Annotated in this window: 104 protein-coding genes, 1 other RNA gene and 1 pseudogene (1 of these 106 only partly in view); 56 read left to right on the top strand and 50 right to left on the bottom strand. The window is 71.1% G+C overall.

The window, feature by feature from the left end; all coding sequences use genetic code 11:
* A protein-coding gene (locus tag WAT24_RS03325; protein ID WP_336806415.1) for an amylo-alpha-1,6-glucosidase crosses the window boundary here: on the top strand, positions 1–2068 show its 3' portion. 65 nt of this gene lie to the left of the window's left edge; 2068 of the gene's 2133 nt are visible here — the last part of the coding sequence; the start codon falls outside the window, past its left edge; it ends in the stop codon at positions 2066–2068.
* 53 nt (positions 2069–2121) lie between these two features.
* Here WAT24_RS03325 and metK read toward each other — a convergent pair whose 3' ends face one another.
* The 5 genes from metK to WAT24_RS03350 form a co-directional block, all read right to left on the bottom strand.
* Entirely contained in the window at positions 2122–3333 is a 1212-nt protein-coding gene (metK, locus tag WAT24_RS03330; RefSeq protein WP_336806416.1) for a methionine adenosyltransferase, read from the bottom strand.
* Positions 3334–3613: 280 nt separating this feature from the next.
* The gene (gene dusB / locus WAT24_RS03335) at positions 3614–4606 is read right to left on the bottom strand and encodes a tRNA dihydrouridine synthase DusB (RefSeq protein ID WP_336806417.1); all 993 of its coding nucleotides are present in this window, start codon (positions 4604–4606) and stop codon (positions 3614–3616) included.
* 71 nt (positions 4607–4677) lie between these two features.
* On the bottom strand, positions 4678–5793 hold the full coding sequence (locus tag WAT24_RS03340; RefSeq protein WP_336806418.1) for a PepSY-associated TM helix domain-containing protein: 1116 nt from the start codon (positions 5791–5793) through the stop codon (positions 4678–4680).
* Positions 5794–5795: 2 nt separating this feature from the next.
* Positions 5796–7916, bottom strand: coding sequence for a TonB-dependent receptor (locus WAT24_RS03345; protein WP_336806419.1), 2121 nt, complete (start codon positions 7914–7916; stop codon positions 5796–5798).
* Between the two features lie 79 nt (positions 7917–7995).
* Positions 7996–9264, bottom strand: coding sequence for a nucleoside permease (locus tag WAT24_RS03350; RefSeq protein ID WP_336806420.1), 1269 nt, complete (start codon positions 9262–9264; stop codon positions 7996–7998).
* Positions 9265–9525: 261 nt separating this feature from the next.
* Between WAT24_RS03350 and rhtC the strand changes: the two genes are divergently transcribed.
* The gene (gene rhtC / locus WAT24_RS03355; protein ID WP_336806421.1) at positions 9526–10152 is read left to right on the top strand and encodes a threonine export protein RhtC; all 627 of its coding nucleotides are present in this window, start codon (positions 9526–9528) and stop codon (positions 10150–10152) included.
* Here the strand turns inward: rhtC and WAT24_RS03360 are convergent.
* The 4 genes from WAT24_RS03360 to WAT24_RS03375 form a co-directional block, all read right to left on the bottom strand.
* A complete protein-coding gene (locus tag WAT24_RS03360) occupies positions 10149–10757 on the bottom strand; it encodes a uracil-DNA glycosylase family protein (RefSeq protein ID WP_336806422.1) in 609 nt (202 codons plus the stop codon). The two genes, rhtC and WAT24_RS03360, sit on opposite strands and share 4 nt — an antisense overlap.
* Entirely contained in the window at positions 10754–12121 is a 1368-nt protein-coding gene (locus WAT24_RS03365) for an FAD-binding oxidoreductase (protein WP_336806423.1), read from the bottom strand. The genes WAT24_RS03360 and WAT24_RS03365 overlap by 4 nt, the downstream gene beginning before the upstream one ends.
* Positions 12122–12254: 133 nt before the next feature.
* Positions 12255–12611, bottom strand: coding sequence for a YraN family protein (locus WAT24_RS03370; RefSeq protein WP_336806424.1), 357 nt, complete (start codon positions 12609–12611; stop codon positions 12255–12257).
* Positions 12611–14575, bottom strand: coding sequence for a penicillin-binding protein activator (locus tag WAT24_RS03375; RefSeq protein WP_336806425.1), 1965 nt, complete (start codon positions 14573–14575; stop codon positions 12611–12613). Before WAT24_RS03375 ends, WAT24_RS03370 begins: the two co-directional genes overlap by 1 nt.
* A gap of 85 nt (positions 14576–14660) precedes the next feature.
* On the opposite strand from WAT24_RS03375, the gene rsmI reads away from it, so the two are divergent.
* From rsmI to lpxC, 17 genes are all read left to right on the top strand, one after another.
* On the top strand, positions 14661–15491 hold the full coding sequence (rsmI, locus tag WAT24_RS03380; protein WP_336806426.1) for a 16S rRNA (cytidine(1402)-2'-O)-methyltransferase: 831 nt from the start codon (positions 14661–14663) through the stop codon (positions 15489–15491).
* Positions 15492–15567: 76 nt separating this feature from the next.
* Positions 15568–15932: RNase P RNA component class A (rnpB, locus tag WAT24_RS03385), an RNA gene on the top strand.
* Between the two features lie 445 nt (positions 15933–16377).
* Positions 16378–16824: a division/cell wall cluster transcriptional repressor MraZ gene (gene mraZ, locus WAT24_RS03390; RefSeq protein WP_336806427.1), complete on the top strand. Its 447-nt coding sequence runs from the start codon at positions 16378–16380 to the stop codon at positions 16822–16824.
* A 48-nt stretch (positions 16825–16872) separates the two neighbouring features.
* The gene (rsmH, locus tag WAT24_RS03395; RefSeq protein ID WP_336806428.1) at positions 16873–17793 is read left to right on the top strand and encodes a 16S rRNA (cytosine(1402)-N(4))-methyltransferase RsmH; all 921 of its coding nucleotides are present in this window, start codon (positions 16873–16875) and stop codon (positions 17791–17793) included.
* Positions 17790–18062 carry a cell division protein FtsL gene (gene ftsL, locus WAT24_RS03400; protein ID WP_425605224.1) on the top strand — a complete coding sequence of 91 codons (273 nt, stop codon included), beginning with the start codon at positions 17790–17792 and terminating at the stop codon, positions 18060–18062. Before rsmH ends, ftsL begins: the two co-directional genes overlap by 4 nt.
* 71 nt (positions 18063–18133) lie before the next feature.
* Positions 18134–19870 (top strand): peptidoglycan D,D-transpeptidase FtsI family protein, encoded by a 1737-nt coding sequence (locus tag WAT24_RS03405; RefSeq protein WP_486620463.1) that lies wholly within the window; start codon positions 18134–18136, stop codon positions 19868–19870.
* Positions 19867–21351, top strand: coding sequence for a UDP-N-acetylmuramoyl-L-alanyl-D-glutamate--2,6-diaminopimelate ligase (locus WAT24_RS03410; RefSeq protein WP_336806430.1), 1485 nt, complete (start codon positions 19867–19869; stop codon positions 21349–21351). The genes WAT24_RS03405 and WAT24_RS03410 overlap by 4 nt, the downstream gene beginning before the upstream one ends.
* A complete protein-coding gene (locus WAT24_RS03415) occupies positions 21348–22718 on the top strand; it encodes a UDP-N-acetylmuramoyl-tripeptide--D-alanyl-D-alanine ligase (RefSeq protein WP_336806431.1) in 1371 nt (456 codons plus the stop codon). Before WAT24_RS03410 ends, WAT24_RS03415 begins: the two co-directional genes overlap by 4 nt.
* On the top strand, positions 22708–23790 hold the full coding sequence (gene mraY / locus WAT24_RS03420; protein WP_336806432.1) for a phospho-N-acetylmuramoyl-pentapeptide-transferase: 1083 nt from the start codon (positions 22708–22710) through the stop codon (positions 23788–23790). Before WAT24_RS03415 ends, mraY begins: the two co-directional genes overlap by 11 nt.
* 2 nt (positions 23791–23792) lie before the next feature.
* Positions 23793–25034 (top strand): putative lipid II flippase FtsW, encoded by a 1242-nt coding sequence (gene ftsW / locus WAT24_RS03425; RefSeq protein WP_336806433.1) that lies wholly within the window; start codon positions 23793–23795, stop codon positions 25032–25034.
* Positions 25035–25237: 203 nt separating this feature from the next.
* The gene (gene murG / locus WAT24_RS03430; protein ID WP_336806865.1) at positions 25238–26284 is read left to right on the top strand and encodes an undecaprenyldiphospho-muramoylpentapeptide beta-N-acetylglucosaminyltransferase; all 1047 of its coding nucleotides are present in this window, start codon (positions 25238–25240) and stop codon (positions 26282–26284) included.
* The gene (murC, locus tag WAT24_RS03435) at positions 26281–27720 is read left to right on the top strand and encodes a UDP-N-acetylmuramate--L-alanine ligase (RefSeq protein ID WP_336806434.1); all 1440 of its coding nucleotides are present in this window, start codon (positions 26281–26283) and stop codon (positions 27718–27720) included. The genes murG and murC overlap by 4 nt, the downstream gene beginning before the upstream one ends.
* On the top strand, positions 27717–28673 hold the full coding sequence (locus tag WAT24_RS03440) for a D-alanine--D-alanine ligase (RefSeq protein WP_336806435.1): 957 nt from the start codon (positions 27717–27719) through the stop codon (positions 28671–28673). The genes murC and WAT24_RS03440 overlap by 4 nt, the downstream gene beginning before the upstream one ends.
* Positions 28670–29401, top strand: coding sequence for a cell division protein FtsQ/DivIB (locus WAT24_RS03445; RefSeq protein ID WP_336806436.1), 732 nt, complete (start codon positions 28670–28672; stop codon positions 29399–29401). Before WAT24_RS03440 ends, WAT24_RS03445 begins: the two co-directional genes overlap by 4 nt.
* Before the next feature lie 10 nt (positions 29402–29411).
* Complete coding sequence (ftsA, locus tag WAT24_RS03450; protein WP_336806437.1) at positions 29412–30644, top strand: cell division protein FtsA; 1233 nt, start codon at positions 29412–29414, stop codon at positions 30642–30644.
* A gap of 123 nt (positions 30645–30767) precedes the next feature.
* A complete protein-coding gene (gene ftsZ / locus WAT24_RS03455; protein ID WP_336806438.1) occupies positions 30768–31949 on the top strand; it encodes a cell division protein FtsZ in 1182 nt (393 codons plus the stop codon).
* Positions 31950–32363: 414 nt separating this feature from the next.
* Entirely contained in the window at positions 32364–33278 is a 915-nt protein-coding gene (gene lpxC / locus WAT24_RS03460; RefSeq protein WP_336806439.1) for a UDP-3-O-acyl-N-acetylglucosamine deacetylase, read from the top strand.
* A gap of 224 nt (positions 33279–33502) precedes the next feature.
* On the opposite strand, the gene WAT24_RS03465 is transcribed toward lpxC, so the two are convergent.
* Positions 33503–34021 carry a DciA family protein gene (locus WAT24_RS03465; RefSeq protein WP_336806440.1) on the bottom strand — a complete coding sequence of 173 codons (519 nt, stop codon included), beginning with the start codon at positions 34019–34021 and terminating at the stop codon, positions 33503–33505.
* Between WAT24_RS03465 and WAT24_RS03470 the strand changes: the two genes are divergently transcribed.
* Together WAT24_RS03470 and secA are read left to right on the top strand one after the other, a co-directional pair.
* Positions 34011–34940, top strand: coding sequence for a M23 family metallopeptidase (locus WAT24_RS03470; RefSeq protein ID WP_336806441.1), 930 nt, complete (start codon positions 34011–34013; stop codon positions 34938–34940). The genes WAT24_RS03465 and WAT24_RS03470 overlap by 11 nt on opposite strands.
* A gap of 230 nt (positions 34941–35170) precedes the next feature.
* The gene (gene secA / locus WAT24_RS03475; RefSeq protein ID WP_336806442.1) at positions 35171–37891 is read left to right on the top strand and encodes a preprotein translocase subunit SecA; all 2721 of its coding nucleotides are present in this window, start codon (positions 35171–35173) and stop codon (positions 37889–37891) included.
* Between the two features lie 73 nt (positions 37892–37964).
* On the opposite strand, the gene WAT24_RS03480 is transcribed toward secA, so the two are convergent.
* From WAT24_RS03480 to WAT24_RS03520, 9 genes are all read right to left on the bottom strand, one after another.
* Positions 37965–38813, bottom strand: coding sequence for a symmetrical bis(5'-nucleosyl)-tetraphosphatase (locus tag WAT24_RS03480; protein ID WP_336806443.1), 849 nt, complete (start codon positions 38811–38813; stop codon positions 37965–37967).
* 43 nt (positions 38814–38856) lie between these two features.
* A complete protein-coding gene (gene apaG, locus WAT24_RS03485; protein WP_336806444.1) occupies positions 38857–39240 on the bottom strand; it encodes a Co2+/Mg2+ efflux protein ApaG in 384 nt (127 codons plus the stop codon).
* A gap of 45 nt (positions 39241–39285) precedes the next feature.
* Positions 39286–40068, bottom strand: a complete 783-nt coding sequence (gene rsmA / locus WAT24_RS03490) for a 16S rRNA (adenine(1518)-N(6)/adenine(1519)-N(6))-dimethyltransferase RsmA (protein WP_336806445.1) — start codon at positions 40066–40068, stop codon at positions 39286–39288.
* A 25-nt stretch (positions 40069–40093) separates the two neighbouring features.
* A complete protein-coding gene (gene pdxA, locus WAT24_RS03495; RefSeq protein ID WP_336806446.1) occupies positions 40094–41113 on the bottom strand; it encodes a 4-hydroxythreonine-4-phosphate dehydrogenase PdxA in 1020 nt (339 codons plus the stop codon).
* A gap of 7 nt (positions 41114–41120) precedes the next feature.
* Positions 41121–42473 (bottom strand): peptidylprolyl isomerase, encoded by a 1353-nt coding sequence (locus WAT24_RS03500; RefSeq protein ID WP_336806447.1) that lies wholly within the window; start codon positions 42471–42473, stop codon positions 41121–41123.
* Between the two features lie 117 nt (positions 42474–42590).
* Complete coding sequence (locus WAT24_RS03505; protein ID WP_336806448.1) at positions 42591–45014, bottom strand: LPS-assembly protein LptD; 2424 nt, start codon at positions 45012–45014, stop codon at positions 42591–42593.
* A 95-nt stretch (positions 45015–45109) separates the two neighbouring features.
* Positions 45110–46027, bottom strand: coding sequence for a histone deacetylase family protein (locus tag WAT24_RS03510; RefSeq protein WP_425605225.1), 918 nt, complete (start codon positions 46025–46027; stop codon positions 45110–45112).
* Between the two features lie 7 nt (positions 46028–46034).
* Positions 46035–46595, bottom strand: coding sequence for a cob(I)yrinic acid a,c-diamide adenosyltransferase (locus tag WAT24_RS03515; RefSeq protein WP_336806449.1), 561 nt, complete (start codon positions 46593–46595; stop codon positions 46035–46037).
* A complete protein-coding gene (locus WAT24_RS03520; protein WP_336806450.1) occupies positions 46595–47194 on the bottom strand; it encodes a hypothetical protein in 600 nt (199 codons plus the stop codon). Before WAT24_RS03520 ends, WAT24_RS03515 begins: the two co-directional genes overlap by 1 nt.
* A 111-nt stretch (positions 47195–47305) precedes the next feature.
* On the opposite strand from WAT24_RS03520, the gene ubiH reads away from it, so the two are divergent.
* The 3 genes from ubiH to WAT24_RS03535 all read left to right on the top strand — a co-directional run bounded on the left by ubiH (position 47306) and on the right by WAT24_RS03535 (position 50591).
* Positions 47306–48529 (top strand): 2-octaprenyl-6-methoxyphenyl hydroxylase, encoded by a 1224-nt coding sequence (gene ubiH, locus WAT24_RS03525; RefSeq protein WP_336806451.1) that lies wholly within the window; start codon positions 47306–47308, stop codon positions 48527–48529.
* Entirely contained in the window at positions 48526–49734 is a 1209-nt protein-coding gene (locus WAT24_RS03530) for an FAD-dependent oxidoreductase (RefSeq protein ID WP_336806452.1), read from the top strand. The genes ubiH and WAT24_RS03530 overlap by 4 nt, the downstream gene beginning before the upstream one ends.
* Positions 49735–49808: 74 nt before the next feature.
* Positions 49809–50591 (top strand): dienelactone hydrolase family protein, encoded by a 783-nt coding sequence (locus WAT24_RS03535; protein WP_336806453.1) that lies wholly within the window; start codon positions 49809–49811, stop codon positions 50589–50591.
* A gap of 37 nt (positions 50592–50628) precedes the next feature.
* Here WAT24_RS03535 and WAT24_RS03540 read toward each other — a convergent pair whose 3' ends face one another.
* Positions 50629–51630, bottom strand: coding sequence for a polyprenyl synthetase family protein (locus WAT24_RS03540; protein ID WP_336806454.1), 1002 nt, complete (start codon positions 51628–51630; stop codon positions 50629–50631).
* 134 nt (positions 51631–51764) lie between these two features.
* On the opposite strand from WAT24_RS03540, the gene WAT24_RS03545 reads away from it, so the two are divergent.
* The 3 genes from WAT24_RS03545 to ssb all read left to right on the top strand — a co-directional run bounded on the left by WAT24_RS03545 (position 51765) and on the right by ssb (position 54748).
* The gene (locus tag WAT24_RS03545; RefSeq protein ID WP_336806455.1) at positions 51765–52964 is read left to right on the top strand and encodes an MFS transporter; all 1200 of its coding nucleotides are present in this window, start codon (positions 51765–51767) and stop codon (positions 52962–52964) included.
* Positions 52965–53034: 70 nt separating this feature from the next.
* Positions 53035–54003, top strand: coding sequence for a VTT domain-containing protein (locus WAT24_RS03550; RefSeq protein ID WP_336806456.1), 969 nt, complete (start codon positions 53035–53037; stop codon positions 54001–54003).
* Positions 54004–54220: 217 nt separating this feature from the next.
* Positions 54221–54748 carry a single-stranded DNA-binding protein gene (gene ssb / locus WAT24_RS03555; protein WP_336806457.1) on the top strand — a complete coding sequence of 176 codons (528 nt, stop codon included), beginning with the start codon at positions 54221–54223 and terminating at the stop codon, positions 54746–54748.
* A 188-nt stretch (positions 54749–54936) separates the two neighbouring features.
* Here the strand turns inward: ssb and ptsP are convergent, their stop codons facing one another.
* From ptsP to WAT24_RS03615, 12 genes are all read right to left on the bottom strand, one after another.
* Entirely contained in the window at positions 54937–56667 is a 1731-nt protein-coding gene (gene ptsP / locus WAT24_RS03560; protein WP_336806458.1) for a phosphoenolpyruvate--protein phosphotransferase, read from the bottom strand.
* Between the two features lie 132 nt (positions 56668–56799).
* Complete coding sequence (locus WAT24_RS03565) at positions 56800–57069, bottom strand: HPr family phosphocarrier protein (protein WP_336806867.1); 270 nt, start codon at positions 57067–57069, stop codon at positions 56800–56802.
* The gene (locus WAT24_RS03570; RefSeq protein ID WP_336806459.1) at positions 57062–57454 is read right to left on the bottom strand and encodes a PTS sugar transporter subunit IIA; all 393 of its coding nucleotides are present in this window, start codon (positions 57452–57454) and stop codon (positions 57062–57064) included. Before WAT24_RS03570 ends, WAT24_RS03565 begins: the two co-directional genes overlap by 8 nt.
* 34 nt (positions 57455–57488) lie before the next feature.
* Positions 57489–58394 carry an RNase adapter RapZ gene (gene rapZ / locus WAT24_RS03575; protein ID WP_336806460.1) on the bottom strand — a complete coding sequence of 302 codons (906 nt, stop codon included), beginning with the start codon at positions 58392–58394 and terminating at the stop codon, positions 57489–57491.
* Positions 58395–58399: 5 nt separating this feature from the next.
* Positions 58400–59350, bottom strand: a complete 951-nt coding sequence (gene hprK / locus WAT24_RS03580) for an HPr(Ser) kinase/phosphatase (protein ID WP_336806461.1) — start codon at positions 59348–59350, stop codon at positions 58400–58402.
* Positions 59351–59512: 162 nt separating this feature from the next.
* Positions 59513–59836 (bottom strand): ribosome hibernation-promoting factor, HPF/YfiA family, encoded by a 324-nt coding sequence (hpf, locus tag WAT24_RS03585; RefSeq protein ID WP_336806462.1) that lies wholly within the window; start codon positions 59834–59836, stop codon positions 59513–59515.
* Between the two features lie 116 nt (positions 59837–59952).
* Complete coding sequence (locus tag WAT24_RS03590) at positions 59953–61392, bottom strand: RNA polymerase factor sigma-54 (protein WP_336806463.1); 1440 nt, start codon at positions 61390–61392, stop codon at positions 59953–59955.
* An 87-nt stretch (positions 61393–61479) separates the two neighbouring features.
* Positions 61480–62199, bottom strand: coding sequence for an LPS export ABC transporter ATP-binding protein (lptB, locus tag WAT24_RS03595; protein ID WP_336806464.1), 720 nt, complete (start codon positions 62197–62199; stop codon positions 61480–61482).
* A 3-nt stretch (positions 62200–62202) separates the two neighbouring features.
* Positions 62203–62832, bottom strand: a complete 630-nt coding sequence (lptA, locus tag WAT24_RS03600) for a lipopolysaccharide transport periplasmic protein LptA (RefSeq protein WP_336806465.1) — start codon at positions 62830–62832, stop codon at positions 62203–62205.
* Positions 62789–63391, bottom strand: a complete 603-nt coding sequence (gene lptC / locus WAT24_RS03605) for an LPS export ABC transporter periplasmic protein LptC (protein WP_336806868.1) — start codon at positions 63389–63391, stop codon at positions 62789–62791. Before lptC ends, lptA begins: the two co-directional genes overlap by 44 nt.
* A complete protein-coding gene (locus WAT24_RS03610; RefSeq protein WP_336806466.1) occupies positions 63382–63924 on the bottom strand; it encodes a KdsC family phosphatase in 543 nt (180 codons plus the stop codon). Before WAT24_RS03610 ends, lptC begins: the two co-directional genes overlap by 10 nt.
* Positions 63925–64005: 81 nt before the next feature.
* On the bottom strand, positions 64006–65013 hold the full coding sequence (locus tag WAT24_RS03615; protein ID WP_336806467.1) for a KpsF/GutQ family sugar-phosphate isomerase: 1008 nt from the start codon (positions 65011–65013) through the stop codon (positions 64006–64008).
* 156 nt (positions 65014–65169) lie between these two features.
* Here WAT24_RS03615 and WAT24_RS03620 point away from each other — a divergent pair, with 156 nt between their 5' ends.
* Both WAT24_RS03620 and murA read left to right on the top strand, forming a co-directional pair.
* Positions 65170–65409 (top strand): BolA family protein, encoded by a 240-nt coding sequence (locus WAT24_RS03620; protein ID WP_336806468.1) that lies wholly within the window; start codon positions 65170–65172, stop codon positions 65407–65409.
* A gap of 36 nt (positions 65410–65445) precedes the next feature.
* Complete coding sequence (gene murA / locus WAT24_RS03625; protein ID WP_336806469.1) at positions 65446–66705, top strand: UDP-N-acetylglucosamine 1-carboxyvinyltransferase; 1260 nt, start codon at positions 65446–65448, stop codon at positions 66703–66705.
* Positions 66706–66924: 219 nt separating this feature from the next.
* Here the strand turns inward: murA and WAT24_RS03630 are convergent, their stop codons facing one another.
* The 3 genes from WAT24_RS03630 to purM all read right to left on the bottom strand — a co-directional run bounded on the left by WAT24_RS03630 (position 66925) and on the right by purM (position 69435).
* On the bottom strand, positions 66925–67611 hold the full coding sequence (locus tag WAT24_RS03630) for a DUF3108 domain-containing protein (protein WP_336806470.1): 687 nt from the start codon (positions 67609–67611) through the stop codon (positions 66925–66927).
* 52 nt (positions 67612–67663) lie between these two features.
* Entirely contained in the window at positions 67664–68329 is a 666-nt protein-coding gene (gene purN, locus WAT24_RS03635; protein ID WP_336806471.1) for a phosphoribosylglycinamide formyltransferase, read from the bottom strand.
* Positions 68330–68406: 77 nt separating this feature from the next.
* A complete protein-coding gene (purM, locus tag WAT24_RS03640) occupies positions 68407–69435 on the bottom strand; it encodes a phosphoribosylformylglycinamidine cyclo-ligase (RefSeq protein WP_336806472.1) in 1029 nt (342 codons plus the stop codon).
* A 140-nt stretch (positions 69436–69575) separates the two neighbouring features.
* Here purM and WAT24_RS03645 point away from each other — a divergent pair, with 140 nt between their 5' ends.
* The 3 genes from WAT24_RS03645 to hda all read left to right on the top strand — a co-directional run bounded on the left by WAT24_RS03645 (position 69576) and on the right by hda (position 72500).
* Positions 69576–70556 carry a DUF2066 domain-containing protein gene (locus WAT24_RS03645; RefSeq protein WP_336806473.1) on the top strand — a complete coding sequence of 327 codons (981 nt, stop codon included), beginning with the start codon at positions 69576–69578 and terminating at the stop codon, positions 70554–70556.
* Between the two features lie 70 nt (positions 70557–70626).
* Entirely contained in the window at positions 70627–71802 is a 1176-nt protein-coding gene (locus WAT24_RS03650; protein WP_336806474.1) for an AI-2E family transporter, read from the top strand.
* Positions 71799–72500 carry a DnaA regulatory inactivator Hda gene (gene hda / locus WAT24_RS03655; protein ID WP_336806475.1) on the top strand — a complete coding sequence of 234 codons (702 nt, stop codon included), beginning with the start codon at positions 71799–71801 and terminating at the stop codon, positions 72498–72500. Before WAT24_RS03650 ends, hda begins: the two co-directional genes overlap by 4 nt.
* A gap of 49 nt (positions 72501–72549) precedes the next feature.
* On the opposite strand, the gene WAT24_RS03660 is transcribed toward hda, so the two are convergent.
* The 4 genes from WAT24_RS03660 to WAT24_RS03675 form a co-directional block, all read right to left on the bottom strand.
* The gene (locus tag WAT24_RS03660; protein WP_336806476.1) at positions 72550–72747 is read right to left on the bottom strand and encodes a hypothetical protein; all 198 of its coding nucleotides are present in this window, start codon (positions 72745–72747) and stop codon (positions 72550–72552) included.
* 54 nt (positions 72748–72801) lie between these two features.
* Positions 72802–72993 (bottom strand): hypothetical protein, encoded by a 192-nt coding sequence (locus tag WAT24_RS03665; protein WP_336806477.1) that lies wholly within the window; start codon positions 72991–72993, stop codon positions 72802–72804.
* A 22-nt stretch (positions 72994–73015) separates the two neighbouring features.
* Positions 73016–73207, bottom strand: coding sequence for a hypothetical protein (locus WAT24_RS03670; RefSeq protein ID WP_336806478.1), 192 nt, complete (start codon positions 73205–73207; stop codon positions 73016–73018).
* 401 nt (positions 73208–73608) lie between these two features.
* Positions 73609–74412, bottom strand: a complete 804-nt coding sequence (locus tag WAT24_RS03675; protein WP_336806479.1) for an inositol monophosphatase family protein — start codon at positions 74410–74412, stop codon at positions 73609–73611.
* A gap of 112 nt (positions 74413–74524) precedes the next feature.
* On the opposite strand from WAT24_RS03675, the gene WAT24_RS03680 reads away from it, so the two are divergent.
* Positions 74525–75280, top strand: coding sequence for an RNA methyltransferase (locus tag WAT24_RS03680; RefSeq protein ID WP_336806480.1), 756 nt, complete (start codon positions 74525–74527; stop codon positions 75278–75280).
* Positions 75281–75315: 35 nt separating this feature from the next.
* Here WAT24_RS03680 and WAT24_RS03685 read toward each other — a convergent pair whose 3' ends face one another.
* Positions 75316–75915 carry a hypothetical protein gene (locus tag WAT24_RS03685; protein WP_336806481.1) on the bottom strand — a complete coding sequence of 200 codons (600 nt, stop codon included), beginning with the start codon at positions 75913–75915 and terminating at the stop codon, positions 75316–75318.
* Between the two features lie 25 nt (positions 75916–75940).
* Positions 75941–76888: a DNA-binding transcriptional regulator OxyR gene (gene oxyR, locus WAT24_RS03690; RefSeq protein WP_336806482.1), complete on the bottom strand. Its 948-nt coding sequence runs from the start codon at positions 76886–76888 to the stop codon at positions 75941–75943.
* Positions 76889–77044: 156 nt separating this feature from the next.
* Between oxyR and WAT24_RS03695 the strand changes: the two genes are divergently transcribed.
* The 4 genes from WAT24_RS03695 (at position 77045) to prmC (ending at position 82223) form a co-directional block, all read left to right on the top strand.
* Complete coding sequence (locus tag WAT24_RS03695; RefSeq protein WP_336806483.1) at positions 77045–77584, top strand: peroxiredoxin; 540 nt, start codon at positions 77045–77047, stop codon at positions 77582–77584.
* Between the two features lie 123 nt (positions 77585–77707).
* Positions 77708–78247, top strand: a complete 540-nt coding sequence (ahpD, locus tag WAT24_RS03700; protein WP_336806484.1) for an alkylhydroperoxidase, AhpD family — start codon at positions 77708–77710, stop codon at positions 78245–78247.
* A gap of 236 nt (positions 78248–78483) precedes the next feature.
* On the top strand, positions 78484–81165 hold the full coding sequence (locus tag WAT24_RS03705) for a M1 family metallopeptidase (protein WP_336806485.1): 2682 nt from the start codon (positions 78484–78486) through the stop codon (positions 81163–81165).
* Between the two features lie 227 nt (positions 81166–81392).
* Positions 81393–82223, top strand: coding sequence for a peptide chain release factor N(5)-glutamine methyltransferase (prmC, locus tag WAT24_RS03710; protein ID WP_336806486.1), 831 nt, complete (start codon positions 81393–81395; stop codon positions 82221–82223).
* Positions 82224–82272: 49 nt separating this feature from the next.
* Here prmC and dxs read toward each other — a convergent pair whose 3' ends face one another.
* Complete coding sequence (dxs, locus tag WAT24_RS03715) at positions 82273–84162, bottom strand: 1-deoxy-D-xylulose-5-phosphate synthase (RefSeq protein WP_336806487.1); 1890 nt, start codon at positions 84160–84162, stop codon at positions 82273–82275.
* A 130-nt stretch (positions 84163–84292) separates the two neighbouring features.
* Between dxs and WAT24_RS03720 the strand changes: the two are divergent.
* Positions 84293–84709 (top strand): annotated as a pseudogene (locus WAT24_RS03720) (low affinity iron permease family protein); the annotation flags it as partial.
* A gap of 98 nt (positions 84710–84807) precedes the next feature.
* Here WAT24_RS03720 and WAT24_RS03725 read toward each other — a convergent pair.
* On the bottom strand, positions 84808–85404 hold the full coding sequence (locus WAT24_RS03725) for an HNH endonuclease (RefSeq protein ID WP_336806489.1): 597 nt from the start codon (positions 85402–85404) through the stop codon (positions 84808–84810).
* Positions 85405–85649: 245 nt separating this feature from the next.
* On the opposite strand from WAT24_RS03725, the gene WAT24_RS03730 reads away from it, so the two are divergent.
* The 6 genes from WAT24_RS03730 to WAT24_RS03755 all read left to right on the top strand — a co-directional run bounded on the left by WAT24_RS03730 (position 85650) and on the right by WAT24_RS03755 (position 94004).
* Positions 85650–86402 carry a SapC family protein gene (locus tag WAT24_RS03730; protein WP_336806490.1) on the top strand — a complete coding sequence of 251 codons (753 nt, stop codon included), beginning with the start codon at positions 85650–85652 and terminating at the stop codon, positions 86400–86402.
* 70 nt (positions 86403–86472) lie between these two features.
* Entirely contained in the window at positions 86473–87876 is a 1404-nt protein-coding gene (locus tag WAT24_RS03735) for a TolC family protein (RefSeq protein ID WP_336806491.1), read from the top strand.
* Positions 87873–88790 (top strand): efflux RND transporter periplasmic adaptor subunit, encoded by a 918-nt coding sequence (locus WAT24_RS03740; RefSeq protein ID WP_336806492.1) that lies wholly within the window; start codon positions 87873–87875, stop codon positions 88788–88790. Before WAT24_RS03735 ends, WAT24_RS03740 begins: the two co-directional genes overlap by 4 nt.
* A 1-nt stretch (position 88791) precedes the next feature.
* Positions 88792–91881, top strand: a complete 3090-nt coding sequence (locus WAT24_RS03745; protein ID WP_336806493.1) for an efflux RND transporter permease subunit — start codon at positions 88792–88794, stop codon at positions 91879–91881.
* 93 nt (positions 91882–91974) lie between these two features.
* Positions 91975–92322, top strand: a complete 348-nt coding sequence (locus WAT24_RS03750) for a GFA family protein (protein WP_336806494.1) — start codon at positions 91975–91977, stop codon at positions 92320–92322.
* Between the two features lie 98 nt (positions 92323–92420).
* On the top strand, positions 92421–94004 hold the full coding sequence (locus WAT24_RS03755) for an ArnT family glycosyltransferase (protein WP_336806495.1): 1584 nt from the start codon (positions 92421–92423) through the stop codon (positions 94002–94004).
* A 369-nt stretch (positions 94005–94373) separates the two neighbouring features.
* On the opposite strand, the gene WAT24_RS03760 is transcribed toward WAT24_RS03755, so the two are convergent.
* Entirely contained in the window at positions 94374–94847 is a 474-nt protein-coding gene (locus WAT24_RS03760; protein WP_336806496.1) for a GNAT family N-acetyltransferase, read from the bottom strand.
* 130 nt (positions 94848–94977) lie between these two features.
* Here WAT24_RS03760 and WAT24_RS03765 point away from each other — a divergent pair, with 130 nt between their 5' ends.
* The 7 genes from WAT24_RS03765 (at position 94978) to WAT24_RS03795 (ending at position 100645) form a co-directional block, all read left to right on the top strand.
* Entirely contained in the window at positions 94978–95478 is a 501-nt protein-coding gene (locus WAT24_RS03765; RefSeq protein ID WP_336806497.1) for a RidA family protein, read from the top strand.
* Between the two features lie 154 nt (positions 95479–95632).
* Entirely contained in the window at positions 95633–97237 is a 1605-nt protein-coding gene (locus tag WAT24_RS03770; RefSeq protein WP_336806498.1) for a GMC oxidoreductase, read from the top strand.
* A complete protein-coding gene (locus tag WAT24_RS03775; protein WP_336806499.1) occupies positions 97234–97728 on the top strand; it encodes a DoxX family protein in 495 nt (164 codons plus the stop codon). Before WAT24_RS03770 ends, WAT24_RS03775 begins: the two co-directional genes overlap by 4 nt.
* Complete coding sequence (locus tag WAT24_RS03780; RefSeq protein WP_336806500.1) at positions 97725–98195, top strand: cupin domain-containing protein; 471 nt, start codon at positions 97725–97727, stop codon at positions 98193–98195. Before WAT24_RS03775 ends, WAT24_RS03780 begins: the two co-directional genes overlap by 4 nt.
* Positions 98188–99093 (top strand): SMP-30/gluconolactonase/LRE family protein, encoded by a 906-nt coding sequence (locus tag WAT24_RS03785; RefSeq protein WP_336806501.1) that lies wholly within the window; start codon positions 98188–98190, stop codon positions 99091–99093. The genes WAT24_RS03780 and WAT24_RS03785 overlap by 8 nt, the downstream gene beginning before the upstream one ends.
* A complete protein-coding gene (locus WAT24_RS03790; protein WP_336806502.1) occupies positions 99090–100010 on the top strand; it encodes a VOC family protein in 921 nt (306 codons plus the stop codon). Before WAT24_RS03785 ends, WAT24_RS03790 begins: the two co-directional genes overlap by 4 nt.
* Before the next feature lie 29 nt (positions 100011–100039).
* Entirely contained in the window at positions 100040–100645 is a 606-nt protein-coding gene (locus tag WAT24_RS03795; RefSeq protein ID WP_336806503.1) for an HAD family hydrolase, read from the top strand.
* Between the two features lie 46 nt (positions 100646–100691).
* On the opposite strand, the gene WAT24_RS03800 is transcribed toward WAT24_RS03795, so the two are convergent.
* The 5 genes from WAT24_RS03800 to WAT24_RS03820 all read right to left on the bottom strand — a co-directional run bounded on the left by WAT24_RS03800 (position 100692) and on the right by WAT24_RS03820 (position 108204).
* A complete protein-coding gene (locus tag WAT24_RS03800; RefSeq protein ID WP_336806504.1) occupies positions 100692–102638 on the bottom strand; it encodes a CocE/NonD family hydrolase in 1947 nt (648 codons plus the stop codon).
* Positions 102639–102839: 201 nt separating this feature from the next.
* A complete protein-coding gene (gene otsA, locus WAT24_RS03805; RefSeq protein WP_336806505.1) occupies positions 102840–104225 on the bottom strand; it encodes an alpha,alpha-trehalose-phosphate synthase (UDP-forming) in 1386 nt (461 codons plus the stop codon).
* Positions 104222–106027: a glycoside hydrolase family 15 protein gene (locus tag WAT24_RS03810; RefSeq protein ID WP_336806506.1), complete on the bottom strand. Its 1806-nt coding sequence runs from the start codon at positions 106025–106027 to the stop codon at positions 104222–104224. Before WAT24_RS03810 ends, otsA begins: the two co-directional genes overlap by 4 nt.
* Positions 105987–106826 carry a trehalose-phosphatase gene (otsB, locus tag WAT24_RS03815; protein ID WP_336806507.1) on the bottom strand — a complete coding sequence of 280 codons (840 nt, stop codon included), beginning with the start codon at positions 106824–106826 and terminating at the stop codon, positions 105987–105989. The genes WAT24_RS03810 and otsB overlap by 41 nt, the downstream gene beginning before the upstream one ends.
* 55 nt (positions 106827–106881) lie before the next feature.
* The gene (locus tag WAT24_RS03820) at positions 106882–108204 is read right to left on the bottom strand and encodes a hemolysin family protein (protein WP_336806508.1); all 1323 of its coding nucleotides are present in this window, start codon (positions 108202–108204) and stop codon (positions 106882–106884) included.
* 177 nt (positions 108205–108381) lie between these two features.
* Between WAT24_RS03820 and WAT24_RS03825 the strand changes: the two genes are divergently transcribed.
* Both WAT24_RS03825 and WAT24_RS03830 read left to right on the top strand, forming a co-directional pair.
* Complete coding sequence (locus WAT24_RS03825) at positions 108382–109011, top strand: DUF47 domain-containing protein (protein WP_336806509.1); 630 nt, start codon at positions 108382–108384, stop codon at positions 109009–109011.
* A gap of 10 nt (positions 109012–109021) precedes the next feature.
* Positions 109022–110140: an inorganic phosphate transporter gene (locus tag WAT24_RS03830; RefSeq protein WP_336806510.1), complete on the top strand. Its 1119-nt coding sequence runs from the start codon at positions 109022–109024 to the stop codon at positions 110138–110140.
* A gap of 7 nt (positions 110141–110147) precedes the next feature.
* On the opposite strand, the gene WAT24_RS03835 is transcribed toward WAT24_RS03830, so the two are convergent.
* Positions 110148–110552: a hypothetical protein gene (locus WAT24_RS03835; RefSeq protein WP_336806511.1), complete on the bottom strand. Its 405-nt coding sequence runs from the start codon at positions 110550–110552 to the stop codon at positions 110148–110150.
* A gap of 62 nt (positions 110553–110614) precedes the next feature.
* Between WAT24_RS03835 and WAT24_RS03840 the strand changes: the two genes are divergently transcribed.
* The 3 genes from WAT24_RS03840 (at position 110615) to WAT24_RS03850 (ending at position 113297) form a co-directional block, all read left to right on the top strand.
* Complete coding sequence (locus WAT24_RS03840) at positions 110615–110953, top strand: MGMT family protein (protein ID WP_336806512.1); 339 nt, start codon at positions 110615–110617, stop codon at positions 110951–110953.
* 193 nt (positions 110954–111146) lie between these two features.
* Positions 111147–112961 (top strand): DNA helicase RecQ, encoded by a 1815-nt coding sequence (gene recQ, locus WAT24_RS03845; protein WP_336806513.1) that lies wholly within the window; start codon positions 111147–111149, stop codon positions 112959–112961.
* A 111-nt stretch (positions 112962–113072) separates the two neighbouring features.
* Entirely contained in the window at positions 113073–113297 is a 225-nt protein-coding gene (locus WAT24_RS03850) for a hypothetical protein (protein WP_336806514.1), read from the top strand.
* Positions 113298–113432: the final 135 nt, after the last annotated feature.

A 113432-nucleotide genomic window follows, 5' to 3' on the forward strand; every position in this document is an offset into this window, starting at 1 on the left:
GAAATCCGGGGACACTTTCGTGGTCTGCGATGCCTTCGGCGACATCCGGGGAGGTGCCGACGGGCTGTTCCACAACGACACGCGCATGCTGTCGGAGTTCCGGCTGGATCTGGGCGGCAAGCCGCCCTCGCTGCTCAGCGCCGCGATCAGCCACGACAACGTGCTGTTCACCTCCAACCTGAGCAACAAGCCGCTGCCGCCGATGGGTGAGCGCGCCACGCCGCAGGGCGTGATCCATCTGGAGCGCGTGCGCTTCCTGTGGGGGGCGCGCCTGTACGAGCGGATCTCCTGCGTCAACTACGGCGACAGCGAGGTGCGGGTGACGCTGACCCTGCGTTTCGCCGCCGATTTCCGCGACATCTTCGAGGTGCGCGGCACGCCGCGGGCGCGCCGAGGCACCCTGCATGCGCCGCAGGTCGACGCCGACGCGGTGGCCCTGCGCTACGATGGCCTCGATGGCGTCACGCGCTGCTCGGTGGTGTGCTTCTCCGCCCCTCCCGACCGGCTCGCCGGCGACGCGGCCGAACTCGCCCTGGTGCTGCCGCGTCTGAGCCGCACCGAGCTCTACCTGGAAGTGGGCCCCGAGCGCGTGCAGCCCTCGCGCGAGCGCTTCCGCGCGGCCGCCGCCGAGGCCCGCCGTGCCATGCGCAAGCGCCGCGGCCACGGCGCCCGGCCGCGCAGCAATGCCAGGCTGTTCAACAACTGGCTCGAGCGCTCGCGGGCGGACATCGCGCTGCTTGTCAGCGACTTTCCCACCGGCCCCTATCCCTGCGCCGGCATTCCCTGGTTCGCCACGCCGTTTGGCCGCGACGGCATCATCACCGCCATGCAGCTGTTGTGGCTGGATGCCGGCCTGGCGCGCGGCGTACTGGGCTACCTGGCCGAGCACCAGGCGCGGGAGACCTCGAGCTTCCGCGACTCGGCGCCGGGCAAGATCATGCACGAGACGCGCAAGAGCGAGATGGCCGAATTGGGCGAGGTGCCGTTCGGGCGCTACTACGGCGGCGTCGACACCACGCCGCTCTACATCATGCTCGCCGGCGCCTACGCCGAGCGCACCGGCGACGAGGTGTTCATCGACAGGCTGTGGCCCTCGCTCACGGCCGCGATGGGCTGGATCGAACGCACCTGCGACCAGGATCCGCACGGCTTCCTCACCTACGCGCAGGGCGAGAAGGGCGGATTGCTCAACCAGGGCTGGAAGGACAGCGAGGATTCGGTGTTCCACGCCGACGGCACGATTCCGCCCGCGCCCATCGCTCTGGTGGAGGTGCAGGGCTACGTGTTCGCGGCCTTGCGCGCCATGTCGCGGCTGGCCGAGCGGCGCGGCGACGAGGACGCGGCCGAGCACTGGCGGCACCGCGCACTGGCGATGCGCAAGGCGGTCGAGGAGTTGTTCTGGGACGAGGAGCTGTCCACCTACGGCATTGCCCGCGACGGCCGCGACACGCTCTGCCGCGTGCGCGCATCCAACGTCGGCCATCTGCTCTACGTGGGGCTGCCCAAGCTGTGGCGCGCGAAGAAGGTGATCCGCCAGTTGCGCACGGCCCCGTTCGACAGCGGCTGGGGTGTGCGCACCCTGGCCATGCAGCAGGCGCGCTACAACCCGATGTCCTACCACGACGGCTCGGTCTGGCCGCACGACGTGGCCTTCTGCGCCGCCGGCATGGCGCACTACGGCGAGCGCGAGGACGCCGTGCGCCTGCTCGGCGAGACCTTCGAGGCGGCCGTCCACTTCGGCATGCGCCTGCCGGAACTGTTCTGTGGCTTCCCGCGCGCCACCGGCGAACCGCCGATCGCCTACCCGGTGGCCTGCCTGCCGCAGGCCTGGGCCGCCGGCTCCGTGTTCATGATGCTGCAGGCCTGCCTGGGCATCGAGGTGGACGGTCGCCGCGGCGAGGTGCGCATCGACCGTCCGAGGCTGCCCGACGGCCTCGACCGCCTCACCGTCCACAAGCTCGACGTCGGCGGCGACACCATCGACCTGGGCTTCGAGCGCATCGGCGCACGCACGGTCGCCTTCCGCGCCGGTGGCTCGATGGACGTGCGGATTCTGGCCAAGGTGTAGCGCGCCAAAAAAAACGGGCCGCCCCGGGGCGGCCCGTTGGTGCGGCCGATGGCCTACTTGCGCCTGCCGTTGAGCCCGGCGTCGGCGCGCAGCGCCTCGGCCTTGTCGGTCTTCTCCCACGAGAACGCAGTGAACGTGCTGCCGTCGGCGGCCTTCACCTCGTAGGGGGCGCGGCCGAAGTGGCCGTAGCTCGCCGTCTGCTGGTACATCGGGTGGATCAGGTCGAGCATCTTGATGATGCCGTACGGACGCAGGTCGAAGTGCTTGCGGATCAGCTTCTCGATCTTCTCGTCGCTGATCTTGCCGGTGCCGAAGGTGGTCACCGAGATCGAGGTCGGCTCGGCCACGCCGATGGCGTAGGACACCTGCACCTCGCAGCGGTCGGCCAGACCCGCGGCCACGACGTTCTTGGCGACGTAGCGCGCCGCATAGGCGGCCGAGCGGTCCACCTTGGACGGGTCCTTGCCGGAGAACGCGCCGCCGCCGTGGCGCGCCCAGCCGCCATAGGTGTCGACGATGATCTTGCGCCCGGTCAGGCCGCAGTCGCCCACCGGGCCGCCGATCACGAACTTGCCGGTCGGGTTGATGTGGAACTTGGTGCCCTTGTGCAGCAGCTTGGCCGGCAGCACGGGCTTCAAGATCTCCTCGCGCACGGCCTCGACCAGGTCCTTCTGCTTGACGCCCGGATCGTGCTGGGTCGAGAGCACGACGGCGTCGATGGCGACGGCGACGTCGTTCTCGTAGCGCAGGGTGACCTGGCTCTTGGCATCCGGGCGCAGCCACGGCAGCGGCGAGTTCTTCTTCTTGCGGATCTTGGCCTGCTGCTCGACCAGGCGGTGCGAGTAGTAGATCGCCGCCGGCATGAACTCCTTCGTCTCGTTCGTCGCGTAGCCGAACATCAGGCCCTGGTCGCCGGCGCCCTGTTCCTCGGGCTTCTTGCGGTCCACGCCCTGGTTGATGTCGGGCGACTGCTTGCCGATCAGGTTGAGGATGCCGCAGGTGGCGCCGTCGAAGCCGACGTCCGAGCTGTCGTAGCCGATGTCCAGGATCACCTTGCGGGTCAGCGCCTCGAGGTCGACCCAGGCGGAGGTGGTGATCTCGCCGGCGACGATGGCCACGCCCGTCTTCACCATCGTCTCGCACGCGACGCGCGCGCGCGGATCCTGCGCCAGGATCGCATCGAGGACGGCGTCGGAAATCTGGTCGGCGACCTTGTCCGGATGGCCTTCGGACACCGACTCGGAGGTGAAGAGGTAGTTGCTCATCGCGGTTTATATCCTTCCTTTCGGATACAGAGATAAAGAAGCCGCGCATGATACACGCGCGCGCGGCGGTTTGCAGGCCAGCCTACTATCCAGGGGTGAAGGTTTCATGCCCGTTCAGCCGGCGGACGGCTGGACGGCCAGATGCGGGCCATTTGCGCCACGGACGTTGCAGGAGCGGAGCCTGCTCGCGATACCTTCCCGCTCTGGCGCAGGATGGGTGCCGGAAAAGACATCGCGAGCAAGCTCGCTCGCACAGGAGATCGGGAGAGCCGGGTTTCGCTCAGGCGGCGCGTTCGAAGGCGATGCCCGCGGCCAGTCCTTCGAAGTACTCGGCCGTGAGCCGCAGCTGCTCCGAAGCGCTCTCGGCGCAGTTGACCACGTGCCGGAACGCCGCGTTCTCCGGCCGGTCCTTGGCGTACCAGCCCAGGTGCTTGCGCGCGATGCGTACGCCGGCGTGCTCGCCGTAGAAGGCGTAGAGGTGCTCGAGGTGGCCGAGCAGGATGGCGGCGACTTCGGCCGGTGCGGGCTCGGGGAGCGTCTCGCCGGTGGCGAGGTAGTGCGCGATCTCGCGGAAGATCCAGGGTCGCCCCTGCGCGCCGCGGCCGATCATCACCGCGTCGGCGCCGGTGACCTCGAGCACGTGGCGGGCGCGCTCGGGCGTGGTGATGTCGCCGTTGGCCAGCACCGGGATGCGCGCGGCGGCCTTCACCGCGGCGATGGTCTCGTACTCGGCCTCGCCCTCGTACTTGTCCGCGCGCGTGCGGCCGTGCACCGACAACGCCGCGATGCCGCTGTCCTCGGCGATGCGCGCGATGTTAAGCGCGTTGCGGTGTTCGCGGTCCCAGCCGGTGCGGATCTTCAGCGTCACCGGAACCTCGACCGCGCGGACCACCGCGTGGCAGATGCGCGCCACCAGCGGCTCGTCCTGCAGCAGGGCGGAGCCGGACCAGACGTTGCACACCTTCTTGGCGGGGCAGCCCATGTTGATGTCGATGATCTGCGCGCCGTTGGCGACATTGAAGCGCGCCGCCTCGGCCAGCATGGCCGGGTCGTAGCCGGCGATCTGCACGCTGACCGGCTCCGGTTCGCCGGCGTGATCCATGCGATGCAGCGACTTGCGGGTGTGCCACAGCCGGGGATCGGCGGTGGTCATCTCCGACACGGCCAGCCCTGCGCCCAGCCGCTTGCACAGCAGGCGGAACGGCTTGTCGGTGACCCCGGCCATGGGCGCGAGCACCACGGGCGGGTCGATGCGGTAGGGGCCGATCTGCATCCGCCTATTGTACGGGGTCGCGCAGGGCGGGCTTCAGCCCGCCGCGGCCGCACCGGAGCGGCCGGCGGAAGCTACGGTGCCGCACCGCGTCGTCGGGTGCGGGCGCGCCAGAACAGGAAGCCGGTCACCAGGAAGAACGGCGGCAGCAGCCCGGACACGAACACCAGCGTGCGCCAGACCGGTCCGGTGGTGCCGGCGTGCAGTGGATAGATCGCATTGTTCACCTGCGCGCCGGTGTCCGCACCGGTCGCGTCGACGGCGCCCAGTACGCGTACCCGGTAGGGGTCGATCCAGATCATGCTGCGGCCGGTGGGATTCCACTCGCCCGGCACGTGGGCGCGGATGACCAGGCGGCCGTCGCGCTCGCTCGGCAGGGTCACGCGGCTCAACGTCGCGCCGGGCAAGGCGCCGCGCGCGGCCGCCAGCACGGCCGGCCAGTCGATCGGGTCCTCGCGCGAGCCGATCGGCGCCGGCGGCGGCGACTCCCGCGCGTCGGCGAACAATGCCTGCAGCGCCTGCCGCGTGCCGGCGTGGTAGCACATCGAGGTGCCGGTCAGGGTCACCAGCAACAGCAGCGGCAGGCTCAGCGCGCCCAAGCTGCGGTGCCAGGTCAGCCAGCGCCGCACCGGTGGCTGCGCATGCGGCTTGAGGTGTGCCAGGAATCGCCCGCGCCCGGGCCACCACAGCACCACCCCCGAGACCAGCAGGATCAGGCTGGACCAGCCGAGCACGCCCAGCCAGGTTTCGCCGGCGTGCCCCGCCAGGAGGCGGGTGTGCCAGTCGCGCAGGGCGAGCAGCACGTCGTTGCCCGCCGAGCGGGTGAGCAGCAGCTCGCCACTGGCCGGATCCAGGTAGCGGCGCGCGCCGCCGTCGAAGTAGAGCTGCCACACGGGCAGATCCGCATCCGGCAGGTCGGCGCCGCGCAGGCCCCGTGGGGCCCATTCGCGCGCGATCCGCCCGAGCACCGCCGCTTCCTGCGCCGGCGTGGGCAGGGTGTGCCTGGCGAGTTCCGGGTGCGCCGCGCGCAGCCATGGCCCCTGCAGGGCCAGTACGCTGCCGCTCAACGCGACCAGTGCATAGGCCGTGCCCAGGCTCAGGCCCAGCCACAGGTGCAGTTTGCGCAGCCAGTGGCGCAGCCCGTGTGCGGCGGATCGGACCGGTACGGCCTGACGAACGGCGTCGCGCACGCTCAGAACACCTGCTGCCAGGTCAGCGAGGCGGTGCGGCCGCGGCCGGCGAAGTAGGAGTCGTCGTCGCCGACCGTCTGCGAGACGTAGTTGATGTATTGCTTGTTGGCCAGGTTCTGCACGCCCAGCGTCCAGTCGCCGGCACGGCCCGCGTGCCACTTCAGATAGGCATCGGCGGTCGCGTAGCCGTCGAAGTGCGCGCTGCGCTCACCCAGCGTGGCGAAGTCCCGGCTGGCCAGGCGCGAGAGCTGCAGGTAGCTCGACAGCGCATCGCTCCAGCGCTGGGTCCAGGACAGGTTCACCCGGTGGGGCGCGATGTTGGCGCCGTCCAGGTCGGAATCGACCTTGCCGTCGCCGTCCCGGTCCGAGCGCCCGTGGTTCATGGCGTAGGACAGGTCCAGCCGGGTACCGGCGCGCGGCGTCCAGCCGGCGCGCGCTTCCCAGCCGCTGATCCGCGTGCGCTGGCGGGCCACGTCGTAGACCTGGTTGGGCGCGTCGAACACCAGCAGCGCACCCAGCTTCGAGCTCGAGGTCCAGTAGCTGACGCGCGCGTTGAACGCCTGCCCGGTGAATTCGGCGCCGACCTCGCGGTTGTCCGACACCACCGGCTTGAGGTCCAGGAAGTCGCCCACGCGCTGGCCGGGCGTCTTGATCGCGCGCAGCACGCGGCCGACGTCCGGCAGGGTGTAGCCCTGCGCGTAGCTGGCGAACAGGTTCAGCGCGTCGGTGAGGTACCAGACCGCGCCCAGGTTGGGCAGCGTCCTGGTGAACGTGCGCGAGCCACCCTCGACGGTCACGCCGTTGTAGAAGGCGAGCGTGCGGAAGGTGGGCACTTCCAGGCGTCCGTGCTCCTGGCGCAGGCCGGCGTTGATCGACAGCGCCGCCACCGGCCAGTACTCGGCCTGCAGGAACGGCGCCCAGCCAGTGTAGGTGCTGCGCGGCACCCAGTCGCGCCCGGTGCGGGCCAGCGACTGGTGGGTGCGGTCGCGGTAGCCGTCGGCGCCGGCGAGTACGGTGAGGGTGTCCTCGAGCAGACCGCGCCGCGCCCAGGAGAGCCGCGCGCCGTCCTTGTCGGAGATGTTCTGCGACTGGTCGAACACCCGCGGCCCGTAGGCCGGGTCCTGGAAGGTGGCGAAGGTGCCTCCGCCGAACAGTTCGCGGTTGGCCTGGTGGTAGAGCTGCGTGCGCAGCTCGCCGCCGGCCAGATGCGGATCGCGGTAGTCCAGGCTGGTGGTGAGCACGCGGTTGCGCGGCGCCTCGCCCGGCTGCTTCGCGCGCCCCGAGGTCGTCGGGATGCCGGCGTCCATGTCGCCGGAGACCGCGCTGTAGTCACCGTCGCCCTGCAGCTGGAAGCGGTTCGCCGTCAGTTGCAGGCGACGCCCGCCGGCGAAGGTGTAGCCGAGCTTGGCGAAGCCGTCCCGGCTGTTCGAGTCCATCAGGTCGCCCTGGGTGCCGTCGACGCCGATCAGCCGTCCGCGCGCATCCGAGTACATGCCACGCTTGCGCCAGGAGGCGCCCACGACCATGTCGAACGCGCCCGAGCGCGCGCCGAGCAGCCAGGCCGCGCCGTAGCCCAGCCCGTCGGCACCCTGCGTCGGCGCGCTGGCATCCAGGGTGAGTTCCTGACGCACGCCGTCGCGGTCCGGCGCACGCTTGGTGATGATGTTGATGATGCCGCCGGCCGCGCCCAGGCCCTGCAGCGAGTTGGAGCCCTCGACGATCTCGATGCGCTCGATCATCGCCGGGTCGATCGTGTAGCCGTCGCGCGAGCCGTTGCGCAGCGGGCTGGACTGCGGCACGCCGTCGATCATGTACAGCGGATTGCGTCCGCGCAGGGTCTGGCCGCGCACCGAAAGCTTCTGCGTGGACGGCGCGTAGGAGGGCACCAGCGCGCCGATGGCGTCGCCCAGGTCCGGGGTGATCGCCAGCTGCTGCTTGAGCTGCTGCGGGTCGATCACCGTGATCGTCATCGGCAGCGCGCCCTGGCTGCGCGGCATGCGCAGGGTGCTCTCGGAGACCTCGACCCGCTCAAGCGTGGTCGCCTGCGGCACGTCCGCGGCATGCAGCGGGGCCGCCAGGGCCAGGGTCAGGGTCAGGGCGAGCGGACGGACGGGCGACGGCATGACAGCCTCCAGTGGAGAAGGCTGGCATGCTAATGCAAATGATTCTCAACAACAAGCAAGAACTTGCGCCGACGCCGGCTCAGATGCCCGCCTGCTGGCCGAGGTTCGCCCGTGCCACGTTCTCCGGGATGTGCTTGTGGCGGAACAGGATCACGAACAGCACCGCCACCACCAGCGCGTAGCCGGCGAAGCTCAGCCAGATGCCGTGCCACTGCAGCGCGCCGTCCGGCGCGGTGAAGAACCGCTCGATCACCTGGCCGCTGATCGAGCTGCCGAGCACCGCGCCCACGCCGTTGGTCATCAGCATGAACAGGCCCTGCGCACTGGCGCGGATCTTCGGATCGGCCTGGCCCTCGACGAACAGCGAGCCGGAGATGTTGAAGAAATCGAAGGCCATGCCGTAGACGATGTTCGACAGCACGATCATCCACAGCAGTTCGGCCGGGTTGCCGTAGGCGAACAGACCGAAGCGCAGCACCCAGGCGACCATGCTGATCAGCATCACCGTCTTGATGCCGAAGCGCTTGAGGAAGAACGGGATGGCCAGGATGAACAGCGTTTCGGACATCTGCGAGATCGACAGCACGATGTTCGGGTAGCGCACCGTGAGCAGGCCCTTGTACGCGTCGACCTTGCCGAAGTCGTGCAGGAAGGTGTCGCCATAGGCGTTGGTCAGCTGCAGCGCGGCGCCCAGCGCCATCGCGAACAGGAAGAACACCGCCATCTTGTAGTTCTTGAACAGCGCGAACGAGCGCAGGCCGAGCACGTCGATCAGCGCGGTGTGGCGCGTGTCGCGCGGCGGGCAGCGCGGCAGGGTGAAGGCGTAGACGCCGAGCAGCGCGGCTGCGATGCCGGCGACCCGGAACTGCCCGGGCGAGGTCTCGATGTGCAGCAGGCTGATCGCCCACATCGCCACGATGAAGCCGATCGTGCCCCACACGCGGATCGGCGGATACACCTTGACGATGTCCACGCCCTCGGTCTTGAGCGCGTTGTAGGCCACCGTGATGGAGAGCGCGATGGTCGGCATGTAGAAGCACATGTTGACCAGCATCACCCAGAACAGCGTGGCCGGGTTGTCGATCGTCGGCACGATGAACAGCATCAGCGCACCGCCCAGGTGCAGCACGCCGTACAGGCGCTCGGCGTTGATCCACTTGTCGGCGATGATGCCGGTGATCGCGGGCATGAACAGCGAGGCGATGCCCATGGTGGAGAAGATCGCGCCGAACTCGCCGCCGCCCCAGTGGCGGGTCTGGAACCAGTAGGCGCCGATGGTGGTGAGCCACGAACCCCACACGAAGAACTGCAGGAAGTTCATCACGATCAGACGCAGCTTGATGTTCATGGCGCAAAGACCCGCATGTGCTTTCCCCCTGCAAAAAGCCGCGGGAACGTGCCCATGGCCGCAAATCCGGGCAGGTTAGAGAAAGGGCCGCGGCCGGGCAAGGCGCGGCGCAGCGCATCCCGGCCACGCGCACGGTCGGGTGGTCGGCAGGAGCGCACGGGTCGCCGCGTGGTCTCGCCTGCATCGGTGGCCGGGTGGAGAATGCAGCCTGCGTGGCGACGCCATCTACACTGACACGCGCCATTCGCTACGGGCCGAGCCATGAACCTCTTCCTCACCATCGCCGTGGTCCACCTGGTCGCGCTGTTCAGCCCCGGCCCGGATTTCTTCTTCGTCTCGCAGACCGCGGTGAGCCGCTCGCGCCGGCAGGCGCTGTTCGGCGTGCTCGGCATCACCCTGGGAATCACCTTCTGGTCCGCGCTGGCCCTGCTCGGATTGCAGCTGGTGCTGCACCGGCTGGCCTGGTTGCAGCAGCTGGTGGCCGTGGCCGGCGGGCTGTACCTGGTGTGGATGGGCGTGCGCATGCTGCGCGGTGCCTTCGCACACCGGCCCGCGGCACACGGCACGCCGATGGTGGCCCCGGGCGGCGAGTTGCTGACCCTGCGCGCAGGCCTGTTCACCAACCTGGCCAACCCCAAGGTGGTGGTCTATTTCGGCAGCGTGTTCTCGGCGTTCCTCGGCGACCGCGTCGGCGCCGCGGCGCGCTGGGGCCTGTGGATGCTGATCGTGGCCGAGACCTTCGCCTGGTTCACGCTGGTCGCTGCCTTCTTCGCGCTGCCGGCGATGCGGCGCGGCTACCTCCGGCTGGCGCGCTGGACCGACGGCTTCGCCGGCGCGGTGTTCGTCGCCTTCGGCCTGCATCTGATCCTGGTGCGTCGCGCCGCCTAGGGACCGGTGCCCGCCGGCAGGTGCAGCGCCCGGGCGACCCGGTCGCGGAGCACCGGCAGCAACTCGTCCGCGAACCAGGGGTTGCGCTTGGTCCACAGCTGGTTGCGCGGGCTCGGATGCGGCAACGGCAGCACGCCACGGGCCAGGTGCGCGCGCCAGTCGCGCACCGTCTCGGTGAGGCTGGCGCCGGTCGCCTCGCCGAGCAGGCCGACCTGCGCGTAGCGGCCGATCGCCAGGGTCAGCTCGACCTTCTTCAGCAACGGCAACAGGCGCGGATGCCAGGCCGGCGCGCATTCGCGCCGTGGCGGCAGGTCGGCGCCGCGCGCGCTGCCGGGGAAGCAGAAGCCCATCGGCACGATCGCCACGCGCCGGGCGTCGTAGAAGGTCGCCTTGTCCACGCCCAGCCAGTCGCGCAGGCGGTCGCCGCTGACGTCGTCGAACGGCACGCCGCTGGCGTGCACCTTGCGCCCCGGTGCCTGGCTGACGATCAACAGCCGCGAGGACGCCGAGGCCTGCAGCACCGGTCGCACGCCGTGCGGCAAGTGCGCGGCGCAGAGCCGGCAGGCGCGGATCTCGGCGAGCAGGCCGGTCACGGACGGGCTCATGGCAGCAGTTTGCCGGGGTTGAGGATCCCGTCGGGATCGAACGCCTGCTTGACGCCGCGCATCAGCGCCAGCGTGGCCGGCTCCAGCGCCAGCGGCATGAACTCGCGCTTGGTCAGGCCGATGCCGTGTTCGCCCGACAGCGTACCCTCCAGCGCGATCACCAGCGCGAAGACCTCGGCCAGGCAGGCATGCGCGCGCTCGCGCTCGGCCGTGTCGCGCGGCAGCAGGTTGACGTGCAGGTTGCCGTTGCCGGCGTGCCCGAAGCTGACCACCAGCACGTCGTGCTTCGCCGCCAGCCGCTGGATGCCCTGGACCAGTTCCGGCAGGCGGCTGACCGGCACCACCACGTCCTCGTTGATCTTGTCCGGCGCGATCGTGCGCTGTGCGGGGGAGAGCGCCTTGCGGGCCGCCCACAGGCGCTGGGCCTCCTCGACGGTGGCAGCGGTGTGCAGGGATTCCATGCCCTCGCCGTGCGCGGCGGCCGAGACCGCGGCGACGGCGGCGTCGAGCGTCTCCGGCTCGCCATCGACCTCGATCATCAGCAACGCGCCGGCCGCCGGCACCTCGTCGCCGGCGTACGCGTGGGCGAGTTCCAATGCCGTCTCGTCGATGAATTCCAGCGTGCATGGCGTCACCGGCTGGCCCATGATGCGCGCCACCGCCTGCGCGGCCGTGGCGACATCGCGATAGGTCGCGCGCAGCGTGCGGATGGCCGAAGGCTTCGGCACGAGCCGTAGCGTGGCTTCGGTGATCAGCGCGAGGGTGCCTTCCGAGCCGACCAGCAGGCGGGTGAGGTCGTAGCCGGTGGCGCCCTTGCTGGTGTAGGTGCCGCAGCGGAAGCCCTCGCCCGTGCCGGCGACGGCGCACAGCCCCAGGGTGTTTTCGCGTGGCGTGCCGTATTTGACCGCGCGCGGGCCGGCGGCATTGCAGGCGAGGTTGCCGCCGATGCTGCACCAGGGCGAGGAGCTGGGGTCCGGCGGCCAGAACAGGCCGTGCGGCGCCAGCGCGCGCTGCAGGTCGCCGTTGATGACGCCCGGCTCGACCACCGCCAGCCGGTTGGCCGGGTCGATGCGCAGGATGCGGTTCATGCGCTCGAAGCTCGCCACGATGCCGCCTTCGACCGGCACCGTGGCGCCGGTGGTGTTGCTGCCGCGCCCGCGCGCGGTGAGCGGCACGCGGTGCGCGCGGCAGGCACGCACCAGTGCCTCGACCTGGGCGTGCGTGGTGGGAAACACCACGGCATCCGGCTGCGCGTCGAGGCGCGAGTTGTCGTAGGCGTAGGCGAGCCGCTCGGCGGGACCGGTGGACACGGCGTCGCCGAAGATCGAGCGCAGCGTCGGGAGCAGGGCATCGGGCAGAGGCATGTGGGGCGCTTCCGCTTCGTCCGAAGCGGGCATCGGGGAAGGACGGCTGTTGATGGTCAAGGGCGACAGTACCGCATCCCGGCAGCGGTAGCTGCGTCCGGGGCGGTCTCCCCTGCGTCGGCACGAGGAACGGTCACTCGGCTTCGAAGGCGCCCTTGAGCCAGTGCATGCTCGCCTGGTCGTCCGGCCCGTCGTAGCTGACCACGTCGAAGCGGCAGGGGCGGTGCGCGTGCTGCGGGTGCGCGGCCAGCCAAAGCTCGGCCGTGCGGATCAGCTTCTCCTGCTTGGCGCGCGTGACCGAGGCGACGGCATCGCCGTGGCCGGCGCGCACGCGGTAGCGCACCTCCACGAACACCACCGTGTCGCCGTCGCGCATGACCAGGTCCAGCTCGCCGTGGCGGGTGGTGTAGTTGCGCGCCAGCGGTTTCAGTCCGGCGCGCGCCAGCGCCTCGCAGGCGCGCTGCTCGAAGGCCTCGCCGGTGGCGCGCATCAGTGGCCGGCTGGCGGCTCGGTGGTACCGGCCGGCGCGGGCGCACTGGAGGCGCCGGCCGGGATCGGGGTGCGGCTGCCCTCGTCCACCGGCGGGGCGGCCGCGGGCACGTCATCCAGCTCGAGGCTGCCGGTCAGCGGACGCGCCACGCCGTCCTGGAAACGGGCCCACACCAGCACGCGGCGCACGCGTCCGAACTGGTCCTCGGCGAGCTGGCCGGTGGCGCCGGGCAGGTAGCTGCCCGGGTGTTCGCGCAGCCAGTCCAGGTAAGGCACCAGGTTCCAGGCATCCATGCCCAGCGCGAACAGCCGCGCCGAGGTGCCACGTGCGCTCGGCAGCTGGGCGGCGATCGCGGCGTGGTTGGGCAGGCCGGGCTGGGCATCGAACAGCCAGGGTGCGTCGCAGAATTCCACGCCGTCCAGATCCCGGTTCGCGGCGGCGTCGTCCTCGCCGGCGTAGATGTGCGAGGTGCCGAACACCGGCAGGCCGACGTGCGCGATCTGCAGCTGCGGCAGCAGCAGCCGCGCCTGCTCCGGGCGCATGCTGATGAAGATGCCGGTATCCCCGTTGGGCACGGACGCGGGGACAGCGGGCGAGACGGTCGTGCCGGCCGGCGCCGGTGCGGACCCGGGCGGTGCCGGCGAGGTCTCCGGCAGCGGCATGGCCGAGGTCGGCATGCCCAGTCCGGCGATGGTGCTGGCGTAGTTCACCTTGCCCGTCGGCAGTGTGGCGGTGCCCGCCACGTGGCCGCCGCGTGCCTCCAGCTCCGCCTTGAAGGCGCCGGCTGCGCGCTGGGCGAAATCGTCGTCGGAGACGATCACGTAGGCGCCATGCAGGCCGCGCTCGACCATGTGGTCGGCCGCCTGCGCGCCTTCGGTCTCGGGGAGCAGGCCGAACTCGGTCGCGCCGCTGGCGGGCAGGCTCCGGTCGTCCGGGTGGTTGAGCGCAAGCAGCGGCACCGGCAGCTGCGGCTGGCCGAACACCGCGGCCACCTCGGTCCGGGTGAGCGGCCCCACCACCAGCAATGCGCCGTCGCTGGCAGCCTGCTGGTAGGCCTTCACCGCACCGTCGGCGGTGCCGCCGCTGTCGTACACGCGCACGCGGGCACGGGGGGCATGGGTGCGGGCGGCGTCGGCGTAGGCGGCGAAGAAGCCCTGGCGGATCGCGCCGCTGGCGCCGGCGAAGTTGCCGTCCAGCGGCAGCAGCAGCGCCACCTGCGTGGGCATGCGGTAGCCCTCGCGCACGTTGGCGTTGGCACCGGGCAACATGGTGCCCACCGGCTGGTCGAGGTCCGGCTGCGGCTGCGCCACCGGCACGCCGAGCTGGGTCAGCGCCTCGTTGACCCAGGGCAACATGCGGTCGCCCGCCTGCATGGCCGAGGCGCGGCGCTTGAGCGGCCCGACGCCGAGGCGCTGCAGCAGGTCGAGGATCTGCTTGCGGTTCTGCGTGTGGTCCAGGCCTTGCAGCTGCGGATCCATCTGCACGCGCGTGCGTGCCGCGCCCCACACGTCGCCGCTGGCCTCCATGGCGCGAGCGCGCAGCTCCAGCAGGCGCAGCTCCAGCGCGGGCGGCACCGGCGTCGGCTGGGTGGTCAGTTGCAGCGCGGTGTGCGCGTCGTGGCGGGCCAGTGCCAGTTCCGCGCGGAGCAGGTCGTAGCGGGCCGCGTCTTCCGCCTGCAGGCGCTGGCGGCGCACCTGGTCCAGCAGCGGCGCGGCCTGTCCGATGGCGCCTTCCTCGCGGTAGACCTCCGCGGCGAGCACGCGGTAGTGGTCGGGATCGCGCGTCTGCTGGGCGAGATCGAGGTAGGCCTGGATTGCCTGGTCGAACTGGCCTTGCCTGGCGAGCTGCTCGGCATGCGCCGCGGCGGCCAGTTCCTGCGGCGTGCGGGTGACGGCGCCGGGGACGCAGGCGGCCAGCGCCAGGGCGATCAGGAGGCCAAGGCCGGCGGCGCGGAGCAGTCGCATGGAATGTCCCTTGGTCGTGGTCGACATGGTGAGCGATCATAGCCGATCGCGTCGCAGCCCCTTTGCGCGCCGTTCCGGAGTTCCCATGCCTACCGTCCAGCCCGGCAGCCTGTCGGTCGTCGCCACGCCGATCGGCAACCGCGACGACCTCTCCGCGCGCGCGATCGCCACGCTGCGCGCGGCCGACGTGATCGCGGCGGAAGACACGCGCCACAGCCGTCCGCTGCTGCTCCACCACAACATCGAAGTCCCGCTGGTCGCGCTGCACGAGCACAACGAGCGCGAAGCGGTCGACGGGCTGGTGCGGCGCATGCTCGACGGGCAATCGGTGGCGCTGATCTCCGACGCGGGCACGCCGCTGGTCAGCGACCCGGGCTTCCGGCTGGTGCGCGCGGCGCGCGCGGCCGGGATCCGCTGCGTGCCGGTGCCGGGCGCCTGCGCGGCGATCGCGGCGCTGTCGGTGGCCGGCCTGCCCAGCGACCGCTTCGTGTTCGAGGGCTTCCTGCCGCCGAAGGCGGCGGCGCGCCGCAGCCGTCTGCAGGAACTGGCCGGCGAGTCGCGCACGCTGATCTTCTACGAGTCGTCGCATCGCGTGGCCGAGAGCCTGGCCGACATGCGCGCAGCATTCGGCGACCGGCGCGAGGCCGTGCTGGCGCGCGAGCTGACCAAGCTGTTCGAAACGGTGATCGGCGAGCCGCTAGGCGAACTCGCCGAGCGCGTGGCCGGCGATCCGGACCAGCAGCGTGGCGAGTGCGTGATCCTGGTGGCCGGCCGTGGCGAGGAGGCGGACGCGCGCCTGGCCGAGGGGCAGCGCGTGTTCGCGTTGCTGCGCGAGGAGCTGCCGCCCGCCAAGGCAGCCAGGCTGGCGGCGGCGATCACGGGCGCGCCGCGCAAGAGCCTCTACGAGGCGACATGAAGCTCGCCCACCGCCGGCTGACCGCGCGCACGGTCGAGCGGCCCGGTCCGGGGCGCCTTCGGCTACCATGGGCGCCGGAGTCGGCCGGACAGTCGCGTCGCGTGCAAGCGCGTCGAGGAAAGTCCGGGCTCCACAGGGCAGGGTGCCAGGTAACACCTGGGCGGCGTGAGCCGACGGCCAGTGCAACAGAGAGCAGACCGCCGATGGCCTCGCAAGAGGATCAGGTAAGGGTGAAAGGGTGCGGTAAGAGCGCACCGCGTACGGGGTCAACGCCGTACGGCACGGTAAACCCCACCCGGAGCAAGACCGAATAGGGGAACGATAACGCGGCCCGCGTTGTTCCCGGGTAGGTCGCTGGAGCCAGGCGGCGACGCCTGGCCGAGAGGAATGACTGTCGCGCCGCAAGGCGTACAGAACCCGGCTTACAGGCCGACTCCACCTCTTGGGAGGCGCGCTCGGGCGCGTCGCCGGACGAAGGCCAGGGCGGCGCGGATGATGGCGCCGCCCTGGCCTTTTGTTTCCTGCCGTGGCCTACCCGTCGATCGGTCGGAGCGAGTTTGCGCCCGTGCTCCTTGGCTCTTCCGGCGCCCGGGCTCCCAACGGCATCGGAGCAGGCGCTCCCGCAAGGCCGATGGGTGCGGGCCTGAACGGCGGATTCATGTCCCGGGCGGCCGGCGGGCCGCAGGCCCGTGACCGGCCTTACGGACCATTTTGAAAAACCCCTAGCTATCAAGCACCTTCCGGACCTTCCTCGCAAACGGCTGGAAATACGTCCACACTTCCGCCTTTCTCCTTGATTCGCAAGCAAAAATCCCTTGACAGTCTCAGGAGGCGAGACGTATCGTGGGACCCTGTGTGAAATCGTGGGAATCAGTGGAGTCCACGGGTGTTCCAGGGCGAGACCGCCATTACCGTCGATGACAAGGGCCGGCTGGCCATCCCGACCGCGTATCGGGAGCTGGTCGCGGGCGCCTGCGCCAATCGGCTGGTGGTCACCTACAACCCGTTCGAGACGGGCTGCCTGTGGCTGTTTCCCTACGCCGAATGGGAGCAGGTGCGCGACCAGGTCAACGCCCTGCCCAAGGTCAAGGCCGCCCACCGCGACATGCAGATGAAGCTGGTGGGCGCGGCGACCGTGGTCGAGCCGGACGGCGCCTCGCGCATCCTGCTGCCGGCCAGCCAGCGTGCCGCCGCCGGCATCGAGAAGAAGGCGGTGCTGCTGGGCATGGGCAACAAGTTCGAGCTGTGGAGCGAGCAGGCGCATCTGGCCAAGATCCGCCAGACCCTCGGCGAAGACGACATCACTGACGACATGGCGGACCTGCGCCTGTAAGGCGCGGGTGTTCGGGTGCGGGACGAAGACGGGACGGGAGGGTGCGGCGTGGCCGAGTTGCGGCACATCCCGGTGATGCTGGACGAAGCGGTGGAGGGCCTTGCCGTGCAGGCAGGCGGGCGGTATCTGGATGGCACCTTCGGGCGCGGCGGCCACGCACGCGCGGTGCTGTCGCGCCTGGGTCCCGGCGGCCGGCTGCTGCTGATGGACCGCGATCCGGCTGCGATCGCCGCCGCCCGCGTAGCCTTCGCGGGCGACCCGCGGGTCGCCATCCGCCACGGCAATTTCGCCGAACTGGCCGAATGGGACGAGACCGCCGCCGGCCTGGACGGCGTGCTGCTCGACCTGGGCGTGTCCTCGCCACAGCTGGACGAGGCCGCGCGCGGCTTCAGCTTCATGGCCGACGCGCCGCTCGACATGCGCATGGACACCACGCAGGGCGAAGGCGCGGCGGACTTCCTGGCGCGCGCGGACGAGCACGAGATCGCCGACGTGCTGTGGACCTTCGGCGAGGAGCGCTTCAGCCGCAAGATCGCGCGCGCCATCGTGGCGCGCCGCGCGGAGGCGCCGATCACCCGCACCGGCGAGCTGGCCGCGCTGATCGAGCGCACCATCGGCCGCCGCGAACCGGGCAAGCACCCGGCCACGCGCAGCTTCCAGGCCCTGCGCATCCGCGTGAACGGCGAGCTGGAGTCGGTGCGGCGTGGGCTCGAGGCGGCGCTCGAGCGGCTCAAGACCGGCGGCCGGCTGTCGGTGATCAGTTTCCATTCGCTCGAGGACCGCATCGTCAAGCAGTTCATCCGCGACCATTCCGGCCGCGTGCAGGGCAGCCGGCGCGGCCCGCCGGTGGCCGCGGCACCGGCGCGGCTCGCCTCCGTCGGCAAGGCACGCTTCCCGTCCGAGCAGGAGCTCGCGGCCAACCCGCGCGCCCGCTCGGCGGTGCTGCGCGTAGCGGAGAAGCTGGCATGAGGGTGCTGGCGGGCGCGGCGCTGGTGCTCCTGCTGCTGGCCGTGCTGGTCAGCGCCATCGGCGTGGTGTGGGCGCGCCACGAGAGCCGCGTGCTGTTCGTGGAACTGACCCGCCTGCAGAACGAGCGCGACGACCTCAACATCGAATACGGCCGGCTCGAGCTGGAGCAGGCCACCTGGGCCGAGCCGCGGCGCATCGACCAGGAAGCGCGCAGCAAGCTCGGCATGATCACGCCGCGTCCGCAGGACATCCAGCTGGTGCGTCGATGAGCCTGCGCCGCCCGATCGCACAGCCGTCCTCCAGCCGCCGCCGTGGCACGGGCCCCAGCCCGCGCAAGCGCATGGTGCTGGTCGTGGGCGTGCTCTCGCTGGCCTCGCTGGGGTTGGTCGCGCGCGCATTCGACCTGCAGGTGGTACGCAAGCAGTTCTACCAGGATCAGGGCGATGCGCGCTTCCTGCGCGAGGTGCCGATCCCGGTCTCGCGCGGCACCATCTTCGACCGCAACGGCGAGCCGCTGGCGGTGTCCACGCCGGTGGTCTCGATCTGGGCGAATCCGCCGCAGGTGCTGGAGAACCCCGACCGCATCCCCGAGCTGGCCGCCGCGCTGGGCGTGGATGCCGGCGAGCTGCAGGAGCGCCTGGCCCAGCGCGCCGACCGCGAGTTCGTCTATCTGCGCCGCCAGATGCCGCCGGAGGCGGCGCAGGCGGTGCTCGACCTCGGCATCCCTGGCGTCAACGGGCAGCGCGAATACCGCCGCTACTACCCCTCGGGCGAAGTGACCGCGCACGTGCTCGGCTTCACCAACATCGACGACCATGGCCAGGAAGGCCTGGAACTGGCCTTCGACGACTGGCTGGCCGGCAAGCCCGGCGCCAAGCGGGTGATCCGCGACCGCCTGGGCCGGGTGGTGGAGGACGTCGAGCAGGTGCGCGAGCCCAAGCCGGGCAAGAACCTCACGCTCAGCATCGACCGGCGCATCCAGTTTCTCGCCTACAACGAACTGAAGAACGCGCTCACCGAGTTCGATGCCGCCTCCGGTTCGATGGTGATCCTGGACGTCGGCACCGGCGAGGTGCTGGCGATGGTCAACCTGCCGACCTACAACCCCAACGCGGTAGGCGCCAGCAAGCCGGCCGAGCGGCGCAACCGCGCCGTCACCGACCTGCTCGAGCCCGGCTCCACGATCAAGCCGATCCTGATGGCCGCGGCGCTGTCCAGCGGCAAGTTCACGCCGACCGGCCCGCTGATCGACACCACCGGCGGCCACTGGTTCTTCCAGGGCCACGACATCCACGACACGCACAACTACGGCCTGCTCACGCCCACCGGCGTGATCACCAAGTCCAGCAACGTGGGCGCGGCACACATCGCGATGGAGCTCGATACCGAGCTGATGTACGACACCTACCGCGCGTTCGGCTTCGGCAACAGCACCAACAGCGGCTTCCCCGGCGAGTCCTCGGGCCTGCTGCGGATCGGCCGCGACTGGCGTCCGCTGGAGAAGGCCATCATGGGCTACGGTTACGGCCTCAGCGTGACGCCGCTGCAGCTGGCCAACGCCTACGCCACGCTGGCCGACCACGGCGTGATGCACTCGCCCAGCTTCATCAAGGGGGCCGACAACGAGCCCAAGGCGATCGTCTCGGCGCAAGTGGCCGACGAGATCGTGCAGATGATGGAGACGGTGACGGCGCCCGGCGGCACCGCGACCACCGCGCGCATCGCCAACTACATCGTCGCCGGCAAGACCGGCACCGCGCACAAGGCGGCCGCGGGCGGCTATTCGCGCAACAACTACACGGCGGCATTCGCCGGCATGGTGCCCGCCACCCATCCGCGGCTGGTCGGCGTGGTGATCATCGACGACCCGCAGAAGCGCAGTTACTACGGCGGCATGGTCTCGGCGCCGGTGTTCGCGCGCGTGATGGAGGGTGCTTTGCGCCTGCTCGACGTGCCGCCGGACAACATCGGCCGCTGGTATGCCGGGGGGCCGTTGATGAGTCCGGACGGCCTGGCCGGCAGCAAGCCACCGACCGATCCACCGATCGACGACGCACCGGTGGAGGAGGAGCCGTGAGCACGCGCCCCCTCGCCATGCTGGTCCAGGGCTTCGCCGACGCGGGTGCGCTCGGCGAACTTGCCGTTTGTGGGCTCGCCCTCGATTCGCGCCAGGTGCGCCCCGGCGAGGCCTTCGTGGCGCTGCGCGGCACCCGCGCACACGGCATCGCCTTCGCCGCCGAGGCCGTGGTGCGCGGTGCGGCGCTGGTGCTGGCGGAGGCGCCGGTGGTGGCGGGCTTCGCGCCCGGCGTGCCGGTGCTGTGGGTCGACGACCTGCACGCGCGACTGGGCGAGATCGCCGCGCGCTTCTACGACCATCCCGCGCGCGCGCTGCGGATCGTCGGCGTCACCGGCACCAACGGCAAGACCTCCACCGTGCAGCTGATCGTCCAGGCGCTGTCCCGCCTGGGCCACCGCGCCGCAAGCATCGGCACGCTCGGCGCCGGCCTGCACGGCGCGCTGGACGAAGGCGAGCGCACCACGCCGGACGCGATCAACGTGCAGCGCCTGCTGGCGCGGTTCCGCGACCAGGGGGCCCGCTACGTGGCGATGGAGGTCTCCTCGCATGCGCTGGAGCAGGGCCGCGTGGGCGCGGTCGATTTCGAGATCGCCGCCTTCACCAACCTGACCCGGGACCACCTGGACTACCACCGCACGATGGAGGCCTACGGTGCCGCCAAGGCGAAGCTGTTCGCCTTCCCGACGCTCAAGGCCGCGGTCGTCAACGTGGACGACGCGTTCGGGCGCGAGCTGGCCGGGCGGTTGCCGGCGGGCGTGAGGGCGCTGCGCACCAGCATGGCCGGTGCCTCCGGGGCCGAGATCGTGGCGCAGGCCGTCGCCACCTCCGCCGAGGGCCTGGCTTTCGAACTGCGCACGCCGTGGGGCGCGCATTCGATCCGGAGCGCGTTGCTCGGCCGCTTCAACGTCGCCAACCTGCTGGCCGTGGTCGCCTGTCTCGGCGCCCTGGGCGAGCCGTTCGCGCGCAGCGTCGAGGCGGTCGAGGCGCTGGCGCCGGTCAACGGGCGCATGAACCGCCTGGGCGGCGACGGCCGCCAGCCGCTGGTGGTGGTCGACTACGCACACACACCCGATGCGCTGGAGCAGGCGCTGACCGCACTGCGCGCGCACTGCCGCGGCCGGCTGATCTGCGTGTTCGGCTGCGGCGGCGAGCGCGACGCCGGCAAGCGCCCGCAGATGGGCGCCATCGCCGAGCGCCTGGCTGACGCGGCGATCGTCACCGACGACAACCCGCGCAGCGAAAACGGCGACCTGATCGTCGAGCAGATCCTGGCCGGCATGCGCGGCCCGGCGACGGTCCAGCGCGACCGTGCCGCCGCCATCGGCATGGCAATCGCGCAGGCCGGCGCCGGGGACGTGGTGCTGATCGCCGGCAAGGGCCATGAAACCTACCAGGAGGGCGCGGGCGGCAAGCGGCCGTTCGACGATCTCGCGGTGGCGCGCGCCGCACTCGCCGCGCCTGCACGGGAGAACCACGCATGATGCGCCTGGGCGAAATCGCACTGTGGACCGGCGGACGCCTGCTCGGCGCCGACCTGGACGTGCGCGCCGTGGCGATCGACACGCGCAAGCTCGAGCCGGGCGACCTGTTCGTGGCGCTGAAGGGCGAGCGCGTGGACGGCCACGACTACGTGCGCGAGGCGGCCTTGCGCGGCGCCGCGGCGGCCCTGGTCACGCGCCGGGTGGACGTGGACCTGCCGCAGGTGCTGGTAAGCGACACCCAGCTCGCGCTCGGCGACCTGGCCAGCGCCGTGCGCGCGCAGCGCGACGTGCGCGTGGTCGGCATCACCGGCTCCAACGGCAAGACCACGGTCAAGACGCTGACGGCGTCGATCCTCTCGCGCCACGGCCGCACGCACGTCAACGCGGGCAACTACAACAACGAGCTGGGCCTGCCGCTGACCCTGCTGGCGATGCCGGCCGACGCCGAGTACGCGGTGCTCGAGATGGGCGCGGGCAAGCCGGGCGACATCGCCTACCTCGCCGCCATCGCGCGGCCCGATATCGGCCTCGTCAACACCATCGCGCCGGCGCATCTTGAGCGCATGGGCAGCGTGGAGGGCGTGGCCGAGACCAAGGGCGCGCTGTACCAGGCGCTTCCGGCGGACGGTGTCGCCATCATCAACGCGGACGACGCCTTCGCAAGCTTCTTCGAGGGCCTGGCCGGCTCGCGCGCGACGCTGCATTTCGGCCTGGGCGCCGGTGTCGACGTCGGCGCCACCATCCTGGAGCAGCGCGTGGACGGCTCGCGCTTCGTGCTGCGCACGCCCGAGGGCGAGGCCGAGGTGTCGCTGCCGCTGGCCGGGCGCCACAACGTCGCCAACGCGCTGGCGGCGAGCGCGATCGCGCTGGCGCTCGAGGTGCCGCTGGCGACCATCGTGGCCGGCCTGATGCACGTGCCGGGCGTGGCCGGCCGGCTGCGCAGCGAAGCGATGCCCGGCGGCTGGACCCTGATCGACGACAGCTACAACGCCAATCCCGGCTCGGTCGGCGCCGCCATCGACACGCTCGCGCTGGCGAGTGGCGAACGCTGGCTGGTGCTGGGCGACATGGCCGAACTCGGCCCCGAGGCGCGCGAGCTGCATGCGGGCATCGGCGCCCGCGCCAGGGCCGCCGGGATCGAGCGTCTGTTCGCGGTCGGTCCGCTGAGCGCTGCCGCGGCGCAGGCGTTCGGTGGCGCCGCGGAGCATCACCCGGACAAGGCCGCGCTGGCCGCGTCGCTGGCGCGGCAACTGCACGCAGGCGTCACCTGTCTGGTCAAGGGCTCGCGCTCGGCCGGCATGGAGCAGGTCGTCGCCGCGCTCAGACACTCCATCCATGCCTCCGGAGGCCCCATCGATGCTGCTTGAGCTGGCCGACTGGATGGCGCGGCATTTCACCGCCCTGCACCTGTTCCAGTACATCACCTTCCGCACGATCATGGCCGCGCTCACCGCGCTGGCCATGTCGCTGCTGTTCGGCCCCGGGCTGATCACCCGGCTGGCCGCGCTCAAGGCCGGCCAGGTGGTGCGCAGCGACGGTCCGCAGACGCACCTGATCAAGGCCGGCACGCCGACCATGGGCGGGGTGATGATCCTGCTGGCCATCGCCATCGCCACGCTGCTGTGGGCGGACCTGCACAACCGCTACGTGTGGATCGTGCTGGCGGTGCTGCTCGCGTTCGGCGCGATCGGTTTCTACGACGACTACAAGAAGCTGGTGCTCAAGGACAGTCGCGGCCTGGCCTCGCGCTGGAAGTATTTCTGGCAGTCGGTGTTCGGCCTGGCGGCAGCGCTGTTCCTGTACCGGACCGCGGTGCTGCCGGCCGAGACCGCGCTGTACGTGCCGCTGTTCAAGCAGGTCGCCGTGCCGCTGGGCGTGCTGTTCGTGGTGCTCGCCTACTTCATGGTGGTCGGCTTCTCCAACGCGGTGAACCTCACCGACGGCCTGGACGGCCTGGCGATCATGCCCTCGGTGCTGGTCTCGGGCGCGCTGGGCGTGTTCGCGTACCTCGCCGGCAACAAGGTGTTCTCCGAGTACCTGGGCATCCCCTCGATTCCCGGCGCGGGCGAGCTCGCGATCTTCTGCGGCGCGTTGGCCGGCGCGGGTCTGGGCTTCCTGTGGTTCAACACCTATCCGGCGCAGGTGTTCATGGGCGACGTGGGCGCGCTGGCGATCGGTGCGGCGCTGGCGTGCGTGGCGGTGGTGGTGCGCCAGGAGATCGTGCTGATCGTGATGGGCGGCGTGTTCGTGCTGGAGACCGTCTCGGTGATGCTGCAGGTGGCCAGCTTCAAGCTCACCGGCAAGCGCATCTTCCGCATGGCGCCGATCCACCACCACTTCGAGCTCAAGGGCTGGCCCGAGCCGCGGGTGATCGTGCGCTTCTGGATCATCAGCGTCGTGCTGGTGCTGATCGGCCTGGCCACGTTGAAGGTGCGCTGACGATGCTCGGATTCGGCTCCAGCCAGGCGATCAAGCGGCACGGACCGCGCGGCAGCTTCGACCTGCCGCTGCTGGTCGCGCTCGTCGGCCTGGCGAGCCTGGGCGTGGTGATGGTGGCCTCCAGCTCCATCGCGGTGGCGGACAGCCAGCACATCGGCGCCTTCTACTACCTGAAGAAGCACCTCTTCTACCTGGCGCTCGGCCTGGTGCTGGCCGCGGCTGCGATGCGCACGGAACTGCGGCAGGTGGAGAAGTACGCGCTGCCCCTGCTGCTGCTCGGCGGCGCGATGCTGGTGGCCGTGTTCGTGCCGCACTTCGGCATGCGCATCAACGGTGCGCGTCGCTGGCTCAACCTGATCGTGCTGAGCTTCCAGCCGGTCGAGGCGGTCAAGCTGATCCTGGTGGTGTACGTGGCAAGCTTCCTGGTGCGCCACCGCGAAAGCGTCGAGACGAAGTTCTGGGGTCTGCTGCGCCCGATCATCGTGGCCGGCGTGATCGTGCTGCTGCTGCTGGCGCAGCCGGACTTCGGCTCGGCCACGCTGATCATCGCGGTCACCATTGGCATGGTCTGGCTGGGTGGCGCGCGACCCCTCTACCTGATGCTGATGGGCCTGCCGCTGATGCCGCTGCTCGCCATCGCCGCGACCAGCGAGAGCTACCGCATGAAGCGGCTCACCTCGTTCATGGATCCGTGGAAGGACCCCTTCAACGACGGTTTCCAGCTGACCCAGTCGCTGATGGCGATCGGCCGCGGCGAATGGACCGGCGTCGGCCTGGGCTCGAGCGTGCTCAAGCTGTCCTACCTGCCCGAAGCGCACACCGACTTCATCCTGGCGGTGATCGGCGAGGAGCTGGGGCTGGCCGGCATCGTGCTGGTGATGGGGCTGTTCGCGCTGGCGGTCGGCCGCGGCCTGTACCTGGGCCTGAAGGGCGTGGAAGTCGGCCAGCGCTTCGCCGGCTACGTGGCCTTCGGCGTCTCGCTGATGCTGGGCCTGCAGGCGATGGTGTCGATCGGGGTGAACCTGGGCGCGCTGCCGACCAAGGGCCTGACCCTGCCGCTGATCAGCTCGGGCGGCTCCTCGGTGCTGATGACCTGCGCCATGGCCGGCGTGCTGCTGCGCGCCACCTTCGAGATCAACCGCGCGCTGGATGCGCGGCAGATGGCCACGCGCATGCCCGCGCTGGCCGTGGCGGACGCGAACGTGGCGGCCGCGCCGCGCGAGCGCGAGGCGGTGGCCGCATGAGCATGAGCCTGCCTTGGCGTGCCACAGCGCCCTCGCCGCAGGCGGCCCGCGGGGGGGCGTCCGTGCGCCCGCCGGAAAACGGCCCGCGGCTTGACCTGACCGCCAGTCAGGCGCCGCGTCGCGCGCCACCCCCTGGCGGGTGCCCCGACGCAACGAAGGCCCTGCAACACGCCAAGGCAGGCTCCAAAGCCCCCGTGCTGATCATGGCCGGCGGCACCGGCGGCCACATCTTCCCCGGCCTGGCCGTGGCCGAGGTGCTGCGCGCGCAGGGCGTGCCGGTCGCCTGGCTCGGTGCGGCCGGCGGCATGGAGACGCGGGTGGTACCGGCACACGGCATCGAACTGCACACCGTGGCGGTCGGCGGGCTGCGCGGCAAGGGACTGAAGACCCGCCTGCTCGCGCCGCTGATGCTGGCGCGCGCGCTGTTCGCCTCGTTGCGCGTGCTGCGCCGCGTGCGCCCGCGCAGCGTGCTGTCGATGGGCGGCTACGTGGCCGGCCCCGGCGGCGTGGCCGCACGGCTGACCGGCACGCCGCTGCTGGTGCACGAGCAGAACCGCGTGGCCGGCTACACCAACCGCAAGCTCGCAGGTTTCGCCAGGCGCGTGCTTGCCGGTTTCGCCGACGCGCTGCCGGGCGGCGAGTGGGTCGGCAACCCGGTGCGCGCGAGCATCGCGACGCTGCCGCCGCCGGCCGAACGCTTCGCCACCCGTGCGGGGCGGCCGCAGCTGCTGGTGCTGGGTGGCAGCCTCGGGGCGCGCGCGTTGAACCTCGCGCTTCCCCAGGCGCTGGCCCTGATCCCCGCCGGGCAACGCCCGATCGTGCGCCACCAGTGCGGCAGCCGCGGCCTGGACGAGGCCCGCGCGGCCTACGCCCAGGCTGGTGTCGAGGCCGACGTGGTGCCCTTCATCGAGGACATGGCCGCCGCCTACGGCTGGGCCGATCTGGCCGTGTGCCGCGCCGGGGCGCTGACCATCGCCGAGCTCACCGCCGCGGGTCTTGGCGCCGTGCTGGTGCCGTTCCCGCACGCGGTGGACGACCACCAGACCGGCAACGCCCAGGTGCTGGTGGACGCCGGTGCCGCCGAACTGATCCAGGAACGCGATTTGGACGTACAGACACTGGCGCAGCGCCTGGCCGCGCTGCTCGCCGACCGCCGGCAGCTGACCGCGATGGCCGAGGCCGCGCGCACGCAGGCCAAGCCCCACGCGGCGGCGACGATCGCCCGCGCCTGCCTGGAGGTGGCCGCATGACGCCCCGCAGGCTGCTGGCGCACGAAGACCTCATGACCACGTTCCGCCGCGTGCACTTCATCGGCATCGGCGGCGTGGGCATGAGCGGCATCGCCGAGGTGCTGCACAACCTCGGCTACGCCGTGTCCGGCTCGGACAAGGCCAACTCGCCCACCGCGCAGCGGCTGGCCGCGCTGGGCATCGACGTGCGCATCGGCCACGCCGCGGCGCACGTGGGCGACGCCGACGTGGTGGTGACCTCCAGCGCGATCCACGCCGACAACCCCGAGCTCGTCGCGGCCCGCTCCGCGCGCATCCCGGTGATCCCGCGCGCGGAGATGCTGGGCGAGCTGATGCGTTTTCGCCGCGGCATCGCCATCGCCGGCACCCATGGCAAGACCACCACCACCAGCCTGGTCGCCAGTGTGCTGGCCGAGGCCAACTACGATCCGACCTTCGTGATCGGCGGCCAGCTCAACGCGGCCGGCGCCAACGCGCGGCTCGGCACCGGCCAGTACCTGGTCGCCGAGGCGGACGAGTCGGACGGCTCCTTCCTGCTGCTCTCGCCGGTGATCGCCGCGGTCACCAACATCGACGCCGACCACCTGGAGAACTACGGCGGCGACTTCGCACGGGTGAAGAAGGCCTTCGCCGACTTCCTGCACCGCCTGCCGTTCTACGGCCTGGCGGTGCTTTGCGTGGACGACGAGGAAGTGGCCAGGCTCGCCAGGGACACCACGCGCCGCGTGATGACCTACGGCATCGCCGCCGCCGACGCCGACGTGCGCGGCGCCAACGTCCGCCAGGACGGCTTCCAGATGCGCTTCGACTTGCACCTGCCCGGCCGCGCCGAGCCGCTGCCGGTGACCCTCAACCTGCCGGGCCGGCACAACGTGCTCAACGCGCTGGCCGCCGCCACCATCGGCTGGCAGCTGGGCGTGGAGGCCGAGGCGATCGCCCGCGCGCTGGAGAACTTCCAGGGCGTGGGCCGGCGCTTCCACCGCCGTGGCGAGATCGCGCTGGACCAGGGCAGCGCGTTGCTGGTGGACGACTACGGCCACCATCCGCGCGAGCTGGCCGCGGTGTTCGCCGCGGCGCGCGGCGGCTGGCCGCAGCGGCGCCTGGTGGTCGGCTTCCAGCCGCACCGCTACAGCCGCACCCGCGACCTGCTCGACGACTTCGCCAACGTGCTGGCCGAGGCCGACGTGCTGGTGCTCACCGACGTGTACCCGGCCGGCGAGGCGCCGATCGCCGGCGCCGACGGCCGCGCGCTGGCCCGCGCCGTGCGCGCGCGCGGCAAGGTCGACCCGGTGCTCATCGAGCACCCGCGCGATTTCAGGGAAACCCTGCCGACGCTGCTGCGCGACGGCGACCTGCTGCTGCTGCTCGGCGCCGGCGACATCGGCGCGGCGGCGGCGGAACTCGCGCAGGCCGGCCATCTGAGGACCATCAAGTGAACACGCATCGCAAGATCACGGATCCCGCCCAGTTCGGCCGCGTGGCCGTGGTGATGGGCGGCAGCTCGGCCGAGCGGGAGGTCTCGCTCGACTCCGGCCGCAACGTGCTGGCCGCGCTCCGCAGCCGTGGCGTGGACGCCCACGCGATCGACGGCATCCCGGCCCTGCTCGATGCACTGCGCGCCGGGCACTTCGCGCGCGTGTTCAACATCCTGCACGGCCAGCACGGCGGCGGCGAGGACGGCGTGCTGCAGGGCGCGCTGGAATCGCTCAACGTGCCGTACACCGGCTCGGGCGTGCTCGGCTCGGCGCTGTCGATGGACAAGGTGCGCTCCAAGCGCGTGTGGATGTCGCTGGGCCTGCCGACGCCGACGTTCGTGGCGCTGCCGCGTGGTGCCGATGCGCAGACCGTGCACGCGGCCGCCCGGCAGATCGGCTTCCCGCTGATCGTCAAGCCGGCCTGCGAAGGCTCCAGCGTCGGCGTGACCCGCGTGTTCGCCGAGGCCGACCTGGACCGCGCCGTCGAGCTGGCCGCCCGCTACCCGGGCGACCTGCTGATGGAGATGCTGATCGAGGGCGACGAGATGACGGTCGGCATCCTCGGGCGCCAGGTGCTGCCGAGCATCCACATCGTGCCCAAGGGCGTCTTCTACGACTACAACGCCAAGTACGTCGCCGAGGACACCCAGTACCTGTGCCCCGGCCTGCAGGGCGCCGCCGAGGACGAGCTGCGCGCGCTGGCACTGGCCGCCTTCGACGCGCTGGGCTGCTACGGCTGGGGTCGTGTCGACGTGATGCGCGACCGCCAGGGTCGCAACTGGCTGCTGGAGGTGAACACCGCGCCGGGCATGACCTCGCACTCGCTGGTGCCCAAGGCGGCGAAGGCCGCTGGCCTCGACTACGAGGACGTGTGCTGGCGCGTGCTGGAAACGAGCTTCCGGGAGGGCGCGTGAGGGGAACCATCCGCCCCGTCGCCTGGTGCCTGGCCATCGCGCTGGTCGCGCTGCCGGTGGTCGGCGTGCTGCGTGGCTGGTTCGCCGCCGACCGCTGGCCGGTGACGCAGCTGACCGTGCAGGCCGAGTTCAAGCACGTCGGCGCGGAGCAGATCCGCGCGGCGGTGCTGCCGCGGCTGGGGCACGGCTTCTTCGCGCTGGACCTGGACGCCGTGCAGCAGGCGGTGGCGGCGCTGCCGTGGGTGGAATCGGTCGAGGCGCGCAAGCGCTGGCCGGACACGCTGATCCTGCGCATTTACGAGCGCCAGCCGTTCGCGCGCTGGAACGGCACGCGGCTGATCAGCCGCCAGGGCGTGCTGTTCGACGGCGGTCCGGCGGCCGCCTCCGCGGCGCTGCCGGACCTGCGCGGGCCGGATGCGCAGATGCCGGAAGTGGTCGGCTTCTACGCCGACGCGCTCAAGGCGGTGGCCGGTTCGCCGCTGAAGGTGGCCGGCGTGGCGCTGTCCGAGCGCGGCAGCTGGAGCCTGACCACCGCCAGCGGCGCGCAGATCGTGCTGGGCGACCGCAGCCTGGCCGGCAAGCGCCTGCGCCGCTTCCTCGATGTCTACCCGCAGGTGATGGCCGGCCACCGTGCCGCCTTCGCCTACGCCGACCTCCGCTACACCAACGGATTCGCCGTGCGCTGGCCCGACGCCGCCGCACCTGCCGCGGGAGTGCCCCGCACATGAGCCTGACCCTATGAAGACGCGCAACGACAAGCAGCTGGTCGTCGGCCTGGACATCGGCACCAACAAGGTGACCGCGATCGTGGGCGAGTACGAGCCGGGCGAGCCGATCGAGGTGATCGGCATCGGCTCGCACGTCTCGCGCGGCATGAAGCGCGGCTCGGTCGTGGACATCGAATCGACCGTGCACTCGATCCAGCGCGCGGTCGAAGAGGCCGAGCTGATGGCCGGCTGCGACATCCGCTCGGTGTTCGCCTCGATCTCCGGCAGCCACCTGGAGACCAAGAACTCGCACGGCACCGCGGCGATCCGCGACCGCGAGGTCACCCCCGGCGACCTGGAGCAGGTGCTGGAGGCGGCCAGCGCGGTGGCGATCCCGGCCGACCGCAAGGTGCTCTACAAGGAGTCGCAGGAATACCGCATCGACGGCCAGGACGGCATCCGCGCGCCGGTCGGCATGAGCGGCGTGCGGCTGGAGGCCTCGGTGCACCTGGTCACCGGCGCGGCCGCCGCGGTGCAGAACATTACCAAGTGCATCCAGCGCTGCGGCCTGTCGGTGGACGAGCTGGTGCCCTCGGCGGTGGCCAGCGCCAAGGCGGTGCTCACCGACGACGAACGCGAGCTGGGCGTATGCCTGGTCGACATCGGCGCCGGCACCACCGACATCGCCATCTACACCCAGGGCTCGATCCGCTACACCAAGTCGCTGCCGGTCGGCGGCGACCAGGTCACCAACGACATCGCCTACGGCGTGCACACGCCGACCGCGCATGCCGAGGAGATCAAGATCAAGTACGCCTGCGCGCTGGCGCAGCTGGCGCATGCCGAGGAAACCATCCAGGTGCCGAGCGTGGGCGACCGCCCGCCGCGCCGGCTCGCGCGCCAGTCGCTCGCGCAGAGCGTGCAGGCCCGCTACGAGGAGATCTTCGAGATGGTGCAGGACGAGCTGCGCCGCTCCGGCTACGACAGCCTGGTGGCCGCCGGCGTGGTGCTGACCGGCGGCGCCTCGCGTATGGAGGGCGCGCTGGAGCTGGCCGAGGAGATCTTCCACAAGATGGTGCGCATCGGCGTGCCGCAGCACGTGACCGGGCTGGGCGAGGTGGTCGCCAATCCCCTGCATTCGACCGGCGTGGGCCTGCTGCTGCACGGCGCGCGCGCCGGCGGCGTGCGCGTCAGCCACCCGGTCGGCGGCAGCGTCGGCGGGCTGGTCGACCGGCTGCGCGGCTGGATCACCAGGAATTTCTGAGGACTTGAATCGGCGGCACGGAGTGCCGCCACGGGCGAATGGAGGCTTCGCCCACCACCGCGGGACGGCAGGACGCCGCACCCGCGGTTACAACGACAACGAAAGCTCTACGGAGGACGGGAAATGTTCGAACTGATCGAAAAACTGGCACCCAATGCGGTCATCAAGGTCATCGGTGTGGGCGGCGGCGGCGGCAACGCCGTGGCGCACATGCTGAATGCCAACATCGAAGGCGTCGAGTTCGTGGTCGCCAACACCGACGCGCAGGCGATGAAGAACTGCGGCTCGCGCATGCACCTGCAGCTCGGCGCCAACGTCACCAAGGGCCTGGGCGCGGGCGCCAACCCGGAGGTCGGCCGCCAGGCCGCACTGGAGGACCGCGAGCGCATCGAGGAGATGCTCGACGGCGCCGACATGGTGTTCATCACCGCCGGCATGGGCGGCGGTACCGGCACCGGCGCGGCACCGGTGGTGGCCCAGCTGGCCAAGGAGAAGGGCATCCTCACCGTGGCGGTGGTCACCAAGCCGTTCCCGTTCGAGGGCCGCCGCCGCATGCAGGTGGCGATGAAGGGCATCGAGGACCTGTCCCAGCACGTGGACTCGCTGATCACCGTACCGAACGAGAAGCTGCTGTCGGTGCTCGGCCGCGAAGTCACCCTGTTGAACGCCTTCAAGGCCGCCAACGACGTGCTGCAGGGCGCCGTGCAGGGCATCGCCGACCTGATCACCTCGCCGGGCCTGATCAACGTCGACTTCGCCGACGTGCGCACGGTCATGTCCGAGATGGGCATGGCGATGATGGGTTCGGGCACCGCCCGCGGCGACGACCGCGCCCAGGCGGCGGCCGAGGCGGCGATCAACAACCCGCTGCTGGAGGACGTCAACCTCAACGGCGCCTGCGGCATCCTGGTCAACGTCACCGCCGGCCCTAACCTGACCATGCGCGAGTTCGACGAGATCGGCCGCGTGATCCACGACTTCGCCAGCGAGGACGCCACGGTGGTGATCGGCACGGCGCTGGACCCGGAAATGCAGGACGACGTCCGGGTGACCGTGGTCGCCACCGGCCTCAACCGTGCGGCGGCCACCCGCCAGCCGGTGCGCCCGGTCGCCAGCCAGCAGGTCGAGATGCGCCAGCGGCCGCGCCCGGTGGTGCTGCGCACGGGCACCGGCAACGAGGTGGTGGACTATGCCGCGCCCGAATCGGTGGGCACCCATACCCGCGCCGAGCCGCCGGCCAAGAGTGCCGACCCGAGCTTCGACTATCTGGACATCCCGGCGTTTCTTCGTCGTCAGGCGGATTGAGCGCCATCTTAAGGAGCGACTTGCAAAGATTGAACGAAACACCAGATCGGCAGGTCTACGAATGACTATCGCTTCCGGGTGCGCCCAGGCGCACTCACGGTGGCGATACCGCTCGCCAGCCGGGTGATGTCCAGGTGAAGACGGCGCGCCGCGGACCGGCGCGCGCACGGCCGGCAGGGACCCGCCGGCCTGTCCGCCCCTCTGTGCCCGATGCCCGTCCTTCGGGCGCAGGGGGCGCGTCGCGATAACTGCTTGAAGGAGCGGGATTTCGTGCGGTCGTGTGACCGCGTTCACGGATGAAGGAAAACTAAAGACCCGACCAGACTGTACGGTACGGTTTGCTATTGCGGCAGGTTAAGACTGTGTTAGCATCGGTCCCCTGACTGGCTGCTGCCCACACTGGTACCTATAAAAATGATCAAGCAGCGTACGCTCAAGAACATCATCCGTGCGACCGGCGTCGGCCTGCACACCGGCGACAAGGTCTACATGACCTTGCGTCCCGCCGCGCCGAACACGGGCATCGTGTTCCGCCGTACGGACCTCAACCCGCCGGTCGACATCCATGCGCGCCCCGACTGCGTGGGCGACACCCGCCTGTCCACCACCCTGGTCAAGGGCGACGTGCGCGTCTCCACCGTCGAGCACCTGCTCTCGGCGATGGCGGGCCTGGGCATCGACAACGCCTACGTCGAGCTTTCCGCGCCGGAAGTGCCGATCATGGACGGCAGCGCCGGTCCCTTCGTGTTCCTGCTGCAGTCGGCCGGCATCGAGGAACAGAACGTCGCCAAGCGCTTCATCCGCATCAAGAAGCCGGTGAAGGTGCAGGACGGCGACAAGTGGGCCAGCTTCGAGCCGTTCGAGGGTTTCAAGGTCGGCTTCTCCATCGAGTTCAACCACCCGATCATTTCCAAGCGCACCTCGCGCGCCGAGATCGACTTCTCGACCACCTCTTTCGTGAAGGAAGTCAGCCGTGCGCGCACGTTCGGCTTCATGCGCGACATCGAGATGCTGCGCGAGCACAACCTGGCGCTGGGCGGCTCGATGGACAATGCCGTGGTGCTGGACGACTACCGCGTGCTCAACGAGGACGGCCTGCGCTACGAGGACGAGTTCGTCAAGCACAAGATCCTGGACGCCATCGGCGACCTGTACCTGCTCGGCCACAGCCTGATCGGCGCCTACCACGCGCACAAGTCCGGCCACGAGCTCAACAACAAGCTGCTGCGCACCCTGGTCGCCGATCCCACCGCGTGGGAAGAGGTGGTCTACAAGGACGACCCGGCGGTCTCCCCCATCTCCTACGCGCATCCGGCCCAGGCGATCTGAATCGCCCGCGGACCCGGCCGGAGGCCGCCCCGAAAGGGCGGCCCTTGTCTTTTTTTGTGACCGGTGACGCCGCCCGAACACGCCCGGCTTCACGCTACCGACACGCCGCAGGGTGTACCTGCCGCTCCGCCATGCTATAAACCCACCTACCGCCACCGGCGGTCAGGGGGACATCGGTGCCCACAGGGCACCTTCGCTGAGGCATGGCGCGCCCCGCGCCACGACTAGTCCTCGGCGACCGGGAATCCAGCGGTTTCGGCGATGGACGCCAGCTCGAGGAACAGACCCTTCAGTTCCGGGTCTGCGATGGATGCTGCCGCGGCCTTGAGATGGACGGCTGCGGCAGGCGAAAGCGGTTTTGACCGATCGGGTTCCGTTGCGGCCGGTCGGAGGGGGGCCACTTTCACGGTGACCGAACTGGCGCTCGTGCCGATGGCGCGTGCGGCGGCGAGGATCTGCGTCTGCATCAGGCGCAGACGCGACGCCCAGGCCGGGGAGGACGCCAGGAAGACGAGGCGGTCGTTGCGCAGCTGTGCGAAACGCACCTGTTCGCGCAAGGGCATCGGCAGCGTCTGGCGCAGGGCACGATCCAGCGCATCCAGCTCCGCGGCCTTGCGGGCCAGCGAAGCGAACGAACCGCATTCGGCCAGCGGCTTGGGGCCGCGGTCGGGTCGGCGGGATGCGGGGGGATCGGCGCGCTGCATGAGGCCGGCATGAAGGTGTGAAAAAGCAATGCAGATCATACTCGTATCCCGCTCCAAGAAAGTGCCCAGAACGTTCGACCTCGCCCAGCGGCGGTGGCGCTGGCGGCTGGCGGCACTGGCACTGGCGGCGGTGGTCGGGTGCGGTGCACTGGGCGCGGCGCTGGCGCTCACCCTGTCCAGTCCGCGCGACCGCGCGCTGGCCCAGATCCACCAGCTGCAGCAGCAGGTGCGCCAGCAGGACGCCCAGCTTGCCGGCGTACGCAAGGATTCCCAGCGCGAGCTGGATGCCCTGGCGGTCAAGCTCGGTCAGCTCGAGGCGCAGTCCACCCGGTTGAACGCCCTGGGCGAGCGGCTTGCGGAGGTCGGCAAGCTCGACCCGGACGAGTTCGATTTCGACCAGCCGCCCGCAGTCGGTGGCCTGGAGGACACCGCGGGCGGCGCCTATGCGCTGCCGCCGACGCTGGATGCCAGCATCGAGCAGCTCGCCACCCAGTTCGACACCCAGCAGGCGCAGCTCTCCGCGCTGCAGAGCCTGCTGCTGGACGCCAAGATCGATTCCAACCTCAAGCCGACCGGCATGCCGGCCGCGGGCTACATCTCCTCCTATTTCGGCGTGCGCCCCGACCCGTTCGACGGCCACAGCGCCCGCCACACCGGCCTGGACATCGCCGTCCCCTTCGGTGCCGGCGTGCACGCCGTGGCCGAAGGCATGGTCACCTTCGCCGGCGAGCGCAGCGGCTACGGCAAGGTGGTCGAGATCGACCACGGCAACGGCTACATGACGCGCTATGCCCACAACAGCCAGTTGCTGGTGCGTCCGGGCCAGCGCGTGCGCGTCGGCCAGCTGATCTCCCGCGCCGGCTCCACCGGCCGGTCGACCGGCCCGCACGTGCACTTCGAGGTCTGGTACAGGGGCCGCGTGGTCAATCCGCTGGCCTACGTGAAGAACCACCGCTAGGCGCGCGCTGTCCAACGCCCGTCTCCGTCTCTCCCCGCGGAGCGGCGGAGTGCGCACGGGCGCTCGTCTCTCCCCGGGCCGACGAGGCGGGAAACCGGTAAGGAGCGCGGCCCCGGGCTCTTGAATCCCCGGCTCGCAGTCGCCATCCCGGCCTGCTGGAGCGGCTGTAGTACCATGTCTCCTTTCGCCCGTCCCTCCCGCGGGCCCAAGCCTTTACTGACGGAAGATCGATGTTCAATCGTGCCCTGACCAGCCTTTTCGGCAGCCGCAACGAGCGCGTGCTGCGCCAGCTTTCCAAGACCGTGGCGCGCATCAACGCGTTGGAACCGGAGTTCGAGAAGCTGGACGATGCGGCACTGCGCGCCAAGACCGACGAGTTCAGGCAGCGCCTGTCCGCCGGCGAGACGCTGGACAGGCTGTTGCCCGAGGCCTTCGCCGTGGTGCGCGAAGGCGCCAAGCGCGTGCTGGGCATGCGCCATTACGACGTTCAGCTGATCGGCGGCATGGTGCTGCACATGGGCAAGATCGCCGAGATGCGCACCGGCGAGGGCAAGACCCTGGTGGCGACGTTGCCGGTCTACCTCAATGCGCTGGAGGGCAAGGGCGTCCACGTGGTCACGGTGAACGACTACCTGGCCCGCCGCGACTCCACCCAGATGGGCAAGCTGTACAACTTCCTGGGTCTGTCCACCGGCGTGGTCTACCCGGGCATGGACCATGGCGACAAGCACGCCGCCTATGCCGCCGACATCACCTACGGCACCAACAACGAGTTCGGCTTCGACTACCTGCGCGACAACATGGCGCTCAGCAAGGAGCAGCGCTACCAGCGCGGCCTGCACTACGCCATCGTCGACGAGGTGGACTCGATCCTGATCGACGAGGCGCGCACGCCGCTGATCATCTCTGGTCCGGCCGAGGATTCGCCGCAGCTCTACATCGCGGTCAACCGGATCGTGCCGCAGCTGGTGCGCCAGGAGAAGGAAGACGGCCCGGGCGACTACTGGGTCGACGAGAAGCAGAAGCAGGTGCACCTGTCCGAGGAGGGCATGGCGCACGCCGAGGAACTGCTGCGCCAGGCCGGCGTGATCGACCCGGAAAGCGGCCTGTACGACACGCGCAACCTGGCGGTCGTGCACCATCTCAATGCGGCGCTCCGTGCCAATGCGATCTACCAGCGCGACGTCGACTACATCGTGCGCGACGGCGAGGTGATCATCGTCGACGAGTTCACCGGCCGCACGCTGGCCGGCCGCCGCTGGTCCGACGGCCTGCACCAGGCGGTGGAGGCGAAGGAGGGCGTGCCGATCCAGCGCGAGAACCAGACGCTGGCGACGGTCACCTTCCAGAACCTGTTCCGCATGTACAAGAAGCTGGCCGGCATGACCGGTACGGCGGACACCGAAGCGTACGAGTTCCAGCAGATCTACGGCCTGGAAGTGGTGGTGATCCCCACCCACAAGCCGATGATCCGCAAGGACAACGCGGACATGGTCTTCCTCGCCCAGGCGGCCAAGTACCGCGCGGTGATCGAGGACATCAAGGACTGCCACAAGCGCGGCCAGCCGGTGCTGGTCGGCACCACCTCGATCGAGGTGTCCGAGCTGCTCTCCGGGCTGCTCAAGAAGGAAAAGATCCCGCACGAGGTGCTCAACGCCAAGCAGCACGAGCGCGAGGCGCAGATCGTGGCGCAGGCCGGCGCGCCGGGCTCCGTGACCATCGCCACCAACATGGCCGGCCGCGGTACCGACATCGTGCTCGGCGGCAGCCTGGAGGCCGCGCTGGCCGCGCTGCCGGCGGATGCCACCGAGGTCGATCGCCAGCGCGTCAAGAGCGAATGGAAGAAGCGCCACGAGCAGGTGATCGCCGCCGGCGGCCTGCACATCATCGGCACCGAGCGGCACGAGTCGCGGCGTATCGACAACCAGCTGCGCGGCCGTTCCGGCCGCCAGGGCGACCCGGGTTCCTCGCGCTTCTACCTGTCGCTGGAGGACAACCTGCTGCGCATCTTCGCCGGCGACTGGGTCGGCCGCTGGATGCGGATGTTCGGCATGAAGGAGGACGACGCGCTGGAGGACCGCATGGTCAGCCGGCAGATCGAGAAGGCGCAGCGCAAGGTCGAACAGCACAACTTCGACATCCGCAAGCACCTGCTCGAGTTCGATGACGTCGCCAACGACCAGCGCAAGGTGATCTACCGCCAGCGCGACGAGCTGCTGGAGGGCGAGGACGTGTCCGCGACCATCGCCGACATCCGCGAGGACGTGGTCGAGTCGATCGTGCATCGCCACGTGCCGCCCGACAGCATCGACGAGCAGTGGGACATCCCGGGCCTGGAGCGTGCCCTGGAGAGCGAGTTCGGCCTGGCCACCGGGCTGAAGGCCTGGGTCGAGCAACAGCACGAGCTCGACGCCGCCGCCATCCTCGCGCACGTGCGCGAGGCGCTGGACCAGCTGTTCGCAGCGAAGGAGGCGCAGATCGGCGCCGAGACCATGCGCCAGCTGGAAAAGCACATCATGCTGAGCGTGGTCGACAACGCCTGGAAGGAGCACCTGGCGAGCATGGATTACCTGCGCCAGGGCATCTACCTGCGTGGCTACGCGCAGCAGGATCCGAAGCAGGCGTTCAAGCGCGAGGCGTTCGAACTGTTCTCCGAGATGCTCGACCGGATCAAGCTCGAAGTGGTGCAGATGCTCGCGCGCGTGCGCATCCGCAGCGAGGAGGAAGTCGCTGCGATGGAGGCCGAGCAGCAGCGCCTTGCCGCACGGCTGCAGCAGCAGATGCTCGCCAGTGGCGGTGGAGCGCCGAGCAGCAGCGCGCTCGCCGGCGGGGCGCCGCGGCCGGCCGCCGCCGCGCCGGTGCAGCACGAGGGGCCGAAGATCGGCCGCAACGACCCGTGCCCCTGCGGCTCGGGCAAGAAGTACAAGCACTGCCACGGCCAGCTGGCCTGAGGCACGAGAAAACCCCGCCTCGGCGGGGTTTTTTCCGGGCTCCTGCCGGGCCGCGGACGAGGAAAGCGCCGAATCAGTCCTCGCCGCCCGAACGCTTGCGGTGCGGTTCGGCCTTGACGGTGACGTAGTGCGGCTCCTCGCCATCCAGCCGCAGCGCGGTGAGCTGTCCGCCCCAGACGCAGCCGGTGTCGATCGCGTAGACGCCCAGGCCGGCGAAGCGGCCCAGCGCAGACCAGTGGCCGCAGACGATGCGCGTCTCGCGTCGGCGCATGCCGGGCACGGCGAACCACGGGTACAGGCCGGGCTTCTGCGAGCCCGGGATGCCCTTGGCCTCGAAGTCGATGCGCCCGTTGACGTCGCAGTAGCGCATGCGGGTCAGCGTGTTGATCGCCGCGCGGTAGCGCTCGATGCCCTGCAGCCGGCTCGACCACGCCGCCGGACGGTTGCCGAACAGGTTCTTCAGCAGGCGCGGGTGGCGCGGGCTGGAGAGCTCGCGCTCGATCTCCTGGGCCACGCGCTGCGCCTGGCGCAGTGTCCACGACGGCGCCAGGCCGGCGTGCACCATGCTCCAGCCCAGTGCCTCGTCGTGGTGGAACAGCTTCTGGTTGCGCAGCCATTCGAACAGCACCGGCGCGTCCTCGGCGAACAGCACTTCGCGCAGCTCGGGGTTGACTCGCGATTGCGCATCCGGCTTGCGCTGGGCGATCGCGAGCAGGCTCAGGTCGTGGTTGCCCAGCGTGACCACCACGTTGTCGCGCAGACCGTGGATCAGCCGTAGGGTTTCCAGCGACTGGCCGCCGCGGTTGACCAGGTCGCCGCAGAACCACAGCCGGTCATCGACGGGGTCGAACCGCAGCTTGTCGAGCAGGCGCGCGAGCTCGGGATAGCAGCCCTGCACATCCCCGATTGCATATGTCGCCATCAGAACCTGTCCATCGCGGGTCGACCTTCGGGTGCATCCTTCATCAGTGCAGGGTGCGCGGTATCGACAGCGTGAACGGCGGAACCGGCGCCTCGAAATGCGTGCCGTCGTCGGCCAGCATCTGGTAGCTGCCGCGCATGGTGCCGACCGCGGTCTCCAGCACCGCGCCGGAGCTGTACTGGTAGCGGTCGCCCGGACGCATCCAGGGTTGCTCGCCGACCACGCCTTCGCCGCGCACCTCGTCCACCTTGCCGTTGGCGTCGGTGATGATCCAGTGGCGGGTGAGCAGGCGCGCCGGCACCTGCCCGGCGTTGTGCAGGGTGATCGTATAGGCGAACACGTAGCGGTTGTCGTGTGGCCTGGACTGGTCGGGGACGAAACGGGTTTCGACCTGCACGTCGATCGTGTAGGGGGCTTTGGAAGTCATGCCGCGATTGTACGGCCTGGGCGGCGCGCCAGGGCGGTCGGTGCTTCAGTGTTCGAGCGTCGCCAGTCGCACGAAGTCACCCGGGGCCAGCGTCTCGGCGCGCGCCTTCGGATCGATGCCGGCACGTGCGATGGCGTCGGCGTCGAGCAGGCCCTTGAGACCGTTGGCGAGGGTCTTGCGCCGCTGCGCGAACGCCGCCTTGACGATCGCGTGCAACCGCTGCGGATCGGTGCCATGGCGCTCGTGCGCCGCCAGCGGCACCAGCCGCACCACCGCCGAGTCTACCTTCGGCGGCGGGCGGAACGCGCCCGGCGGTACGGTGAACAGCGGCTCCACGCGGCAGGCCAGTTGCAGCATCACCGACAGCCGCCCGTAGACCTTGCTGCCCGGTTCGGCCGCCATGCGGTCGACCACTTCCTTCTGCAGCATGAAGTGCATGTCGCCGATCGCGCCGGCGTGCTCCACGCAGTGGAACAGGATCGGGCTGGAGATGTAGTACGGCAGGTTGCCGGCCAGCCGCACGCGCGGCACGCCCAGCCGCCGCGCCATCGCGGTGAGATCGACCTTGAGCACGTCGGCGTGGATGATCTCCAGTGTGCCCACGGCACTCGCGCGCGCCTGCAGGGCGGGGATCAGGTCGGTATCCAGTTCGATCGCGGTGAGCCGGCCGGCGGCGGCGAGCAGCGGCAGGGTGAGCGCACCCTCGCCGGGGCCGATCTCGACCACGCGGTCGTCGGCCTGCGGCGCGATCGCACCGACGATGCGTTCGATGTAGCGCTTCTCGTGCAGGAAGTGCTGGCCGAAGCTTTTCTTGGGGCGGGCGTTCATTGGAATGTCTCGCAAGCTCGGCCGCTCACCCCTCGTCCTCCCCCCGGAGGGGAGCGCGGGACGTGGCGCGACGCGCAATGAGTTCGAGCGCCATCCGCGCAGCGGCGATCAGGCTGGAGGGATCCGCACGGCCCGTGCCCGCCAGGTCCAGCGCAGTGCCGTGGTCGACCGACGTGCGGATGAAGGGGAGGCCGAGCGTGAGGTTGACGGTGCGGTCGAAGGCTTCGCTCTTGAGCACCGGCAGGGCCTGGTCGTGGTACATCGCCAGCACCGCGTCGTAGCGCCCGCGCATCGCGGGCACGAAGGCAGTGTCCGCCGGCAGCGGGCCGAGCAGGTGCATGCCACCGGCGCGCAGGCGGTCGAGCACCGGCACGACCAGCTCGAGTTCCTCGCGGCCCAGATGGCCGCCTTCGCCCGCATGCGGGTTGAGGCCGAGCACCGCGATGCGCGGTTCGGCCAGGCCGAACTTGGTCTGGAGCTCGGCATGCACGATGCGCAGGGTGCGCGCCAGCAGCTCGGGAGTGATCGCGGCCGGTACCGCAGCCAGCGGCAGGTGCGTGGTGGCCAGCGCCACGCGCAGCTCGGGGCTGGCCAGCATCATCACCACCGCGACGCCGGCGCGCTCGGCGAAGTACTCGGTATGGCCGCTGAAGGGAATGCCGGCGTCGTTGAGCGTGGCCTTCTGCAGCGGCGCGGTGACCAGCGCGTCGTAGCGCCCGGCCAGGCAGCCGTCGGCGGCTTCAGCCAGCGTCGCGAGCACGTGCCGGGCGTTGCGCGGGTCGGGCCGGCCAGGCTGCTCCCCGACGGCCAGCGGCACGTGCCGCACGCGCAGGCTGCCCGGCACGTGCGGCTGCGGCCGTCCGTCGTCCTCGCGCAGGTCGAGGGTCACGCCGCAACGTATGGCGGCACGCTCCAGCAGCTCGCGATCGGTGATGGCGACCAGGTCGGCCGCCAGCGGCAGCCCGGCCAGGCGGACCAGCAGCTCGGGGCCGACGCCGGCCGGCTCGCCGGCGGTCAGGGCCAGTCGCGGCAGGCGGTCACCCAAGGTGCGCTCAGGCCTTGTCCCGAGCGTCCGGGTTCTTCAGCTCGGGCACCAGGATGTTGATGTAGGCATCGGCGCGCAGGCCGCGCAGGAAATCCTCGTACGCCTGTTCGGCCTTGCGGTTGCCGATCGCCTGGCGCGCCTGGTTGCGCTCGGTTTCGTCGGTCACGTCGCTCTTGCGCGTGCCCTCGAGCTGCAGGATGTGCCAGCCGGCCTCGCTCTGGAACGGCTGCGATACCTCGCCGTCCTTGAGCTGGGCGAGCTGCTGGGCGATGGTGCCGCCCCACTGGTCGCGCTGGAACCAGCCCATGTCGCCGCCGGCATTGGCGGTGGTCGGATCCTTCGAGTATTCCTTCGCCAGCTTGGCGAAATCCTCGTGTTTGTTGACGATGCGGTCGTACAGGTCCTGCGCCTGCTGGCGGGCCTGCTCGGGGGTGACCAGCTCGCTCGGGCGGATCAGGATCTGGCGGGCGTGGTACTCGGTGACTACCTGGCGGCTGGGCTCGCGCTGGCCGACCAGCTTGAGGATGTGGAAGCCGGTGGGACCGCGCAGCGCGGGGCTGACGTCGCCGGGCTTCATGCTCGCCACCACGTCGGCGAACGCCGGCGGCACCTCGTCCAGGCGGCGCCAGCCGAGGTCACCACCTTCCAGGGCGTCCTGCGCATCCGAGTAGCGGATCGCGGCCGCGTTGAAATCCATGCCGCCCTTGATCGCGTCCAGCGCCTGCTGCGCCTTGGCCTGGGCGGCCTGCACGTCGGCCGCGCTGCCGCCCGCCGGGATCGAGATCTGGATGTGCGCCAGGTGCACCTCGCCGGCCTTGTAGGTCGGGCTGTTGAGCAGGTTGTTGATCTCGCTGTCGGTGATGGTGACCGAGTCGCGCACCACGCTGTCGTGCAGGCGCTGCACGACCAGCTGGTCGGCCAGCTGGCTGCGGAAGGCGGCGAAGCTCTGCCCGCTCTGCTCGACGGCCGCCCGCAGCTGCTCGGGACTCATGTGGTTCTGCTGGGCGACGGCGGCCACGGCGCGATCCACGTCGTCGTTCGACACGCGGATGCCCTGCTCGTCGGCCTTGGCCAGCTGCAGCTTCATCAGGATCAGGCGGTCCAGCACCTGGCGCTTGAGCACGTCCAGCGGCGGCAGCTGGCCGGGATTGCCGGCGTACTGCTGCTGCACCAGCCGCACCGCGTCGTCCAGCTCGCTCTGCAGGATCACGCTGTCGTCCACTACCGCGACGATCCGGTCCAGCGGTTGCGTGCCGGACGCCGTGGCGTCCTGCTGCGCCTGCGGCAGCAGCTGGGCCTGCGCGGGCAGGGCGGTGGCCGCGACGAGCGCGAGGAGGAGCAGCGCGAAGGGGTGCTTCATCGGTCGTGAACCTTCAATCGCGACGGGGCGATGGTTGGAGGAGGCGATGCCATGGGGCCGGCCGGGCCGGCGGTCATCCGTTGATCGCAGCGCCGCCGGAAAGTTCGCGGCGCAGGCTCATTGATAGCCAAGAATACCACGCCGCAGCACGTCCTCGGTCTGGCCGTTGAAGGCGCCCAGGCCCTTGAAGACCAGCTCGAACATCAGCGCGTTGTTGGTGTTGCCGCGGTCGGTCACCGGTCCGCGGGCGATCACGTAGTGGCGCCCGACCACCCGCACGGCGACGCAGCAGCTGTCGTACTCGACGCCGGCCAGCGCCTCGACGGTGCGCCGGTCGCGCACCGAGTAGACCCAGCGGCCGAGCAGGCGCCAGCGTTCGGAGATCGGGAAGATCGCCGAGGCGTCGTACTGCTTCAGGTAGTTGCGGCGGAAGCGGTAGGAGAAGTTGAAGATGCCGTCGGCGCCGATGCGCCGCTGCAGGCCCAGCGTGCCCAGGTCGGTCAGGCGGGTGTTCGGGTTCCACTGGTAGGCGCTGTCCAGGCGCCAGCGGTCGTTGAGCTGGATGCCCAGTTGCGCGACGTAGTCCGAATGCACCCAGTCGGTGGGCGCGGCGGTGGCGACATTGGAGCTGGGCAACTGCACCCGCTGCGGCGAGAAGTAGTGGATCTGCCCGATGCTGGCCGACAGCCGCTCCACGCCGCTGTCGTCGAGCAGCCGGGTGGTCAGCGCCGCGGTGAGATTGTTGGCGTCCATCTGGCGGTCGGCGCCGGAGAACCGGTTGGGCGAGAACAGCTGCCAGTAGTCGAACGACATCAGCCGCGTGTCGAACAGCGGCAGGTCGTTCTGGTTGCGGTAGGGCACGTACAGGTAGTAGAGCCGCGGCTCCAGCGTCTGGGTGTAGGAGGTACCGAACAGCGCGGTGCGGCGGTCGAAGATCAGGCCGGTGTCCAGGCTGGCGATCGGCAGGGCACGGCTGGGCGTGCGGTCGTCGAAGGGCGAGACCTGGGTGCCGCCCAGCGGGCCGCGGTAGCCGTAGCGCTGGTAGTCGCCGTCGAGCTCGTAGGCGGTGTAGCGGTAGGCCAGCCTCGGCCGCACGAACCAGGCGGCGCCGCGGAAGTCGGCGGCCAGGTAGGGGTAGAGGTCCAGGCGCTTGCCTTCGATCACGTCGTCCTTGCGGAAGGCGACCGCCTCGGTGTCGGCGCCGAACTCCAGCCAGCGGTTGATCGGCAGGTCCAGCCCGAGCGTGGCGCGCGGCCAGCGCTTGTACTGCACCACCGTGTCCGGCAGGTAGGGATCGACGTTCTGGTAGCTGTCCGCGCCGAAGGAGGCGCTCCACCAGTCGCCGCCGCCGCGCACGTAGGCGTTGGAGGCGAGCGTGCCGATCGCGGAGGTGTACAGGTCGTTGCCGAAGTCGCGCAGGTAGCTGCGGTCGGAGGCGCGGTTGATGCTGGTGCTGAAGACCCACGGGCCACCCAGGCGGGTGACGTCGCCGTACTTGAGCAGCCAGCGGTCCTGGCCGTGGGTGGCGTCGCCGCCGGGCGTGTCCTCGCCGCGGTCGTTGGGCAGGTATTCGACGTTGAGCTGGCCGCGGGTGCCCGGCACCAGGTAGCGGAACTCGCCGGCCAGCAGCGTGCCGCGCTGGGTGTAGATGCGCGGCTCGAGGGTCGCGTCGTAGTTCGGCGCCAGGTTGAGGTAGTAGGGGATGGCGAACATCGTGCCCGACCGGTTGGAGCTGCCGAAGGTCGGGTAGAGGAAGCCGCTCTTGCGCCGGTTGTCGACCGGGAAGGTGAAATAGGGCAGGTACAGGAACGGCACGTTGGCGAAGCGCATGGTGGCGCCGCGGGCGACGCCCACGCCGTCGGCCTTGTCGATCTTCAGGTCCTTCGCGCGCACTTCCCAGAGGTGGTGGCCCACGTCGCAGGTGGAGTAGGTCACCTGGCTGTAGCGGCTGTGCTGGGCATCGAGCAGCTCGCCGCGGGCGGCGGTGCCGTTGCCCCGCGATTGCAGCAGCTGGTAGCGCACGTTCTCGGCCACCCCGTGGTTGGCCTGGTTGTTGCCGCGCAGCCGGTCGGCGCTGAGCAGCTCGCCGGCTTCCTGGTAACGCACGTTGCCCTGTGCGTCGTAGTCGGTGGTGCTGTCGTTGTAGTCAATGCGGTCGGCGCGCAGCAGCTGGTCGGCACGTTCGATCCTGACGTTGCCGGACAGGCGGTAGTAGGCCTGGTTGGAACTGTCCACGTGGGTGGACTGCACGTCGGTGTCGGCGCTCTCCCGCAGCGCCGGATCGCGCGGCAACGTGGGGTCGTAGAACTCCAGCAGCGCGTTGGGCCGGCACATCGCGTAGCTTTCCGGGCGCGGCGGGCAGTGGAACACGCCGAGCGGGCAGGTGGGTGCGGCGGCGGACGCGGCCGGTCCCGGCGTCGTGGACGGTTGCGCGGGGGCCGTCCGGGCCTCGGCCACGCCGCCGGACAGGGCGAGGGCGGCGGCGACCGCGAGCAGGCGGCGTGGTGGCAGGGTGCGCGGGGTCGTCGGGCTCGGCGTCACGGTCGGCGGTCAACGGTCGTCAGGACGCGTAAAGCTAGCAGAAAGGCCCTCCTGCCGGCAGGAACCGTGCCGCCGCCCGGTTGGCGACCCGGGTGTCAGCCGAACAGCGCGGCGACGTGCGCCGCGGCGCTGGCGGCCAGCGCGTCGAGGTCGTAGCCGCCCTCCAGCGTCGACACCATGCGGCCGCCGGCGTGGTCGCGCGCGACGTCGAGCAGGCGCGTGGTCAGCCAGGCGTAGTCGTCGGCGGCCAGTTCAAGTTGCGCCAGCGGATCGGCGCGGTGGGCGTCGAAGCCGGCGGAGACCAGCAGCAGCTGCGGCCCGAAAGCGGCGATCCGCGGCAGCAGCTCCTGCTCCCAGCGCCGGCGGAAAGCCTGCGAGCCGGTCCCCGGGGGCAGCGGTGCGTTGACCAGGTTGCCCGCGCCGGTCTCGTCCGTGTGGCCGGTGCCGGGATAGAGCGGGGACTGGTGGCTGGAGGCGAACAGCACGCGCGGCTCGGCCGCGAAGATGTCCTGCGTGCCGTTGCCGTGGTGCACGTCGAAATCGGCGATCGCCACGCGCTCGAGCCCGTGCACGGCCAGCGCGTGCGCAGCGCCCACGGCGACGTTGTTGAACAGGCAGAAGCCCATCGCCTGGCTGGCCGTGGCGTGGTGGCCGGGCGGGCGCACGGCGCAGAAGGCGCGCGCGCCCTGGGCGACCGCCGCGTCGACCGCCGCGACCACGGCGCCGGCCGCGCGCAACGCAGCCTCGGCCGAGCCGGGCGACATCAGCGTGTCCTCGTCCAGGCGCGAGGTGCCTTCGGGCGGAGCGCTGGCCAGGATGCGCGCCACGTAGGCCGGGTCGTGCACGCGCTCCAGCGCCGAACGGTTGGCACGCGGCGCTTCGACACGGTCGAGCATGGCGAAGCGGTCGCGGTCGAGCGCGGCCAGCACGGCGCGCAGGCGGGCGGGGGATTCGGGGTGCCCCGGGCCGGGGTCGTGCTGCAGGCAGGCCGCGTGGGTGTACAGCCGCAGCATGGCGCGCTCAGTCGCGGCGGCGCCGCTCGTGCTGCCAGAGCACTTCGCCGTGCCCACCGGCCCGCGCGAGCACCCGGGCGACCACGAACAGCAGGTCGGAGAGGCGGTTGAGGTAGCGCTGCGGCTGCGGGCGCAGGGTTTCCTTGCGGCCGAGCGCGAGCACCTCGCGCTCCGCGCGACGGCACACCGTGCGCGCCAGGTGGCAGCAGGCGGCCGCCATGCCGCCGCCGGGCAGGATGAATTCCTTCAGCGCCGGCAGCGGTTCGTTGAGCGTGTCGAGCACCGTCTCCAGACGTGCGACGTCCTCGTCCTGCACCATCGTCATGCCGGGGATGCACAGCTCGCCGCCCAGATCGAACAGGTCGTGCTGGACCTGGGTCAGCGCCTCGCGCACGTCCGGCGGGACGCCGTCGCAGGCGAGCACCATGCCGATCGTGCTGTTGAGTTCGTCGACTGTGCCGTAGGCGGCCACGCGGGCCGAATCCTTCGGCACGCGCGAACCGTCGCCCAGGCCGGTGCTGCCGTCGTCGCCGGTGCGCGTGTAGATCTTCGAAAGGCGGTTGCCCATCAGCGCGTCTGGCCCTCGTGGGCCAGCGCGCGGGTCAGCTGGGCGACCAGCACGTGCAGCGCCGCACCCAGGCCCACGTAAAGGGCGGTGACCTGCAGGAAGGGCAGGTACCAGTCGCCCATGTTCTCCATCCACGCACCCATGCTGCGCGGCGCCGGCACGCTGGCGCTGAGCCAGTAGAAGCTGCCGTTGGAGACCAGGAAGCAGGCCGCCTCGCTGACCAGCAGCGCGGCCGCAGCCAGGCCCAGGGTGGAAAGCGTGAGGCCGGCCTGGCGCCTGGCCAGCCAGCTGCCGCCCAGCCACAGCGCGCCGTAGGCCGGCAGCAGGAACCAGTAGGCCGGCGACACGCAGTAGTGGCTCCAGAAGCTGATGCCCTGGCCGGTGATCACCAGGTAGTCGACCAGTACCGCCTCGGCCATCAGCAGCGGGAAGGCCCAGCGTCCGGTGCCCCGCAGCCAGAAGCCGGCGAGGAAGAACACACCCCAGGAGGCGTCCGGAAAGGCCTCGAAATGGTGCGTGTGGACCGCGCCGCGGGTCACCGCCATCACCAGGGCGAGTGCGAGGAAGATGCCGAGGCGCTGGGTCTGCGTCATAGCCATGAAGGTGCTCCGTGTGCAGGCGGCGTGAAATGGGGAAAAGGCAGACCGCTAGTTTAGCCGAACGCCGTCCGGCTCATGCGACGTCGGCGACAGGCACCGTATCATCGGCGCATGAATGCTCCCGATTCCCCCCTGCGCGGCCCCGTGCTGATCGTCGGCGGCGGCCTGGTCGGCGCCAGCCTGGCGATCGCCCTGGACGCCGCCGGCGTCGACGCCACCCTGGTCGAGGCGGCGCCGCCGCGCGCCGATGCGCAGCCCAGCTACGACGAGCGCAACCTGGCGCTGGCGCGGGCCACCGTCAACGGCCTGGATGCGATCGGCGTGTGGGCCCACGCGCGCGAAGGCGCCACCGCGATCGGGCACATCCACGTCAGCCGCGCCGGCGAGTTCGGCAGCGTGCGGCTGGATGCGCGCGACGCCGGCCTCGATGCGCTCGGCTGGACGCTGCCCGCGCGCGAACTCGGTGCCGCCCTGCTGCGCCGGCTGGAGGCCTGCACCCGGCTCGAACGTCTCGCCCCTGCGCGACTGGAGACGCTCGAGCCGATCCCCGGGGGCTGGCGCGCGCAGGTGCGCACCGCCGAGGGCGTGCGCGGCCTGGACACGCCCTTGCTGGTCGGCGCCGACGGTACCGATTCGTTCGTGCGCGAGCGCCTCGGCATCGCCGCGGAGACGCACGATTACGGCCAGACCTTGTTCGTCTGCACCGTTACCCCCGAGCGCGAGCACGAGCACCGCGCCTACGAACGCTTCAGCGACGAGGGCCCGGTCGCGATGCTGCCGCTGGCCGGCCGGCGCTGCGGCCTGGTGCTGACCGTGCCGGCCGCGCAGGCCGCGGCGACGACGGGCCTGGACGACGCCGGCTACCTCGCGCTGGCCCAGCGTCGGTTCGGCTGGCGACTGGGCCGGCTGACGCGCCCGGGACGGCGCTTTCCCTATGCGATCCGGCGCGTGGCGGCGGCGCGCCTGACCACGCCGCGGGCGGTGCTGGTCGGCAACGCCGCGCAGACCGTGCACCCGATCGGTGCGCAAGGCTTCAACCTGGGCCTGCGCGACGCGCTCACCCTGGCGGAGCTGGCTGCCGGCGCCGCCGATCCCGGCGACGAGCGCCTGCTGGCGGCGTACGCGGCCAGGCGCGCGCCGGACCGCGAAGGCACCATGGCGATGAGCCACGGCCTGGTGCAACTGGCCTGCCTGCCGCAGCCGTGGCTCGCACCACTGCGCTCGATGGCGCTGCTCGCCTGCGACCGCGTGCCGCCGCTGAAGCATGCGCTGCTCCGGCGCGGCATGGGTTTCCGGGGCACGCCACCGCAGGCCGTGCTGGAGCGCACGCCGTGAGCACGCCGTGCCCGGAAGCGCGCCGGCGTGCCGCGCTGCTGGACGTGGCGGTGGTCGGCGGCGGCATGGTCGGCGCCGCCGCCGCGCTGGCGCTCGCGCGCGCCGGTTTCGCCACCGCCCTGCTGGAAGCGCGCGAGCCCGCGCCCTGGCGTCGCGAGGAGGAGGTCGACCTGCGCGTGGTCGGCCTGGCGCCCTCGTCGGTCGCGCTGCTCGAGGCGCTGGAGGCGTGGGCGCCCATCCGCGACAGCCGCGCCGCGGCCTACGCGCGGATGCACGTGTGGGACGCGCAGAGCGGCGCGGCGATCGATTTCGACGCCGCCGCCGAAGGGCGCGCCTGGCTGGGCTGGATCGTCGAGAACAACCTCGTGCAGTGGACGCTGTGGCGGGCGTTGGAACGCGCCGGCGTGCAGCGGCTGTGTCCCGCGCAGGTGACCGGTTTCCAGGCGCACGGGGACCGGATCGACCTCGAACTCGACGGCGGCGCCGCCAGCCTGTCGGCACGCCTGCTGGTCGCCGCCGACGGGGCCGGTTCGCCCCTGCGCCGCCTGGCCGGGCTGGACACGCACGGCCGCGACTACGGCCAGCGCGCGGTGGTGGCCCACGTGGCCACGGAGCGACCGCACGAGTCCACCGCCTGGCAGCGCTTCCTGCCGGGCGGCCCGCTGGCCCTGCTGCCGCTGGCCGACGGGCGCAGTTCGATCGTGTGGTCGCTGCCCGAGGCCGAGGCGCGGCGCGTGCTGGCGCTGGACGATGCCGCCTTCTGCGCGGAACTGGGCGTGGCCAGCGATTTCCGCCTGGGGTGCGTGCAGGCAACCACCCGGCGCGCGGCCTTCCCGCTGAAGCTGCAGTTGGCCGACCGCTACCAGGCCGAGCGCCTGGTGCTGCTGGGCGATGCCGCCCACACGGTGCACCCGCTGGCCGGGCAGGGCGTGAACCTGGGCCTGCGCGACGTGGCCGAGCTGCGCGACACGCTGGCGGCCGCGCGTGCGGCGGGGCGCGACATCGCCGCGGCGCACGTGCTGCGCCGCTACGCCCGCCGGCGCCGCAGCGCGGACACGCTGGATGCCTGGAGTTTCGACGCGCTGGGGCGCATCTACGCGTGGCAGGCGCCGCCGCTGGTCGCCGCGCGTGCGCTCGGCGTACGCCTGGCGGACCGGCTCGACCCGCTCAAGCGCCGCATCGTCGCGCACGCGGCCGGGCGCTGACCCATCCCACTGCCGGCAGGATGCCTGCGGAACAACGGCCGGAGCGCCTTTTCCCTTCGTTCGGAGTCGTCGCCATGCGTCGTGTCCTGTTCGCCCTGTTGTCGCTCCCCCTGGCCCTTGCGGCCCAGGCCAAGATGGTGCACCGCCCGGTCGAGTGGACCGACGGCGGCACCCGTTTCCACAGCGTGCTGGTCTACGACGATGCCGGTCCGGCCCGGCGGCCCGGCCTGGTGATGGTGCCGAACTGGTACGGGGTCAGCGACGAGGCGGTGCGCAAGGCCGAATCGATCGCCGGCAAGCGGTACGTGATCCTGGTGACCGACATGTACGGCGAGCGGGTGCGGCCGAAGAACGATGCCGAGGCCAAGGCGGCGGTGCAGCCGCTGTACGCCGATCGCGCGCTGATGCGCCATCGCGCCAACCAGGCGCTGGCACAGCTGAAGGCGCAGGCCGGCAAGGCGCCGCTGGATACGGGCAGGCTCGCCGCGATCGGCTTCTGCTTCGGCGGCTCGGCGGTGCTGGACCTGGCGCGCAGCGGCGCCGACGTGGCCGCGGTGGTGTCCTTCCACGGCGCGCTGGCCGCGGGCAAGCCGGCGTTGCCGGACCACTTCAAGGCGCGCGTGCTGGTGATGAACGGCGCGGACGACCGCGGCACCATGCCGGATGCGGATGCGTTCATGGACGAGATGCGCGCCAGCTCCGCCGACTGGCAGTTAGTGGTGCTCGGCAACGCGGTGCACTGCTTCACCGAGGTCGGCGAGAACACGCCCGGTTGCAAGTACGACGCGCGCGCCGCTGCGCGCAGCTACCGCCTGATGCACGAGTGGCTGGACGCTGCCTTCGCCGGAAGGCCGTGACCGCGTGCACGCGGAAGCCGGGCGGGCTTCCGCGAGCTCAGAACGCGCGCTGCACGGAGTAATCGGCCAGCGCGGCGAGCGCGTCGCGGTACACCGAGGCGGGCAGGGTGGCCAGGGCCTCGCGGGCGGCGCGGGCGTGGCGCACGGCCTGCGCGTGGGTGCGCTCGATGGCGCCGGAGGCGCGGATCACGCCCACCACCTCGTCGAGCGATTCCAGGCTGCCATGCTCGATCGCGTGGCGCATGGCCTGCGCCTGCGCCGGCGAGGCCTGCTGCAGGGCATAGATCACCGGCAGGGTGGGCTTGCCCTCGGCCAGGTCGTCGCCGACGTTCTTGCCCAGGGTGTCGGCATCGCTGGTGTAGTCGAGCAGGTCGTCGGCGATCTGGAAGGCGTAGCCGAGCTCCATGCCGTAGCGGCGCAGCGCCGCCACTTGAGCGGCCGGCAGCCCGCCGAGCAGGCCGCCCAGTTCGGTGGCGGCGGCGAACAGCACCGCGGTCTTGCGCTCGATCACCGCCAGGTAGGCCGCCTCGTCCACGTCGGCATTGCCGATGTTGAGCAACTGCAACACCTCGCCCTCGGCGATGGTGTTGGTGGTGTCGGCCAGGATGCGCATCACGCGCATGTCGTCCAGTTCCACCATCAGCTGGAACGAGCGCGAATAGAGGAAATCGCCGACCAGCACGCTGGCGGCGTTGCCCCACAGCGCGTTGGCGGTCTTGCGGCCGCGACGCAGGTCGGACTCGTCGACCACGTCGTCGTGCAGCAGCGTGGAGGTGTGGATGAACTCGATCACCGCGGCGAGCTTGATGTGCTGCGCGCCCGCGTAGCCGGCCGCGCCGGCGGCCAGCACGTGCAGCATCGGGCGCAGCCGCTTGCCGCCGCCGGCGATGATGTGGTCGGCGATCTGGTTGATCAGCACCACGTCGGATGCGAGCCGGTTGCGGATCAGTGCGTCCACGCGGCGCATGTCGGCGGCGGCCAGTTCGCGCACGGTGGCGAAGTCGGCGGGGCGGCTGGCGTCGGCAGGCATCGGGCGCATGGGAGTCCGGGTGGCAAGACGGCCGATTATAGGGCCATGCCCGCCGCGCGCGGCGCCGCGACACGGCGCCGCAACCGGCTACCGTAGGCGGCCTCGTATAATCGGGCGATGCCTTCCTGCACCCAGCCGTTCCGGTGAGCCGACTCTCCCCCCTCGAACGCCGCAGCGCCCTCACCCTGGCCTGCGTGATCAGCCTGCGCCTGTTCGGCCTGTTCCTGATCATGCCGGTGTTCTCGCTCTACGCCAGGCGCATGCCGGACGCCAGCGACCTGCTGATCGGCCTGGCGCTCGGCGTCTACGGGCTGGGCCAGGTGTTGCTGCAGATCCCGCTGGGCCTGCTGTCCGACCGGATGGGACGCAAGCCGGCGATCACGCTGGGGCTGCTGATCTTTGCCGCCGGTGGTCTGGTGGCGGCACTGGCGCACACGCTAGAGGGCATCGTGGTCGGCCGCGCGCTGCAGGGCATGGGCGCGGTGGCCGGGGCCGGCACCGCGCTGGCGGCCGACCTCACCCGCGAGGAGCAGCGCGGCAAGGTGATGGGCATCATTGGCGTGTCGATCGGCGTGGCGTTCCTGCTGGCGCTGATCCTCGGGCCGCCGCTGGAGGCGATCGGTGGCCTGTCCGGTCTGTTCGGCGCCACTTCGGTGCTGGCCTTGCTCTCGCTGGTGCTGCTGTGGGCGATCGTGCCGACACCCGAACGCGCGCGCGCACCTGCGGCAGCCAGCCTGGCAGGCGTGCTGGCGATGCTGCGTGACGGCCGGCTGCTGGTGCTCAACGGCTCGGTGTTCTTCCTGCACCTGCTGCTGACCGCGAGCTTCGTCGGCCTGCCGCTGCTGCTGGCCGCGCGGCTGCATCTGCCGGTAGAGCGCCACTGGGAGCTGTACCTGCCGGTGATGGCGACCGCCGCCTTCGTGATGGGCGCCACGCTGCACCGCATGAAGGAGATCGGGCAGAGCCTGCGCATCGTGCAGGCCTGCGTGGCGGCGATCGGACTGGCCCTGCTCGGCTTCGCGCGAACGGATGGCCACCTGGCCTGGCTGGGCGTCTCGGCCGCGGCGTTCTTCTCGGCCTTCAACCTGCTCGAGGCGGCGCTGCCCAGCCTGGTGTCGCGGCTGGCGCCGGCGCACCTGCGTGGCGCGGCGATGGGCGCCTATTCGACCAGCCAGTTCCTCGGCGCGTTCGTCGGCGGGGCGATCGGCGGGCTGGCGCTGGGTCGGCTGGGCGTGAGCGGCGTGTTCCTTTGCGCGGCGGCGGCCACGCTGCTGTGGCTGCCGCTGGTGGCGATCGGCGCACGCCGCATCGCCGCCCGCGCGGTGGCCGGCCAGGTGGCCTGAGCGGGCCGATTGCGCCGGCCGGGTGCCGCCCCCATATGCGCCGGCATCCCACCCATGCGAGGCTGGCCTCGTGTCCCACCAGATCATCGCGCTGATCGCCGAATACGGCCTGCTGCTGGTTTTCCTGAACGTGCTGGTCGAGCAGGCCGGCCTGCCGCTGCCGGCCGTGCCGACGCTGGTGGTGGCCGGTGCGCTCGCCGCTGCCGGCCGGTTGCCGCTGGGCGGCGTGCTGCTGGTCGCGCTCGCCGGTTGCCTGCTAAGCGACTTCGCCTGGTACCAGGCCGGGCGCCGCTACGGTGCCGGCGTCATGCGCACGCTCTGCCGCATCTCGCTTTCGCCGGATTCCTGCGTGAAGCAGTCCGAGCTGCGCTTCCAGCGCTGGCGTGCGCCGGTGCTGTTGGTGGCCAAGTTCGTGCCGGGCCTGTCCACGGTGGCGCCGCCACTGGTCGGTGCGATGGGCCTGCCGGCGCGGTCCTTCCTGCTGTTCGACGCGCTGGGCTCGCTGCTGTGGGCCGGTCTGGCGGTGGCGCTGGGCTACGTGTTCGCCGATGGCGTCGAGCATGCGCTGACGGCGTTCGAGGGCGCCGGCACGCTGGCGGTCGAATTGCTGGTCGCCCTGCTCGCGGCCTACATCCTGTTCAAGTGGTGGCAGCGCCGGCGGTTGCTGGTGGCGCTGCGCATGGCGCGCATCGAGGTCGGGGAACTGGCGCAGGCGCTGCGTTCGGCGCAGCCGCCGCTGGTGCTGGACGTGCGTGCGGCCGGTTCGCGCGAACTGGATGGCCGGAGCATTCCCGGCGCGCAGGTGTTCGATCCGCTGACGCTGGACCTGCTGCTGGCCGACGTGCCGCGCGAGCGCGAGCTGGTGCTCTACTGCAACTGCCCCAACGAGGTGTCCGCGGCGCGGGCCGCACGGCTGCTGATGGCGCAGGGATACCGGCGGGTGCGTCCCCTGCGGGGTGGCCTCGATGCCTGGGTCGCCTCCGGCCAGGCCGTGGAGCATCTGCCGGCCGCGCCGCAGGGAGCGACGCCTGCGGTGTGAGTCGCAGCGTGCCCCGGGCGGCCGCGCGTCACGTCGCGGGATGTCCACCGACCGCGATGCGGGCCGATCCGGGCAGCCCGCCGCGGCGCAGGCGGACGCGACGCGGCGTGCGTGGCCGGGGCAGGCAAGTATGATAGGGATCGAGCCGCCGGCGCCGCCGGCGAACCCATGACGGGGGCCGGCGCACGCGCCGGCCTCAGCACAGCGAGGAATCCACATGGCACGCGGCATCAACAAGGTCATCATCGTCGGCAACCTGGGCGCGGACCCGGAGACCCGCTACACCGGCGGCGGCACGGCGATCACCAGCCTGCGGATCGCCACGTCCGAGCAATGGACCGACAAGCAGAGCGGCGAGAAGCAGGAACGGACCGAGTGGCACCGCGTGAAGCTGTTCGGCCGCCTGGCCGAGATCGCCGGCGAGTACCTGAAGAAGGGCCGCCAGGTCTACATCGAGGGTTCGCTGCGCACCGACAAGTACACCGACAAGGACGGCATCGAGCGCTACTCGACCGACATCATCGCCAACGAGATGCAGATGCTCGGCGGCGGCGGTGAGGGTGGCGGCACGGGCGGCGCCGGTGGCGGTGGCTACCGCGAGCGCCCGCAGGGGGGTGGCCAGCGCCAGGGCGGCGGCTACGGCGGCCAGCCGCGCGGTGGTAGCGACTACGGCAACGCCCCGCGCCAGAACGCGCCGGCGCCGGCCGAAAGCGGCGGCTTCGACGACGACGACATTCCGTTCTGACGGCGCCGCTCCTCCAGCCGAACGAAGAGCCCTCTACGGAGGGCTTTTCTTTGCGTTCGCGGTCAGCCCGGCAAACGGCCGCCGGCGGGCAGGGCGGGCGAAGGGTGCCCGGCTCCGGGTGGCGCGCTCGGCGATGCCTGCGCGGCGGCGGCGTCCCGGCGGCGCGGTGGTGTCGCCGGCAACCCCGGTCACTGGCCCAGCTCCTCCAGCAACGCCGCGACTTCCTCGTGGGTGCGGGCTCGGACCAGGCGGGCGGCCTGGCGACGCAATGCGGCATGGTCGAGCAGCGCGAGGCGGTCGCGCACGTGCAGCAGCTGGCTCGGATGCATGCTGTACTCGCACAGGCCCAGCGCGAGCAGCAGCGCGGTGAAGTTGACGTCGCCGCCGATCTCGCCGCACAGGCTGACCGGCTTGTTCGCGCGGCGGCCAGCGGTGATCACGTAGGCGATCAGGCGCAGCAGCGCGGGCTGTAGCGGGTTGTAGATGTTCTCCAGGCCGTCGTTGCCGCGGTCGGCGGCGAGCACGTACTGGGCCAGGTCGTTGGTGCCGATCGCCAGGAAGTCGGCGTGCTCCAGCAGCGCGCGCACGTTGAGCGCGGCGGCCGGCACTTCGATCATCGCGCCCAGCGGCAATTTCTCGGGCAGGTCGATCGCCTCGCGCTTGAGATCCTGGCGGGCCAGCTTGAACAGCGTGCGCACCGCGATCAACTCGTCCGGCTGGGTGACCATCGGCACCAGCACGCGCACCGGGCCGTAGCAGGCGGCGCGCAGGATGGCGCGGATCTGGGTGGTGAACACGGCCGGATAACGCAGCGACAGCCGCACGCCGCGCACACCCAGCGCCGGGTTGTCCTCGCCGCGCAGCGTCAGGCCGGCGGCATCGGCCTTGTCGGCGCCGAGATCGAGCGTGCGGATGGTCACCGGCAGGCCGCCCATGCCCAGCACCAGGTCGCGGTAGGCGATGAACTGTTCGTCCTCGGAGGGCAGGCCCTTGTGCTTGAGGAACAGGAACTCGGTGCGGTACAGGCCCACGCCGTCCGCCCCGCGGGCGCGCGCCAGCGCGATGTCGGCGGCGGTCTCGGCATTGGCGAACAGGCGAATCGGCACGCCGTCGCGCGTACGCGTGGGCGCATTCGCCAGCTTGGCCAGCCGCCGCCCTTCCTGCGCTGCCTCACGCTGCCACGCGCGGTAGCGGGCCAGGTCCTGCGCGGTGGGATGGACGACGGTCTCGCCGCGCTCGGCGTCGAGCAGGATCAGGTCGTCGTCGTGGATGGTCGCCAGTGCGTCGCGCACGCCCACCAGCATCGGCAGGTCCAGGCTGCGCGCGAGGATGGCACTGTGCGAGTAGGCGCTGCCGGAGCTGGCCACCACGCCGAGCAGCCCGTTGCCGACCAGATGCGCCATGTCGGCCGGCGCGATGGTGTCGGCGACCAGGATCTCGCCCACGCGCGCGGCCAGCTTGCGCTCCTCCCGGCTGGTCTGGCGCTGCAGCGCGGAGATCACCCGGTTGATCACCTGGTCGACGTCCTCGCGGCGGCTGCGCAGGTAGGGATCGTCCATCGCCTCGAACACCTTGGCCAGGCGGTCGCGCTGTTTCTTCAGCGCCACGCCGGCACGGTAGTGGCCCACGCGCACCAGCTCGTCCAGGCCGCGCAGCAGTTCCGCGTCGTCCAGCAGCAGGCTGTGCGCGTCGATGAACTCGTTCACCTCGCGTGCCAGCGCGCCGTGCAGCTTGCTGCGCAGATCGTGCAGTTCCTGCCGTGCGGTATCCAGCGCGCGATGCAGGCGCTGGAGCTCCTCCTCGACCTCCTCCTCGGCCAGCGGGCGGGTGTCGACCAGGTAGCGGCTCGGCTGCACCAGCCGCGCACGGCCCAGCGCCATGCCCTTGGAGGCCGGGGTGCCGGGAAGAAGTTGCCTCATGGCACGGCTCCCGTGACGCCGGGCACGGAGAACGGGCAACGGCGGGCATGCGGCGCGCGGCGAACGCGCGCGCGCCCGCGCGAACCGGCAGCGCGCCACCCGTTCCCGGTTTCCCGATCCCCGTTCCGCACGTCAGGCCCCCTCGTCGAACTTGCGCTCGAACAGCGCCACCACGGCGGCCAGCGCCTCGGCCTCGTCGGGGCCATCCGCGCGCACGGTGAGCGGGGTGCCGATGCCGGCCGAAAGCATCATCACGCCCATGATGCTCTGCGCGTTGACCTCGCGGCCCTTGCTGACCAGCCACACGGTGGCCGTGAAGCCCTGCACCAGCTGCACCAGCTTGGCCGAGGCGCGCGCGTGCAGGCCGAGTTTGTTCGAGACGACGATGTCCTGTTCAAGCATGGTCAATGAAGATTCCCCCACGGCCGCCATGGGCGGCGATCTGCGCCAGTTCGTCCAGCGGTTTCTCGGCGTAGTTGAGCACGCGCAGCAGCATCGGCAGGTTGAGTCCGGAGACGCAGCGCAGGCGCACGCCCAGCGCCGAAAGCGACAGCCCGATGTTGCAGGGCGTGGCGCCGTAAAGGTCGGCCAGCACCAGCACGCCGTCGCCCTGGTCGAGCTCGCGCGCGTGGTGCGCGGTGAGTGTGCGCATCACGTCGGGATCGGCCTGCGCCGGTACCTCGACCGCGTCGACCTTGAGCGGCAGCTTGGGCATGACGTGCTTCGCGGCGGAGATCAGCGCCTTGCCGACCGCCTCGTGCGTCATCAGGAGCACGCCCACGCTCACCGCATCCGCTCCCGCTTGACCCGATCCGCGCCCATCACTCGAGCTCGCGGTGGAAGGTGAGCACGCCTTCGCGGCGGGCGCGGTAGTGCGCGGCCAGGCGCTCCACCAGGTAGACCGAGCGGTGCCGCCCACCGGTGCAGCCCACCGCGATGGTGACGTAGCTGCGGTCGTCCTGCTCGAAGCGGGGCAGCCAGGCGTCCAGCCAGCGCGCGGTATCGGCGAAATACTCGCCGACCAGCGGATCGGCCTCGAGGAACTCGCGCACCGGCGCGTCCTTGCCCGACAGCGGCCGCAGCTTCGGCTGCCAGTGCGGGTTGGGCAGGCAGCGCGCGTCGAACACGAAATCCGAATCCAGCGGCAGGCCGCGGCGGAAGGCGAAGGACTGGAACATCAGCGTGAGCCCTTCGGTGGCCTGCGCGTAGCCGGTGGCGATCAGGCGGCGCAGCTGGTGCACGTTCAGCTCGCTCGAATCGATCACCTTCTCGGCAATGCCGATCAGCGGGCGCAGCAGGCGGCGCTCCTCGGCGATCGCATCGGCCAGCGAGACGCCGCGCAGCGCCAGCGGGTGGCGCCGGCGGGTCTCCGAGTAGCGCTTGATCAGCACCTCGTCGCGGCAGTCGATGAAGACCAGGTGCACGTGCACGCCGGCGGCGGCGAGCTCGGACAGCACCAGCGGCATGTGCTCGAAGTCTTCGCCGCGGTTGCGCACGTCCACGCCCACCGCGATACGCCGGCGGCGCCCTCCGCCGTCCTGCATCACCGATTGCACCAGCTGCGGCAGCAGCCCGCTGGGCAGGTTGTCGACGCAGTAGAACTCCAGGTCCTCCAGCGCACGCAGCGCGACCGTCTTGCCGCCGCCGGACATGCCGGTGAGCACCACCAGGTGCACGGCGTTGGAATCGTTCAGGCTGCCAGGCAGCGTTGGCTCGTTGGCACTCACGAGGTTCACCAGGGCGGAAGCCGGCGCATCTGGTGCGCCTGGCGGTCGATGAAGGTCTGCGCAGGGTCGATGCCCTTGCTCTTGAGCATATGATGGCGCACCGCGGCTTCCACCAGTACCGCCAGGTTGCGGCCGGGCGCCACCGGGATGGTGATCATCGGCACCGGCACCTCGAGGATCTCGCGGTGGCTGGTATCGCCGGTCAGGCGCGTCATCGCGTCGATGTCCTCGCCCTCGCGCATGGGCTTCAGGTGCACCACCAGGCGCAGGTACTTCGAATGCTTGACCGCCGTGTGGCCGAACATCTCGCGCACGTTGAGCACGCCCAGGCCGCGCACTTCCAGCAGGTCCTGCAGCAGCTCGGGGCAGGTGCCGTCGATCACGTCCGGAGCGATCAGGGTGAATTCGGTGGCGTCGTCGGCAACCAGGCGGTGGCCGCGGCTGATCAGCTCCAGCGCCAGCTCGCTCTTGCCCGAGCCCGATTCGCCGGTGATCAGCACGCCAATCGAGAACACCTCCAGGAACACCCCGTGCAGGGTGATCCGCGGCGCCAGCATGCGCGCCAGGTGGTACTGCATCCAGGTCAGCAGTTCGTGGCCGCGCTTGGTGCTGATCCACAGCGGCGTGTGGGTCTCCTCGGCGACCTCGCGCAGGTCGGAGGGGATGGTCTGGTCCTTGGTCACGATCAGCGCCACCGGCTGGTAGGCGGCGATCTTGTGCATCGCTTCCCAGCGCTGGCGCGAATCGAGGCCGTCCAGCCAGTTGAGCTCCTCGGTACCGATGATCTGCACCTTGTTGGGGTAGATCACGTTCAGGTAGCCGATCAGCGAGGGCCGGCGCGTGGCGGTCGCGCCGCGCTCGAGCACGCGCCCTTCGCCACGCATGCCCGACACCCAGCGCAGGCCCATGCGCTCGTGGACGCCGTCGAAGAGTTGTCGTGCGGTCAGACGTTCCAAGTGGCTCCCCTGCCGGTAGGCGGTGGGCGCCATTGTGCCAGTTGGGGGTGGTGCGTGCGGCCTGGCTGTCCCGGCGCGTTCGGAATGCGCCGGGCGGCGCCTGCCACGCAAAAAAAGACCCGCCTCGGAAGGCGGGTCCTGGACCGCGATCGGCCGAGGCCGTCAGCCGAACTGCCGTGCCTCGCGCGCTTCCTGCTGGTGCTTGTCGGTCAGCTTGTCGCGGTAGCGGCGCAGCTGCGCGACCAGCTTGTCGAACACCACGTCGATGGAGGCGTACATGTCGGCCTCGCAGGCGGCGGCGTGCAGGGCCGCTCCCGAGGTGGTGAGGGTGGCTTCGGCACAATGCTGCAGCTTGTCCACCGAAAGCACCATGGTCAGGCCAAGGCACTTTTCGTCGAGGCGGGTCAGGCGATCGAGCTTGGACTCGGCATGGGCGCGCAACGCCGGGGTGACTTCGATCTGCTGGCCGGTGAGTTGGAACTGCATGGGTCGCCTCCTCTGGTACAAGCCGCCGGTGGGCGGCGGGTTCGCATGCCGCGGGGTTTCGGCATGCCGGTCTTTCGTTCGTATGGGAGCGTTCCGGCGGGTTGCAAGTGCGCTGTTCAGCCGGCGCGCTGGCGCTCGCTGGAACTGGGGATGCGCAGTGCCTCGCGGTACTTGGCCACGGTGCGGCGCGCGACCTGGATGCCCTTGCGGTTGAGCTCCTCGGCCAGCGCCTGGTCGGACAGCGGCTTGCGTGGGTCCTCCGCCTCGATGAGCTTGCGGATCATGGCCTGGATGGCCGTGGCCGAGGCGCCGCCGCCATCCTCGGTGGCGACGCCGCTGGAGAAGAAGTACTTGAGCTCGAAGGTGCCACGCGGCGTGTGGATGTACTTGCGCGTGGTCACCCGCGAGATGGTCGATTCGTGCATGCCGACTTCCTCGGCCACCTCGCGCAGGACCAGCGGGTGCATCGCTTCGGGGCCGTAGTCGAGGAAGGCGCTCTGCCGACGCACGATCGCCTCGGCCACCTTGAGCAGGGTCTCGGCGCGCGACTCCAGGCTCTTGATCAGCCAGCGCGCCTCCTGCAGCTGGCCGCGCATCCAGCTGGCATCCTCGCCACGCGCCTGCGCTATCAGGCTGCAGTAGTGCTGGTTGAGGCCCAGCCGCGGCTGGCAATCGGGGTTGAGGCTGACCTTCCAGCGGCTCCCGTCGCGGTAGGCGTAGACGTCGGGGGCGACGTACTCCACGGGCGTGGCGTCCAGCGCGGCGCCCGGGCGCGGGTCGAGGCCGCGGATCAGCAGCGCGGCCGCGGCGACGTCGTCCTCGCTGGCGCGCAGCTTGCGGGCGATCCTGGCCAGGTCGTTGCGCGCCAGCAGCTCGAGCTCGCCGGCGACGATCTGCAGCGCCAGGTCCCGGTGCGGCGTCGTGGCGTCGAACTGCTCGAGCTGTACCCGCAGGCAATCGCGCAGGTCCAGGCTGGCGATGCCGGTGGGGTCGAAGCGCTGCAACTGCCGGCGGACGACCTCGATCTCCTCCGCGCTGGCGTCGAGATCGGCCGGCAGCGCGGCCAGTACGCCCTCGAGCCCCTCGGACAGGTAGCCGTCGGGGTTGAGCGCGTCGATGATGACGGTGGCGATCAGCCGCTCGCGGGAATTGAACGGCGACAGGTTGAGCTGCCACAGCAGGTGTTCCTGCAGCGTCTCCGGCGCGGCGTTCTGCGGCTCGAAATCCTCGTCCGGGCGGGAGCCGGCACTGCCCGCGCTGCCCAGCGAGAAGTCGATCGGCGTCTCGGCCGGCGCATCGGTCTCGGCCCACTCGGGCGTGTCGTCGACGTCGTGGTCGACGCTGGGCGCTTCCGCGGGGGTGGCGGCGTAGCTCTCCTCCTCGCCGTCCGGCGTGGCCGCTTCCTCCTCCAACTCCAGCAGCGGATTGCTTTCGGCGATCTGCCGCAGTTCCGCTTCCAGCTCGAGCTGCGAAAGCTGCAACAGACGGATCGCCTGCTGCAGCTGCGGCGTCAGGGTGAGCTGTTGGTTGAGGCGGAACTGGAGCCCAGGTTTCATGCCAGCCATGGGGGAAGGACGTGGGGTCATCCTACCCCGGCGCTCGTGACGCGACCATAGCGGCCGCGGGCCGGCGCGGGCCTTGCGTCACAACCTGAATTCACGCCCCAGATACACCTCGCGCACCTTCTCGTCGGCGAGGATGTGCGCCGGGGTGCCGCGCGAAAGCACCTCGCCGTCGTTCAGGATGTAGGCGCGGTCGCAGATGCCCAGCGTCTCGCGCACGTTGTGATCGGTGATCAGCACGCCGATGCCGCGTTCCTTCAGGTGGCGCACGATGCGCTGGATCTCGCCCACGGAAATCGGGTCGACGCCGGCGAACGGTTCGTCCAGCAGCATGTAGCGCGGCTGCGCGGCGAGCGCGCGCGCGATCTCGACGCGCCGGCGCTCGCCGCCGGAAAGGCTGATGCCTTTCTGGGTGGCGATGTGCGCGATCTTGAGCTCGTCCAGCAGGCTTTCCAGCTCCTCGTTGCGCTGGCGCGCGCTCAGCCCCTCGCGCAGCTCCAGCACCGCCATGATGTTGTCGGCCACGCTGAGCCGGCGGAACACCGAGGGCTCCTGCGGCAGGTAGCCGATGCCCAGCCGCGCGCGCGCGTGCATGGGCAGGCCGGTGATGTCCTGGCGATCGAGCCGGATGCTGCCGCCGTCGGCCTCGACCAGGCCGACCACCATGTAGAAGCAGGTGGTCTTGCCGGCGCCGTTGGGACCGAGCAGGCCGACCACCTCGCCCTGGCGGATCGAGAACCCGAAATCGCGCACCACCTGGCGCGAGCGGTAACGCTTCTGCAGACCTTCCGCGGCGAGCATCGGTCAGGGCTGCCCGGCACTGGTGGCGGGCGCGGGTGCGGGTGCGCTGGCCGCGGGCGCCGGTGCGGTGCCGGACGCGGCGGGCCGGCTTGCCGGCGCACTGCCGGCCGGCCGCGGCTTGGGCTTGAAGATCATGTGCACCAGGCCGTCACCGCGGCTCTCGCCGGTCATCTGGCTGGTGCCGGTGTCGTAGGTGAGCTTGTCGCCGTGGGCCTCGCCGCGGCCCTGCTGCTTGACCATGGCGTTGCCGGTGAGCACGGCGATGCCCTTGACGTTGTCGTAGTCGATCGTCGCGGCATTGCCTTCCATCAGGTTGCCGGCGTCGTCGAGCTGCTGGATGTGCGCCGGCGAGCCGGTCAGCACCACGCGCGTGACGTTGTTGTCGCCGTCCAGGTAGGCCTTGGCGAGGTCGCCGGTCGCCTGCAGCGTGCCCTGGGTGATGCGCACCTGGCCCTTGTAGATGATGTAGCCATTGTCCTGCTGCGATCCGTCGAAGGACTTGGCCACGATGTCGGCCGGCTTGTCGCGGTCGCTGCGCTTGGCCAGCGCCGGCTGCAGCGCGAGCAGGCCGGCCGTCAGCAGGGCCAGCCTAAGAACCGCGCTTGCTTGGCATGAGCGTGCTGTGGACGTCATCGAGCAACTCCAGATGCTTGTTGTTGAGGTTGGCACGCATGCCGACGCCGGTGATTGTAGAAGTTCCCTGCCGGATCTGCGTCGCGGCCGCCGTCTCGAGGCGGTTTTCCTTCGGCCAGGCGGTGACGTCGGAGGTGCGCATCTCGGTGGCGGGCGTGTGGTCGAACGCCGGCCGGCTGATGTAGACCGGTCCCTGCAGCTTGAGCAGGGTGCCGTTGTGGTTGACCCAACCGTACAGCGAGTGGCCGCGCCAGTCCGGAACGTCCGGCTGGTTGGAGGGCAGGTCGAACTGCGGCGCATTGATGTACAGCGAGTCGTCGCCTTCGCGCCGTTCCAGCCGGGGCGCGGTGATGCGGAAGCTGGGCAGGCCGTCCTGGCCGTACTGGGTCAGCTTGAAATCGCTGAGCGTGTAGCCCGAGCGCGGCGGGCCGACGAAGGCATTGGCCCTGGGTGCCGGGCCGATCCACCACAGCAGCAGCTGCGCGGTGCCGGCGGCCAGCGCCAGCACCACGATGGCCGCCAGCAGGCGGCGGTCGCGCAGCCACTCCCTCACTGCCAGCGCTCCCGTTCGGCGTCGGTCCGGCCCTGGGCGTGCAGCAGCAGGTCGCAGACCTCGCGCGCGCCGCCCTGGCCGCCGGCGCGGCGGGTGGTCCAGTGCGCCTGCTCGATCACCCACGGATGGGCGTTGGCCACCGCCACGGCGAGACCGGCCACACGCATGGCCGGAAGGTCGGGCAGGTCGTCGCCGACGAACGCCGCCTGCGCCGGGGCGAGGTGCAGCGCGTCGAGCAATTCCAGCAGGCAGGCGCGCTTGTCGCCCTGGCCCTGGTAGACGTGGGCGATGCCCAGCTCCTCCGCGCGCAGCGCCACCGGATGGCTGATCCGCGCGCTGATGATCGCCACCTGCACGCCGTGGGCCTGCAGGCGCTTGAGCCCCAGCCCGTCCTGCACGAAGAATACCTTGGTCTCGCGGCCGTCCTCGCCGTAGTAGAGGCGGCCGTCGGTCAGCGTGCCGTCGACGTCGAATACCGCCAGGCGGATGCCGGCGGCGCGGGCGACGAGATCGGCGGGGAGGTCGGTCAGGTAGGGCATCGGGTCGTCGGCGGAGCTGGAAATGGAAAGGCGCAGGGCGCGGCCGGATGGTTCGCGCGGCGGCGTTCCGCCCGCGCCGGATCACACCACGCGTGCGCGCAGCAGGTCGTGGATGTTCAGCGCGCCGACGACGCGCTGTTCCTCGTCCACCACCAGCAGCGCATGGATCTGGTGCTTCTCCATCAGCTGCGCCGCCTCGATGGCGAGCTTGTCGGAAGCGATGGTCTTGGGGCCGCGCGTCATCAGCGCCTCGACCGTGGCGCCGCGCAGGTCCACGCCGTCGTCGTCCAGTGCGCGGCGCAGGTCGCCGTCGGTGAACACGCCGAGCAGGCGCCGGTCGGCGTCGACCACGGCGGTCATGCCCAGGTGCTTGCGGGTCATCTCCACCAGCGCCTCGGTGAGGCTGGCGCCGGGCGCGACCATCGGGATGCCGTCGCCGGTATGCATGATGTCGCTGATGTGCAGCAGCAGGCGGCGGCCGAGGCTGCCGGCCGGGTGCGAGCGGGCGAAGTCCTCGGCGGTGAAGCCGCGCGCCTCCAGCAGCGCGATCGCCAGCGCGTCGCCCATCACCAGCGCGGCGGTGGTGCTGGCGGTGGGGGCCAGGCCCAGCGGGCAGGCCTCGCTGGAGATGCTGGCGTCCAGGTGCACGTCGGCCTGGTGCGCGAGGGACGACTTGGGGTTGCCGGTGATCGCGATCAACGGGATGCCCTGGCGCTTGATCACCGGCAGGATGAACAGCAGTTCGTCGGTTTCGCCGGAATTGGACAGCGCCAGCACCACGTCGTCGGGCTGGATCATGCCCAGGTCGCCATGGCTGGCCTCGCCCGGGTGCACGAAGAACGCGGGGGTGCCGGTCGAGGCCATGGTCGCGGCAATCTTGCGGCCGACGTGGCCTGACTTGCCCATGCCGCTCACCACCAGCCGGCCGCGGCAGGCGAGGATCAGCCGGCAGGCCTGCACGAAATCCGCGTTCACGCGCGGCTCCAGGGCGCGGATCGCGGCCGCCTCGGTGGCGATGACCGTGCGTGCGCTGCGGGCGAGCGCGTCCGGGTCCAGGTTGGCGGCGGGCGGAGCGATGCGTGCGTTCATGGGGCCTCGTCGGGCGGCAGGGGGGGGCCGCTGGCATTTCTGCGCCACGGGATTTCCACTACCATGGCATATCCGCATTTTAACGTCATATCGCGGCGCGATGGATTCACGAGCGGTTCGGAATCCACCCGCCTGCCCCTCCTCGATGGACCTCCGATGGACCCAGCCCGTATCCAGGCGATGATCGAAGCCGGCCTGCCCGGCGCCCAGGCCCAGGTCAGCGGTGACGACGGCGTGCATTTCGAGGCCACGGTCGTCGCCAGCCAGTTCGCCGGCAAGCTGCCGCTGGCACGGCACCGGCTGGTCTATGCGACGCTGGGCGAGCTGATGGGCGGGGCGATCCACGCGCTGGCGCTGAAGACGCTGACTCCCGAGGAGGCCGCGGCGCGCCGCTGAGGCCGCGCCGGCTTCCTGCATTCCTGAAGGACCCCCATGGCAAAGATTCTGATCAGCGGCGGCGAGCCGCTCCACGGCGAAGTGGCGATCTCCGGCGCCAAGAACGCCGTCCTGCCCATCCTCGCCGCCTGCCTGCTCGCCGACGGCCCGGTCACCATTTCCAACGTGCCGCACCTGCACGACGTGACCACGTTCATCGAGCTGCTCGGCCGCATGGGCGTGCAGCTGGTGCTGGACGACCGCATGAAGATGCACGTCGACCCACGCACCATCGAAAGCCACGTCGCCCCCTACGACCTGGTGCGCACCATGCGCGCCTCGATTCTGGTGCTGGGCCCGCTGGTGGCGCGCTTCGGCGAAGCGGAAGTCTCGCTGCCGGGCGGCTGCGCGATCGGTTCGCGCCCGGTCGACCAGCACATCCGCGGGCTGCAGGCGCTGGGCGCCGAGGTCAGCGTGGAGAACGGCTACATCAAGGCCCGGGCGCGGCGCCTGAAGGGCGCGCGCATCGCCATGGACATGGTCACGGTCACCGGCACCGAGAACATCCTGATGGCCGCTACCCTGGCCGAAGGCACCACCGTGATCGAGAACGCCGCGCAGGAGCCGGAGGTGGTCGACCTGGCGCAGTGCCTGGTCGCCATGGGCGCGCAGGTCGAGGGCATCGGGACCTCCACCCTGGTGGTGCACGGGGTCGAGCGACTGCACGGCGCCGAGTACGAAGTGCTGCCCGACCGCATCGAGACCGGCACCTTCCTGGTCGGTGCGGCGATGACCGGTGGCAAGGTGCGCGCGCGCGGCGCGCGCGCCAGCACGCTGGACGCGGTGCTGGCCAAGCTGGAGGAGGCCGGCGCGCACCTGTCCACCGGACCGGACTGGATCGAGCTGGACATGGGCGGGCGCCGGCCGAAGGCGGTCAACATCGTCACCGCACCGTACCCGGCGTTCCCGACGGACATGCAGGCGCAGTTCACCGCACTCAACTGCGTGGCCGAGGGCGTGGGCGTGATCACCGAGACGGTGTTCGAGAACCGCTTCATGCACGCCCACGAGCTGCAGCGCCTGGGCGCGGACATCCGCCTGGAAGGCAACACCGCGATCATCCAGGGCGTGCAGCGCATGAGCGGTGCGCCGATCATGGCCACCGACCTGCGCGCCTCGGCCTGCCTGGTGCTGGCCGGCCTGGTGGCGCAGGGCGACACCACGGTAGACCGCGTGTACCACATCGACCGCGGCTACGAGAACATCGAGGAGAAGCTCGGCGTGCTGGGGGCGAAGATCCGCCGCCTGCCGAGCTGAGCTGCTCACCTTTCACCTGCAGCAAGCCCGCACTGCGTCTTGACGCCTCTCCCCGTCGGGGAGAGGGCCCGGGTGGGGGGGGGCGCTCTTGCGGCAATCTGCTTCGCAGCGGGCCTTGCTTCCTTCCCTGCGATCACCCGCGGCACGAACGCCTTTCCGGCGAGCACCGACCGCTCCCCGGAAGGAGAGGGCTCAAGGCGGGTGCGCGGGCGCCCGGCCCTAGCGGAAGCTCACCAGCTCCATGGTCAGGTCGCCGCCATCCTTCTGCGAGAGCTTCACCGGCAGCGGGTAGCGTCCGGGCGCGTACCAGGCGCTGAAGCCGCGGTCGGCGTCGGTGCGATCGACCCGCACGGCGTCGAAGCTGCCGGCCGGCACGGCGACCCTCTCCTTGCCGCCGACCTTGAACTGCTGCGCCTCCACTTCCTGCTTCACCGCGACGGGCAGGTCGATCTGTTTCCGTCCGTCCTGCAGCGCCAGGCCGATCGCCAGCGCGGTGGTATTGCGCTCGACCATGCCCGGCCTGGCCGGATAGGTGATCGCGCCCTTGCCTTCGTCCACCGTGACCTGGCGCGTGTTCCAGTCCACCACGAGGTGGCGCTGCTTGGCCTTGATGGCGGCATCCAGGCGGTAGTCGTAGCGGATCGCCTCGGGCACGTCGCCCTTCCAGCGGAAGCGCGAGACCTCTTCCACGTCGGCGCCCAGCATGGCGGCCAGGCCCGAGGTGCCGCGCAGGTGCTTGCGGTATTCCCACTGGCCGTCGCCGAGCGGCTTGAGGCTCACGCTGGCCTCGCCCATCGGCGCGCCGTCGCGCAGCACGCGGTAGGTGGCGGTGAACGCCTTGGGCGGGGAAGCCAGGGCCAGGCCGCTGGCCAGGATCAGCACGAGCGCGAGGGCGGGGCGGAGCATGTGTCGTGGCGTCATGCGTTGCAGTGTGCCGCCGGTTCGCTGAACCCGGGGTTCAGGATCGTTCCAGGCCTTGCGGCCCCAGCCGCAGCGGCGCGGCGAGCGGGGCGCCGTCCAGCCACGGGCCGCCGTCGCGCCAGGCCAGCCGGCCGGCGGCCATCAGTGCCACCACGGCCGGCAACAGGCGATGTTCGAGCGGCAGCAGGCGCTGCGCCAGCCGGTGCTCGTCCTCGCCGGCCTCGATCGGCAGCGTGGCCTGCGCCACCACCGGTCCGCCGTCCAGCTCGGCGGTGACGAAGTGCACGCTGGCGCCGTGCTCGAGGTCGCCGGCCGCCAGCGCGCGCCGGTGGGTGTGCAGGCCACGGTACTTGGGCAGCAGCGACGGATGGATGTTCAGCATGCGCCCGACCCAGGGCGCGATCGCCTCGCCGTCGAGGATGCGCATGAAGCCGGCCAGCACGACCAGTTCGGCGCCGCTGGCGGCCAGTTGCGCGAACAGCTCCAGGTCGAAGGCGCGGCGGTCCGGATAGCTCCTGGGGTCGAGCACCAGCGTGGGCACGCCGGCGGCCTCGGCCAGGCGCAGCGCGCCCGCTTGGGCCTTGTCGCTGGCGACCAGCACGAACTCGGCGGCGAGCTCGCCACGGTCGCGCGCGGCCAGCAGCGCGGCCAGGTTGCTGCCGCGTCCGGAAGCGAGGACGGCGATGCGGAGGGGGTGGGGCATGGTCGCTCTGCCAGCTGCCGTTCGCCCGGAGCGCAGGCCCGGTTGCGCTGCGCCCGGGGCGGACGGCTCGTGGGTGTTCAGCCGATGTGGACGCGCTCGTCGCCCTGCGCCTTCACGACCTCGCCGATCACGCGGCTGGCCAGTCCGTGCCTGGCGAGCAGCGCGGCCGCGGCCTCGGCCGCCGCGCGCGGCAGGATCACCGTGAAGCCGACGCCGCAGTTGAAGGTGCGCCACATTTCCTCGCGCGCCACCTTGCCCTCGCGCATCAGCCAGTCGAATACCGGCGGCAGTTCGATCGCGCCCGCGTCGATGGCCAGGCCGAGACCATCCGGCACGACCCGGATGATGTTCTCCTTCAGGCCGCCGCCGGTGATGTGCGCCATGCCGTGGACCGGCTGCTTCCCGAGCAGCTCCAGCATCGGTTTGACGTAGATGGTGGTCGGTGCCATCAGCGCATCGGCCAGCGTCGTGCCGCCGAGGTCGAGATCGAGCGGGTTGCCGGCGCGCTCGAGGATCTTGCGGATCAGCGAGTAGCCGTTGGAGTGCGGGCCGGAGGAGGCCACGCCCAGGACCGCGTCGCCGGCCACGATGGCCTCGCCGGTGAGCAGCTGCGATTTCTCCACCGCGCCGACGGTAAAGCCGGCCAGGTCGTATTCGCCGGGCGGGTACATGTCCGGCATCTCCGCCGTCTCGCCGCCGATCAGCGCGCAGCCGGCCAGCTCGCAGCCTTTCGCGATGCCGCCCACCACGGCGACGGCGGTGTCCACGTCCAGCTTGCCGGTGGCGAAATAGTCCAGGAAGAACAGCGGCTCGGCGCCCTGCACCAGCACGTCGTTCACGCACATGCCGACCAGGTCGATGCCGATCGTGTCGTGCCGGCCCAGCTGCTGGGCCAGCTTCAGCTTGGTGCCCACGCCGTCGGTGCCGGAGACCAGCACCGGCTCGCGGTAGCGGCCGGCCAGGTCGAACAGGCCGCCGAAGCCGCCCAGCCCGCCCATCACCTCCGGACGGAAGGTGCGCTTGACCAGCGGCTTGATGCGTTCGACCACGGCATTGCCGGCGTCGATATCGACGCCGGCGGCGCGGTAGGTGAGGGCGTCGGACATGGCGGCAACCGGCAGCGGAAGGAAACGGCGAATTCTAGCAGCACCCACGCGGCGTCCACCGGGCGGCGGCGCCCGATGGACGCTGCCGGCGGGATTGGGCAGACTGCCGGTCGATCGTTGGTTTCGCAAGGATGAGGCCCATGCGCCTGCCCCGCCTGTTGTCCGCCCTGCTGCTGCTGGGCCTGGTCGCGCCGCTGCACGCGCAGGGCCAGGCGCCGGCCTCGCCCTACACGGTCGTCGTGCCGGTCACCGACACCACCGAGGTGCAGCGTGACGCAGCCTTCGCCACCGCGCTGGGGCAGGTGCTCGAACGGGTCGCCGGCGGGCAGGACCTGCGCGACAAGCCGGGCTACGACGACGCGCTGAAGGGCGCCCCCGGCCTGGTGCAGCAGTTCCAGTACCAGCGGGCCGGCACCGGCATCGTGCTGCAGGTGAACTTCGATCCGGGCGCGGTGCGCCGACTGGTCAAGCAACTGGGGGTGCCCGCGGCCGGGGTGAAGCCGCCGGTGCTGGTGCTGGTGCATGGCAGCGACGGCCAGTTGCTCGGCAAGGACGCGCTGGGTCCGCTGGCGCAGGCCGCGGCGGCCCGCGGCTATACGCTCGCCTATCCGGATCCGGCCGCGCCGCCGGACCCGGCCGCCATCGCCCGCGCCGATCCCGCCGCGCTGGCGCAGGCCACCGGGCGCTACCGCACCGGCCTGATCCTGGTCGGACGGCTGGAGGGCGGCAGTGCGAAGTGGACCCTGGTCTCGGGCGGCAAGCCCCAGCCCTGGAGCGACCAGGCGGTCAGCACCGACGCGCTGCTGGCCGACGCGGGCAACGCACTCGCGGACCAGCTGGGCAAGCAGCTCAACGTGATCGGCGCGAGCATCAGCACCGGCACGCTGTGGGTCGGCAAGGTGAACTCCGCGCAGGCCTACGCCAATCTGCTGGCCCTGCTGCGCAACGACCCGACCGTGCGCGAGGTGAGCACGCTGGGGGCGGACGACCAGGGCTTCACGCTGGCGGTCAAGGCGACCGTGCCGATCGCCGCCCTGGCCGCCAACCTCGCGGCGGGCGGGCGGGTGATCCAGGCCGCGCCGCACGCCGGCGCGGATGCGGCCCTGCAATGGCTGCACTGAAGGGGCCGGGCACGGGCGCCGCGATCGCCCGCCGGGCGATGCCGGTGAGGCACCCGGGCAGGGCCCGACCATGACCCAGGATCTCGCCCGCCGCTGGCAGCTGCTCGCGATCGTGCTGGTGATCGGCTTCCTGGTGTGGCTGCTCGCGCCGGTGCTGATGCCTTTCGCGGTGGCGGCGATGCTGGCCTACCTCGGCGATCCGCTGGCCGACCGGCTCGAGCAGCTGCGCATGAACCGCACCTGGGCGGTGAGCGTGGTGTTCTTCGTGCTGGCGCTGCTGCTGGTCGGCTCGCTGCTGCTGCTGGTGCCGCTGATCTCCGACCAGGTCGAGAACCTGATCCACAACCTGCCGCACTACGTGGACTGGGTGCAGAACACCGCCTTGCCCTGGGTGCAGCGCAAGCTCAACCTCGACCCGGACACCTTCGACACCCGCCGGCTGATGGATGCCCTGCGCGCGCACATCGGCTCGGTCGGCGCAGTGGCCACCACGGTGGTCGGCAAGGTGTCGCGCTCGAGCATCGGTGCCTTCATGTGGCTCACCAACCTGGTGCTGGTGCCGGTGGTGAGCTTCTACCTGCTGCGCGACTGGGACCGGCTGATCGCCTACGTCGACAGCGTGCTGCCGCGCTCGGTGCAGCCGACGGTGGCACACCTGGCGCGCGAGGCGGACGCGGTGCTGGGGGCATTCGTGCGCGGCCAGCTGCTGGTGATGCTGGCGCTGGGCCTCTTCTACGGCGCCAGCCTGACCCTGGTGGGGCTGTCGGTCGGCCCGCTGATCGGCATGGTCGCCGGCCTGCTCAGCTTCGTGCCGTACCTGGGCTTCATGGTGGGCTTCGGTGCGGCGATCGTCGCCGCCCTGGTGCAGTACGGCGACTGGACACACACGCTGCTGGTCTGCGGCGTGTTCGTGGTCGGGCAGTTGCTGGAGGGCTACGTGCTGGTGCCCAAGCTGGTCGGCGACAAGATCGGCCTGCATCCGGTGGCGGTGATCTTCGCCGTGCTCGCGGGCGGCTACCTGTTCGGCTTCCTGGGCGTGCTGCTGGCCCTGCCGGCCGCCTCGGTGATCCTGGTGCTGCTGCGCTACCTGCTGGAGCGCTACCGCCTGAGCGAGCTGTACACCGACGCCGGCCCCGACGACCCGGTAGTGGCGCAGGTGGACGTGACCGTGAAGACGCCGCAGGGCGCCGGCACGGCAAACGCGGACGTACCGGCACCGCGCGGGCCGGGCGGCGAGGCGCCATGATTCCGCAGCTGCCGCTCGCACTGCGCTGGCCGCGCCGGCAACGCTTCGAGCACTTCCACGCCGGAGCGAATGCCGCCGCGCTGGCGGCGGTGCGCGCGCTGGCGGAGGCGCCAGGCGCGCCCTGGGTCTACCTGCACGGGCCCGCCGGCAGTGGCCGTAGCCACCTGTTGCTGGCCGCCTGCCAGGCGGCCAGCGCCGCGGGACGGCGCGTGCAGTACCTGCCGCTGACCGCGATGCACGAGCACATCGGCGCCTTGCGCGGCGTGGGCAGCAGCGAGCTGCTGGCGATCGACGACCTGGGCGTGCTGGCCGGCGAGCGTGCGGCGGAGCACGCGCTGTTCGACCTGTACAACCAGGTCCGTGCCGAGGGGGGCGCGATGTTGTTCGCTGCCGGTGCGGCGCCCGCGCAATTGGGGCTGGGTCTGCCGGACCTGCGCTCGCGGCTGGGTGCGTGCACGCAGTTCGCGCTCAAGCCGCTGGACGACGCCGAGCGGCGGGCGGTCCTGAAGGAACAGGCCGGTGCGCGCGGGATCGGCCTCGACGAGGCGGTGCTGGACTGGCTGTTCGCCCGCTATGCGCGCGATCTGGCCGCGCTGCTGGATCTGCTGGACCGGCTCGACCAGGCCTCGCTCGCCGCCAGGCGGCGCATCACCGTGCCGTTCCTGCGCGAGTTCCTGCGCGAGCACCCCGAAAGCTAGGGGAAACCGCGGGAAGCGCTGCCGGGCGACAGGCTTCCCGCGTGGCCGGTCACTTCTCGCCTTCGGCCTGCTTGCCTTCCTCGATCAGCTCGCGCACGCGCTGGCCGCCCTTGTGGCCGAGTTCCGAATAGCCCTCGGGGCCGAGCTGTTCCTTGCGGATCTCGCCGCCCTTGTGGCCGCCCTTCTGGCCGGCCTCGCGCACCGTCATCTCGCCCTTGTCGTGCTGGTTGTCGCTTTGCTTGGTCATGTCGTCACCTCGCTTCGCCGTGGTTGCGGCCCGCGTCGGCGGGCCGCGGGTGGGTCATTTGCGCTGGTCGCCGCGGCCTTCGGCCTGCTTGCCTTCCTCGATCAGCTCGCGCACGCGCTGGCCGCCCTTGTGGCCACCGATCTCGCCACCCTTGTGGCCGGCCTCGCGGACGGTCATGTCGCCCTTGTCGTGCTGGCTGCCGCCGGCGTGCTTGCCGCGCTGATCCTGGTTCTTCTGCTGGGTCATCTCGTTCTCCCGGTAAGGCGCCTCAATGCGGGCGCTGTTCGTTCTGGCGTGCTTCGACCTGGCGCCCGCGATTGATCAGTTCGCGCACGCGCAGGCCACCCTTGCGGCCCGCCTCGCGCACGCTGAGCTTGCCGCGTGCGCCGTCGACCGCGCGGTTGGAAGCGTGGGCCTGCTTGCTGTTCGAATCACTGCCTGGGGACTGTTGCCGGCTCATGGGGTTATCTCCTGGACATCCGATCGATGGTTCGCAACGTCGACTGGTCGCCGTCCCGGCGCCCAGCGAAAAACGAGCGGGTTCGGGCGGGGATCCGGACCCGCTTTCCGCCCACCGGCACGCACGTGCCTCGATGGCGACGAGCGCTCCCTCGCTCGCAAGGGCATCGCGACGCGCACGAGCCCTTCGGACGGCCAAGGGCGTTGCAACGCGGATGCCAGCCCGAGGTGCGCTTTGCAGCGGGGCCGCGCGTGGCGACGGCTGGAAAAATCGGCGACCGCTGGAAAGATCTACAGCAGCGTCCGCCTGCCCCCCAGCCAGGCGGCTGGCCGCTCCCGGGATCGATGCGCGCACAAAAAAAGGGCGCCCGCCGGGCGCCCTCGGGTCGATCGGACCGCCGCTCAGGCCTTGAGCAGCGCCGGCGTCGCGTGCGCGCCGATCGCCTCGGTCATCGCCTTGGTCACGTGCAGGTTGCCGGCGATCAGGTTGCCGCTGGCCGGCATGCCGTCGCGGCCGGCGAAATCGCCGTAGCGTCCGCCGGCCTCGCGCACCAGCAGGACGCCCGCGGCCATGTCCCAGGGCTTGAGGCCGATCTCGAAATAGCCGTCGTAGCGCGCGGCGGCGGTGTAGGCCAGGTCGAGCGCGGCGGAGCCCGAGCGGCGGATGTCCTCGGCCTGGCCGAGCAGGGCACGGGTCATCGCCAGCTGGGCGTCCAGGTGCTCGCGCTGGCGGTAGGGGAAGCCGGTGGCGATCATTGCGCCGCCGAGGTTCTCGCGCTTGCCCACACGGATGCGCCGGTCGTTGAGATAGGCGCCGTCGCCCTTGCTGGCGGTGAACAGCTCGTCGCGCAGCGGATCGAACACCACGCCGTAGACCGGTACGCCCTTCTCGACCAGGGCGATCGACACGGAGAAATGCGGGATGCCGCGCAGGTAGTTGTGCGTGCCGTCCAGCGGATCGATCACCCAGGTCAGCGGATTCTTGCCGATCGCGCCGCTTTCCTCTGCGAGGATGGCGTGGTCGGGGTAGGCGCGACGCAGTTCCTTGACGATCTCGGCCTCGGCCAGGCGGTCGACCTCGGAAGCGAAGTCCATGCGCTGCTTCTCGACCACGTGCAGGCCGTCGATGCGGTTCATGTAGCGCAGGATCACGTTGCCTGCGGCGCGCGCGGCACGGGCCGCGATGGTGACGGCGGGTCTTGGCATGGCTTCGGCTTTGGGAAAAGAGCGGAAATGCGGCCGGCGATTCTAGCAGAGCCGGCGTAGGACCGTTCCGGGCGGCTATCCTTGGCGATCCTTGCCTTGCGTTCTGGCTGCCATGACCGACCTCGCCGACCTCACCCGACGGTTCCGTTTCGTGCTCGTGCGTACCTCGCATCCGGGCAACATCGGCAGCGCGGCGCGGGCGATCCGCACGATGGGCTTCACCCGGCTGGACCTGGTCGCACCGGCGGAATTCCCCAGTCGCGAGGCCGATGCGCTGGCGGCGAACGCGGTGCACGTGCTGGCCGAGGCGGGGGTGCACGATGCGCTGGTCGACGGGCTGGCCGGCGTGACCTTCGCGCTGGGCCTGTCGGCGCGCCGGCGTGGCGTGAACCTGCCCGAACTCACGCCGCGCGAGGGCGCGGCACAGGCGCTCGCCGCGGCGGCGAGCGGCGGACAGGTGGCGCTGGTGTTCGGCAACGAGCGTACCGGGCTGGAGAACGAGGAGCTGGCGCGCTGCCACGCGATGGTGCGCATCCCCAGCGTGGACGACTACAGCTCGCTCAACCTGGCCCAGGCGGTGCAGGTGATGGCCTACGAGCAGCGCCTGGCGATGCTCGGCGACGCACCGCCGCCACCACCGGAGCACGACGAGCCGCCGGCCGATGCCGCGCGCATGGAGCGCTTCTTCGAGCACCTCGCGCAGACCCTGGACGACATCGAGTTCCACAAGGGCCGCGAGCCGACCACGATCATGTTGCGCCTGCGCCGACTGTTCCAGCGGGCGCAGCCGGACGAGCGCGAGCTGCGCATCCTGCACGGCGTGCTGGCCGATGCGCAGCGGATGGCGATGCTGGCCAAGCGCACGTAGGCCTGCAAACCGTAGGCTCGGTTCGCCGTCCCCGCCTAGGGCGCGACCGGCGCCAGCGTCTCCACGTACACCAGCTCGCAGGCCCCGTTGCCGGTGTCCTCGCGGCTGAGCGAGGTGCGCCAGCGCCAGCCGTCCGGACGACTGGCGTCGACCAGGAAGCCCTCCAGGTGCACCAGCTCGCCGGGACGCACGCGGTCCATGGCCCGGCGCACGCCGTCGTCCGCCGGGATCAGGTGCATGTTGGCGCTGGAGGTCTCGATCTCGCGGCGCGGGATGGGGAACGCGTCCACGTGCCAGTAGTAGAAGCGGTCCGACTGGCGGATCGCGATGGCCGAGAGCACCGCGCTGTCGGACATGCGACCCCAGCCGAGCGCCAGGTCCATCGGCGCGAGCGCGGCGCCGCCGTCGAAGCGGTAGTCCTCGCGGGAAAGCACGCGCGCGGTCAGCGCGAAGTGGGCGCGGGTGCGCAGGGTCGTGTCGCCGCGCTGCAGTACCGCGCCATCGTCCAGGTCGACCTGCTCGGGCGCCGCCGGGGCCAGCACGCCCGGTGGCGGGTGCAGCGGGCGCTGTCGCCACCAGCCCAGCGCGCCCCAGACGAGCACCACGGACAAGCCCAGCCACAGCAGTCGCCGCATCGTGTTTCCCCCTGTGGGAAGGGTATCAGGCGCGCTTGCGTCGCGCGCCGTCGGCGGGCTCGGCCAGCCCGGGCCGGAGCAGTTCCGGCGGCAGGCTGCGCACCACCCCGGCGAAGCGCTCGAGGAAGGGCCCCAGCGACGAGCTCTTGCGCCACACCAGCGCGATGCGGCGGCTCGGCGCGTGGCCGGCGAATTCCAGCAACTGCACGTTCTCGGTGCGCGCCACCGGCGGCTTGATCGCCAGGGTGGGCAGCAGCGTGATCCCGACGTTGGCGGCCACCATCTGCCGCAGCGTCTCCAGGCTGGTGGCGCGGAAGCCGACCTTCTCGCCGGCGCCGGCGAGCTGGCACAACTCCAGCGCCTGGTCGCGCAGGCAATGGCCGTCCTCCAGCAGCAGCAGGCTCTCGTCCTCCAGGTCGGCCAGCTTCAGGCGTGCCTTGCGATGCGCCAGCGGGTGGTCGTCGGGCACGGCCAGCACGAACGGTTCCTCGAACAGGAACTCGGCATGCAGGCTTTCCTCGTGGATCGGCAAGGCGAGAATGCCCACGTCCAGCGAGCCCTCGCGCAGCATGCGCATGACCTGCTCGGTCTTCTCCTCGATGAGCAGCAGCTCCAGGCGCGGGAAGCGCCGGCGCACCAGCGGTACCAGGTGCGGCAGCAGGTAGGGGCCCAGCGTGGGGAACACGCCCAGGCGCAGCTTGCCCGCTTCCGGGTCGCGCGTGCGCTGGGCGATGGCCTTGATCTCCTCGACCTCGGCCAGCACGCCGCGCGCGCGACGCGCGATCTCGCGGCCGGTCTCGGTGAGCAGCACCTTGCGCGGCGTGCGCTCGACCAGCGCCACGCCGAGCTCGTCCTCGAGCTTCTTGATCTGCGTGGAAAGGGTCGGCTGGCTGACGAAGCTGGCCTCGGCCGCGCGCCCGAAATGGCGGTGCTCGGCCAGCGACACGAGGTAGGAGAGGTCGCGCAGGTTCATGTCGTGCTCCGATAGGCCGTGCCTATGATTGTGATGGCAACAATCAATTTGAACAATGTCCAGGGGCTGCGTAACCTTGCTCCCGTGACGCGTCGTCCACGGCGCCCATGATGCTCTAACCGATCGCTTTTTCACCCGTACTTCAAGGAGAGACACATGCTCACCATCGGCGACAAGTTCCCCCAGTTCAGCGTGCCCGCCACCGTCTCGATCGAGAGCCTGGAAAAGGCCTTCACCACGATCGACAACAACACCTACAAGGGCAAGTGGCTGTGCGTGTTCTTCTATCCGAAGGACTTCACCTTCGTCTGCCCGACCGAGATCAAGGGCTTCTCGGACGTCAACCAGCAGTTCGCCGACCGTGACTGCCAGGTGCTGGCCGCCAGCACCGACTCGGAGTTCGTGCACCTGGCCTGGCGCAAGGACCACAAGGACCTGCGCGACCTCCAGTTCCCGATGCTGGCCGACATCAAGAAGGACCTCAGCAACGCGCTGGGCATCCTGACCGCCGACGGCGTGGCGCAGCGCGCGACCTTCCTGGTCGACCCCGAAGGCGTGATCCGCTTCGTCTACGTGACCGACGGCTCGGTCGGCCGCAACCCGCAGGAAGTGCTGCGCGTGCTCGATGCGCTGCAGACCGACGAGCTGTGCCCGTGCAACTGGCACCAGGGCGAAGAGACCCTCAAGGTCGCCTGATCGGCTCCACCCGCAGTACCCCGCGCGTCCGACCCCTCCCTCCCCCGCAGGGCGCGCGGGTTCCCCGGCCGGCGGCACTCCCCTTCGCCGCCGGCCCTTTTCCCCGCATCCAGTAGGTGTCCCATGAGCCTTGCCGACCTCAAGAGTCAGCTGCCCGACTATGCCAAGGACCTGCGCCTGAACCTCGACTCGGTGCTGACCGAGGGCGGGGCGCCCGGTCTCACCCAGAAGCAGATCATGGTGGTCGCGCTCGCCGCGGCGATCGCCTCGCGCTACAAGCCGCTGACCCGCGCGGTGGCCGAGGAGGCCGCGCAGCACGCCAGCGCCGAGGAGCTCAATGGCGCCCGCGTGGCCGCCTCCATCATGGGCATGAACAACATCTACTACCGCTTCGTGCACATGGTGAGCGAGCCGGAGTACGGCACCCTGCGTGCCGCGCTGCGCATGAACGCGATGGCCAACCCCGGCGGCGCCAAGATCGACTTCGAGCTGGCCTCGCTGGCCGTCTCGGCGGTCAACGGCTGCGGCATGTGCGTGGACTCGCACGAGAAGACCCTGCGCAAGCACGGCCTCTCCGCCCAGCCGATCCAGAGCGCGATCCGCATCGCCGCCGTGATCCATGCGGTCGCGGTGGCGCTGGAGCAGGCCGACGTGGCCGGCTGAGCCTTCCCGGTCCCGAGTCCGCGAGCCCGGCCAGCGATGGCCGGGCTTTTTTCTGCGCAGCGGGGGAGAAAGCCGTGGGCCGGAAGGCGGCGGCGCGGCGCTTGGCTGCCGCCGGTGCGGAAGTGGCGACGGCCTTCACGTCTGCTCCAGCTCATCCATGCCTTTTGGCACTGTGTCACAAGTCATGCCCGGCCTAGCTTCGGGCGTTGCCTTCACAGTCCCTGGGGAAAACCAACATGCGTCGACTCGTCCGCCCCCTCGTGCTCACCGCGCTCGCCGCCTGCTGCGGCGCCGCGTTCGCCGCCACCGCCGACCAGGTGCCGCACGGCAAGCTGCCGCGCTGGGCCGTGCCGGAGTCCTACACGCTGTCGTTCAAGGTCGATCCGCGGCAGCAGGACTTCTCCGGCACCACCACCATCAAGGTGGACCTCAAGCAGGCCTCCGACCACATCTGGCTGCACGGCCGCGAGCTGAAGGTATCCAAGGTCACGGTGACCGACGCGGCCGGCAGGACCCACGCGGCCAGGTACGTCGAGGCGGCGCCGAAGGAGGGCGTGGTGCGGGTCGACTTCGCCGGCACGCTCAAGCCGCAGGAGCTCACCCTGCGCTTCGACTACACCGCGCCGCTCAACATGCAGCTGCAGGGCCTGTACAAGGTCAGCCACGAAGGCATCCCGTATGCGATGACGCAGATGGAGCCGATCAGCGCGCGCTACGCCTTCCCCGGCTTCGACGAACCCGATTTCAAGACGCCGTTCGACATCAGCCTGACCATCCCGAACGACGAGAAGGCCGTCGCCAACACCAAGCAGGTCAAGGAAACGCCCGCGGGCAACGGCTGGAAGACGCTGAGCTTCTCCACCACCAAGCCGCTGCCGACCTACCTGGTCGCCTTCGGCGTGGGCCCGTGGGACATCGTCGCCGGCCCGGACATCTCGCCGGACGCCTACCGCGCCACGCCGTTGCAGCTGCGCGGCATCGCCGCCAAGGGCGAGGGCCACCGGATGCAGCACGTGCTGTCCGAGACGCCGAGCATCATCCACACGCTGGAGGACTACTACGGCTTCGGCTATCCGTGGGACAAGCTCGACCTGCTCGCCGCGCCGGACTTCGCCGCCGGCGCGATGGAGAACGCCGGCCTGGTGACCTTCCGCGACTGGCTGCTGCTGCTCGATCCCGATTCGCCGGCGCAGTACGTGCGCGGCTCGTTCAACGTCAACGCCCACGAGCTGGCCCACCAGTGGACCGGCGACACCGTCACCACCGCCTGGTGGAACGACATCTGGCTCAACGAGGCGTTCGCCACCTGGATGCAGCAGAAGGTGACGATGAAGGTGCATCCGGAATACCGCGCAGACCTCGACCGCGTGCGCGGCGCGCAGTTCGCGATGGACAACGACAGCCTGGTCACCGCGCGCAAGATCCGCCAGCCGATCACCGGCAACGGCGACATCGAGACCGCGTTCGACTCGATCACCTACCAGAAGGGCGCCAGCGTGCTCGGCATGTTCGAGGGCTACGTGGGCGAGAAGACCTTCCAGCAGGGCATGCGCCAGTACATCCAGGACCACAAGTTCTCCATCGCCACCGCCGACGACCTGGTCGACTCGATCGCCAAGGCGGCCGACAAGGGCGAGAACTTCAAGCAGGCGTTCAAGAGCTTCCTCAACCAGCCCGGCGTGCCCTACGTGCAGACGCAGCTGATGCAGAAGGACGGCCAGACCGTGCTCAAGCTCAGCCAGAGCCGCTACCTGCCGGTCGGCAGCAAGGGCAGCGCGAAGCACGTGTGGGGCGTGCCGGTGTGCGTGCGCTACGGCACCGCCGACGGCAGCAGGGTCAACTGCGAGCTGCTGGAGAAGGCGCAGGGGACCATCGCGCTGCCGGGCGCCAGCGCCGGCACCTGGGTGATGCCCAACGCCAACGCCAGCGGCTACTACCGCTTCGGCATGGACAAGGCCGACCTGGCGCGGCTGGGCGAGCAGATCGGCCATCTCACCGATGCCGAACAGCTGGCCTACGCCGACGCGGCCGAGGCGAGCTTCCACCACGGCGACATCAACGCCGGCGACCTGCTCGCCGCGCTCAAGCCGCTGACCGCCTCGCGCGTTCGCGAAGTGGCCATCGCGCCGATCAGCAGCTACGAATGGATCCGCCGCTACCTGGCGCGCACCGACGCGCAGCGCAACGCGCTGGACGCCTGGGCCAAGACCGCCTACCTCCCGCGCATGCAGCTGCTGGGCTACCACCGCAAGGCCGGCGAGCCGGACGGCGACTCCCTGCTGCGCAGCACGCTGGCCGGCTTCCTCGCGCTCGACGTGAAGCTGCCCGAGGTGCGTGCCGAGCTGCTCAAGCAGGGCGACGCGGCGCTGCAGCGCAAGGCCGACGGCCGCCTGAACCTCGATGCCGCCGATCCGGACCTGCTCGACACCGCGCTGGCGGTGGCGGTGCAGGAACACGGCAAGAGCGCGGTCGACGCCCTCATGGCCGAGTTGCCCAGGACCTCCGACCCGGCCCTGCGCAACGCCATGCTGGCGGGCCTGAGCGAGGTCCAGGATCCGGCGCTGGCCGAGCAGGTGCGCAACTTCGCGCTGGACAAGCAGGTGAAGGTCGGCGAGATGGCCGCCCTGCTGCGCGGCGGGCGTGACACCCGCGCCCAGCGTGACGCGATGTGGAAGTGGGCGGTCGGGCACTACGACCAGATCGTGGCGCGTACCGGCAGCTTCGCCGGCGGCCGCCTGCCGAGCCTGATGGGCGGCGGTGGCTGCTCGAAGGACGAGGCCGACCGCCTGCAGTCGTTCTTCAAGACCCGCGCCAAGGACGTCACCGGCGCCGAGCGCGGCCTGGCGCAGACCACCGAGGAGACCCTGCTGTGCGCGGCGCTGGTGGCCAAGCAGGACCCGCAGGCGATTCTGCACTGAGGGCCCAGACCGCGCTCTGGTGAAAAGCCGGGCGGCAACGCCCGGCTTTTTATGCCCTCCCCCAGCCGGGGAGCGGGTCGGCCGAGGGGCCGGGGCTCCCGGAAGGGCGTCGCTGCGCCGAAACCTTCTTTCGCTCATCCTCGCGCACGCGCGTCCTCTCCCGCAGCGGGGAGGGAGACACATCCCGCGTTGGCTACACTGGCGCCCCGTCTTGCCGCGCCCGCCGAATGAAGCAAGTCCGTACCCTCCTGTCGGCTGCCGCCGATCGTCTCGGCGAACGCGCCGACGCCGAGATCCTGCTCGCCCACGCGCTCGGCAAGCCGCGCAGCTGGCTGATCGCGCACGCCGACGACACGCTGGGCGATTCCGCCGTGGCCGACTTCCATGCGTTGCTGGGGCGCCGCGCTCAGGGCGAGCCGGTGGCCTACCTCACCGGGCGTCGCGGTTTCTGGACGCTGGAGCTGGCGGTGACGCCCGCCACGCTGATCCCGCGGCCGGAAACCGAGCTGCTGGTCGAGCTGGCGCTGGCGAAATTGCCGCGGACCGGCACGCCCCGCGTGGTGGACCTCGGCACCGGCAGTGGCGCCGTCGCACTGGCGATCGCCCGCGAGTGCCCGCATGCCCGCGTGCTGGCCACCGACGCCAGCGCCGAGGCGCTGGCGGTGGCGCGCCGCAATGCCGAGACCAACCGGATACGCAACGTGGCCTTCGCGGAGGGCGACTGGTTCGCCGCCTTGCCGGGCGAACGCTTCGACCTGCTCGTCTCCAACCCGCCCTACATCGCCGCGGACGATCCGCATCTGGCGCAGGGCGACCTGCGTTTCGAACCCGCCGGCGCGCTGGCCTCCGGACACGACGGCCTGGACGACATCCGGCATATCGTCGCCGGCGCTCCGGCGCACCTGCGGGCGGGCGGATGGCTGCTGTTCGAGCATGGATGGGACCAGGGCGCGGCGGTGCGCGGCCTGCTCGAGGCGGCCGGCTATCGCGAGGTGTTCACCGCGCAGGACCTGGGCCGGCGCGATCGGGTCAGCGGGGGGCGTGCAACGGCCGGCTGAGCCCGCCGAGGCGGGCGGGCTGGCGGCGCGCCGCGCCCGCCCGTGGAGCTCACCCCGCGCTGGCGGCGACGCTGGCCAGCTGCGGGAAGCGCGCGCGGATGGCGTTGCGGATGCCGGGCAGGTCCAGCCCGGCCATGCTCAGCACTTCCTCGCGGCTGCCGTGTTCCAGGTAGAGGTCCGGCAGGCCCAGGTGCAGGATCGGCTTGAGGAGGCCGTGCGCGGCCAGGCATTCGGCCACCCCGGAGCCGGCGCCACCGGCGATGGCGTTGTCCTCCACGGTGACGAAGGCGTCGTGGGTCTTCGCCAGTTCCAGGATCAGCGCCTCGTCCAGCGGTTTGACGAAGCGCATGTTGACCAGCGTGGCGTCGAGCTCGGCGGCCACCACGGCGGCCGGGGCCAGCATGGCGCCGAAGGAGAGGATCGCCAGGTTGCGGCCGCGGCGGCGCAGCTCGGCCTTGCCGATCGGCAGCGTGTCCAGTTCCTTGCGCACCGCCGCGCCGGGGCCGGTGCCGCGCGGATAGCGGATCGCCGCCGGGCCGCAGTGGCGGAAACCGGTGGTGAGCATCATCCGGCACTCGTTCTCGTCGGCCGGGGCCATGATCAGCATGTTCGGCAGGCAGCGCAGGAAGGACAGGTCGAAGCTGCCCGAATGGGTAGCGCCGTCGGGCCCGACCACGCCGGCACGGTCGATCGCGAAGGTCACGTCGAGGTTCTGCAGCGCCACGTCGTGGATGGCCTGGTCGTAGGCGCGCTGCAGGAAGGTGGAGTAGATCGCCACTACCGGCTTGGCGCCTTCGCAGGCCATGCCGGCGGCCAGCGTCACCGCGTGCTGCTCGGCGATGGCGACGTCGAAGTAGCGGCTCGGGTACTCCTTCGAGAAGCGCACCAGGCCGGAGCCCTCGCGCATGGCCGGCGTGATGCCCAGCAGGCGCTCGTCGGCGGCGGCCATGTCGCACAGCCACTCGCTGAAGATGTCGGTGTAGGTCGGCTTGGCCGGTGCGGCCTTCTTGACCACGCCGGCGAGCGGATCGAACGGGCCGACCGCGTGGTACTCGATCTGCTCCTGCTCGGCCGGCGCGTAGCCCTTGCCCTTGGTGGTGATCACGTGCAGCAGCTGCGGCCCCGGCAGGTTCTTCACCGTGCGCAGCGCGTGCAGCAGTTGCGGCAGGTCATGGCCGTCGATCGGGCCGGTGTAGTGGAAGCCGAGCTCCTCGAACAGGGTCGAGGGCACGAACATGCCCTTGGCGTGCTCTTCCCAGTTGCGGAAGAAGCGGCCGAGAAACGACTCGCGCGGAAGCGCCCGCTTGGCCCGCTCGCGCACCGCGTTCAGGCGGCGGCTGGCCATCGCGCGCGCCATCATCTTGGTCAGCGCGCCGACGTTCTCGCTGATCGACATGCCGTTGTCGTTGAGCACGACCAGCATGTTCGGCGCCACGTCGCCGCCGTGGTTGAGCGCCTCGAAGGCCATGCCCGCGGTCATCGCGCCGTCGCCGATCACCGCCACCACCTTGCGCGCGTCGCCCTTGCGCTGCGCGGCGATGGCCATGCCCAGCGCGGCCGAGATCGAGGTCGAGGAATGGCCAACGCCGAAAGTGTCGTACTCGCTCTCCTCGCGGCGCGGGAACGGCGCCAGGCCGTCCTTCTTCTTGATCGTGGTGATGCGGTCGCGGCGCCCGGTGAGGATCTTGTGCGGATAGCACTGGTGGCCCACGTCCCATACCAGGCGGTCGTGCGGGGTGTCGAACACGTGGTGCAGCGCGACGGTCAGCTCGACCACACCCAGGCCCGCGCCGAAGTGGCCGCCGGAGCTGGCCACCGATTCGATCAGGTACCGGCGCAGCTCGTCGGCCACGGCGGGCAGCTCCGCATCCGGCACGCGGCGCAGGTCGGCCGGCGCGTCGATCTGCGCCAGGTGGGGGTAGCGGGAATGGTCGATCATCCGCGTATTGTTGGCCCAGCCGCGAGGCGGGGCAAGGGCGGCGACGTGAACGGATGCGGGCGCCGTGCACGTCCGGCACACAAATCCGCACGCAAGCTGCGTGCCATCGGTCTTCCCCCCGGGTGCAGCCATGTCCAAGCTATCGAAGGCTTTCCGCAGCTTCGCCGAGGCGACCGCCCGCTATTCGGGCAAGCCCGCCGCCTTCCTGATCGCCGCCGGCATCGTGATCGTCTGGGCGGCGACCGGGCCGCTGTTCGGCTTCGGCGACACCTGGCAGCTGGTGATCAACACCGGGACCACCATCATCACCTTCCTGATGGTGTTCCTGATCCAGAACACCCAGAACCGCGACAGCGCGGCGCTGCAGATCAAGCTGGACGAACTGATCCGTACCAGCCGCTCACGCAACGCCCTGCTGGACGTGGACAACCTGGACGAGGACTCGCTCGAGCGCATCCGCGAGATGTACCGCAAGCTCGCCCACAAGAAGGAGGAGGAGGCGCGCCGCAGCCGGGGCGCCGGCCGCCGCGTGCGCCGGGAAGACGAGCTGGAGGAGGCCTGCGAGGAGGTCAAGGAGATCGACCGCGAACTGGCCAGGGCCAGCGCCGACCATCCGGACCCGGGCGGCGGCCCGGAGCAGAAGGACTAGCTCATCGCCCGGCGGCGGTCGCGCGGCAGGTGACTGACCAGGAATTCCATCTGGTCGGCCAGGATGTTGCGGTTGGACAGGATCAGGTGTTCCACCCAGCTCGGCCGGTACGGCACCGCCAGCAGCGGCATGTGCGCCTGCTGCGGTGTGCGGTTGGCCTTCTTCAGGTTGCAGGCGAGGCAGGCGCTGACCACGTTCTCCCACTCGTCGCGCCCGCCCTGCGAGACCGGTTCGACGTGGTCGCGGGTCAGCTCGCCGCGCGGGAACTGGTTGCCGCAGTACAGGCACAGGTGGCGGTCGCGGGCGAACAGCGCGCTGTTGGTCAGCGCCGGCGCGGGATCGATGGCGTGGTCGCGGCAGTGGCCGGTGCTGGCCACGATCGGGTGCAGCTCCAGCCGGCTGCGCTGGCCGAGCGCGCGGTTGTGGCCGCCGTGCACGGTCAGGCAGGGGTCGCCCAGGGTCCAGGCGACGGCCTCGCGTACGTAGAGGCAGACGGCGTCCTGCCAGCTGATCCAGTCGAGGATGCGGCCGGCGGCGTCCAGCGAGAGTACCCGGGTCGCGTTGAGATCCCGACGCGGCACTTCCATCAGCATGCGGTTTCCTTCACCAGTTCGAGGGTGGGTGGTCGATGCAGCGATGCGCTCGCGGCCAGCATAGCCCAACTCGATGACGGTTCGCGCGATAAGCATTTGACGCGCTTGGCAGATGGGGGTCCGGAGCACCGATTCGCCCGGGCGCAGCGGCACTGATATAGTCACGCGTTCGCGACCCGACGCCGGGTTTGGGAGGGGGAGCCATCGGTGGCGACCCCGGCACGGCGGGGCAGAGGTAAGAAGACGTGGCTGAAGTACTTTTCTACGAGCGCCCGGTGCCGCTCAACCGCACCCAGCACAAGGACCTGCGCCTGAAGGGCATCCCGAACGTGAAGTTCGCCGCCCAGGCGCATTCGGTGCCGCTCACCGGCGCCGAATTCCCGGCAGCCGCGCGCGACCTGCCGATCCTGTTCGCCGGCCAGAGCATCGAGGACGCCGGCCCGATGGCGCTGCTGGGCCTGCGCCAGAACGAGAACCTGCTGGTCGACGAGAACGGCCACTGGGCGCCGGGCGTGTACGTGCCGGCCTTCGTGCGCCGCTATCCGTTCATCCTGGCCGAGAAGCCGGCCGGCGCCGAGGGCGATGACTTCACCGTGTTCCTGGACGAGGCCTACGAAGGCTTCGGCACCGAGGAGGGCGAGCGCCTGTTCAAGGAAGACGGCACCGACAGCGAGATGCTGACCAATGCGGTCGGCTTCCTGGGCGAGTTCCAGCAGCACGTGGTGCGCACGCAGTGGTTCATGGACCAGCTGCGCAAGCACGACCTGCTCGAGCCGCGCGGCATCCGCCTGGAGAAGGAAGGCAGCACGATCAACCTCAACGGCCTGTTCGTGGTCAACGAGCAGAAGCTGCGCCAGCTCGACGAGAAGACCACGCACGAGTTCCTGAAGGAAGGCGTGCTGGGGTGGATCTACGCGCACCTGCTGTCGCTGCCCAACGTCGACCGCCTGGCGCAGCGCCTGAGCCAGCGCGAGATGGCCGGCGCCACCGCCAACTGATCGCGGGTCCGCGCGCGCGACAGCCGAGTGGTTTAAGAGAGCACTAAGCACCCTCTGCAAGGATGGCGCCATGCGCCATCCTTTTTTTTGCCTGCTCGCCGCCGGCGTGGTGCTCGCCGGCTGCGCCAGCTACCGCCCCGCACCGGTCGATCCGGCGGCGACGCGCGCGCAGTGGCAGGCACGCCGGCTGGACGACCCGGCGCTCGCCGTGCGGCTGCGGCCCTGGCTGCCCGCGCGCGACCATGGCCGCTGGCCGCCCGAGCGCTACGGCCGCGCCGAGCTGCTGCTCGCGGCCTTGGCGCTGAACCCGGATCTGGCCGAAGCGCGGGCGCACCTGGCCGAGGCGAGCGCCGCGGTGCGAACCGCCGGGGCACGGCCCAACCCCACCGTCAGCCTCGCGCTGGAGCGCTATACCCAGGCCCAGGCCGACGGCGCGCCGTGGCTGTGGGGCATCAGCACCGACCTGCTGCTCGACACCGCGCTGCGCCGGCGCCTGCGCGTGCAACTGGCCGATCAGGCCGTGCGCGGCGCACGGTTGGACTACGCCGAAAAGGTGTGGGCGGTGCGCGCCGCCGTGCGCGATGCGCTGGCCGAGCGCCTGCTCGCGCAACGGCGGCTGGCGCTGGCCGACGAAGGCGTGCGCCTCGCCGCTGCGCTGGAGCAGGCCGCGCGCCAGCGCGCCACGCTGGGGGAGGACAGCCCGCAGGCCGAGCTGCAGGCTGCCCAGACCCTGGCGCAGGCGCGCAGCGCGCAGGCCGGCGCCGCCCAGCAGGCGGCCGGGGCGGACGCCCGCCTGGCCCGCGCCATCGGCGTGCCGGGCGACGCGTTGCAGGGCCTGCAACTCGACTGGGCGGGCTTCGAGCGGCCCACCGCGCCCGACCGGGCGCAGGTGGCGGCGCTGGCCGACCATGCATTGCTCGCGCGCGCCGACCTCGAACGCGCGCTGGTCGACTACGCCAGCCGCGAGACCGAACTGCACCAGCAGGTGCGCGCGCAGTACCCGCAGCTTTCGCTGGGCCCGGGCTACACCTACGACCACGGCATCCGCAAGCTCACCTTCAACGCCAGCGCCAGCGTGCCGCTGTTCAACCGCAACCAGGGGCCGATCGCCGAGGCGCGGGCGCGCCGCGACGCGGCCGCCGCCCACGTGCGCACGGTGCAGGCCGACATCGCCAGCGCGATCGAGGCGGCGCGTCGGCGCCTGGCCGCGGCATTGCCCGCGCTGGCCGCCGCGCGTGCCGGCGAGCAGGCCGCCGCGCGGCAGCAGGCACAGGCCGAACGCGCCTTCGCGCTGGGCGCGGTCGACCGTCCGGCCCTGCTGGCCGCGCGCCTCGCCGCCCTCGCCGCGCGGCAGACCGCGCTGGACGCGCTGGGCCTGGCCTGGCAGGCGGTTGCGGCGCTGGAGGACGCGCTGCGTGCCCCGCTGGACCCCGCCGAGGCTGCCCTGTGGCCCGGCCCCGGAGACACGCCATGAGCCCCTACCTGCGCCTGGCCGGCGTCGTGCTGGCAGTCCTGTCCGCGGCCTGCGCGGCCACCGAGCTGGACACCGCGGCCCAGGCCAGACTCGGCCTGCGGCTGGCCACCCTGGCCGACGGCCGCATGCCGCCGGCCACGCGCGCGATCGCCGATGTGCTGGATCCCACGCCGCTGGCCCATGCGGCGGATGCGGTCCGGGTGGCGCAGGCCGATGCGTCCGCCTCCGACGCGGAAGTGGCGCGGACGCGCACACTGCTGGCGGCGCAGGGCAACGCCTCGCGCAAGGCGCTCGAGGCGGCGCAGGTACAGGCGGCTGCGGCCCGCGCGAAGCTGCGCGAGGCGCGCGTCGCGCTGCGCAGCCGGTGGGGCGACGACCTGGCGGACATGGACCCCGGCAAGCGCGACACCCTGATCGACGCGCTGATCGCGGGCCGTCAGGTGCTGCTCAAGGCCGAGCCGCTGGGCCGGCCGGACGCGCTGCAGCGGGCGCAGGGCGCCGTGCTGCACCTGCCGCACGGCCAGGACGCGACGGCGAAGGTGCTGGGGCGCCTGCCGCGCAGCCGTTCGGGCCTGGCCGCCGGCTGGCTGCTGCTGGCGCCTGCAGGCCCGCTGGTGCCCGGCATGGTGCTGACCGCCCAACTGCAAGGGGAAGGGCCGCCGCAGCACGGTGTGCTGTTGCCGAGGAGCGCGATCGTGCGCTGGAACGGCCTGGCCTGGGCCTATGTCGCCACCGACGCCACCCACTTCGAGCGGCGCGCGGTGGTGCCGCGCGCCATGGCGCCGGCCGGCTGGCTGGTCGGGCCGCCGTTTCGCGCCGGCGAGCGGGTGGTGGTGCAGGGCGCCGAGGCGCTGGTCGCGGTCGATGCCGCGCCGTCGCCCGGCAGCGCCGCCGAGCCCGCGGACGACGACTGACGTGCTCGCCGCGATCGTCCGCAGCGCCCTGCGCGCGCCCTGGTGGGTCGTCCTGGCCGCGGTCCTGCTGCTCGTGCTGGGCGTGCAGCGGCTGCGCGACGCGAAGTACGACGTGTTTCCCGATTTCGTCCCGGCGCAGGCCACCGTGCAGGTGGAGGCGCCCGGGTTCACCGCCCTGCAGGTCGAGCAGCGCGTCACTCAGCCGATCGAGAACGCGGTCAACGGCGCCCACGCGGTACAGGTGGTGCGCTCGCAGTCGATCCAGGGGCTGGCCGTGATCGACGTGGTGTTCGACGAGGGCACGGATCCGTTCCGCGACCGCCAGCTGCTGGCCGAACGGGTGACCGAGGCGGCGGCCAACCTGCCGCAGGGCGCGGAGGCGCCGAGCCTCAGCCCGATGACGTCCTCCACGATGGACCTGCTCAAGTTCGGCCTGGTCAGCGACCGGCTCGACCCGCTCGCGCTGCGGGGCCTGGCCGACTGGACGGTCAAGCCGCGCCTGCTGGCCGTGCCCGGCGTGGCCGATGCCATCGTGTTCGGCGGCGGCGTGCGCGAGTGGCAGGTACGCGTGCATCCGGACCGCCTGGCCGCCTACGGACTGACCCTGGAGGACGTGCGCACCGCCGCCGCGGCGGCCACCGGCGTGCGCGGCGCCGGTTACGTCGACACGCCCAGCCAGCGCGTGGTGCTGGAAGCCGACGGCGGCCTCGACGACCCGGCGCAACTGGGCCGCACCGTGCTGACCCGGCACGGCGGACGCAACGTCACCCTCGCCGATGTCGCCAGCGTGACCGTAGGGGCGGCGCCGGCCTTCGGCGACGCGCGCATCGATGCCCGCCCCGGCGTGCTGGTGGCGATGACCAGCCAGTACGGCAGCAACACGCTGGAGGTCACCCGCGCCGTGGAGAAGGCGCTGGACGACTTGAAGCCCATGCTGCGCGCGCAGGGCGTGACGCTGGTGCCGGCCCTGCACCGGCCGGCCACCTTCGTCGAGGTGGCGCTGGCCAACATGCGCGACGCGCTCGCCTTCGGAGCGGTGCTGGTGCTCGTCGTGCTGGTGCTGTTCCTGAAGGACTGGCGCACCGCGCTGATCTCCTTCGCCAGCATCCCGCTGTCGCTGGCGCTCGCGGTGCTCGCGCTGCGCTGGTTCGGCTGGACGATCAACACCATGACCCTGGGCGGCCTGGCGGTGGCCCTGGGCGTGGTGGTGGACGACGCCATCATCGACGTGGAGAACATCAATCGCCGCCTGCGCGTGGCCGGCCACGGCGCACCGCGGCTGGCCACGATCCTGGCCGCCTCGGTCGAGGTGCGCCGCCCGGTGGTGCTGGCAACCGTGGTGGTGGGACTGGTGTTCGTGCCGATCCTGCTGCTGCCCGGCCTGCAGGGGAGCTTCTTCGCGCCGCTGGCCGGCGCGTTCCTGCTGGCCACCTTCGCCTCGCTGCTGGTGGCGCTCACGGTGACGCCGGCACTGTGCCTGCTGCTGCTGCGCACCGACCGGCGCCACCGCGAGCCGCGCTGGCTCAAGCGGGTGAAGCTGGCCCAGCACCGCCTGCTCGTACGCGCGCTGCCGCATGCGCGTGCGCTGCTCGCCGCCGCGCTGGTGGTCGGCGTGCTGGCGCTGGTCGCGCTGCCGTTCTTCGGCGCCTCGCTGCTGCCCGAGTTCCGCGAAGGACATTTCGTGGTGCAGGTGACCGGCCCCTCCGGCACCTCGCTGGCGGAGATGGACCGCATCGGCGAGCGGCTCAGCCGCGGCGCGCTGGCGATCCCGGGCGTGGCCAGCGTGTCGATGCAGATGGGGCGCGCCGAGGCGGTGCAGGACACCTGGCCGCCCAATCGCGGCGAACTGCACGTGGAGCTCAAGCCGCGCCTGTCCGCCACCGTGCAGATCCGCGTCGAGGACGCGTTGCGTCGGCTGGTCGACGGCTATCCCGGCATCAGCGCCGAGGTAGTGACCTTCCTCGGCGACCGCATCAGCGAATCGCTCTCGGGTGAGACCGCACCGGTCACCCTCAGCCTGTACGGCCAGGACCTCGACCGCCTCGATGCGCTCGCCGCCCAGGCGCAGGCGATCGTGCGCAAGGTGCCCGGCGCCGGCAGCGTGCGCCTGGACACCTCGCCCAGCGTGCCGACCATCCGCATCGCGCCCGATCCCGACCGGCTCGCCGCGCACGGCCTGCGCATGACCGACGTGCTCGACGCGATCGCCGCCGCGCACCAGGGCGTGATCGTGGGCCACGTCTACCGCGGCGTGCAGCCGGTGGCGATCCGGCTGGCGCTGGACGACCCGGCCGGCACGGACCCGGAGGCGGTCGGCACGTTGCTGCTGCCCACCGTCGACGGCCAAAGCGTGCCGCTGTCCGACGTGGCCACGATCGACCTGGTCCGGGGCCGGGCCAGCGTGCAGCACGAGGGCGGTCGCCGCCGGCTGGTGCTGGCGGTGACGCCCACCAGCACCGACGTGGTGGGCTTCGTGGCGCGTGCGCGCGCCGCGCTGGACCGGCAACTGAAGCTGCCCGCCGGCTACTACGTGGAGTTCGGCGGCGCGGCCGAAGGTGCCGTGCAGGCGCGGCACGCGCTGCTGCTGCACAGCGCGCTGGCGGCGGCGGCGATCGTGGCGCTGCTGCTGCTTTCCTTTCCGGAGCGGCGCAGCGTGGCGCTGATCCTCGCCAACGTGCCGTTCGCGCTGGTCGGCGGCGTGATCGCCGCGGCACTGGCCGGCGGCGTGCTGTCGATCGGCGCGCTGGTCGGCTTCGTCACGCTGTTCGGCATCGCCGCGCGCAACACGATCATGCTGATCGCGCACTACGAGCACCTGGTCGGCCAGGAGGGCGCCCACTGGAACCGGTTCACCGTGCTGCGCGGCGCACGCGAGCGGCTGACCCCGATCCTGATGACCGCGCTGGTGACCGCGCTGGGGCTGCTGCCGCTGGCGCTGGGCAACGGCGAGCCGGGGCGCGAGGTGGAGGGCCCGATGGCGATCGTGATCCTGGGGGGGCTGCTGAGCTCCACCGTGCTCAACCTGCTAGTGATGCCGGCGCTGGCCGGCCGCTACCTGCGCCCGGTGGCGCCCTCCCGCTCCGGCGGATAGCACTCGCTCGGCGCCGCCCGCCGGCGGCGAGCGGCGGCTTTGCCCCCGGGCTCGGGCGCCGGATACTGCTCGTCCCGTCCACGGAGTCCTGCCATGCGCTATCACGGAAGCTGCCATTGCGGCCGCGTCGCGTTCGACGTCGAAGGCGAACTGGGCCAGGTGCTGGAATGCAACTGCTCGCATTGCAGTCGCAAGGGCTACCTGCTGTGGTTCCTGCCGCGCGACCGCCTGGAACTGGCCACGCCCGAAGACGCGATGGGCAGCTACACCTTCAACAAGCACGTCATCCAGCACCGCTTCTGCCCGCAGTGCGGCTGTGCGCCGTTCGCGCTGGGCACCAAGCCGGACGGCACGCCGGTGGCGGCGATCAACGTGCGCTGTCTGGAGGGCGTGGAGCTGGCGACCCTCCAGCGGGTGCCGGTGGACGGACGCAGCTACTGACCGCCGACGCCGTTTGCGGTCGCGCGTCACCGACGCGCCATTGACCGCCCCGACCCTAAGCTCGGTGCCGAGCCCAAGCGGTCCGCGCGGGAGATCGCATGGAACGACGTTCCGCCACACGCGCCCTGCTCTGGTCGGGAGTGGCGGTGGCGCTGCTGCTTCCGGCACTCGTGCTGCCGCCCGTGCCGATCGACGAGACGCGCTATCTGGCGGTGGCCTGGAACATGCACCTGCGGGGCGACTGGCTGGTGCCCTGGCTGGACGGCGCGCCTTATCCGGACAAGCCACCGCTGCTGTTCTGGCTGATCAACCTGGCGTGGGACATCGCCGGCGTGCACGCCTGGTCCGCGCGCGTGCTGGAAGTGCTGCTGGGCCTGGCGACGCTGCCGCTATTGCGTCGCCTGGCCCTCGCGCTGGGCGCCGACGCCGCGGCCGCCGGCCTGGCGGCCTGGCTCTGGCTGGGCTGCCTGGGCTTCGCCGGATTCGCCGGCGCCCTGATGTTCGACGTGTTGCTGTGCGCGTGCACCCTGCTGGCCTGGCTCGGCACGGCGTGGCTGGTGTGCGGGCGCCGCGGTCCCGGCGCGGGATTGTTGGGGCTGGGGCTCGGGCTGGGCATCCTCGCCAAGGGGCCGGTCAGCCTGCTGGTCGGCGGTCTCCCGGCGCTGCTGGCGCCGTGGTGGGCGCCGGCAGCGCGCCGCTCGCCCGGGCGCCACTACCTGGCAACGACGGTGGCACTGGCCGGCGCGGCGCTGCTGGCGCTGGCCTGGGCGATCCCGGCGGCGCGGCGGGGCGGGCCGGCCTACGGCGACGCGATCTTCCTCACGCAGACCGCCGGCCGCGTCGCCGAGAGCTTCGCCCACGACCGCGGACCGGCCTGGTACCTGCCGATCGTGCCCTTGCTGCTGTTGCCCTGGACGGTCGGCCTGGGCCGGGGTGCGCGACGACCCGCGCCCGCGTACGACAGGCTCGACCGCTTCGCGCTGGCCGCGAGCGTGCCGGCGTTCCTCGCCTTCTGCCTGATCAGCGGCAAGCAGCCGCACTACCTGCTGCCGCTGCTGCCGGCGCTTGCACCCGCCGCCGCGGCGCGGCTGGCGGACGGGCGCTGGCGGGTGGTCGGCTGGCGCGTGGGCGTGCCCCTGGTGGCGATCGCGCTGGCATTCCTGCTGGCGCTGCTGCGGCTCGTACCGCAGGCGCCCGCATGGGCCTATGCCGGTCTGGTCGGCGCCGTGTTGCCCGGCTTGCCGCTGCTGATGCACCGGACGCAGCCGGTGGGCGTGCCCGTGGCCGCGGTAGCCACGCTGCTGGTGGCGGCACTGGCCAAGCTGGCGCTGGTGCAGGGCCTGGGGCCGAGCTATTCGGTGGAGCGGGCGGCAACACGCATCGCCGCCGCGCAGCGGGCAGGCATCCCGCTGCTGCAGGCCGGCCGGCAGAACGGCCTGTACACCTTCGCGGGGCGCCTCACCGCGGCGATCCCCACGGCGGAGAACGCCGCGCAGGTCGCCGCCTGGGCCAGGGCGCATCCGGACGGCTGGGTGATCAGCAACTACCAGGATTTCGACTACCCGGCGCCGCCGCTCTACCGGCAACCGTTCATGGGACGCCATCTGACGATCTGGCGCGCCGGCGACATCGCCGGCCAGGCGCCGGCCGCGCACGAGGCACCGTCGGCTCGCCTGCGGTAGCTGGCGACCTCCGGTCTCGCCCGGGCGAGCGCGCGCCCCGCGGGTTGTGCCGCGTGGCGCGCGCGGCAGCCCGTGCGCAGGCGTGGCGCGGCGCTGTTCGCGCTCGCGCGCGCGGCGCGCTTCGTTCGCGTGATGGAAGGCGAGCAGGCGCGCGCGGACCTCGGGTGGCGCGTAGAGCAGCTCGCAGTCGGCATGCGCACGGGCGGCGCCGAGCAGCAGCAGGGCCGCCAGCGGCAAGGTCAGACGAAGGTTCCCCGGCATCGGTGCGCCGCGGCGCGCCATTCGGTGGTCGGACATGCGGTTTCTCCAGCGGACGGACCCATCGTGGCCCGCACCGCCGGAAGCCGCCATCCGGATCCTGCGCGGCGGTCAGCGCACCGGCTTGACCATGCGCAGCAGGTCGACCCCGTAGCCGGCCGCCTCGTAGATCGCGCGGGCGCGCGCGTTGCCGGGGAACACCGCCAGCGTGATCAGGCTGCAGCGATGCTCGCGCGCCCATGCCTCGGCGTGTTCCATCAGCGCGCGGCCGACGCCGCGGCCCTCGTGCGAGGGCGCCACCGCGATGTTGTTGATGTGGCAGTTGGTGCGCCCGGTGAAGAAGTCCTGCGTCTTCTGCAGCTCGATGAAGCCGACCACCGTGCCGTCGCCGTCCTCGGCCACGAACATGAAGTCGTTGGCCGTGCCGTCCTCCAGGTGCCGCAGCAGGTCCTGGCGGATGCCTTCGATGCATTCGTGGCGCTTGCGCCACGGGGGCAGGGGAAAGTCCACGAACCGCGGGACCAGCCCCAGGATGAAGTCGTCGTCGTCCTCGGCCAGACGGATCACAAGATTCGTATCGCTCATGCGGCGGGTCGATCGGTTGGCAACGATGGAGCGGTTCTACACCGAGCCGGCGCGGCGGGGAAGCCCCGGCACGGTCGGCTGGCAGGTTTGCTAGGGTGGAAGGCCCCCCACGACGCGAGGAGGAAAGGCCATGCAAGCACCGCTTCCGCACCGCCGCACCGGCCGCTGGCGGCTGCTCCCGCTGGCCGGGCTGATCGCCGCAGGTAGCGTGCACGCGCAGGCGGCTCGGGCGATCGATCCGCCGCAACTGCCGCCGGCGCACGGCTACTCGCACGTGGTGATCGCGCCGCCGGGGCGGCTGGTCTCGATCGCCGGCCAGGTGGCCATGGACAGCCAGGGCCGGGTGGTCGGCGCGGGCGATTTCCGTGCGCAATGCGTGCAGGTGTTCGAGAACCTGCGCACGGCACTGCGCAGCGCCGGCCTGGACTTCCGCGACGTCGTGCGCACCGACATGTACGTGACCGACCTCGGCCAGCTCGCCGTGCTGCGCGAGGTCCGTGCGCACTACCTGCCCGCCGACGCGCCGGCGACCAGCACGCTGGTGAAGGTGGACGCGCTGGTCCGGCCGGAACTGATGATCGAGGTGGCGGTGGACGCGGTGCTGCCCGACAGCCGCACGCCGCATCCCTGATCCGCCGCAGCGCACCTCAACGGCGACACGACATCCCCCGGCGCATGCTGGACCCGGGCCGGAGCACCGGCCCCGGATGCGCTCCCCTGCCGGCGTTGCGCCGATCCCGCATCCGTGTCCCCGCGCGGCGTGGCCGCGTTCCCCAGGAGCCGGCATGCCCGACCAGCACTACGACGTCATCGTGATCGGCACGGGGCCCGGCGGGGCCTCGCTGGCGCAGCGCCTGGCCCCTACCGGCAAGCGCATCCTGCTGCTCGAGCGCGGTGGTTACCTCAAGCGGGGCATCGAGAACTGGGACCCGAAGACGGTCTTCGTCGACAACGCCTACGTCGCCAACGAGAGCTGGTACGACAAGGACGGCACGCTGTTCCACCCCGGCCTGCACTACTTCGTGGGCGGCAATTCCAAGGTCTACGGCGCGGCGCTGTTCCGCCTGCGCGAGCGCGACTTCCAGGAGCTGCGCCACGCCGATGGCATCTCGCCGGCCTGGCCGCTGTCGTATGCGGATTTCGAGCCCTACTACACGCAGGCCGAGCAGCTCTTCCACGTGCACGGACTGCGCGGCGAGGACCCGACCGAACCGCCGGCGAGCGCACCGTACCCGCACCCGCCGGTCTCGCACGAGCCGCGCATCCGGGAACTGCACGAAAACTTCGCCCGCCAGGGCGTGACGCCCTTCCACATGCCGCTGGGCATCCTGTTGGACGAGCGCGAAGGCGTGGTGTCGCCGACCAGCATCTGCATCCGCTGTGCTGCCTTCGACGGCTATCCGTGCCTGCTCAACGGCAAAGCCGACGCGCAGGTGATCTGCGTCGACCCGATGCTGGCGACGCATCCCAACGTGACGCTGCTGACCGGCGCCTACGTGCACACGCTGCAGACCGATCCCGGCGGGCGCGTCGTGACCGCGGTGAACGTGGAGCGCGAGCGTCGGCGCGAGGTGTACTCGGCCGACATCGTGGTGGTCGCCTGCGGCGCGCTGAGCTCGGCGCTGCTGCTGCTGCGCTCGGCCAACGACTGCCATCCCGACGGCTTGGCCAACGGCTCGGACCAGGTCGGGCGCAACTACATGCGGCACAACCAGTCGGTGATGCTGGCGCTCTCGCGCGAGCGCAACGACACGGTGTTCGAGAAGACGCTGGCCGTGGCCGACTACTACTTCGGCGCCGAGGACTGGGACTACCCGCTGGGCCTGATCCAGATGACCGGCAAGTCGCACCCGGACACCATCCGCGGCGAGGCGGTGCCGGACTGGCTGGACTGGCTGCCCGACCTGCCGTTCGAGCAGATGGCCCACCACGCGCTGGACTTCTGGCTCTCCAGCGAGGACCTGCCGCGCCCGGAGAACCGCGTGCGCCTGCGACCCGACGGGCACGTGACGCTGGAGCAGTATCCCAACAACATGGAGGCGCACGAGCGGCTCAAGCACAAGCTCAAGCAACTGGTGCGCGGCGCCGGCAAGCATCCGACCCTGCTGGAGCGCAAGTTCGAGCTGGGCAAGGAGATCCCGATCGGCGGCACCGCACACCAGGCCGGCACGCTGCGCTTCGGCAGCGACCCGGCCCGCTCCGTGCTGGACCTCCACTGCAAGGCGCACGAGCTGGACAACCTCTACGTCACCGACGCGAGCTTCTTTCCCTCGATCGGCGCGGTGAATCCCACGCTGACTATCATCGCCAACGCGCTGCGCGTCGCCGACCACCTGAAGGAGCGGCTGGGCGCGGCGGACGTGGCCACGGCAGGGCAGGGCGCGCCATGAACTGGATCGACCTGGTCGGCCTGCCGCTGCTGATCCGCCTGTTCCTGGTGGTGCTGTTCCCGTTCAGCGCGATGGACAAGATCTTCAACTGGGAAGGCGCGCTCAGGCAGGCGAACTCCAGCTTCCTGCCCGGCGGGCCAGTGCTGCTGGTGCTGGGCATGACGCTGGAACTGGTCGGCCCGGCCTGCATCCTGTTCGGCTGGCACGACCGCCTGGCCGCCTTCCTGCTCGCCGCCTACTGCGTCGTGACGGCGCTGCTGTACCACAACTTCTGGGCGTATCGGGATTTCTGGGCGAAAGGCGACAGCGTCGCGCGCACGCACTTCTGGGATTTCCTGAAGAACTTCTGCGTGGCCGGCGGCATGCTGCTGCTCGCCTTCAGCGCGCAGCTCGCGCCGGCGCGGGCGGTGCTCGCCCATCCGCTGTCGTCCACGCCGGCGTACACGCCCGCCGGCATCGCGCCGGCCCTGCCATCCGGAGACACGCCATGAGCGCCGAGGCTTGCGCACCACCCCGCCTGACCTACTGGCGGATCTGGACCGACGAGGCGGGGGTGAGCCACCAGTCCCGCTGCGTGGCGGACGACTTCGAGCGCCAGAGCATGGGCGGTGCGGCACCGCAGTGGAACGCGCCGCAGGGCGAGGGCCACGCGAAGGTGGTGTTCGCCGTGCTGCCGGTCGGCTGGGTCGGCGAATGGCACGAGAACCCCAGGCCGCAATGGATCGTGCCGCTGTCCGGGCGCTGGTTCGTCCAGAGCATGGACGGCCGGCGCGTGGAGATGGGACCGGGCGAGGTGTCCTTCGGCGGCGACCAGCATTGCGAGGCCGACGCGAAGGGCCGCAAGGGCCATCGCTCCGGCACGGTGGGCGGCGAACCGGCCGTGCTGATGCTGGTGCAGCTGGACCGGCCCACCGCGCGCGGGCGCCCGGCCAACGCGTCGGACGACGACGATGGCTGACCTCGAGATCGCCGATCCGCGCTTCAAGGCGCTGGTGCTGCCCAACGCGTCGCTGGAGACGCTGGCCGGCGGCTTCCGCTGGCTGGAGGGGCCGGTGTGGTTCGCCGACCGCGAGGAGCTGCTGTTCAGCGACATCCCAGACGACCGCGTGCTGCGCTGGAGCGAAAGCGGCGGCGTGTCGGTGTTCCGCCAGCCCTCCGGTTTCGAGAACGGGCACACCCGTGACCGCCAGGGCCGGCTGGTGTCCTGTTCGCATCGCGGGCGCTGCATCACGCGCACGGAACCGGACGGCAGCGTCTCCGTGCTCGCCGAACGCTACCAAGGAAAAAGGCTCAACTCGCCCAACGACGTGGTGGTGAAGTCCGACGGCAGCGTGTGGTTCACCGACCCGCCCTACGGCATCCAGACCGACTACGAAGGCGGCAAGCAACGCGCGGAGCTGCCGGCGTCCGTGTACTGCCTGGATCCGGCGAGCGGCCGCCTGCGCGTGGTGGCCGACGGCTTCGAGGGACCCAATGGTCTGTGCTTCTCGCCGGACGAGTCGCGCCTGTACGTGGCCGAGACCGGGTTGCAGTTCGTCGCCGAACCGAGGCAGGAAATCCACGTGTTCGACGTCGAGCGCGATGGCGGCGGTGCCGCCCGCCTCGTGCGCGGCCGCCGTTTCCTGGGCCGGCACGCCGACGGCATGCGCTGCGACGAGCAGGGCAACCTGTGGATCGCCAGCGACGACGGCGTGCACTGCTTCGATCCGGATGGGACGCTGCTGGGGCGCATCCGCGTACCCAGCCCGGTGTCCAACCTGTGCTTCGGCGGCCGTCACTACTGCCGCCTGTTCCTGTGCGCCTCGCAGACGCTGTACGCGATCTACACCAACACGCGTGGCGCGCAGCGGCCATGAGCGGACGGGTGCTACGGCTGCGGCGGGTCAGCCGCAACGTGGGCGACCTCGCGCGCATGATCGCCTTCTACTGCGAGGCGCTGGACTTCGCGCTGGTGGAGCGGACGGTCGTGGGCACGCCCGCCTGGGGCGAAATGATGGGCCTGCCCGGCGCACGTGCGCAGATGGCACGCCTGCGCCTGGGCGCGCAGGCGCTGGAGCTGGTGGCGTTCGACCCGCCCGGGCGGCCCTATCCGGCCGACAGCAACGCGGCCGACCTGTGCTTCCAGCACCTGGCGATCGTGGTGGCGGACATGCCGGCGGCGTACGCGCGGCTGCAACGCCACGCGTGCCGGCCGATCAGCCAGGGCGGGCCGCAGACGCTGCCACCGGACACCGGCGGCGTCACCGCCTTCAAGTTCCGCGACCCGGAAGGCCATCCGCTGGAGCTGATCCGGTTTCCCGCCGGCGTCGGCGCGCCCTGCTGGCAGGAGGCGCCGGGCCTGTTCCTGGGCATCGACCACTCAGCGATCGCGGTGGCCGACGTCGAGGCCTCGGTCGCGTTCTACGCACGCCTGGGCCTGCACGTGGCCGGGCGCTCGCACAACCGCGGTCCGGAACAACAGCACCTGGACGGCCTGCCCGGCGCGGACGCGGACGTGGTGGGCCTGGTGGCCGGGCAACGCGGCCCGCCGCACCTGGAATTGCTCGGCTACCGCACGCCCCACGGGCGCCGCCTGGATCCGCCGGCGGCCGCCAACGACCGGGTGGCCGACCGGCTGGTGCTGGCGGTCGACGACCTGCCGGTGCTGCTGGACCGGTTGCGTGACGGCGGAGCGCCTTGGCCGCCAGCGGGCGACGGCGAGGTGGCGCTGCTGCTCGATCCGAGCGGGCACCGCCTGCTGCTGGAGATGGAGTCCGCGACGCCCGGCGGCTAGCATGCGCCGATCCCAGGGACGACCGTGGCATGCCCGATCTCGCGCTGTTCGACTTCGATGGAACGATCACCACCCGCGAAACCATGCCCGGCTTCATGCACCGCGCCGTCCCAGGGTGGCGGCTGGCCTGCGGCGGGCTGCTGCTGGCGCCATGGGTGCTCGGCTACCGCCGCGGCCGGGTTTCCGGGGTCGCGGTGCGCGCCGCCATCGTGCGCTTCGGCTTCGCCGGCGTGCCGCTGACGCAGCTGCAGGCTCATGGCGAGGCCTTTGCCGCCGAGGTGCTGCCGGCCGAGCTGCGGCCGCAGGCCATGGCGCGGATCCGCTGGCACCAGCGGCAGGGCGATACCGTCGTGGTGGTATCCGGCGGGCTGGACGTGTACCTGGCGCCGTGGTGCCGCGCGCAGGGCCTGGCCCTGATCTGCTCCACGCTCGAGCATCGGCATGGTCGCCTCACCGGGCGCTACCTCGGCGCGCAGTGCGTGGGCGAGGAAAAGGCGCATCAGGTGCGCGCCCGCTACGAGCTGGCCGCGTATGAGCGGGTCTACGCCTACGGCGACACGCACGAGGACCTGCCGCTGCTCGGGCTCGCGCACCACCGCTTCTATCGCGGGCAGGAACTGCGTGCGGATGCGTGAGTGCGCCGGGCCCGCCGTTCGGCGGGCCCCGGAAAGCGCCGGCGGCTCAGTGCGCCACCACCGGCAGCGCGATGAAGCTCGCCTGTCCCGGCGCGTGGTAGACGCGCTGGGTCGCCTTCACGTAGTCGCCCGGCTTGGCCCAGAAGATGTTGGGTACGTAGGTCTGCGGGTTGCGGTTGTACAGCGGGAACCAGCTCGACTGCACCTGCACCATCAACCGGTGGCCGGGCAGGAACACGTGGTTGGCTGCGGGCAGTGCGAAGCGGTAGTCCAGCGGCCGGTTGGCGGCGAGCGGCGCGGGCTTGTCGAAGCCCTCGCGGTAGCGGCCGCGGAAGATGTCCATCGACACCGCGAGCTGGTAGCCGCCCAGCTCAGGCTGCTCGGCGACCTGGTCGGGGTAGACGTCGATAAGCTTCACCACCCAGTCGCTGTCGGTGCCGCTGGTGGAGGCGACCAGGTGCACCTCGGGGCGCCCGGCGATCGCGAGCGGCGCGGTGAGCGGTTCCGACACGTAGGTCAGCACGTCGGTGCGGCCGGAGGCCTCGCGCTGGTCGTCGACCAGCCACTGCGACCAGGTCAGGCCGTTCTCGTAGCCGATCGGCTGGATCGGACGGGCGCGGAAAGGCACCGGGTGTGCCGGATCGGAGACGTACTCGTCATAGGCACTGCCGCCCGCAGGCGCCTGGAAGCCGAGCTCGTGGTCCGGCTCCAGGTACAGCGCGCGGCTGGCGGACGGGCAGCCCTGCGCGCAGGCCAGCGGCCAGCGGTCGAGCCGCTGCCATTGGTTGGTGCCGGTCTGGAAGGCGGTGACCGGGGCGAGATCCGCCCTGGGCGCACCGTCCTTGAGGTACTGCGCGAGGAAAGGACGCAGGATGTGCTCGCGGAAGTACCTGGCCGTGTCGCTGCCGAACCGGATCGCCCCCAGCGAACTGCCCTCGTCGATCTCCTGGCCGTGGTGCCACGGGCCCATCACCAGCCGCACCATGTCGCCGCCGGTGTCCTTGGGCTTGATCGCGCGGTAGACGGCGAGCGCGCCGTAGATGTCCTCCTGGTCCCACAGGCTGTGCACCAGCATCACCGGCACCTTCAGCGGCTCCTTCGCCAGCAGCTTGTCCACCGCCTGGTCCTGCCAGAAGGCGTCGTAGGCCGGGTGCGCCAGCACCTTGTTCCAGAAGCCCAGCTGCTGCATGCCGTAGGCCTGGCCCATGGCGCCGGCCGAACCGTAGTGCATGAACAGGTCGTATTCGTCGTGGAAGCTGGTCCACCACTTGACCGAGTTGTCGCGACTGGCCACCTGCTCGTAGATGTAGCTCATGTTCTGCTGTCGGAAGGCGCCGTGGTGGAACCAGTCGTCCCCCATCCAGCCGTCGACCATGGGGTTCATCGGCACCGACACCTTCAGCGCCGGGTGCGGATGGACCAGCGCCATCAGCGGCTCGAAGCCGTCGTAGGAGATACCCAGCGTGCCGACCTTGCCGTTGGACTCGGGCAGGTTCTTCACCAGCCAGTCGATGGTGTCGTAGGTATCGGTGGCGTCGTCCACCGGCGTGGGGTTGAGCGGGCCGTGCACCGGCCGGTTCATCACGTAGTCGCCCTCGGAGCCGTACTTGCCGCGTACGTCCTGCACCACGCGGATGTAGCCGTCCTCGACGATCACGTCGGTGGCGTTGTCGTAGCCCTGCAGCATGGGGGCCAGGTGCCCGCTCATGGTGTGGCTGGTGAGCGCGTCGGCATCGTAGGGCGTGCGGGTGAGCAGGATGCCGGCGTGCTTCGCGCCCTTGGGAATCAGGATGACCGTGTGCAGCTTCACGCCGTCGCGCATCGGGATCATCACCTCGCGCCGCACGTAGTCGAAGCTGGCGGTGGCGGGAACGAAGTGCGCCGGCGTCTCGCTGGGGTAGTCGGGGTACTTCGCCTGCGGCGCGTCGGCAGCGGGCAGGGCGCCGCTCGCGGCCAGCAGGGCGGCGAGCAGGACGGTGAGGCTGGGTTTCATGGCATGGCTCCCCTGTGATTCCGCTTAGCGTAGCCCAGCGCAGCGGGCACCGGTGTGACGGCCACCCCTCAGCCCCGGCAAAGGTGGGAGCGGGCTTGCTCGCGATGCTTCCTGCCGGTTTTTGCAGCGCGGGCGTGCCATGCGTCCGGGACAAAGCATCGCGAGACGAGCTCGCTCCTACCGGGCAAGCGGGCGCGGGTGTCAACCGGCCAGCGCGTGCAGGAACGCGTTGCGCCAGGCGGTGATGTCGTGGCGCTCGAGCACGTCCATCATCGAGCGCCAGCGGGCGATGCGCTCGCGCTGCGGCATCTTGAGCGCGCGCTCCAGCGCGTCGGACACCTCGGCGGTGTCGGCCGGGTTCACCAGCAGCGCCTCGGTCAGCTCCTGCGCCGCGCCGGCGAAGCGCGAGAGCACCAGCACGCCCGGGTTCTTCGGGTCCTGGCAGGCGACGTATTCCTTGGCCACCAGGTTCATGCCGTCGCGCAGCGGCGTCACCAGGCCGACCCGCGCCACGCGGTAGTAGCCGGCCAGCAGCCGGTGCGGGAACGACTGGTTGACGTAGCGGATCGGCACCCACTCCGGCGTGGCGAACTTGCCATTGATGTGGCCGGCCGAGCGTTCCAGCTCGCGGCGGATCTGCCGGTACTCCGGCACCGCGCCGCGCGAGGGCGGCGCGATCTGCAGGAAGGTCACGTGCCGGTGCAGCTCGGGCACCCGCTCGAGCAGATGCGCGTAGGCCTCGAAGCGCTCGGCCAGGCCCTTGGAGTAGTCCAGCCGGTCCACACCGATGATCAGGTCGCGCCCGTCCAGGCTGTCGTACAGTTCGCGCACGCCTTCCTCCGCGGTCGCGTTGCGCGCGGTGGCGGCCACCTCGGCGGTGTCGATGCTGATCGGGAACACGCCGGCGCGGAACAGCCGGCCGTTGGCCGCGCGCAGCCGTCCGCCCGGACGCATCGCGCCGCCGACCTCGTGCAGGAAGTAGTCCTCCAGCGCGCGCAGGTCGCGCGCGGTGTGCAGGCCGACCAGGTCGTAGCTGGCCAGCGTCTCCAGCAGCTCGCGGTGGCGCGGCAGCGCGATCAGCAGCGCGGCGGCCGGCAGCGGCGTGTGCAGGAAGAAGCCGATGCGGTTGCGCACGCCACGCTCGCGCAGCATCGCGGCCAGCGGGATCAGGTGGTAGTCGTGCACCCAGATCACGTCGTCCGGCTCCAGCAGCTTGACCAGCTGGTCGGCATAGATCGCGTTGACCCGCAGGTAGCCTTCCAGGTGGCTGCGCTGGTAGTCGACCAGGTCGGGACGGTAGTGGAACAGCGGCCACAGGGTGCGGTTGGCGAAGCCGGCGTAGAAGTCGTCGTGGTCGGCGCGCGAGAGATCGACCGTCACGTAGTCGATCGGCCCATCGGTAAGGCGGTGCAGCTCCTCGGCGCTGCGCGCGGAGCACTTGCCGCTCCAGCCGAACCACAGGCCGCCGCGTTCCTGCAGTGCCGCACGCATGGCCGAGGCGAGGCCTCCGGTGGCGGTCTGCCGCGGCAGCGCGACGCGGTTGGAGACCACCACCAGTCGACCGGCTTTCCTGGGGTTGCGGCTCATAGTGCGTCCTCCCAGCGGCGCGACAGGCGCATGGCGGCCTGGATCAGGCCGACCAGCGAATAGGTCTGCGGATAGTTGCCCCAGTGCTCGCCGCTGTCCGGCGCCAGGTCCTCCGAGAGCAGGCCCAGCGCGTTGCGGCGGCTCAGCATGTGCTCGAACATCGCGCGCGCCTGGACCTCGCGGCCGGTGGCGGCGAGCGCCTCGATGTACCAGAAGGTGCACAGGTTGAAGCTGGTCTCGGGCGCGCCGAAGTCGTCCGGGGCGATGTAGCGGAACAGGTGGTGCCCGCGCCCCAGCGCGGCACCGATGGCATCGACGGTCGCCACGAAGCGCGGGTCGCGGGCGGACACGAAGCCGATGTCGGCCAGTAGCAACAGGCTGGCATCCAGGTGCTCGCCGTCGTAGGCGTCGACGAAGTAGCCGAGCCGCGCGTTCCAGGCCCGCGCCTCGATGCGTGCGTGCAGCGCGACCGCCTGCTCGTGCCACCAGCGCGCGCGCTCGTCCAGCCCCAGCTCGGTGGCGATGTGCGCCAGGCGGTCGCAGGCGGCCCAGCACATGGCGGCCGAGTAGGTGTGCACGGCGGAGCGGCCGCGGAACTCCCACAGCCCCGCGTCCGGCTGCTCGGCCACCCGCAGGGCGAGGCGGCCCATGCGTTCGAGCCGGTGGAAGGTGTCCGCGTCGCCCATGCGCTCGAGCCGGCGGTCGAAGAACAGCTGCGCCGAGGCCAGCACGACCGAGCCGTAGGCGTCGTTCTGCCGCTGTCGCCAGGCGTCGTTGCCGACCCGCACCGGGCCCATACCGCGATAGCCGGCCAGGCTGTCGATCTGGCGCTCGTGCAATTCCCGCTCGAAGGTGATGCCGAACACCGGGCCGATCTCCGTATCGTCGTCGGCGACCGCCAGGTTGAACACGTAGCGGATGTACTCCTCCATGCTGCGGGTGGCGCCCAGCCGGTTCAGCGCACGCACGGTGAAGGCGGCGTCGCGCAGCCAGCAGTAGCGGTAGTCCCAGTTGCGCTGGGTATCCGCGGCCTCGGGAATGGAAGTGGTGAGCGCCGCTACGATGGCGCCGGTGGCCTCGTACTGGCACAGCTTGAGGGTGATCGCGGCACGGATCACCGCGTCCTGCCACTCGTACGGGATGGACAGGTAGCGCACCCACTCGCGCCAGTACTGCAGGGTGCGCTCGAGCATGCGGCGGGTGAACTCGGCCGGGCTCTCGGTGAGCGTCTCGTCCGGCCCGAACACGAAGTGCGCGGGGCGGTCCAGGCCGAATGGCAGGCCGCGCTCGATCAGCGGCACCGCGACGTCGCTGGTGAGCCGCTGCACCACCCCGTCCAGCAGGTAGCGGATGTGGTTGCTGCCCGAGGTGGTCTGTGGTGCGTGCGCGCCGTATTCGCACAGCGGACGCAGCAGCACGCGGATGCGCGGGGCGCCGGCCAGCGGCACCACCCGGCGCACCAGCATCACCGGGTGGTAGACCCGCCCGTGGTAGCGGTGGCGCGGAGCGAAGTCGGTGATCTCGATGGCGCCGCCGTGGCGGTCGTGCAGGCGGGTGACCAGGACGGCGGTATTGGGCACGTAATGCTGTTCGGCCCGTTCGCAATCCTGCAGCTCGATCGTCCAGTCGCCGCCTTCGATGCGCGGCTGCAGCAGCGCGCAGAAGGTGGCATCGGCATCGAACCGCGGCAGGCAACACCACACGATGCGCCCGCAGGAATCGATCAGGGCGGCAACACTGCCGTTGCCGACCACACCCAGCTCAAGGCTGGCAGGGTGATGGCCCTCCGCCGGTAGTGGCATCGATGGAAACTCCCTCGTGTGTGTCCAGTGCATCCCGCAGCTGATCCAGCCAAGCGTGGACGGCGTCCGGGCTAGGCAGCGTGAACCGCGCCTGGCTGGGCTCGCGCATGCCGATGCGCACGCTCAGACCACCCAGGCGGTTGACCGCGGCGAACGCGTGCTCGTCGGTGAGGTCGTCGCCCAGGTACACCGGCGCGCGCCCGGCGAACGGCGGCCGTTGCATCAGTTCCTCCACCACGCGGCCCTTGTCCATGCCGGCCGGCTTGAACTCCACCACCAGGTTGCCCGGCTGCAGCTCGTATCCGGGCAGGTCGGCGGCCAGCGCCCTGGCGGCGGCAAGCAGTGCCGGCAGGCGCTGCGGGGCGCGCCGGCAGTGCAGGGCGATCGCCTGGTGCTTGTCCTCCAGCTGCACCCCGTCCATCCGTGCGGCCAGCGCCTGCACGGCCTCGCGCATGCGCGCCTCCGCCACGGGGTCGACCGCGATCTCGCGGTGCGAGCCGTCGTCGTAGCGCAGCTCGTAGCCGTGCAGGCCGGCCAGTGCCCACGACGGCCGGCCGAACAGCCGGTCCAGGTCGTGCACGGCGCGGCCGCTGACCAACGCCAGGGCGCCGTCGAGGCGATCGTGCAGGGCCTGCAGCAGCCGGCGCAGCGAGTCGGAGACCACCACGGCGGCGGGATCGTCGACGAACTCCAGCAGGCAGCCGTCCACGTCGAGGAACAGGGCCCAGCGCTGGTCCGGCCGGGGCAACGGTGGCGCCGGCAAGGGGGCGCCCACGGAGGCGGGCTTGAGCGGAGACATCCACCCAAGCCTAGCAAAGCGACCGTGAAAAGCCGAACCGCCGCCCGGCGGCGGCCTACTGCTCGTCGTCCGCCACCTCGATGCGCGGCGCGGGGACGACCAGCAGCTTGTCGATGCGCGCGCCGTCCAGGTCCACCACCTCGAAGCGGATGCCGCGCCAGGCGAATACCTCGCCCACCTGGGGGATGTGGCCCAGCGCGGTCATCACCATGCCGGCGGCGGTGCGGAACTCGTGCTCCTCCTCGCCGGGCAGGCGCTGCAGATGCAGCAGCTCGCGCAGGTCCTCGGTCGAGAGCGAACCGTCGACCAGCCAGCTGCCGTCCTCGCGCGCGACGATCGGCGGATGCTCCTCGCTGCCGCCGTGGCCGAGCTGGCTGGCGCCGACCACCGCGGCGAGCAGGTCGTTGAGCGTGACCAGGCCCTCGATGTCGCCGTACTCGTCGACCACCAGCGCCATCGGCGTCTCGGCGTCGCGGAACTCCTCCAGCAGGTCCATCGCGCGCGCCGTGGCCGGCACGTAGAGCGGCTTGGCCAGCTGGCGGAACAGCTCGGGCGTGCCGCCGCCGATGCCGCCGATCAGGCTCTTGACCTCCAGCACGCCGGCCACGTCGCTTTCGTCCCCCCGGTAGACGGGATAGCGCGAGTAGGGCGTCTGGCGCATGACCGCGATGTTCTCCTCGTGCGGCGCGGTCAGGTCGAGCCAGGCGATGCGCATGCGCGGGGTCATCACGCTGTCGACGGTGCGGTCGCCCAGGCGCAGCACGCGATTGACCATGTTGTGCTCGTCAGGGTCCAGCACGCCCTGCTCGGCGCTCTCGGCGACCAGCAGGCGGATTTCCTCCTCGGTGACCCTGCCGCGCCCCTGGTCGTTCACCCGCAACAGCTTGAGCAGCAGGCCGCTGGAGCGGTTGAGCAGCCACACGAACGGCGCAGCGACACGGGCCAGCACCAGCATGGGCCAGGCCGCGAAGGCGGACAGCCGCTCCGGCGCGGACAGCGCCAGGCGCTTGGGCAGCAGCTCGCCGATCACGATCTGGATGTAGGAGATGACCACGAAGCCGATCACGATCCCGATCGCCTGGGCGTAGGGCGCCAGCCAGGCGATCCGTTCGCCCTGCACCATCTCGGCGAAGCGCGCGCCCAGGCGGTCGCCGGCCAGCGCACCGGTCACCAGCATGACCAGCGTGATGCCCACCTGCACGGTGGAAAGGAAGTGCTCCGGCGCTTCCGCATGCCGCAGCGCCACGCGGGCGCGGCGGCTGTCCTGCGCCATCTGCTTGAGCCGGCTCTTGCGCGAGGCGACCAGCGCCATCTCCGACAGCGCGAAGAAGCCGTTGCAGACCGACAGCAGGATCACGAGCGCGATGTCGGTCAGCATCGCGGCGGGGTACTTCGGGGTCGCATGGGTGCGCAGTGTACGGGATGGCCGCCACGCCCGCAGCGACGCGTGCAGGGCCGGTGAAGGGGTGCGCCGATGACGCCGGCGTACCGTCGGCGCGGTGGCTCCTGTAACATTCGGCCGGTTTGACCTTTCCTCCGGCTTCCAGGCACGCGCATGTTTTCACTGCAGACGATCTTCGGTAAGGGCGACAAGTTCTACGGCCTGCTCGAGCAGAGCGCCGAGGCCGCCCATGAAAGCGCCAAGGCGCTGCACCAGATGCTGGCGAACAAGGAGCGCGCGCCGGTCATGGCCGATTTCGCCGGCGCCCGCGCCCGCGAGAAGGCGCTGGCCGCGCAGATCAGCGAGGAGCTGGTCAACACTTTCGTCACCGCACTGGATCGCGAGGACATCGAGGCGCTCAACTCCGCGCTGTACAAGATCCCCAAGACGGTGGAGAAGTTCGCCGAACGTTACTCGATCGTCGCCGGCCGCGTGGCCGACGTGAACTTCGCTCAGCGCGCCTGCGTGCTGGAGGAGGCCACCGCGGTGGTGGCCGAGATGATCGGCGAGCTGCGCCGCGGGCTGCGCATCGACCCGGTGCGCAAGCTGCAGGACCGGCTCCAGGCGCTGGAGTCGGAGGGCGACCGCATGCTGCTGGCGCCCTACCGCTCGCTGTACGTGGAGGGCAACGACGCGATGAAGGCGATGCTCGCCAAGGACCTGTTCGAGCTGATCGAGAAGGCGATCGACAAGTGCCGCGACGTCGGCAACACGGTCTACTCGATCGTGCTGAAGCACTCCTGAGAGCGGGCCCATGAGCATCGGCCTGGTCTTCGCGGTGGTGGCGATCGCGCTCGCCTTCACCTACATCAACGGCTTCCACGACACCGCCAACTCCATCGCCACGGTGGTGGCGACCAAGGTGCTCAGCCCCGGCCAGGCGGTGCTGCTGGCGGCGATCACCAACCTGGTCGGCGCGCTGTGGGGCACGGCGGTGGCCAAGACCATCGCCGCCGGCCTGATCGACACGCACGTGGTCGACGCCGGCCCGCAGCTGCTGATCTGCGCGCTGCTGGCCGCGACCGCGTGGAACCTGATCACCTGGTGGTGGGGCCTGCCCTCCAGCTCCAGCCACGCGCTGGTCGGCGCGCTGGTCGGTGCCGCCATCGCCGCGGCGGGCGGCAACTTCGGCTCGGTGATCTGGGCGCAGGGCAGCCTGTGGTCCGGCAAGGGCGTGATCCCCAAGGTGGTGGTGCCAATGGTGGTCTCGCCGCTGATGGGCTTCGTGATCGGCTTCCTGCTGATGGGCGCGCTCTACGCGCTGTTCGCCTGGCTGGCCAACCGCCGGGGCTGGCTGCAGCGGCTCGGCCGCACGCCGTTCGTCAACGCGCTGTTCGGCAAGGCGCAGATCGTCTCGGCCAGCGCGATGGGCCTGGCGCACGGCATGAACGATGCGCAGAAGAGCATGGGCATCATCGCCTTGGCGCTGGCCGGCGGCACGGCCGCTGGCCAGTTCGAGCACCTGCCGCGCTGGCTCGGCTTCCTGCGCGTGGCCGGCTCCGCTGAAGGCGGCTTCAACGTGCCTTCCTGGGTGGCGGTGCTGTGCGCGTTGACCATGGCTGCGGGTACCGCGGGCGGCGGCTGGCGCATCATCAAGACGCTGGGCCACAAGATGGTCAAGCTGCATCCGATCAACGGCTTCGCGGCCGAGGGCAGTTCGGCGGCGGTGATCCTCACCGCCTCGGCGTTCGGCATCCCGGTGTCCACGACGCACAACGTGTCGGCGTCGATCATGGGCGTGGGCGCGGCCAAGCGCTTCAACGCGATCCGCTGGTCGGTGGTCGAGCGCATGGTGTGGGCCTGGATCCTGACCCTGCCGATCACCGCGCTGCTGGCCTACGGCTGCGTGCGCCTGGTGCAGGCGCTGGGGTGAGCTCCGCTCAGAAACTGTCGCCGCCGCTGGCGATGATCTGCTCCAGCTGGTCGCCGAGCAGGCCCAGCTCGCCGATCAGCCGCTCCAGTTCGCCGCCGTCGAGGAACTCGTAGGGGCGGTTCTCGCACAGGTGCAGGTAGGGCGAGCCGTCCAGGTCCGCGACGGCGAGGAAGCCGGTGCGCTGCTCCCAGTTGAAGCGCAGGCAGCGATGGGGATCGGTGCCCGCCAGCGGTCCGATCGGCGTGGACAGGCGCAGGTAGCGCCGGCCGCTTTCGTCTTCCAGCTCGGCCAGGTAGATACCCTGGTGGCGGCCCAGCGGCAGGGACAGGTCGAAGCTGATCAGGTAGGGGTCGTTCTGCCTCAGCGTGTACTGGCTGCCGACGTGGGAACGCACCGCTTCGAAATGGCGCATGACAGGCTCCTTGCAGGGTGCCGATGGTACCCTGCGGCCCCATCGTCCCCAAGTGACGGCCCATGCAGGAAAGCCACGCCCGCGTCTATGCCGCCATCGCCGCGATCCCGCGCGGCCGCGTCGCCAGTTATGGCGCGATCGCCGCGCGTGCGGGCCTGCCGGGCCGGGCGCGCCTGGTCGGCAAGTTGCTCGGCGAGACGCCCGAGGGCATGGAGCTCCCGTGGCACCGCGTGCTGCGTGCCAACGGGCAGGTCGCCCTGCCGCCGGGCAGCCGCGGTTTCCGCGAGCAATGCCGCCGCCTGCGCGCCGAAGGCGTCGAGGTGAAGAACGGCCGCGTGCCATTGTCGCGCTTCGGGCTGGATGCCGATCTGGACCGTGCGCTGTGGGGCCTGTCCGCGTAGGCCGACCCTCGCGCGACCGGCTCCGGTAGGAGCCGGACCGCTGGCGTCCCGTTCGCCTCCGTTTGCTGCGGAAGCGGCGCGAGCAGGAGCATCGCGGGCAAGCCCGCTCCTACAGCGGGTTGCACTGGTCTCCTACAGTCTCGGTGGGATCGCGCCGGCGAGCGCGGCGTGCCGCTTTGGTAGCATGCGCGCGATGTCTTCCCGCGCCCTCGACCTCCTTCACAGCGTCTTCGGTTACGCCAGCTTCCGCGGCCAGCAGCAGGCCATCGTCGAGCATCTGGCCGCCGGCGGCGACGCGCTCGTGCTGATGCCCACCGGTGGCGGCAAGTCGCTGTGCTACCAGATTCCCGCGCTGCTGCGCCCCGGCACCGCCATCGTGGTGTCGCCACTGATCGCGTTGATGCAGGACCAGGTCGACGCCCTGCGCGAGGCGGGCGTGGCCGCCGCCTACCTCAACTCCAGCCTGGAGGCGGACGACCAGCGCGAAGTGGAACGGCGCCTGCTGGCGGGCGAACTGAAGCTGCTGTACGTGGCGCCCGAGCGCCTGCTCACGCCGCGCTTCCTCGGCCTGCTCGAGCGCATCGGGGTGGGCCTGTTCGCGATCGACGAGGCGCACTGCGTCTCCCAGTGGGGCCACGACTTCCGTCCGGAGTACCGCGAGCTCACGATCCTGCACGAGCGCTTCCCGCAGGTGCCGCGCATCGCGCTCACCGCCACCGCGGACCCGCGCACCCGCGAGGAGATCGCCGAACGGCTGGGCCTGGCGCACGCGCGCCAGTTCGTTTCCAGCTTCGACCGCCCGAACATCCGCTACCACGTCGCGCTGAAGCACAACCCGCGCACGCAGCTGATGCAGTTCCTCGAAGGCCATCGCGGCGAGGCGGGGATCGTCTATGCGCTCAGCCGCAGGAAGGTCGACGAGACCGCCGCCGGGCTGGCCGACGCCGGCATCGAGGCCTTGCCGTATCACGCCGGGCTGGATGCGCGCACGCGCGCGGCCAACCAGCAGCGCTTCCTGCGCGAGGACGGCGTGGTGATGGTGGCCACGGTCGCCTTCGGCATGGGCATCGACAAGCCGGACGTGCGCTTCGTCGCGCACCTGGACCTGCCGCGCTCGATGGAGGGCTACTACCAGGAGACCGGCCGCGCCGGGCGCGATGGCCTGCCGGCCGAGGCGTGGATGATCTACGGCCTGTCCGACGTGGTGACGATGAGCCAGATGATCGCCCAGTCCGACTCGGCCGACGAGCGCAAGCGCATCGAACGGCAGAAGCTCGAAAGCCTGCTGGCCTTCGCCGAGGCCACCCGCTGCCGCCGCGAGCTGCTGCTCGGCGCGTTCGGCGAGGACTACCACGGCCCCTGCGGCAACTGCGACAACTGCCTGGAGCCGCCGAAGACCTGGGACGCCACCGTGCCCGCGCAGAAGGCGCTGTCGGCGGTCTACCGCAGCGGGCAGCGCTTCGGCGCCGGCCACGTGATCGACATCCTGCGCGGCGTCGACGGCGAGCGCGTGCGCCAGCTCGGCCACGACCGCCTGAGTACCTTCGGCATCGGCGCCGATATCGACGAGAAGGGCTGGCGCTCGGTATTCCGCCAACTGCTCGCGGCCGGCCTGCTGGAAGCCGACGCCGAGGGCTACGGCACGCTGCGCCTGACCGCCGCCAGCCGGGCCGTGCTCGGTGGCGCGCAACGGGTGATGCTGCGCGAGGACGCGCGCCCGGCGCGCAGCGCGCGCCGTCGCCGCGACAGCCAGCTGGTCACCGGCGCCAACCTGGGCATCGAGGCCTACGAGCAACCGCTGTGGGATGCCCTGCGCGCCCTGCGGACGCGGCTGGCCAGGCAGCAGGGGGTGCCGCCGTACGTGGTGTTCCACGACGCCACCCTGCTCGCCATGCTGCGCGCGATGCCCGCCAACGAGGACGAACTGGCCGGGGTCAGCGGGGTCGGCGAGGCCAAGCTCAAGCGCTACGGCCGCGATTTCCTGGCGGTGATCAACGCCGCAGAATGACCGGCGGCGCCGGGCCGATGTAGGTCCGCGCCTACAACAGCGCGCGCTCGCCGCCTCTACGCGAAATTCACGCATTCGCGCACAGTGGCGCAGGTCTCCCCGGAGCGCGTCATGAAGATCGTCATCTCGCTCGTTGAGTGCGACGGCGGCAAGTGGAACGTGTGCCGCGACTCGGTCGCCCTGTTCCACCGGTTGAAGCTCGGCCCCGCGATCAGACTCGCGCGCGAACTGGCGCGCGACGAACACCGTCGTTCCGGCCACACCGTGTCGGTGCTGCTGCCGGGCCCGGACGCGGCCATCCGGCTGGCGCACTACGCCCTGCCCGAGGCGGCCTGACCGGCCGATCGCGCCGCAAACGACCGGCCGCGCGTCCCACCGATCCCACGGACCCGCTTCGCCGCGGCGCCTCGCCGTTCCCCGCGCGCCTGCAACCTGGCCGTAGCAGGCGGTGCGGTAATCGTTTTCACGGCG

Origin of the sequence: Fulvimonas yonginensis, from assembly GCF_037137055.1 — a bacterium.
Classification (GTDB): Bacteria; Pseudomonadota; Gammaproteobacteria; order Xanthomonadales; family Rhodanobacteraceae; genus Frateuria_A; species Frateuria_A yonginensis.

Bases quoted from the DNA above. Each gene is read 5' to 3' on its own strand.
- metK (WP_336806416.1), bottom strand. From the start codon at position 3,333: ATGAGCAACTACCTCTTCACCTCCGAGTCGGTGTCCGAAGGCCATCCG.
- dusB (WP_336806417.1), bottom strand. From the start codon at position 4,606: ATGCAGATCGGCCCCTACCGCATCGACCCGCCCGTGGTGCTCGCGCCC.
- WAT24_RS03345 (WP_336806419.1), bottom strand. From the start codon at position 7,916: ATGCCGTCGCCCGTCCGTCCGCTCGCCCTGACCCTGACCCTGGCCCTG.
- WAT24_RS03350 (WP_336806420.1), bottom strand. From the start codon at position 9,264: ATGAACATCAAGCTGCGTCTGATCGTGATGAACTTCCTGCAGTTCTTC.
- rhtC (WP_336806421.1), top strand. From the start codon at position 9,526: ATGAACCTCTTCCTCACCATCGCCGTGGTCCACCTGGTCGCGCTGTTC.
- WAT24_RS03360 (WP_336806422.1), bottom strand. From the start codon at position 10,757: ATGAGCCCGTCCGTGACCGGCCTGCTCGCCGAGATCCGCGCCTGCCGG.
- WAT24_RS03365 (WP_336806423.1), bottom strand. From the start codon at position 12,121: ATGCCTCTGCCCGATGCCCTGCTCCCGACGCTGCGCTCGATCTTCGGC.
- WAT24_RS03370 (WP_336806424.1), bottom strand. From the start codon at position 12,611: ATGCGCGCCACCGGCGAGGCCTTCGAGCAGCGCGCCTGCGAGGCGCTG.
- WAT24_RS03375 (WP_336806425.1), bottom strand. From the start codon at position 14,575: ATGCGACTGCTCCGCGCCGCCGGCCTTGGCCTCCTGATCGCCCTGGCG.
- rsmI (WP_336806426.1), top strand. From the start codon at position 14,661: ATGCCTACCGTCCAGCCCGGCAGCCTGTCGGTCGTCGCCACGCCGATC.
- ftsL (WP_425605224.1), top strand. From the start codon at position 17,790: ATGAGGGTGCTGGCGGGCGCGGCGCTGGTGCTCCTGCTGCTGGCCGTG.
- WAT24_RS03405 (WP_486620463.1), top strand. From the start codon at position 18,134: ATGGTGCTGGTCGTGGGCGTGCTCTCGCTGGCCTCGCTGGGGTTGGTC.
- WAT24_RS03415 (WP_336806431.1), top strand. From the start codon at position 21,348: ATGATGCGCCTGGGCGAAATCGCACTGTGGACCGGCGGACGCCTGCTC.
- mraY (WP_336806432.1), top strand. From the start codon at position 22,708: ATGCTGCTTGAGCTGGCCGACTGGATGGCGCGGCATTTCACCGCCCTG.
- ftsW (WP_336806433.1), top strand. From the start codon at position 23,793: ATGCTCGGATTCGGCTCCAGCCAGGCGATCAAGCGGCACGGACCGCGC.
- murG (WP_336806865.1), top strand. From the start codon at position 25,238: ATGGCCGGCGGCACCGGCGGCCACATCTTCCCCGGCCTGGCCGTGGCC.
- murC (WP_336806434.1), top strand. From the start codon at position 26,281: ATGACGCCCCGCAGGCTGCTGGCGCACGAAGACCTCATGACCACGTTC.
- ftsA (WP_336806437.1), top strand. From the start codon at position 29,412: ATGAAGACGCGCAACGACAAGCAGCTGGTCGTCGGCCTGGACATCGGC.
- ftsZ (WP_336806438.1), top strand. From the start codon at position 30,768: ATGTTCGAACTGATCGAAAAACTGGCACCCAATGCGGTCATCAAGGTC.
- lpxC (WP_336806439.1), top strand. From the start codon at position 32,364: ATGATCAAGCAGCGTACGCTCAAGAACATCATCCGTGCGACCGGCGTC.
- WAT24_RS03470 (WP_336806441.1), top strand. From the start codon at position 34,011: ATGCAGATCATACTCGTATCCCGCTCCAAGAAAGTGCCCAGAACGTTC.
- WAT24_RS03465 (WP_336806440.1), bottom strand. From the start codon at position 34,021: ATGATCTGCATTGCTTTTTCACACCTTCATGCCGGCCTCATGCAGCGC.
- secA (WP_336806442.1), top strand. From the start codon at position 35,171: ATGTTCAATCGTGCCCTGACCAGCCTTTTCGGCAGCCGCAACGAGCGC.
- WAT24_RS03480 (WP_336806443.1), bottom strand. From the start codon at position 38,813: ATGGCGACATATGCAATCGGGGATGTGCAGGGCTGCTATCCCGAGCTC.
- apaG (WP_336806444.1), bottom strand. From the start codon at position 39,240: ATGACTTCCAAAGCCCCCTACACGATCGACGTGCAGGTCGAAACCCGT.
- rsmA (WP_336806445.1), bottom strand. From the start codon at position 40,068: ATGAACGCCCGCCCCAAGAAAAGCTTCGGCCAGCACTTCCTGCACGAG.
- WAT24_RS03500 (WP_336806447.1), bottom strand. From the start codon at position 42,473: ATGAAGCACCCCTTCGCGCTGCTCCTCCTCGCGCTCGTCGCGGCCACC.
- WAT24_RS03510 (WP_425605225.1), bottom strand. From the start codon at position 46,027: ATGCTGCGGCTGTACACCCACGCGGCCTGCCTGCAGCACGACCCCGGC.
- WAT24_RS03515 (WP_336806449.1), bottom strand. From the start codon at position 46,595: ATGGGCAACCGCCTTTCGAAGATCTACACGCGCACCGGCGACGACGGC.
- WAT24_RS03520 (WP_336806450.1), bottom strand. From the start codon at position 47,194: ATGGCTATGACGCAGACCCAGCGCCTCGGCATCTTCCTCGCACTCGCC.
- ubiH (WP_336806451.1), top strand. From the start codon at position 47,306: ATGAATGCTCCCGATTCCCCCCTGCGCGGCCCCGTGCTGATCGTCGGC.
- WAT24_RS03535 (WP_336806453.1), top strand. From the start codon at position 49,809: ATGCGTCGTGTCCTGTTCGCCCTGTTGTCGCTCCCCCTGGCCCTTGCG.
- WAT24_RS03540 (WP_336806454.1), bottom strand. From the start codon at position 51,630: ATGCGCCCGATGCCTGCCGACGCCAGCCGCCCCGCCGACTTCGCCACC.
- ssb (WP_336806457.1), top strand. From the start codon at position 54,221: ATGGCACGCGGCATCAACAAGGTCATCATCGTCGGCAACCTGGGCGCG.
- ptsP (WP_336806458.1), bottom strand. From the start codon at position 56,667: ATGAGGCAACTTCTTCCCGGCACCCCGGCCTCCAAGGGCATGGCGCTG.
- WAT24_RS03565 (WP_336806867.1), bottom strand. From the start codon at position 57,069: ATGCTTGAACAGGACATCGTCGTCTCGAACAAACTCGGCCTGCACGCG.
- hpf (WP_336806462.1), bottom strand. From the start codon at position 59,836: ATGCAGTTCCAACTCACCGGCCAGCAGATCGAAGTCACCCCGGCGTTG.
- WAT24_RS03590 (WP_336806463.1), bottom strand. From the start codon at position 61,392: ATGAAACCTGGGCTCCAGTTCCGCCTCAACCAACAGCTCACCCTGACG.
- lptB (WP_336806464.1), bottom strand. From the start codon at position 62,199: ATGCTCGCCGCGGAAGGTCTGCAGAAGCGTTACCGCTCGCGCCAGGTG.
- lptA (WP_336806465.1), bottom strand. From the start codon at position 62,832: ATGACGTCCACAGCACGCTCATGCCAAGCAAGCGCGGTTCTTAGGCTG.
- WAT24_RS03610 (WP_336806466.1), bottom strand. From the start codon at position 63,924: ATGCCCTACCTGACCGACCTCCCCGCCGATCTCGTCGCCCGCGCCGCC.
- WAT24_RS03615 (WP_336806467.1), bottom strand. From the start codon at position 65,013: ATGAACGCACGCATCGCTCCGCCCGCCGCCAACCTGGACCCGGACGCG.
- WAT24_RS03620 (WP_336806468.1), top strand. From the start codon at position 65,170: ATGGACCCAGCCCGTATCCAGGCGATGATCGAAGCCGGCCTGCCCGGC.
- murA (WP_336806469.1), top strand. From the start codon at position 65,446: ATGGCAAAGATTCTGATCAGCGGCGGCGAGCCGCTCCACGGCGAAGTG.
- WAT24_RS03630 (WP_336806470.1), bottom strand. From the start codon at position 67,611: ATGCTCCGCCCCGCCCTCGCGCTCGTGCTGATCCTGGCCAGCGGCCTG.
- purN (WP_336806471.1), bottom strand. From the start codon at position 68,329: ATGCCCCACCCCCTCCGCATCGCCGTCCTCGCTTCCGGACGCGGCAGC.
- purM (WP_336806472.1), bottom strand. From the start codon at position 69,435: ATGTCCGACGCCCTCACCTACCGCGCCGCCGGCGTCGATATCGACGCC.
- WAT24_RS03645 (WP_336806473.1), top strand. From the start codon at position 69,576: ATGCGCCTGCCCCGCCTGTTGTCCGCCCTGCTGCTGCTGGGCCTGGTC.
- WAT24_RS03650 (WP_336806474.1), top strand. From the start codon at position 70,627: ATGACCCAGGATCTCGCCCGCCGCTGGCAGCTGCTCGCGATCGTGCTG.
- hda (WP_336806475.1), top strand. From the start codon at position 71,799: ATGATTCCGCAGCTGCCGCTCGCACTGCGCTGGCCGCGCCGGCAACGC.
- WAT24_RS03660 (WP_336806476.1), bottom strand. From the start codon at position 72,747: ATGACCAAGCAAAGCGACAACCAGCACGACAAGGGCGAGATGACGGTG.
- WAT24_RS03665 (WP_336806477.1), bottom strand. From the start codon at position 72,993: ATGACCCAGCAGAAGAACCAGGATCAGCGCGGCAAGCACGCCGGCGGC.
- WAT24_RS03670 (WP_336806478.1), bottom strand. From the start codon at position 73,207: ATGAGCCGGCAACAGTCCCCAGGCAGTGATTCGAACAGCAAGCAGGCC.
- WAT24_RS03675 (WP_336806479.1), bottom strand. From the start codon at position 74,412: ATGCCAAGACCCGCCGTCACCATCGCGGCCCGTGCCGCGCGCGCCGCA.
- WAT24_RS03680 (WP_336806480.1), top strand. From the start codon at position 74,525: ATGACCGACCTCGCCGACCTCACCCGACGGTTCCGTTTCGTGCTCGTG.
- WAT24_RS03685 (WP_336806481.1), bottom strand. From the start codon at position 75,915: ATGCGGCGACTGCTGTGGCTGGGCTTGTCCGTGGTGCTCGTCTGGGGC.
- oxyR (WP_336806482.1), bottom strand. From the start codon at position 76,888: ATGAACCTGCGCGACCTCTCCTACCTCGTGTCGCTGGCCGAGCACCGC.
- WAT24_RS03695 (WP_336806483.1), top strand. From the start codon at position 77,045: ATGCTCACCATCGGCGACAAGTTCCCCCAGTTCAGCGTGCCCGCCACC.
- ahpD (WP_336806484.1), top strand. From the start codon at position 77,708: ATGAGCCTTGCCGACCTCAAGAGTCAGCTGCCCGACTATGCCAAGGAC.
- WAT24_RS03705 (WP_336806485.1), top strand. From the start codon at position 78,484: ATGCGTCGACTCGTCCGCCCCCTCGTGCTCACCGCGCTCGCCGCCTGC.
- prmC (WP_336806486.1), top strand. From the start codon at position 81,393: ATGAAGCAAGTCCGTACCCTCCTGTCGGCTGCCGCCGATCGTCTCGGC.
- dxs (WP_336806487.1), bottom strand. From the start codon at position 84,162: ATGATCGACCATTCCCGCTACCCCCACCTGGCGCAGATCGACGCGCCG.
- WAT24_RS03725 (WP_336806489.1), bottom strand. From the start codon at position 85,404: ATGCTGATGGAAGTGCCGCGTCGGGATCTCAACGCGACCCGGGTACTC.
- WAT24_RS03735 (WP_336806491.1), top strand. From the start codon at position 86,473: ATGCGCCATCCTTTTTTTTGCCTGCTCGCCGCCGGCGTGGTGCTCGCC.
- WAT24_RS03740 (WP_336806492.1), top strand. From the start codon at position 87,873: ATGAGCCCCTACCTGCGCCTGGCCGGCGTCGTGCTGGCAGTCCTGTCC.
- WAT24_RS03750 (WP_336806494.1), top strand. From the start codon at position 91,975: ATGCGCTATCACGGAAGCTGCCATTGCGGCCGCGTCGCGTTCGACGTC.
- WAT24_RS03755 (WP_336806495.1), top strand. From the start codon at position 92,421: ATGGAACGACGTTCCGCCACACGCGCCCTGCTCTGGTCGGGAGTGGCG.
- WAT24_RS03760 (WP_336806496.1), bottom strand. From the start codon at position 94,847: ATGAGCGATACGAATCTTGTGATCCGTCTGGCCGAGGACGACGACGAC.
- WAT24_RS03765 (WP_336806497.1), top strand. From the start codon at position 94,978: ATGCAAGCACCGCTTCCGCACCGCCGCACCGGCCGCTGGCGGCTGCTC.
- WAT24_RS03770 (WP_336806498.1), top strand. From the start codon at position 95,633: ATGCCCGACCAGCACTACGACGTCATCGTGATCGGCACGGGGCCCGGC.
- WAT24_RS03775 (WP_336806499.1), top strand. From the start codon at position 97,234: ATGAACTGGATCGACCTGGTCGGCCTGCCGCTGCTGATCCGCCTGTTC.
- WAT24_RS03780 (WP_336806500.1), top strand. From the start codon at position 97,725: ATGAGCGCCGAGGCTTGCGCACCACCCCGCCTGACCTACTGGCGGATC.
- WAT24_RS03785 (WP_336806501.1), top strand. From the start codon at position 98,188: ATGGCTGACCTCGAGATCGCCGATCCGCGCTTCAAGGCGCTGGTGCTG.
- WAT24_RS03790 (WP_336806502.1), top strand. From the start codon at position 99,090: ATGAGCGGACGGGTGCTACGGCTGCGGCGGGTCAGCCGCAACGTGGGC.
- WAT24_RS03795 (WP_336806503.1), top strand. From the start codon at position 100,040: ATGCCCGATCTCGCGCTGTTCGACTTCGATGGAACGATCACCACCCGC.
- WAT24_RS03800 (WP_336806504.1), bottom strand. From the start codon at position 102,638: ATGAAACCCAGCCTCACCGTCCTGCTCGCCGCCCTGCTGGCCGCGAGC.
- otsA (WP_336806505.1), bottom strand. From the start codon at position 104,225: ATGAGCCGCAACCCCAGGAAAGCCGGTCGACTGGTGGTGGTCTCCAAC.
- WAT24_RS03810 (WP_336806506.1), bottom strand. From the start codon at position 106,027: ATGCCACTACCGGCGGAGGGCCATCACCCTGCCAGCCTTGAGCTGGGT.
- otsB (WP_336806507.1), bottom strand. From the start codon at position 106,826: ATGTCTCCGCTCAAGCCCGCCTCCGTGGGCGCCCCCTTGCCGGCGCCA.
- WAT24_RS03820 (WP_336806508.1), bottom strand. From the start codon at position 108,204: ATGCTGACCGACATCGCGCTCGTGATCCTGCTGTCGGTCTGCAACGGC.
- WAT24_RS03825 (WP_336806509.1), top strand. From the start codon at position 108,382: ATGTTTTCACTGCAGACGATCTTCGGTAAGGGCGACAAGTTCTACGGC.
- WAT24_RS03830 (WP_336806510.1), top strand. From the start codon at position 109,022: ATGAGCATCGGCCTGGTCTTCGCGGTGGTGGCGATCGCGCTCGCCTTC.
- WAT24_RS03835 (WP_336806511.1), bottom strand. From the start codon at position 110,552: ATGCGCCATTTCGAAGCGGTGCGTTCCCACGTCGGCAGCCAGTACACG.
- WAT24_RS03840 (WP_336806512.1), top strand. From the start codon at position 110,615: ATGCAGGAAAGCCACGCCCGCGTCTATGCCGCCATCGCCGCGATCCCG.
- recQ (WP_336806513.1), top strand. From the start codon at position 111,147: ATGTCTTCCCGCGCCCTCGACCTCCTTCACAGCGTCTTCGGTTACGCC.
- WAT24_RS03850 (WP_336806514.1), top strand. From the start codon at position 113,073: ATGAAGATCGTCATCTCGCTCGTTGAGTGCGACGGCGGCAAGTGGAAC.